Raw genomic sequence first — 114,542 nt, 5'->3', positions numbered from 1 at the left:
GCGGTCGGCGACGACCTCCGCGTCACCGGTCCGCAGCGCGGCGTTCCAGCCGTCGAAGAGGGCGGCGATCTGCTTCTCGGTGGGCTTGTGGGACTTCTCGCTGCCGGCCGCACTGACGCCGGCCGTCACCGTGACGGCGGTGGCGAGGGCGGTGGCGGTGACGAGAGCGGCGCGTATGCGGGTCTTGCGGGTCATCGCAACTCCTGTGCGGATGGTGCCGGTTGGGATGACTCGAGACTCGCGCTCCGCCGGTTACGGCCCGTGCAGCCGTCGTACAGCGCACGTACAAGACCCTGCCAACTCTCAGCCGGCCACCCGCTTCCCCCGGTCGCGCACCAGGCCGACGCCGGCGCCGAGCGAGACGACCCCCATGCCCACGGCGGTCATCACGCCCCGCGTCCCGTCGACCACGAAGGGCGCGGCGGCGGCGACGGCCAGGTTGAAGAGGAAGAGGAACCACAGGACGGGGCGGGAGGAGAGCAGGGTCTTCATGGCTGGGTGTCCTTGGGTGCGGCGGGGCTTGCTGACGAGATCAACGATCCCGTCCCCGGCCTGCGCGAACGAGGGAGTCCGCTCCCGAACCGATGGTGTAGGCAGGTACACCCCCCAGGCCCGCTCGCCACGGCCCGTTCTCGGCTGCCCCGGCCATGCGAAAGGGCTGTGACCGGTCGTCCGGTCACAGCCCCTGCGGTACGAACTAGGACCTGTCCGGCCGATCAAGTCGCAGGAAAGCGACGGTGCCTCGGTAGTGCCGGTGAGCGGGGTGTGGTGCGTGCTGCTGCAAGGCGGAGGAGGGCGTCGACGCGGTGGGGGCACCCCCGGCCGGAGGCTGGGGGACGTCGGCAACCGACGACAACGCCGCTGGGGGTACCCCCTCTGGGGGAGGGCGTGCCACACCCCGCGTCTGCGGCATGATCGGCTGGACAGGTCCTAGCCGCGGCCCAGGCCCAGTTGTTCGCCGATCTCCTCCGCCATGACCTTGCCCGCCTCGAACTCCAGCGTGTCGTCGCCCACCATGTCCTGGTCGGTGTCCAGGCCGTCCAGTTCTTCCAGCGGCTGGTCGAGGCGGATGTGGGCGAGGACGGAGTGCAGCGCCCGGAGGGTCGCCGAGGCGGTGGAGCCCCAGTTGGAGAAGTAGGAGAACTGCCACCACCACAGGGCCTCGGTGGTGCGGCCGGCGCGGTAGTGGACCATGCCGTGGCGCAGGTCGGCGATGACGTCGGCGAGGTCGTCGGAGATCCGGGCCGGCACGGGCGCCTTGCGCGGCTCGTAGGGGTCGAAGACCTCCGAGTAGACGTCCACCGGGTCCAGGAGGCGGGCGAGGTTCTCGCGGAGTTCGTCCACGTCCGGCTCGAAGCCCGGGTCGGGCTCGTAGCGCTCGTCGGGAACGATGTCCTCGTGGGCGCCGAGGCGGCCACCGGCCAGCAGCAGCTGGGAGACCTCCAGGAGGAGGAAGGGCACGGCGGAGCCCGGTTCGTCGCCCTTCGCTACCTCGGTCACCGCGACCAGGAAGCTCTCCACCTGGTCCGCGATCTGGACCGCGAAGTCGTCCGGGTTCTGGCCGGTCGCGTGCAGCGTGGCGTCAGACATCTAGGAGTCGTCTCCCCTCGAAGGCGCGCCCGAGGGTCACCTCGTCCGCGTATTCCAGGTCGCCACCCACCGGGAGGCCGCTGGCCAGGCGGGTGACCTTCAGGCCCATGGGCTTGATCATGCGGGCGAGGTACGTCGCCGTGGCCTCGCCCTCCAGGTTCGGGTCGGTGGCCAGGATCAGCTCCGTGACCGTACCGTCGGCCAACCGCGCGAGAAGTTCTCGTATACGCAGGTCGTCGGGACCGACACCCTCGATCGGGCTGATCGCGCCGCCCAGGACGTGGTATCTGCCGCGGAACTCACGGGTCCGCTCGACCGCGACGACGTCCTTCGGCTCCTCGACCACACAGATGACCGTCGGGTCGCGGCGCGGGTCGCGGCAGATGCCGCACAGTTCCTCCTGCGCGACGTTGCCGCAGGTCGTGCAGAAGCGGACCTTCGCCTTGACCTCCATCAGGGCCTGCGCGAGGCGCCGTACGTCGGTCGGTTCCGCCTGGAGGATGTGGAAGGCGATCCGCTGCGCGCTCTTGGGACCGACGCCGGGCAGCCGCCCCAGCTCGTCGATGAGGTCCTGGACCACGCCTTCGTACAACGGACTGCCGTCCTTCCTGGGGTTCCTTGCAGAACGTACGGTAGTTGGGAGGGGCCGGTCTTAGAAAGGCAGGCCGGGGATGCCGCTGCCGCCGCCCAGGCCCTGGGCGAGCGGGCCGAGCTTCTGCTGCTGGAGGGTCTGCGCGTTCTCGTTGGCCGCGTGGACGGCGGCGACGATCAGGTCGGCGAGGGTCTCTGTGTCCTCCGGGTCCACCGCCTTGGGGTCGATCCGCAGGGCGCGCAGTTCGCCGGAGCCGGTCACCGTGGCCTTCACCAGCCCGCCGCCCGCCTGCCCGTCGACCTCCGTGTTCGCCAGTTCCTCCTGGGCACGGGCCAGGTCCTGCTGCATCTTCTGGGCCTGCTGGAGCAGCTGCTGCATATTGGGCTGGCCACCACCGGGAATCACGATCAGCTCCTGTTCCGTACCGCTGTCGGGGGGCGGGATTTCCCGCCTGGCACGAGCCTACGTGGTCTGTGCGGGTGTCGCCCCAGCACTCTTTCGAGTGAGTTTGCTGTGGGGCGTATACCTGATCAAGGCCCACTTCCGGGCGGAAAGCAGGCGAAACCTTCTTCTTCGCCACCCATTGGGCGGTAGGAAGGATCCGGTGCATCAGCGGTATCGGTGTCATCGGGCGTCACGCGACCTCACGCGGCGTCACCGTTCGTGTTCGGCCGGGATCAGTAGGGAGTGCCGGGTGGGTCAGCAGCCGGAGATGCAGCCCGAGGGTCCGCCTCAGGACGGGCGGGGCGAGGGCGCGGCCGGGCTGCGGCCGGGCGATCTGACCGGGCGGGCGTTTCCGCTCGGGGACTGGGGCGAGCCGGCGGAGCGGCTGGACGAGCTGTACCGGTGGGTGGAGCGCGGGGCGCTGGAGACGGCGGCCTGGTATCTCGCCGACCGGGTGTGGAAGCGGCGGGGTGCGCGGGGCTTGCGCGGTGGGGCCGCGGCGGGGGCGGTGTGCGGGGCGGCGCTGCCGTTGCTGGATCTGACCGGGGTGATGGGCGGGGTGGCGCCGTGGGGGTATCTGGCGCTGATGCTGGCGGTGGCGTGTGTGGCGGTGGACCGGTTCTTCGGGGTGACGTCGGGGTGGATAAGGGACGTGGCCACGGCGCAGGCCGTGCAGCGGAGGTTGCAGGTGCTCCAGTTCGACTGGGCGTCGGAGAGTGTGCGGGAGGTGCTGGGTCCGGCGGAGGGGACGGCGAGCGAGGCGGCGGAGCGGTGTCTGGCGGTGCTGCGGAGGTTCTCCGAGGACGTGACGGAGCTGGTGCGGACGGAGACGGCGGACTGGATGGTGGAGTTCCGGACCGGGTCGGCGCCGCTCGGGATCCAGGCGGCGATGGGGTCCGGGGGGCGGGGCGACGCATCCGGTGGCACGGGGAGGTTCTCGATGCCGCCCGGGGCGAACGCCCGCCCGAACATGCCGCGACAGCGGCCGCCGGAGCCGCGGTGACCCCCAGGTGAGGGCGGGCCTCGTCCTCAGGTGCCGGACGGGCTGGAGTCGCACAGCCGCAGCCCCGCCGGTGACCAGCACGGCAGATGGCCGTGGGTGCGGATGACGTCCTGGCCGCTGCCTCGGGTGAGGTAGGTGAGGAAGGAGGAGGCCAGGGAGTCGGCCGGGGGGCGGCCGTAGGTGTAGGCGTACTCGATCTCGCGGTACGGGTAGTCGCCGGTGCCGTGTTCGATGGTGTCGACGGAGGGCGGGTCGCCGTCGAGGTCGACGGGGTGGACGCCCTTCGCGCGGCCGGCGAGGTTCAGCTCGCTGTAGCCGATGGCGCCCGGTGTCGCGGCCACCGTGCTCAGCACCTGGTCGGTGGAGTCGAGTTCGCAGCGCACGACGGGGGCCGTCGGGTAGTCCTTGCGCACGCAGTCGACGGAGGTGTTCTCGATCTCGCCCCCGCCCAGGACGCGCCGCTGGAACACCTGCCGGGTCCCGGAGTTGGCGTCCCTGCTGACCAGGACCACCGCCAGGTCCGGCCCGTCGAGCTGCTTCCAGTTGGTGATCTCGCCGCGGTACAGGCGCCGGACGTCCGCCGTGGAGAGGTTCTTCAGCGGGACGTCGTCGTGCAGGACGAGCGCGAAGACGGACACGGCGACGCGGTTCTCCCTGAGGCTGTCCTGGCCTGCGGGCTTCGGCCCGTCGGAGAGGGCGACGACCGGCGGGGAGCCCTTCTTCGCGCTCGCGCCGGCCGCCGTCAGATCACGGATCCCGGACGTCGAGCCGCGCGGGTCGACGGTGATGCCGGAGCCCTCGCAGGCGCGTTCGTACTTCGCGGCCACCTCGCGGACCACGGGGGCGAAGGCGGTGGAGCCGACGACGGTGAGCGTGCCGCGCGCGCAGCCGATCGGCGGCGGGGTGTCCTCGCGGGTGACGACGATCGTCGCGAGGGTGATCACGCAGACCGTCAGCAGGATGGAGATCAGCCGGGAGGCCCGGCTGAACAGCGGCGGGGTGTCGTCGGGGGCCGAGCTGTGGTTGGGGTGCACCTCGCCGTCGCGCAGACCGCCGTAGAGCCGTATCCCGCGGCCCACGTCCCCGCCGGCGAGCAGCACGAGGAGCTTGAAGTGCTCGCCGCGGTTGAGCGGGACGCGCGGGATGCGCAGGGTGTTGCCGTCGTAGCCGAAGCCGCGGTCCGCGGAGAAGTGGTCCATGAGGTGGTCGGTGTCGGTCGGCTGGGTGACCGACACCCCGTGGATGGTGCGGTCGGTGAAGACGGCGGTCAGGCCGTGGCGTTCGGGGCCGGTGTAGTCGTCGCGGTCGATGCCCTGCGAGCCGTCGTTCTCGATGCGCAGCAGGACGAGGGTGGCGTCGGCCATGCCCGGGGCCTCGTCGAAGAGGCCGAGGCGGCGGTTGGCGCGGCCGGATCTGACGTCGTCGCCGATCGGGTTGTCCATCTGCACGCGGTAGCCGATCCTCTTGCGGCGCGGCACCCGGCGCTCGTACCAGACCATCACGCCGGACGCGACGATGCCGACCACGGCCGTCGCGATGGCCACGGCGTTCTCCGCGTTCAGCCAGTCCACGGTCAGTAACCGTACGTGTGTCCGACGTCACATTTCGGACGGGCGGCGGAAGTTCGCCGGACGTTCACCGGCGGGTGTACGTCAGCTTCTCCCCCGTGCTCGCGTTCACGCGTTCCAGTGTGCCGTCGGACAGGAGGGTGACCTCGGTGGCGGCGCCGGGGGAACAGGAGGAGAGGGGTTCGCCGGTGGTGACCGTGGACGGGCCGATCTCCAACGGGCCGTCGCCGGTGGGCCGTTCGGCGAGCTTCGCGGTGAACTCGCAGTGGTACGAGTCCCCGTCGGCGATCAGCTTGAGGACCGCGTCGCCCACCTCGCCCTGGGTGAGGGTGAGGCGGCGGGTGTTGGCGCCGGTCTCGTTGTCGATGCTGGCGGTCCAGGTGCCGAGGTAGTCCGCCGGGACCGCGCCGTCCTCGCCGGGTGTCGCCGACGGTGACCCCGAGTCCGTGGCGGAGGGTTCCGCCGCGCTCGGGGACGGGGCCGCCGAGGTGCGCGGGGCGGTCGGCGCGGCCGTGGAGCCGTCGCCGCCGTCCCCCTTCATGAGGGCGTACACCGAGCCGCCGGCCGCGATCGCCACGATCACCGCGATCGCGACGAGCAGCGCGCTGGTACGGCCGCTGCGGCGCGACGGCTCCGGCTCCTCGGGCTCGGGGGCGTACGGCGCCGGGGGTCCGTACGGCCCGCTCGGGGCCTGTGTGTAGGGGTTGTGCGCGACGGGCGTCGTCGGCCAGGGGCTGGCCGGCTGCTGCGGATGCCCGTGGGCGTAGGGGGAGGCGGCGGGCCGCGGATGCTGGTGCGGGCCGCCGTACACCGGGTGCGGGGCGGCGGCCGGTATCGGCGACGGCTGGGCGATCAGTGTGTGCGTCCGGCCGTCGGACGGGTCGTCGCCGTGCCGTCCGCTGTGCTCGGGGGCGGCGTCCGGGTCCTCCGCGTCCAGCAGCCGTACCGCGTGCCGGCCGAGCTGGGCGACCAGCGCGCCGGGCAGCCAGGGGTCCCGGGAGTGGCCGTCGGAGACGGTGTCCTGGACGCCCGTCCGCTCCAGGATCCACGCCAGCGACGGCCGGCCGGCCGGGTCCTTGCGCAGACAGGCGCGGACCAGGTCGGCGATGCCCTCGGGGACACCCCCGAGGTCGGGTTCGTCCTCGGCGATCCGGAACAGCAGGGCGTGCACTCCGCTCTCGGTGCCGCCGAAGGGCAGGGCGCCGGTGGCGGCGTAGGCGAGGACGGAGCCCAGGCAGAAGACGTCGGCGGCCGGGGTGACGGCCTCGCCGCGCACCTGCTCGGGCGCCATGAAGCCGGGCGAGCCGATCACCGCGCCGGTCATGGTGAGGCCGCTCTCGGACACCGACTCCAGCGCCCGCGCCACCCCGAAGTCGATGACCCGGGGCCCCTCGATGGTGAGCATCACGTTGGACGGCTTGAGGTCGCGGTGGACGATCCCGGCGGCGTGGATGTTGGTGAGCGCGTGCGCGAGGCCGGCGGCGAGGATGCGCACCGAGCGCTCGGGCAGCGGGCCGTAGTCCGCGCCGACCACCTGCTGGAGGCTCGGCCCGGCGACATAGCCGGTGGCGACCCAGGGCACGGCGGCCTCGGTGTCCGCGTCCAGCACGGGCGCGGTCCAGTACCCGCCGACCCGCTGGGCGCTGCGCACCTCGTGCCGGAACCGCGCCCGGAACTCCTCCCTGGCCGCCAGTTCCGGCCGTACCAGCTTGACCGCGACGGTCCGTCCCCGGTCCGAACGGGCGAGGTAGACCTGCCCCATCCCACCGGCGCCGAGCCGGGCCAGCAGCCGGTAGGCGCCGATCCGCTGCGGATCCCCCGGGCCCAGCTTCTCCATCGCCGCCCCACCTTCTCGCCACACATGTGATCGGGGCGAGGATAATCCGCCTTTTCCGGGAGGCGGGCGACACGGTGTCTACGGTTGCGTAACGGGCGCCTCCGGCGCGACGGCGGCCGGCGGCCCCAGTTCGTCCAGCACCTGGGACAGCCGGGTCAGCGCGGCCACCGCCGCCGCCAGCTCCGTCTCGCCGTACGCCGCCGCCAGCCGGTCGGCGAAGGCCGCGTGCCCAGGGTCGATGCGGGCGATCGCGGCCCGCCCCTCCTCGGTCGGCGCGAGGAGCTTGGCGCGGCGGTGGGCCGGGTTGGCCCGGTACTCGGCGAGCCCCCGTTCGACCAGCAGGTCGGCGATGCGCTGCACGCTCTGCCGGGTGATGCCCATCACGCGGGCGATCCCGGACACCGGCAACGGCTCGCCCAGCACCGCGCCCAGCACCTGCCACCAGGCGGCGGTGAGCCCGGCGGGCCGGGCCAGCTCCTCGGCGACGGCGAGGAACTGGCCGTTGAGCCGGAAGACCCCGAGGGCGCTGCCGCTCAGCAGATCCTGCCGGCTCACCTCTCCCCGGCCTTCTCCAGCACGGCGTACGCCTCCGGGTCGGAGTCGTGGAACAGCCGGTACCAGGCGTCCAGCACCTCACCCTGGTACACGCCGAGCAGCCCGAAGATCTCCCGGGCGAAGGCGACGGGCTCGGTGGGGCCGGCGGTGACCAGGCCGCGGTCGGTGACGGCGTCCGCGTCCAGGTACCGCGGGCCGCCGCCGTAGCCGGTCGCGGCCAGATAGAAGGAGACCGCGCTCGTGTGGTCCCGGTCGTCGAGCAGGCCCTCGCGGGCGAGGCCGGCGGTGGCGCCGCAGATCGCCGCGACGGGTGTGCCGGCGGCCAGGAACGCGCGGGCCGTGCGGGCGAAGGCCGCGAGGTCGTCCGTCGTGTCCCAGAGGTCGGCGCCCGGGAGGATCAGCAGCGCGCTGTCCTCGGGGCGCAGGTCCGCCAGCGCCAGGTCGGACCGGACGCGCAGCCCGCCGATGCTGGTCACCGGCTCGGTGGACGGACCGACCGTCCGGATCTCGTACCCGTTCCGAGCGAGGTACGCCGTCGCGAATCCCGTCTCCCAGTCGGCGAGCGTGTCGTACACGGCGAGATGCACGGGCTTGGGGCTCATGGCTCCTCCTCGAACTCGGAACTACGTACGCGGAACTCCGCACTCGGAATTCCTTATGACAGGATGCTGTCACTAACGCAGCATGCTGTCAATACTCCTCCGTGCTGCCCCTCCGCGCTCCCCACGCCCGACAACCTGTCGCGGAAACCCCCGCTCCACAGACAGGACGCCGATACCGCTTCCGCATCGCGGACATTTACGCTCACTCGCATGACCCCTCAGATCGACCCCCGGGCCGGCGCCGCCGTGAAGGCCGCCGACCGCGCGCATGTCTTCCACTCCTGGTCAGCGCAGGACCTCATCGACCCGCTCGCCGTGGCCGGCGCGGAGGGGTCGTACTTCTGGGACTACGACGGCAAGCGGTACCTCGACCTCACCAGCGGCCTCGTCTACACCAACATCGGCTACCAGCACCCGAAGGTCGTCGCCGCGATACAGGAGCAGGCCGCACGCCTGACCACCTTCGCGCCCGCCTTCGCGATCGAGGCCCGGTCCGAGGCGGCCCGGCTGATCGCCGAGCGGACGCCCGGCGACCTGGACAAGATCTTCTTCACCAACGGCGGCGCGGACGCCGTCGAGCACGCCGTGCGCATGGCCCGGCTGCACACCGGGCGCCCCAAGGTGCTGTCGGCCTACCGCTCCTACCACGGCGGGACGCAGCAGGCGGTCAACATCACCGGCGACCCGCGCCGCTGGCCCTCCGACACCGCCTCCGCCGGCGTCGTGCGCTTCTGGGCGCCGTTCCTGTACCGCTCGCGCTTCTACGCCGAGACGGAGGAGCAGGAGTGCGCCCGCGCCCTGGAGCACCTGGAGGCGACGATCGCCTTCGAGGGGCCCGCCACGATCGCCGCGATCATCCTGGAGACCGTGCCGGGCACCGCCGGGATCATGGTGCCGCCGCCCGGCTATCTCGCGGGCGTGCGGGAGATCTGCGACAAGTACGGGATCGTCTTCGTCCTGGACGAGGTGATGGCCGGGTTCGGGCGGACCGGCGAGTGGTTCGCCGCCGACCTCTTCGGGGTCGTACCGGACCTGATGACCTTCGCCAAGGGCGTGAACTCCGGATACGTGCCGCTCGGCGGCGTCGCCATCTCCGGCGCCATCGCGGAGACCTTCGGCAAGCGGCCCTACCCCGGTGGTCTGACGTACTCCGGGCACCCGCTGGCCTGTGCGGCGGCCGTCGCGACGATCAACGTCATGGCGGAGGAGGGGATCGTCGAGAACGCGAAGAACCTGGGCGCGTCGATCGTCGGACCGGGCCTGCGGGAGCTCGCCGAGCGGCACCCGAGCGTCGGCGAGGTGCGGGGCGTCGGCATGTTCTGGGCCGTCGAGCTGGTGAAGAACCGCGAGACGCGCGAACCGCTGGTGCCGTACAACGCCGCCGGTGAGGCCAACGCGCCGATGGCCGCGTTCGCCGCAGCCGCCAAGAAGGCCGGCGTGTGGCCCTTCGTGAACATGAACCGCACCCACTTCGTGCCGCCGCTGAACGCCGGCGAGGCCGAGCTGAAGGAGGGCCTCGCGGCCCTGGACGCGGCGCTCACGGCGGCCGACGCCCACACAGAGTAGGGACAGGAGCGGGACAGAGCGTGCACGCAGTTCGTGCAAGCTCTTGAAATCCTCGAACGCGTAAGGTGGCGTGCTCGTACATAACGACGAGCACGCCCCCGCTCACCTCTACGCCCCGAGGAGACGCCCCGACCATGCCCGGCAGCACCGGCAACGGCGCCGTGACGCGCAGCACCCTGCGGCAGCAGATCGCCGACGCGCTCCGCGACGAGGTGCTGGCGGGACGGCTCCAGGCCGGGCGGGAATTCACGGTGAAGGAGATCGCCGACCAGTACGGCGTCTCCGCGACCCCGGTCCGCGAGGCGCTGGTGGACCTGTCGGCGCAGGGGCTGCTGGAGGCCGACCAGCACCGGGGCTTCCGGGTGCACGCGTACTCCGTCGAGGACTACCGGGGCATGATCGAGGCCCGCGCCCTGATCATCGAGGGCATGTTCCTGCGCCTGGAGAAGGACAGCGAACGCTTCCACCGCCCGGACGACCCGCGGATAGCCGCCGCCGTCGCCGGGGTGCGCCGACGCGGCGACGAGGCTCAGCGGGCCGCGGCCGCCGGTGACCTCACCGTCCTGATCGGCTACGACCTGCGCTTCTGGCGCGAGCTGTCCGCCCTGTTCGGCAACCCCTACCTCGCCGACTTCCTGCACCGGCTGCGGGTGCAGACCTGGGTGTGCACGGTGCAGCACCTGCGCCGGCTGAGCGACCTGCGCGGCCACCTGTGGTCCGGCCACACCGATCTCGTCGACGCCCTGTACCAGCGGGACACCGGCACCGCCCGCGCGATGCTCGCCGCGTACAACGCCGACTCCGTCGAACTGGTCGAGCGGCTGGCGGCCGGATGAGCGCGGAGGGCGCGCTCGAACAGCGGACGGGCAGGACGTCCCACCGGGTTCCGGGCCTCTCCGTCGTCATCCCGGCCTACAACGAGGAACGCCGGCTCGGGCCCACCCTCGACGCGGTCACCCGCCATCTGGAGACCGCCGGGGGCACCTGGGAGATCGTGGTCGCCGACGACGGCTCCACGGACGCCACGCGCGAGCTGGTCACCGTCCGCCGCGACCCCCGGATCCAGCTCGTCACCGGCCCGGGCAACCGGGGCAAGGGCCACGCCCTGCGCCTCGGGGTCGCCGCCAGCCGGGGCCGCCGGATCCTGGTCATGGACGCCGATCTCGCCGCCCCCGTCGAGGAGTTGAAGCACCTCGAGCGGGCGCTGACCGAAGGGCACGCGGCGGCCATCGGCTCGCGGGCCGTGCCGGGTGCGACGCTCGGCGAGCGTCAGCACCGGCTGCGCGAACTCCTCGGCGCGGCGGGCGGCTTCCTCATCCGCCGGACCACCCTGCGCGGGTTCCGCGACACCCAGTGCGGCTTCAAGCTGTTCGACGGCGACAAGGCCCGCGCCGCCTTCGCCGCCTCCCGGCTCAACGGCTGGGCCGTCGACGTGGAGGTGCTGCGCCACTTCCAGCGGGCCGGCTGGCCGGTCGCCGAGGTCCCCGTGCGCTGGTCGCACCGGCCCGGCTCGAAGGTCCGCCCGCTGGACTACCCGCGGTTCCTGCGCGACCTGGTCCGGCTGCGGATCCCCGCCGTGCGGCCCGTGGACGCCCTGGCCGTCGTCCTCTTCCTGGTCATGGCGGTCGCGCTGTACTCCGGACGGGTGTTCGACCCGGCCCACCGCTATCTCACCGACTCCCTCCAGGACCAGAACCAGTGGGAGTGGTTCTTCGCGGTGACCGCCGAGCAGGTGGCCCATCTGCGCAACCCGCTCCTCACCGACCTCCAGGGCTTCCCCGACGGCGTGAACCTGATGGCCAACACGACCATGCTCGGTCTGTCGGTCCCCCTCACACCCGTCACCCTGCTCCTCGGGCCGGCCGTCACCCTCAGTCTGGTGATGACGCTGGGCCTGGCCGCCACGGCCGCCGCCTGGTACCGGCTGATCGTGAAACGGCTCGTCCGCCAGCGCGCGGCCGCCTTCGCCGGCGCCACCCTGGCCGCCTTCGCGCCCCCGATGGTCAGCCACGCCAACGCGCACCCCAACTTCGTCGTCCTGTTCATGATCCCGCCGATCGTCGACCGCGCCCTGCGCCTCACCCATGCCGGGAACGCACCGGGCTCCCGGCACACCCGGAACGCGGTCGTCCTCGGCCTGATGACGGCCTACCAGCTCTTCCTCGGCGAGGAGCCCCTGCTGCTCGCCGCCCTCGGCATGCTGCTGTTCGCCGTCTCCTACGCGGCCGTCCGCCCGGACGTGGCGCGCCAGGCCGTACGGCCCCTGCTGCGCGGCCTGGCGATCGCCGCCGCCGTCTGTCTGCCGATCGTCGTCTACCCGCTCGCCTGGCAGTTCTCCGGACCGCAGAGCTACACCGGGATCGACCACGGCACCGGCACCGCCAACACCGTGCGCGCGCTGCTCTCCTTCGCCGAGCGCTCCCTGATCGCGGGCGACGCGTCCCGCGCCGACGCCCTCTCCCTCAACCCGACCGAGCAGAACGCCTTCTACGGCTGGCCCCTGATCCTGCTCGCCCTGGCGATCACGGTACGGCTGTGGCGGCGGCCCGTCGTCGTCCCGCTGGCCCTGACCGCGCTCGCCGCCGCCGTCCTCTCCCTGGGCCCGGACATCCACATCCCGCTCACCGGGGTCACCGTCCCCGGCCCGTGGGCGCTCCTCGCGGACCTGCCGCTGTTCGAGTCGGTCATCGAGAGCCGGGTCGCCCTGGTCTGCGCCCCGCCGCTCGGGATGCTGCTCGCCCTCGCGGTCGACGGGCTGGCCCACGCCCGCCGGCTGGGCACGCAGTACGCCGGGCTGCTCGCCCTCTGCCTCGCCCTGCTCCCCCTCGTCCCCGCCCCGCTGAAGTCCGAGCCGCGCGCCGAGGTGCCCGCGTTCTTCACGGACGGCGCCTGGAAGACGTACGTCCGCGACGACGAGACCCTGGTGCCGGTGCCGCTCGCCGAACCCGGCGACGCCGCGGCCCTGCACTGGCAGACCGCCACCGGCCTGGGCTTCCGGATGCCCGGCGGCTACTTCAACGGCCCCTACGGCGACGGCGACCGCACCGGCGTCTACGGCGTCCCGCTGCGCTTCACGGCGAGCCTGCTGCACGACGTCCGGGAGACCGGCGTCGTACCGGTGATCGACGCCCGGAGCCGGGCCGCGGCCCGCGAGGACCTCGCGTACTGGCGGGCGGGCGCTCTGGTGCTGGCCCCCCAGCCCCATGCGGACGCCCTGCGTGAGACCGTGGAAAAGCTGATGGGCCGCCGCGGGGGGCGGGTGGGCGGAGTGTGGGTATGGGACCTGCACGAGGGGAGCTGACGTGGGCCGTACGGACTACTCTTCCCTGACCGTCCGATGCACCGTGGGCTACACCGGGTGACGCCGACCCGCTGAGTGAGGAGCTCTCTTTGGCCTGTGACCTGTGGCTGGTACCGCTCGTCGACGTGTTGTGCCACACCCCCGACAACCCGTTCGCCGACGAACTCGCGCAGTACAACAACGTGCTGGCCGCGGCGGGGCTCCCCCCGGTGCCGGTGTACCAGTACATGCCCGGCCTGTCCGGCGAGGTCGCCCCCGTGGCCGGCTTCGACTACGACGCCCTGCACTTCCTGCGCCGCGCCTATCTGCTCCAGGTCTGCGGGCTGCCGGTGACCCCGGTGGACGAACTGGGCGGCGACTACGAGCAGCTCCTGGAGATGTTCGAGTCAACCGCCCAGCAGTCGCACCTGGTCTGGCACTACGACCACGCGGGCGCCTATGTGCCGGTGGACTTCCCGCAGCCGCTGTCCAACGACGAACTCCTCGCCGGCGGCGGCCCGTTGGGCTCCGCGCAGTCGCTGCTGCGGGAACTGGAGTTCGTCGCCCCCTCGATCGGCATCGACCCGGCGAACCCGCCGGCCCCGCCCCGGCCCCCGTCCGCGCCCACGGATCTGGAGGAACCCGCCGTACCGGCGCCCTACGATCCCAGCCCCTTCGCGCGCGAGCGGCACGTCTGGCTCGGGCTGCACGCGGCGGCGACGCGGAGTCTGGCGCAGGGGTCGATGATCGTGTTCAGCTGAGGGTCAGCGCAGCTGGGAGAGGCCCTTCTGGAGGTCCTCGACGTTCATGATCGGGACCACCTCGAGGTCGGCGTCGAACTGGGTGAAGAACGGTTCCAGGGTGGGCGGCAGGTCGGAGCTGTCCTTCATGTCCAGCACGAGGAAACAGGTCCGCCGGCCGCCGACGGGCCCGAAGTAGGCCGCCTCCGGCTTGACGCGGTCGAGGATCTCCTTGATCAGCTCGGGCATTTTCCCGTTGCGGATGGACTCGTTCGACTTCTCGGTGTCCAGAGTCGCTCTGACCATCACGCGCATCACGATCACCTGCTTCCGGTCGACACACGTGGACGACGTCTCCACAGCTTCAGACTATGCCGGTTCGTCGCATATCTCCCTCCGGCCGGTCCCACCCGTAGATCAGTACGGCCCCGGCCGCCACGACCAGCACGGCCACGGCGGGGACCAGCCACCAGGGCAGGCCGGTCCACACGCCGAGGAGTCCCACGAGGAAGGACGCGCTCGCCGTGAGGACGAGCAGCCGCCTGCCGTACGGCCGCCAGGCGAACCGCTCGTGGTCATGCGGCCGCAGCAGCCGGGCGGTGCCGAACGCCAGCCCCAGGGCGGCCAGGAGGGCCCCGCCGGTGCCGAGGGCGGCCGCCATCTGCGGTTCGTCGCGCGGCGCGTCGGCGGTGTTCTGACGGACCTTCGCCTTGCCGATCGTCATGACCTCGCCGTGCCAGACCGTGCCGGTGATCCGGTCCCCGCGCCGCAGCGACTCCAGCACCGGGCCCGGATCGCCGAAGGACACGGTGCCGTCCCAGAAGGGCGTGCCGGACAGGGTCGCCCGGTAACCGTCCTTCTTCGACCGCGACGTGGCGACCAGGGTGTCCTCGACGGTGAACGAGACCGTCCGCACGCAGTCCTCGTACCGCTGGACGGCCGTGCGGTCGGGGCACGGCCCGGCCGAGGTGTAGTCCCGGTAGCGGTCGATGTCGGACACCAGCCAGCCGGTGAAGGCGAACCAGCAGGCCAGCGCCGAGACCAGGGACGCCACGATCAGCAGCGCCCCCTTGAACCGCGTCACGGTCATCGCTCCGCCACCCCCGTCGATCGCTGCCTGTTCTCTCATCAGAAAGCAGACGATCGACGGGGGGCAAGCGGTTTCACCGGCGACCGGTACAGGGCGACGTGCTGCCGGGTGGCCGGGTGGCCGGGTGGCCTACAGGAACGAGTTGATCTCGATCGTCTCGTCCCGGCCCGGACCCACGCCGATCGCGGAGATCGGAGCGCCGGACATCTCCTCCAGCGCCTTCACGTAGTTCTGGGCGTTCTTCGGCAGATCGGAGAACGACTTGGCCTTCGTGATGTCCTCGGACCAGCCCGGCAGGGTCTCGTAGATCGGCTTCGCGTGGTGGAAGTCCGACTGGGAGTACGGGAGTTCCTCGACGCGCCTGCCGTCGATCTCGTACGCCACGCAGACCGGGATCTCCTCCCAGCCGGTGAGGACGTCGAGCTTGGTGAGGAAGAAGTCGGTCAGGCCGTTCACGCGGGTCGCGTAGCGGGCGATGACCGCGTCGAACCAGCCGCAGCGACGGTCCCGGCCGGTCGTCACGCCCCGCTCGCCGCCGATCCGGCGCAGCGCCTCGCCGTCCGCGTCGAACAGCTCGGTCGGGAAGGGGCCGGCGCCGACACGGGTCGTGTACGCCTTGAGGATGCCGATGACCCGGCTGATCTTCGTCGGGCCCACGCCGGCGCCGGTGCAGGCGCCGCCCGCGGTCGGGTTCGACGAGGTGACGAAGGGGTACGTGCCGTGGTCGATGTCGAGGAGCGTGCCCTGGCCACCCTCGAACAGGACGACCTTGTTCTCCTCCAGGGCCTGGTTGAGGACCAGGACCGTGTCGGCGACGTACGGCCGCAGCTTCTCCGCGTACTCCAGCAGCTCGCCGACGACCTGGTCGACGGCGATGGCGCGGCGGTTGTAGAGCTTGGTCAGCAGCTGGTTCTTGACGTCGAGCGCCGCCTCCACCTTCTGGGTGAGGATCGACTCGTCGTAGAGGTCCTGGACGCGGATGCCGACCCGGTTGATCTTGTCCGAGTATGTCGGACCGATACCGCGCCCGGTGGTGCCGATCTTGCGCTTTCCGAGGAAGCGTTCCGTCACCTTGTCGACAGTGACGTTGTAGGGCGTGATGATGTGCGCGTTGCCGCTGATGAGCAGCTTCGACGTGTCGACTCCGCGCTCGTTCAGACCGCTCAGCTCGGAGAGCAGGACCGAGGGGTCGACGACGACGCCGTTTCCGATGACCGGCGTACAGCCGGGCGAGAGGATCCCGGAAGGGAGGAGGTGAAGTGCGTACTTCTGGTCACCGACGACGACCGTGTGGCCGGCGTTGTTGCCGCCCTGATAGCGCACTACGTAGTCCACCGAACCACCAAGGAGATCGGTGGCCTTTCCCTTGCCTTCGTCACCCCACTGAGCACCGAGCAGCACAAGTGCGGGCACGCGCGTACACCCCTTCCGGGTGGGGCATGTCCAAGGTCAGGGGCGTACGCGGAGGCTTTTCACACCACCGCGTGCACCGCGACCGTCGTTGGCCGCAGCTCGGCGACCGTCGTTGGCCGCACCGCGACCGTCGCCGGTCGCACACCGTCGGACCCGGATGCCCCGGAATAGACGAAGCCCCTGGCGCAATAGCGCAAGGGGCTCTTGCACAAAGATGCTACCCGAGGAAGCGAGGCAGGACCGAGGTGGCGACTTTCGCGACGCCGGACCAGCTGCTGGTGATCATCGATCCGGTCGCCCGGAGGGCCGACGGAGAGTCCGTGCGGATCGCGAAAGACGTGCTCGGCGCGGGTGCGGCGAGTACGAAGGTCTGTCTGCCGGAGAGTCCCGAGGAGTTCGCCCGGGTGCTCCAGCGGCGGGGTTCGCGGCGGCCGGTGGTGATCGGTGACGACCGCGCGCTGGTGCGGACGGTGGCCCTGCTGCACCGGCAGCGGGAACTGGCCGGATGTGTGCTGTCGGTGGTGCCGGTGGGCACCATGCTGGGCGTCGCGCACGCCCTGGGGGTGCCCACGGGCGCGGTGGCGGCGGCCCGGGCCGTCCTGGACGGCGCCGAGCGGCGGCTGGACGTGCTGGTGGACGACAGCGACGGGGTGGTGCTGGGCGCGCTGCGGATCCCGCCGCTCCCGGTGGGGGCGGAGGCGTCCGCCGCGGAGCCGCACGGGCGGCCGTGGCTCCAGTCCCTCGTCCGCACCCTCGCGCCCTCCCGGCCCGCGCGGTCCGCCCGGCCGTCCCGGGTGGCCTCGGCCCCGCCGTCGCCCGGCCCGGCCCGGCTGCGGATCGAGGTGGACGGGGTGACGCTGGTCGACCTCGACCAGCCGGTGGAGGCGGTGTCCGTGACCCCGGGCCCCTCCGGCACGGCGGACGTGGTGGTCCGGCCGCTGTCGGTGGGCGCGGAGGCGGCGCCCCTTCAGGCCCGGGGGCGGATCGTGGCCGTCTCCGGGGCGGACTTCCGCTACCGGGCGGACGCGGCGGTCGCGGGACCGGTACGGCGGCGGACGTGGACGGTGCGCGAGGGGGCACTGGGGCTGATGCTGCCCTCTGAAGGATGAGTCACGCCTCGTCGTCCTTCTCGGGCCGCTGGAAGCCGGTCGTGTCGAGGGGGCAGCCGAACGGATCGGGGATGTAGAGCTTCTCGCCGAAGGGCTTGCTGAAGCGGACCTCATAGCCCTTCGTGGAGGGGGAACCGTAGACGATGGCCTCCTCCTCCTGCATGTCGAGGATCAGGTAGACGGGGACACCGACCTTCCCGTACACCTCAACCTTGTCCGTGAGGTCCTCACGCCTGGTGGAGGCCGAGGTCAGTTCAGCCACGAAGGACAGACCCTCTCCGTCCAGGTGATTGCTGTCCGTCTCGTACGTCTGCTCGTGCGCGGCATGGATATCCGGTCCGTAGGCGCGCTCGACCCCGGGGAACACGAACAAGTCCGGAGCCCGCTCGATCATGTGACCTTCGGGGAGGTATCCCTCCAACTGGTTGCACACCAGCTTCATGACGCGGGTGTAGAACCCCTTCGACCACGGCGACACGACGATGCTCCCCCTGACGATCTCGGCCTTGTAGCCGTCGGGCACGCTCAGCTCGTCGAGGAGGTCCAGAAGCTCCTCGAACCCGCTGCGAGGCTTGGTGCCGCTGATCACCGGTCGCTCTGCCATAAGTGTCATGATGCGCCCTCCCCTTGCCGCGAACCAGCCGCAACCCAGAGTAGCGCCTCGCACACACTCTGTTCGCGCCATCACGCCCTAAAGGTCTGGTGACAAATATTTAACCGTCCCAGCCCCTTGAAGGACTCATCGAAACTGCACCATCCTGCTGCATCAAGGCGTGGCTGCGGCCCGCGAACGCTCAGGGAAGGGCCACCCGATGGCAGTGGACGAGGGCGTCGCCCCGGCGGCGGACGCAACGGACCAAGGGGCGGTACACCGGCTGAAGCCCAACGCCGTGGGCCTGCTCGGCGTGGTCTTCATGGCCGTCGCGACGGCCGCGCCGATCACCGCGATGACGGGCAACGTGCCGTTCATGGTGTCGGCCGGCAACGGCATCGGCGCCCCGGCGAGCTATCTCGTCGCAATGGTCGTCCTGGCAATCTTTTCCGTCGGCTTCACCTCGATGGCGAAGCACATCACGTCGACGGGCGCCTTCTACGGCTTCATCTCCTACGGCCTCGGCCGCTCGGTCGGCCTCGCCTCGGGCCTGCTGGCGACCTTCGCGTACGTGGTCTTCGAGCCGGCCCTGATCGGCATCTTCTCCACCTTCGCCACCGACACCCTCAAGGACCAGACCGGTCTGCACATCCCGTGGTGGGCGTTCGCGGTCCTGATGCTCGCGATCAACGCGATGGGCACCTGGTTCGGCGTCTCGGTGGCCGAGAAGCTGCTCGTCGTGCTGCTCGCCACCGAGGTGACGATCCTCGCGGCGATGGCGGTCTCGGTCGCCCTGCACGGCGGCGGCCCGGACGGCTTCGGCCTCGACCCGGTGAACCCGGTCAACGCCTTCCAGGGCACGTCCGCCGGTCTCGGACTGTTCTTCGCCTTCTGGTCCTGGGTCGGCTTCGAGTCGACGGCGATGTACGGCGAGGAGTCCCGCAACCCGAAGAAGATCATCCCCAAGGCGACGATGATCTCGGTGCTCGGCGTCGGCGTCTTCTACGTCTTCGTCTCCTGGATGGCCATCTCGGGCACCGGCGAGGCGGAGGCCGTGAAGGTCGCCACCGCCGACCCGCTGGCCCTCTTCTTCAACCCGACCGAGGAATACGTCGGCCACTGGGCGGTCGTCGTCATGCAGTGGCTGATGATCACCGGCTCGCTCGCCTGCGGCATGGCCTTCCACAACTGCGCCGCCCGCTACATGTACGCCCTGGGCCGGGAGGGCGTCCTGCCCTCGCTCCAGCGCACCGTCGGCCGCACCCACGCCCGGCACGGCTCCCCGCACATCGCGGGCCTGGCGCAGACGGCGGTCACCGCGGTGCTGCTCGGCGCGTTCTGGGCGGCGGGCAAGGACCCGTACACGGGGACGTACGTGCTGCTGGCCATCCTCGGCACCATGGCGATCCTGGTGGTGCAGGCCGTCTGCTCGTTCGCGGTGCTGGTGTACTTCCGCTCGCACCACCCCGAGAGCCGCCACTGGTTCAGGACCTTCACCGCCCCGCTGCTCGGCGGGGTCGCGATGCTCGCCGTGGTGGCGCTGCTGGTGTCCAACATGGGCGTCGCGGCCGGCCCGGAGTCCGGTTCGCTGCTGCTGAGGGCGACGCCGTGGATCATCGCCCTGATCGCGGTGGGCGGCGTCGGCTACGCGCAGTACCTGAAGCGGCGGGACCCGGCCCGGTACCGGCTGCTGGGGCGGACGGTGCTGGAGGAGACCAAGGAGCGCTGATCCGCGGGGGGTCAGCTCCCGAAGAGCTGCTCCCGGTGGACCTTCCAGCGTTCCATCATGGCCGAGACCTCGCCCTCGATGAACTCGAAGAAGGCGAGGGTCTCGGCCATGCGGCGGCCCGCGGGCGTGTCGGCGCCGAGGCTGGCGACGCCCTCGCGCAGGGCGCCCTCCCAGCGCTTGATGACGGCCTCGCGGTTGGTCAGGGCCTCGTACCACTGGTCGCCGTGCACCCGGTAGCGCTCCCGGCGCGAACCGGGCTCCCGCTCGCGCGCCACCATGTGCGTCTGGGCGAGGTAGCGCACCGCGCCGGAGACCGCCGCGGGGCTGATCCGCAGCTGTTCGCCCAGCTCGGCGGAGCTCATCGCGCCCTCGTCGGAGGAGAGCAGCGCGGCGAACACCCGGGCGGGCATGCGCTGCATCCCGGCCTCGACGAGCTGCGCCGCGAAGGACTCGACGAACCTCGACACCGCCTCCGGGTCCCGCCCGTTCTCGCTCATGGCCTCGACCTCATGGCCTCATCCTAACGGCGATTCACGCGCTTCCTTAACTTCACAAATTTCTGAAAGAAGCGTACGTTCGGGGGCATGACCAAGGCCATCACGGTGTCGGGACTGCACAAGTCCTTCGGCCGCACCCACGCGCTCGACGGCCTCGACCTGGAGGTCGCCTCCGGCGAGGTGCACGGCTTCCTCGGCCCCAACGGCTCCGGCAAATCCACCACCATCCGCGTCCTGCTCGGCCTGCTGCGCGCCGACTCCGGCGCCGCGCGGGTCCTGGGCCGCGACCCGTGGGCCGACGCGGTCGAGGTGCACCGCCGGATCGCGTACGTCCCCGGGGACGTCACCCTGTGGCGGAACCTGTCCGGCGGCGAGGTCATCGACCTCTACGGCCGACTGCGCGGGGGCCTGGACCCGGCCCGCCGCGCCGAACTGGTCGACCGCTTCGAACTCGACCCGACGAAAAAGGGCCGCACCTACTCCAAGGGCAACCGGCAGAAGGTCGCCCTGGTCGCCGCGTTCGCCTCGGACGTCGACCTGCTCATCCTGGACGAGCCGACCTCCGGCCTGGACCCGCTGATGGAGGAGGTCTTCCGGCGCTGTGTCGAGGAGGAGCGGGCGAAGGGCCGGACGGTCCTGCTCTCCTCGCACATCCTCAGCGAGGTCGAGGAGCTGTGCGACCGCGTCAGCATCATCCGCAAGGGCCGCACCGTCGAGACGGGCTCCCTCGCCGACCTGCGCCACCTCACCCGCACCAGCGTGACGGCCGAACTCGCGGGCACCCCCAACGGGCTGGCGCACCTGCCCGGCGTGCACGACCTCGACGTCCGGGGGAACCGGGTGAAGTTGCAGGTCGACACCGACGGACTCGACGCCGTGCTGCGGTCGTTGACCGCGTCCGGCGTACGGTCGCTGACGTCGACGCCGCCGACGCTGGAGGAACTGTTCCTGCGCCACTACCAGGACGACGAGGTGGCGGCGCGATGACCGCCCTCGCCGGCACCGGCACGCTGCTGCGCTTCGCGCTCGGCCGCGACCGGCTCATGATCCCCGTCTGGGTGGCCGTCAACGCCCTGATGGTCCTCTCCATGCCGAACACCCTGGAGGGCCTGTACGCCACCCCCGCCGACCGCGCGGACCTGGTCCGCCAGCTGGACACCAACGCCTCCCTGCGCGCGCTGATCGGCCCGGTCTTCGACGACTCCGTCGGCGCGCTCACCGCCTGGCGGGTCGGTGTGTACGCGGGCGCGCTCGCCGCCGTGACCAGCCTGCTGATCGTCGTACGGCACACCCGCGACGAGGAGGAGAGCGGCCGTCAGGAGCTGATCGCCTCCGGCGTGGTCGGCCGCCGTGCCTCGCTGGCGGCGGCGCTGCTGGCGGCGGGCGTCGCGAACGGCGTCCTGGCGCTGCTGGTCACGGCGGGCCTGGCGGGCCGGGGGGCGGCGGGGGCCGTGGCCTTCGGGCTGGGGCTCGCCGGGGTCGGGCTGCTGTTCGCGACCATGGCCGCGATCGTCGCGCAGCTCACGCAGAGCGCGCGGCTGGCCCGGGGGCTGACGGCGGCGGTGCTCGGCGCGGCCTTCGTGCTGCGCGCGGCGGGCGATTCGGCACGGGACGACGGCTCCTCTCCGCTGACCTGGCTGTCACCGCTCGGCTGGCTGGAGAACCTGCGGCCGTACGCCGGCGAACGCTGGTGGGTACTGGCCCTGTTCGCCGGGGCGATCGCCCTCCAGGCGGCGGTCGCGTACGGGCTGGCCGGGCGCCGGGACGTCGGCATGAGCTTTCTGCCGACCCGGCCGGGACCGGCGTCCGGGCGGCTGGGCTCGGCGGGCGCGCTGGCCTGGCGGCTCCAGCGGGGTTCCGTGGCCGGCTGGGGCATCGGCTTCCTGCTCGCCGGCGTGGTCTACGGCGGGCTGACGGACGGCGCCGCCGACCTGGTCCGGGACAACGACCGGGCCCGCGAGATCTTCGAGCGGATGGGCGGGCAGTCGGGGCTCACGGACGCCTTCCTCGCCTCGATGATCGGCATGCTGGGCCTGATCGCCTCCCTGTACGTCGTCGGATCGGTGCTGCGGCTGCACGGCGAGGAGACCTCGGCGCGCGCGGAACCGGTGCTGGCGAACGCGGTCGGGCGACTGCGCTGGGCCGCCGGCCATCTGCTGATCGCCTTCGGCGGCGCGGCCCTGATCATGCTCCTCGCGGGCCTCGGCTTCGTGGCCGGCCACGGCGAGAACGCGGGGCCGATCCTGGGCGCCTGCCTGGTGCAGCTCCCGGCGGTGTGGGTGATCGGCGGCCTCGCGGTCCTGCTCCACGGCACGGCCCCGCGCCTCGCGCCCGCCGCGTGGGGCGTGGCGGGCGCGGCCCTGCTGATCGGCTGGGTCGGACCGGCCCTGGACGCCCCGCAGGCCGTGCTGGACCTGTCCCCCTTCGGCCACCTGCCCAAGCTGCCGGGCGGCGGGATGGAGTGGCGGCCGGTGCTGGTGCTGACGGCGCTCGCGGTGGTGCTGGTGGCCGGGGGCCTGGCGGGTCTGCGCCGACGGGACATGAGCACCTGAGCGGTTCGCTTCCCGCCCGGGCGTCACACCGTTACGTCGAGCCCCTCCAGCCCCCGGATCACGAAGTTCGGCTTGCGGCGGGGCTCGGCGGCGAGGGCGAGGGTGGGGGCGCGCTCCAGGAGGGCCGTCATCGAGGCGGCCAGCTCGATCCGGGCCAGGGGGGCGCCGATGCAGTAGTGGATGCCGGCGCTGAAGGAGATGTGCGGGTTGTCGGCGCGGCTGAGATCGAGCCGCTCGGGGCGGTCGAAGACGGCCGGGTCGTGGTTGGCGGACCCGAAGAGCATGGCGATCTCGGCGCCCCTCGGGATCGTCGTGCCGTCGATCTCGATGTCGTCCAGCACCCACCGCTCGAAGAGCTGGAGCGGGGTGTCGTAGCGCATCAGCTCCTCCACGGCGGAGGGGACCAGTGAGTGATCGGCGCGCAGGGCGGCAAGCTGCTCGGGATGGCGGAACAGCGCCCACCAGCCGTTGACCGTGGCGTTGACGGTCGCCTCGTGCCCGGCGTTCAGCAGCAGCACGGCCGTGGAGATCATCTCCTGCTCGGTGAGCCGGTCGCCCTCGTCGTGCGCCTCGATCAGCCCGGAGATCAGGTCGTCGCCCGGCTCCTTGCGGCGGGCGGCGATCAGCTCGCGCAGGTAGTCGGAGAACTCGACGGAGGCCCGGACGGCCCTAGCCGCCGTCTCCTGCGAGGGGCTCAGCTCGTACATCCCGCAGATGTCCGCCGACCAGGGCCGCAGCGGCGCCCGGTCGGCCTCCGGGATCCCCAGCATCTCGGCGATCACGGCGACGGGCAGCGGCTCGGCGACATCGGCGAGCAGATCCCCGCCGCCCGCCTCCATCAGCCGATCCACCAGCTCCCCGGCGAGGCCGGCCACATAGGGCTTGAGCCGCTCGACCGTCCGGGGCGTGAACGCCTTCGACACCAGACGCCGGATCCGGGTGTGGTCCGGCGGCTCCAGATCGAGCATCCCGTGATCGTTGAGCGTGTGGAACGGCTCGTGCTCGGCGGGCGGCGCGGTGCGGCCGAAGTCCTCGTGCGTGAACCGGTGCTGATACGTCCGCCCCAGCCGCCGCTCCCGCAGCAGCGCCGACACGTCCGCGTGCTGCGGCACGAGCCACTGATCGGTCGGCTCGTAGTAGACCACCCGCCCCCGCCCCCGCAGCTCGGCGTACGCCGGATACGGATCGGCCACGAACGCGGAGTCCCAGGGATCGAAACGAAGGTCGTCGACTGCTGCCATGCACGGACGCTAACCGGTCTCCGGGCCGGTGACCAGGGGGGCAGGGGGCGGGAATCAGGAACGGCCCGGGGGTGGCTGGAGGACCGCCGGGCCGCCTCGGTGGGGGGTGGGGACGTGGTGGGCGGCGGGCTCGGGGAGCGCGTCGACGCAGGACCGCGAGCACGCGTTGACCAGGAGCGGCAGTACGTCCGTGGCGACGACCAGGGAGATCCAGACCTGGTCCGCCGGCCCCGACGGGGGCAGCGGGCCGGCGCAGACGCTGCACGCGCGGACCGGCTCGGCCTCGAACGCCGTCGGCCCGAGCGCGGGGAACGGCGGGCGGTACTTGTAGTTGCCGTAGACCGCCCGCGTGCTGACCGTGCTGCTCCGCAGCTTCCGGCACCGGGTCAGCTCGTACGGGAACCAGTGCAGCCGGTACGAGGTGTACGGGCTGAACTCCTCCAGGCTCTCCATCGCGCCGATCTCGGGCGGCAGCCGGACGAGATTGCTGCCGTAGAGCACCAGGTGCCGTACCGCCTTCAGCTTGGCGATGGTCGGCGGCAGGGTGATCACCTGCCGCCGTTCCTCCGCCGTCAGTTCCACCAGCGGCTTGAACACCTCGCGCCCGTCGGCGGCCGCCTCCTCCACGAGGTCGAGGAGCCGCCGCCAGCCGGGGGCCGACGTGTCCTGCCGCTCGGTGTGGAACCTCGGTTCCCTCGGCGGCGGGACGCTCCTGCTCCGCGGCAGGCAGTCGCACCTGTCCCGGCTGGGCGCCTCCCCCGCCGGACCCCCGGCATCGGCCCAGCGGTTCGTGAACACCTTCGGTTCCCCACCCTCGGTCATGCCGCACAACCTAGTCGGGCGCGTGGAGGCGGACCACGGCGACCGGAGGCCGAGCCGCCCGCGACAGCAAGCGGTCGGCCGGCCTCCCGCGGTTCGGGCAGCCGAGCCGCGTCAGGACGCCGGCATCCTCCAGAACTGCCAGGCGTTGCCGCCGCAGTTACGGACGTTGATGCCCGCGTGCTCCCTCGGATCGCCGTTGTTCTGGATGCTCAGGCACTGGTCGTTGACCTCGGTGCGCAACCAGTCGCCCTCCTTCCGCCAGCGCTGGTTGGCCAGGCCGTGGCAGTCGCCGACCGCCTGGACCGCGCCGTTCAGCTCGCCGTGCCGGACGTCGAGACAGTGCAGCTCGGCGACGTTGACGATCTTCTGGCCCTCCCAGTACCAGAGCTGGTTGCCGGTGCCCCGGTTGCAGGTCTGCACCTCGACGTTGTCGCCGTTGGAGGCCAGGCACTTGCCGTTCAGGAACGTGGTGATCTGGAAGTAGCCACCCGCTCGACGGCGGGGGCCGCCGCGTGGACGGGGGACGCCGTGGCGAGCAGGGGCAGGGCGGTCAGCGCGAGCGCGGGAATGCCGCGCGCAAGTTTTTTGATCATGTACGTGATGCAGCGGGACGACGACGGCGGCCGGCAGCTTCCGGGAGGGCCACTCACCCGTCCGGAGCAGCGGATTCACCGCAGAAACGATCAAGGCGCGTCCTGCTGCTACCTATTACGATCGTCTGCACGGGCACCGGACGCGAGCGCGAAGCTCGTCCGGAGCGTGCTGCGGAGCTTGAAGGGTGACCCATCGTGACCGCGGTCTTCCTCCGACGGTTCGGATAGACGAGGACCAACTTCCGTATGTCGTGGCCGGAGTGGGACGAGGACGAGTACCGCGCGTATTTGCAGTCGGAGCGCCGGGCCTATGCCTGGATCATGCGCAGGTACGGGGGGATGTCCCTGACGGAGTCATGGGCGGCGGCCCTGGACTGGTACGACTACGAGCCCCCCGGCACCCGTTGCCGCGGGCTCGTCTTCCACGACACGTCGTGGCACTGGGCGATGAGCACGCTCTACGGGGACAACTACGTCCGGGATGCTCCCGACCTGGGCCGACCGCCGGACCATCCGGTCTGACCGGTGAACTACCCCGGCGTCACCAGCCGTGCCTCGTAGGCGAAGACCGCCGCCTGGGTGCGGTCCCGCAGGCCCAGCTTCACCAGGATCCTGCTGACGTGCGTCTTGATCGTGGACTCCGCGACCACCAGCCGGCCCGCGATCTCGACGTTCGACAGACCGTGGGCGATCAGGACCAGGACCTCCGTCTCGCGTTCGGTCAGATCGCCGTAGGACCCCTGCGCGGTGGACGGCAGCCGGGGGACGTCCGTGAGCTTGGAGAACTCGGTGATCAGACGTCTGGTGACGGAGGGGGCGAGGAGGGCCTCGCCGGACGCCACCACGCGTACCCCGTCCGCCAGCTGGCGGGCCGACGCGTCCTTGAGGAGGAAGCCGGAGGCTCCCGCCCGCAGCGCCTGGTAGACGTACTCGTCCAGGTCGAAGGTGGTCAGCACCAGGACCTTCGCCGAGCCGTCCGCCGCCACGATCTCCCGGGTCGCCTCTATGCCGTTCAGCTCCGGCATCCGGATGTCCATCAGGACCACGTCGGGGGCGAGTTCCCTGACCCGCTCCACCGCCTCGCGGCCGTTGACCGCCTCGCCGACGACCTCGATGTCCGGCATCGCGTTCAGCAGGACCGAGAAGCCCTCGCGCACCATCATCTGGTCGTCCGCTATCAGTACCCGGATCGTCATGCTCCACCCTCGCTCGCGGATGGCACCGGCAGGAACACCGTCACCTCGTAGCCGCCCGCCGGCGTCGGCTCCGCCGTCATCTCGCCGTTCAGCATCGTGACCCGCTCGCGCATCCCCGTGATGCCGTGTCCCGCGCCGGGCGACGGCTTGACCAGGGACGGGTTGGGCGGCGGATCGTTGATGACGCGCAGGCCGAGCCCGCCCAGCACATAGCCGATCTCGACCCGGGCACTCGCGCCCGGCGCATGACGCAGGGTGTTGCTCAACGCCTCCTGCACGATCCGGTACGCCGACAGCTCCACGCCCTGCGGAAGCTCACGGACCGCGCCGGTCACCGTCTTCTCCACGGCCAGGCCGGTCTCGCGCACATTGGCGAGCAGGCCGTCCAGCTCGGCGAGGGTGGGCTGCGGGGTGTCCGGGGCCTCGTAGTCCTCGGCGCGGACCACGCCCAGGACCCGGCGCAGCTCCGTGAGCGCCGCCACCGCGTTCTCCCGGATGGTGGCGAACGCCTTCTCCAGCTCCTCCGGCGGGTTCTCCACCCGGTAGGGGGCGGCCTCCGCCTGGATGGCGACCACCGACATGTGGTGGGCGACCACGTCGTGCAGCTCACGGGCGATGGTGGTGCGCTCCTCCAGCAGCGTGCGCCGGGAACGCTCGACCGCGGTCACCGACTGCTGGGCCGTCACCTCCTCCTCAGCCTGCCGGCGGATGTGCCAGACGGTGATGGCGAGCAGGATCAGCGCGGACAGGATCAGCATGGGCGGGACGTTCGTCGCGTAGTGGCCCCAGCCGAAGGCCGTCTCGGCGAGGAAGCCGTAGAACGCCGTGACCAGCCACATCCACGCCGCCGTGCGCGGGCGGGTGCGGATCGCCACGACGGTCAGCACCGCCAGGTGGGATATGAAACTGCCGGGCAGCCACGGCCAGTTGCCGTACGTCGTGCCGATGAGGGCGACCACAGCGGTCGAGGCGAGGGACAGCCAGAACGCGCCGACCGGCCGGACCAGCGTCATCAGCACCGGCGCCAGGGCGAGCAGGCCGGACAGCAGGCCCACCACGCTGTCGCCGTCGTCCACGAATCCGGTCAGCATCGCCACCACGCCGGCCGCCCCGACCCACGCGTGCCGGGACCAGGTCGCGTACTCCCGCTTGCGGCCCTTCAGGCCGCGGGTGAGCCGCCCGGTGGGCTCCCTGCGGGGCAGCGGGCGGTAGGCGAAGGCGTCGTGGAACAGGTCCTGCCGCAGCCCGCGCAGGGCGTCCATAGCCGCCCGGAACTCCGGGCTGCGCGGCCGGTAGGCCTCGAAGGACTCGTCCGGGTCGTCCGGGTGCGTGGTGTGCGTCTGCGTCGTATCGGTCACATGCGAAACGGTAGGCGGAACAGCGGGTCGCGGTCGTCACCAGTGAGAGGGGTTCCGCCGCATCCGACTCAAGTACTACGGGTCCGACGGGACGCCCCCACAGCGGCCGCCACTCAGTACCCCGAGGGTCTCACCAGCCCCGACTCGTACGCGAACACCGCCGCCTGGGTGCGGTCCCGCAGGCCCAGCTTCACCAGGATGCGGCCCACATGCGTCTTCACGGTCTGCTCGGCGACGATCAGGTGCCGGGCGATCTCCGCGTTGGACAGGCCCTGCGCGATCAGGGTGAGCACCTCCGTCTCACGTTCGGTGAGATCGCCGACGCGCGCCTTCAGCGGGGGCCGCGGGGTGCCGTTCAGCCGGGAGAACTCGGCGATCAGCTTGCGGGTGATGCCGGGCGCGAGCAGCGCGTCGCCGGCCGCCACCACCCGGACCGCCTCGGCGAGCTGGTCCGCCGAGGCGTCCTTCAGCAGGAACCCGGACGCCCCGGCGCGCAGCGCCTCGTACACGTACTCGTCGAGGTCGAAGGTGGTGAGCACCAGGACCTTGATGTGAGGGTGGGCGACGGTGATGCGGTGGGTGGCCTCGATGCCGCCCATCTCGGGCATCCGGATGTCCATCAGCACGACGTCCGGCGTCAGTTCGGCGACCTGGGTGACCGCGTCCACCCCGTCCACCGCCTGCCCGATCACCTCGATGCCCGGGTGGGTGTTCAGCAGCACGGTGAAGCCCTGCCGGACCATCTGCTGGTCGTCGGCGATCAGTACGCGGATGGTGTCGCCGCTCGTCATCGTCTGTCTTCTCCTGTCGGGGGCGGGTCGTCCGGAAAGATCAGTTCCAGGTCCGCCGGCGTGCCCGGATCCCTGTCGGGCGCCGCGACGCCGTCCTTCGGGAGGAACGCCGAGACCAGGAAGCCGCCGTGCAGTGTCGGATGGGCCACCACGTGTCCGCCGAGCATCGCCGCCCGTTCCCGCATGCCGAGCAGTCCGTGCCCCGCGCCCGGGGAGGGCCGCACCGGCGCGCTCGGGCGGGAGTTGAGGATCTCCAGGTGGAGACCGGCGGCGGTATGGCGGACGGCGACCCGCACCTCCGAACCCGGCGCGTGCCGCAGGGTGTTGCTGAGCCCCTCCTGCACGATCCGGTACGCCGACAGCTGCACGCCCGGCGGATACGCCGACGCCTCGCCCTCGACGACGGCGACGACATCGAGCCCGGCGGCCCGGGTGTTCTCGAGGAGGGCGTCGAGCCGGTCGAGGGTGGGCTGCGGGGTGTCCGGCGCGGTGCCGGTGCCGGCCGCGCCCAGGCCGTAGGGGTCGTCGGGGTTCTCCGAGCGCAGCACGCCGAGCACCCGGCGCAGTTCGGCGAGCGCCTCCAGGGCGTTCTGCCGGATGCCGGCGAGGTTGTCCCTCAGCTCCTCGGACGGGTTCTCCACCAGGTGCGGGGCGACCTGCGCCTGGATGGAGATCACCGACATGTGGTGGGCGACCACGTCGTGCAGTTCGCGCGCGATGCGGTTGCGCTCTTCCAGCAGGGTGCGGCGGGCGCGCTCCTCGGCGGTGATGCCGGCCTGCTCGACGAGCTGGTTGCGGGCCTCGCGGCGACCGCGCAGGGCGGTGCCTATGACCACCACGGTGGCGAACAGGGCCACGGCCAGCACACCGGTCGGCGTGTAGTTCGCGCCGCCGATGCCTCCCTGGACCAGGTACGTGAGCAGCGCGGTCAGGACCAGCGCCTCGACCGACACTCTGGTGCGCACCCGCAGGGCGAGCAGCAGCAGCACCATGCAGTGCGCGATCAGGCCGGGCGGACCCCACGGCCAGCCGGGCAGGTCCGGGTGCGGGGCCGGACGCGGCGAGCCCCACAACCAGCCGCCGACGGAGTGGAGATCGGCGAACATCTCTGCCCGGGCTCCCAGTGCAACCAGCACCGAGACCGCCAGCGACAGCCACCAGGCCGGTACCGGCCGCCACAGCGCCAGCAGCACCGCGCCGCCCTGCGCCAGCGCGCACAGCGTGCCGTACTGGACGCCGAGCTGGTAGCGGTCGACCATCTGGTCGAGGTTGGCGACCGTCGTCCCGAACGCGACCAGGCACACCAGCCCGTGCGGCAGCCAGCGCAGCCAGACGGAGGGCGGAAGGGGGTCGGCCCGGGCCGTCCACAGGTCGTCGCGCAGCATCCGCAGGGCCCGGACCACCCAGCTCTGCACCCCGGTCAACACCTTCTCCACCCCGTTCGTCCGCATCACCCTAGCCACGGCGGGCCTTCGGCATACCTGGCTGTTCCGGTCGGCCGCCGGTTCGCACCACCCGGGACCGGCCGGGCCGGCCCCCGCGCCGCCGGGCGCGCCGTCCGCCGCCGCTCTCGAAGCCGTGGAACGCCGCCCAGCACACCGCCAGCACCAGCGCGAACACCGGCAGCCAGAGCAGCCGGGCCGCGACCCAGTCCAGTCCGTCGGGGACCGTGTGCAGGCCGGGCAGGCGGCCCGCGAGGAGGCCCGTGGCGGTGGTCGCCATGAGGGCCGTCTGGTGCCAGAGGAACACCGTCATCGCGGACAGGTTCACCAGAGCCACCGCCGCCCATGCCAGGGGGCGGCGCATGGTGCGGCGCAGCCGATCGCGCAGCAGCAGGGCCAGTCCGCACTGGGCGAGACCGAAGGTGACGGCGGCCAGCGTCGGCGGGTTGAGGTTGGAGACCGCCGCGCCGGGCACGCCGACCATCGACGCCGGATAGCCGGCCCAGGCGACGAGCACCGCTGTGGTCACCGCGCCACCGAGCAGCAGGGTCCAGGCCGCGCGCGGCCGCTCCAGCTCGCCCCGGGTCCAGGCCGCACCCAGGGTGTACGGCACCAGCCAGCCCGCCACTACGTTCACCCAGCCCGGCCAGGAGGGGCCGCCCAGGCCGAAGCGCACCAGGTCCACATGGAGGACGACGGCCAGCGGCCACAGCGGGTTCAGCCGGGCCAGCAACGGGGTCGCCGCCGTGAGCACCGCGAACACCAGCAGGAACCACAGCGGGGACAGCGCCAGCTTGACCACGGTGTGCACGGTGACGAAGGACGCGCCGCCGAGCAGCAGCCCGACCGCCGCGACCGTCCACACCGCCAGCACGGCGAGCACCGGCGTGAACAGGCGCTTCAGCCGGGCCCGCAGCCATGCGCCGTAGACACCGGGCGCGCGGGACGTCCGGCGGAGGCCGGCCCGGGCGCGGGCCGAGGCGAGGCTGCGGGTCGCCACATGGCCGCCCACCATGAAGAACACCGCAAGCGTCTGGAACATCCACGACACCGGGGCCAGCCAGGGCAGGTGCCCCAGCGGGCTCGCGGTGCGCAGCGCGCCGCCGTCCGCGACGAGCCCGGTCACCAGCCAGTGGCCCAGCACGACGCCGAGGATCGCCAGGGCACGCAGGGCGTCGACGGCGCGGTCGCGCTGCGGGGGCGTGGCGGCGTCGATCCGGGCGGCCGCCTGCCGTATTCGAGGAACGGCCCGCCGCCGCGTGCCCGGCACCGCCGGCCGTGGTGCGCCCGGTACGGCCCGCCGTTCGCGGGCCGTGGCCCGCCGTGTCTCCCCCGCGTCCGTCGCGTCCGTCGCGTCCGTCGTCTCCGTGTTCGCCGTCGTCTCCGTCGTCTCACGCACCGGTCACCTCCGTGGTCTCGCCGAGGACGATCCGGGTGACGTTGGCCAGGGAGACCGAGCCCGGAGTGAAGTAGTCGCTGTGGCCGCCGGGGCCGGCGGCGAAGACGCGGGCACCGAAGGACGGGGACATCGGGTCGGTGCCGAAGCCGACGGTCGTGCCGAACAGGTCGGCGCTGACGTGCGGAACGCTCCCCACCCAGTCGCCGGCGCCCATGGCCGCCCAGATCCGCGCGCGGGTGCGCAGGTCCGCCGCCGAGTCCTCGCCCGTACCCGGACTGCCGAGCAGGACGATGTCGGACACGTCCAGCCGGGGCGCGGCGCGGCCGCAGACGACCGAGCCGTACGAGTGGCACAGGAGGGTGACATGGGCCTTCGGCCCGGTGACGGCGCGCAGGTCGCGCAGGAACGCGCGCAGCTCAGGGGCCGCCTCCTCGGCACGGGCCGGGGTGATCGCGGTGGTGGTGACCGTGCCCGGTGTGGTGTAGCCGAGCCAGGCCACCACGGCGGTCCGGGTGCCGGGCGGAGCCTCCCGGGTGAGCCGGTGGTGCAGTGCGGCGGCGGCCCGGTGGAAGCGCTCGTAGGTGTCCAGCGAGGTGTCGGAGCCGGGTACGAGGACGGCTGTGCGGTCGGCGTGGGCGAGGTCCCCGAACACCTCCACGGCACGGCCGGTGCCTCTGCCGTCGAAGGCGAGCAGATTGCGGGAGGAGGAGGCCAGCCGCCGGTCGGACGCCGCGCGGTGCCGGTCGCCGTGGGCTTCTGCCATCCGGGAGGCCAGGGCGGCGTTGGCCCGGTTGGCGGTGTACGCCTCCTCCAGCGTGGCCGCCGTCAGGGGGGCGAGGGTGGCGGGTGCCGGGGCGGGGATGCGGGGCCGGACCGCCGCGGTGAGCGGGACGATCACGGCGGCGGTGACGAGCACGGCCAGGAGGACACGCGCCCAGCGGATCCAGGGGAACCCACCGCGCCCGCGGTCCGTTCCCCCCTCGGCACGCCTCTTCTTCTCGCGGTCCCGCCCGCGCGGACGCCCCCCGTCGACCGTCGCCATCCCGCCCCTCCCCCGCCAGTGCGCCCGCCCATCGGGCCTGCCTGACTGGGAAGTTACGGATCCGCGCTCGTCGCCCGCGTCCCACCGGAGAGCTGTTCTCCGACGTAGCTCTCAGGTACTACGGGTACGACAACACCGCGCGCCACGGCCCCACGTGCCACGGCCTCACGCGCCACGGCCCCACGTGCCACGGCCTCACGTGCGACACCACCGCGTACGCCGACCCCGCGTCCGAGCACCGCGACGACACCGCCGTCACCACGCCAGCTGCGCGATCTCCTCCCCCACGTGCGACACCACCGCGTACGCCGACCCCGCGTCCGAGCACCGCGACGACACCGCCGTCACCACGCCAGCTGCGCGATCTCCTCCCCCACCACCGCACACGCGTCCGCCGCCGGGTCGATCAGCGGGAAGTGGCCGACGTCCTCCAGCAGGGTCAGCCCCACCACCTCGCCCGCCTTCGCCGCCGCCTCCGCGTACGCCTCGGCGACCGCCTGGGGCACGATCAGGTCCGTACGCCCCTGGACCAGGGTCGTGGCGATGCCCGTCGGCAGCAGGAGCGCGGGGTCGGCGTACGGCTGTCGTTCCTCGAAGTCCCCTTCGCCGCCCAGGAGTTGCCGTACGGCACCCCCGCACACGTCCAGCTTCTCCGCGACCGCGAAGTCCGCGATCGGGGCGAGGGCGACGACGCCCCGCAGCGGGGCGGGTCCGTCGGTCCGCCAGGGCGCGCCGACGGGCAGCACGTGCCGGGCGGCCGCCCACAGGGCGAGGTGGCCGCCCGCCGAGTGGCCGGTGAGGACCATGCGCCGGGCGTCGGCCTGCGGCAGGGCCTGCCGTACCAGCGAGGGAAGCGCGTCGAGGGCGGCCGCGACGTCGTCGAACGTGTCCGGCCAGCGCCCGGCGACCGAGGGAGCGGCGTCCACCGGCCCGCGCCGGTACTCCACGTTGGCCACGGCGAACCCGCGCCGGGCCAGGTAGTCCGCGAAGGGGGTGACATGCCGCCGGTCGTGCGGCGCCCGCCACGCCCCGCCGTGCAGGACGACGACGAGCGGCACGGAACCGCCCGGACCGACCTCCGTCTTCGGGGCGTAGAAGTCGATCACCTGATCGGGGTGGTCGCCGTACGGGGTGGTGGCGTCGGGGTCGACGGGCGGGTGCGAGAAGAGCGACTCCTCCTCGGCGGTGGCCCGGGCAGCGACGACATCGTCCGGCATGCTCCAACCTCTCAGCGGCTAAACGGATTTGGACGGGCGGGGGTGGCGGACCAGGTGAGAATTCGGCCGTTGGCCGGGACGGTATCAGGCCCGTGACGTGCGCGGACATGCGGATGTCACGCACGGTGAGGGTGAGACGGTTCTGTCGATTTATCGACCTGAACCGCCCCGGCCTCCACCCCGACCGCCCTACAGCACCCCGGGAACCTCGCCCAGGTCCCGGCCCGGAACCTCGCCCACTGCCCGGCCCGGCCCCTCGCCCGATTCCCGGCCCGATTCCCGGCCCAGTTCCTCCGCCAGCGTCCGGGCCGCCCGCTCCACGTCCCCGAACCCGACGTACAGCGGTGTGAACCCGAACCGCAGCACGTCCGGGTACCGGAAGTCCCCGACCACCCCGCGTCCGATCAGCCGGTCCATGACCTCCCCGGCGTCCGCACAGCGCAGCGCCACCTGGCTGCCGCGCTCCTCGTGACGTGCCGGGGTCAGCGACTCGACGCGCCCCTCGGGGACGTACGCGGCCACGCACTCCAGGAAGAAGTCGGTCAGCGCGAGGGACTTGGCGCGCACCGCCTCGACGGACACCCCGTCCCAGACGTCGAGCGCCGCCTCCAGGGCCAGCATCGACAGGATGTCCGGCGTGCCGACCCGGCCGCGCGGCGCGCCCGTGGCGGGCCGGTAGTCGGGCCGCATGCCGAAGGGCTCGGCGTGCGAGTTCCAGCCGGGCAGCGGGGAGTCGAAGCGGTCCTGGTGGTCGCGGCGCACATACAGATACGCCGGCGAACCCGGGCCGCCGTTCAGGTACTTGTAGGTGCAGCCGACCGCCAGATCCACCCCGTGCTCGTCGAGGCCGACCGGCAGCGCGCCCGCGCTGTGGCAGAGGTCCCAGACGGCGAGGGCGCCCGCCGCGTGCGTGGCGGCGGTGAGCGCGGGCAGGTCGTGCAGCCGCCCGGTGCGGTAGTCGACGTGGTTGAGCAGCACGGCCGCCGTACGGCCGGACAGCGCCGCCGGTACCTCCGCCGGGGTCACCGGCCGGATCGTACGCCCGGTCATCCGGGCCGCCGACTCGGCGATGTAGCCGTCGGTGGGGAAGGTCGTCGCGTCGACGAGGATCTCGTCACGGACCGGACCGCCCCGCTCCTCCCCGAGCCGCACCGCGCCCACCAGTGCCTTGAAAACGTTGACACTTGTCGAGTCGCCGACCACGATCTGCCCGGCCCCGGCGCCCACCAGCGGGGCGATCCGGTCGCCGATGCGCTCGGGCGCCGTCCACCAGCCGCTCTCGTTCCAGGAGCGGATGCGCAGCTCGCCCCACTCGCGGCGGACGACGTCCGCCACCCGGCCGGGGACGGCGGCGGGCAGCGCGCCCAGCGAGTTGCCGTCGAGGTACACCGCGTCGTCGAGGACGAACTCGGCGCGCTTGTCGGCCAGTGCGTCGCCCGCGTCCAGCTCCTGTGCCTTGAAGGCGAGGTCAGACATAGGACCTCGCCGTCCACAGCTCGGGAAAGACGTTCTTCTGCGCGCGCTTCTCCAGCCAGGCCACCCCGGCGGAGCCGCCGGTGCCCGCCTTGGCGCCCATCGCGCGCCGGGTGGCGACGAGGTGGTCGTTGCGCCAGCGCCACACCAGCTCGGCGACATCGGTCAGCGCCTCGCCGAGCCGGGCGACCTCGGTCTCCGGGTCACCGGAGTAGACGGCCGTCCACGCCTTCTCGACCTCGGGCGACGGCTCGTACCGCCGGGAGACGTCCCGCTCCAGGACGGACGACGGGATCGCGGACCCTCGCCGGGCCAGCAGCGCCAGCACCTCGTCGTACAGGCTGGGCTCGTGCAGGGCCTTCTCCAGCTCGGCGTGGACGCGGGGGGCGCCCCGGTGCGGGACGAGCATGGACGCGGACTTCTCGCCGAGCAGGAACTCCATCCGCCGGTACATCGCCGACTGGAAGCCGGAGCCCTCGCCGAGGGCGCTCCGGTAGGCGTTGAACTGGGCCGGGGTCAGCTGGGCGAGCGGCCGCCAGGAGGCGTTCAGGGCCTCCAGTTCCCGGACGGAACGCTTCAGCGCGTCGATCGCGACGGGCACGTCGTCCGCGCGCAGGGCGCGCGCCGCCGTCTCCCACTCGTGCACGACGACGGTGAACCACAGCTCCATGACCTGGGTCGTGACCAGGAAGACCATCTCTCCGGGATCGTCGGAGAGGGTGTGCTGGAGATGGGTGAGAACGTCGGCCTTGACGTAGTCCTCGTACGGCGTGGTGCCGGCGAAGTCGAGATGCGGGGTCTCGGGCTCCGAAGCCTCGTGGGGCTGAGCCTGCTGGGACATCGCTGTCTCCTGATTGTGCTCCGGGTAGCGGTCCGCCCCTGCCGTTACCGACACGGGGGCCCCGGTCCCCACCCGCATCTTCCGCATCGGACCCGCTTCCCGCAAGGCCCGCCCGGATCACGGACGGGCCTCGGGCGGGCCTCGGGCGGGCCTCGGGGGGGCCTCAGGGGCGTACGAAGGCTACTAGCCCAGGGTCTGCGCCGCCGTCGGCGAGGAGTCCTTGAGGAACTGCGAGCAGCGCTCGTACTCCTCCTGCTCGCCGATCGACTGCGCGGCCCGCGCGAGGGCGTGCAGGGCACGCAGGAAGCCACGGTTCGGCTCGTGCTCCCACGGCACCGGACCGTGACCCTTCCAGCCGTTGCGGCGCAGGGCGTCCAGGCCGCGGTGGTACCCCGTACGGGCGTACGCGTACGACTCCACCACGCTGCCCCGCTCGAACGCGTCGTCGGCCAGCTGGGCCCAGGCCAGCGAGGACGTCGGGTACTTCGCGGCGACGTCGGCGGGCGCCGTACCGTTCGCGAGCAGCGTGCGCGGCTCCGGGTCGTCGGGGAGGTGGGTCGGGGGCGGACCCCCGAGGAGGTTCTCGTGAATGGACATGGGTCCAGTCTGCTCCATGGGCGACGGCCTCCGCCGGTGAGCCTCCGCCGGTCACCGGCACGCCAGGAGAAACCACCGGGGCCGGGCCGCAGCGACCGCGGCGACCGCGGCGACCAGGCCCCCGCTACGAGGTCCTATGAGATCCGCTTGCGGACGATCTTCCCCTCCAGCGGCGGTGCCATCACGCTGCCGTGGGTCCGGCACTCCGGACGCAGGCAGTCCGGACCCGGCCGCCGTACGGTCGTGAAGGCCACCACCGCGCCCACCACCAGCACCCCGGCGCACCACCCCATGGCCTGGCGGAACGCGTCGTCGAAGGCGTCCGGCGAGCGGTACGCCTCCGGGCCCATCCCGGTCAGCAGGGGCAGCGCGGCGACGGCGACGAGGCCCGCCGCGCGGGCCGCCGCGTTGTTGATCCCGCTGGCGAGACCGGCCCGCGCCACGTCCACCGAGGCCAGCACGGTCGCGGTCAGCGGGGCGACCAGGGTCACCATGCCGACGCCGAGGACCAGCACGGCGGGCAGCACGTCGGCGAGATAGGACGCGTCCGGCCCGACACGCAGCATCAGCAGCATGCCGACGGCGCACAGCAGCGGGCCCACGGTGAGCGGGATGCGCGGCCCGATCCGCTCCCCCAGCTCACCGGAGCGGGCGGAGAGCAGCAGCATCAGCAGGGTGGCCGGCAGCAGCGCCGTCCCCGCCGCCAGCGCCGACCAGCCGGACACGACCTGGAGCTGGAGCGCGGCGAGGAAGAAGAACCCGCCGAAGGCCGCGTAGACGCAGAGCGTGACCAAGTTGACGGCGGTGAACTGGCGGGACGAGAAGATGTCGAGCGGCATCATCGGATCGGACCGGCTGTGCTCGACGTACACGAAGGCCACCCCGGCGGCCACCCCGCCCACCGCCGTGAGGACGACGACGACCGAGCCCTCACCGGCCTCGATCAGCGCGTACGTCACGAGGGCCAGGGACAGCGCCCCGAGCACCGCCCCCAGGACGTCGAACCGGCCGTGCGCCCTCTCGTCCCCCGACTCGGGCACGTGCCGCAGCGCCACGGGTACGCACACCAGCGCCAGCGGCACGTTCAGCAGGAACACCCAGCGCCAGCCGGGACCGTCCACCAGCCAGCCGCCCAGGAAGGGGCCGACGGCCGCCCCGATGCCCCCGAAGCCCGACCACAGGCCGACGGCCCGCCCTCGGTCGTCCGGGTGGAAGGAGGCCTGGATCAGCGCCAGCGAACCGGGGGTGAGGAGCGCGCCCCCGACCCCCTGGAGGGCGCGCGCGGCCACCAGCGCCCCGGCGTTCGGCGCGAAGCCGCACATCAGCGAGGCGACGGCGAACCAGACCACCCCGATGACGAAGACCTTCCGGCGCCCGTAGCGGTCGCCGAGCGAGCCGCCGAGCAGGATCAGCCCGGCCAGGGTGAGCATGTACGCGTTGACGGTCCACTGGAGGTCCGCCAGGTCGGCGTCCAGGTCGGTGCCGATGCGCGGCAGCGCGACGTTGACGACAGTGGAGTCCAGCAGGGCCATGCTGGAGCCGAGCACCGTGGTGAGGAGGATCCACCTGCCCTGGGGCGAGGCCATCCGGACATCGGGCATGCCCCCAGGTATACAGCGAGCCCGGCGCCGTAGCACCGGGCTCACCGCGAAACCGTCCGCGAATCCGTCCGCGAATCCGTACGCAAAGCCGTCTGCGAATCCGTACGCAAATCCGTCTGCGAATCCGTCCGCGAATTTTGTCCGCGAAACCGACCGCGAGGAGACAGCTGCTCGATCTTCGCGGAAAGACGGTTACTTGATCTTCGTACCCGCCGAGCGCAGGTTCTGCGTGGCCTCCAGGACACGCGCGGCCATGCTCGCCTCGGCCAGCTTGCCCCAGGTGCGCGGGTCGTACGTCTTCTTGTCGCCGACCTCGCCGTCGACCTTCAGGACGCCGTCGTAGTTGCGGAACATGTGGTCGGCGACGGGACGCGTGAAGGCGTACTGCGTGTCCGTGTCGATGTTCATCTTGACGACGCCGTTCTCCAGCGCGGTGCGGATCTCGTCCTCCGTGGAGCCGGAGCCGCCGTGGAAGACGAAGTCGAAGGGCTGCGCGCCGGCCGGCTTGCCGTACTTCGCGGCGACGCCCTCGTTCAGCTCCTTGAGCAGCTCGGGGCGGAGCACGACGTTGCCCGGCTTGTAGACGCCGTGGACGTTGCCGAAGGACGCGGCCAGCAGGTAGCGGCCCTTCTCGCCCAGGCCCAGCGCCTCGACCGTACGGACCGCGTCGTCGACGGTGGTGTACAGCGAGTCGTTGATCTCGTGCGAGACGCCGTCCTCCTCGCCGCCGGTCGGGGTGATCTCGACCTCGAGGATGATCTTCGCGGCGGCGGCCTGCGCGAGCAGTTCCTGCGCGATCGCGAGGTTGTCGGCGAGGGTCTCGGCGGAGCCGTCCCACATGTGCGACTGGAAGAGCGGGTTGCGGCCGGCCTTCACGCGCTCCTCGGAGACCGCGAGCAGCGGACGTACGTACCCGTCGAGCTTGTCCTTCGGGCAGTGGTCCGTGTGCAGGGCGACCGTGACCGGGTACTTCTCGGCGACGATGTGCGCGAACTCGGCGAGGGCGACCGCGCCGGTCACCATGTCCTTGCTGTACTGGCCGCCCAGGAACTCGGCGCCACCCGTGGAGATCTGGATGATGCCGTCGCTCTCCGCCTCGGCGAAGCCGCGCAGCGCCGCGTGGAGGGTCTGGGTCGAGGTGACGTTGATGGCCGGGTAGGCGAACTTGCCTGCCTTCGCCCGGTCGAGCATCTCGTTGTAGACCTCGGGGGTTGCGATGGGCATCTGTCCGCTCCTTGGTATGTGCGGGTGGCGATCTGGCGTACTACGGCCCTGACCTAGACCTTGGGGTGCGACGTCATCGTCGGCCCCATCTTTCCAGAGATGCGCGGATGGTCCATGCCTGGTCCGCGCGCGGGTCAAGTCCAGGTCAAAACGGGCCGTCAGTCCAGACCCAGTTCATCCTTCGAGAAGGCGAACAGGTACGGCACGCCCGCGCCCGCGCGGATCTTCTCGTCGGCGCCGGTCGCCCGGTCGACGATCGTCGCGACGGCCACGACCTCGGCGCCCGCCTCGCGCACGGCCTCCACGGCCGTCAGCGGCGAGCCGCCGGTGGTGGAGGTGTCCTCGACGACCAGGACCCGGCGGCCCTTGATCTCCGGACCCTCGACGCGCCGCTGGAGCCCGTGCGCCTTCGCCGCCTTCCGGACGACGAAGGCGTCCAGCTTGCGGCCCCGCGCGGCGGCCGCGTGCAGCATGCTCGCGGCGACCGGGTCGGCGCCCATGGTCAGCCCGCCCACCGCGTCGAACTCCAGGTCGGCGGTCAGGTCGAGCAGCACCTGCCCGACCAGCGGGGCGGCCTCGCCGTCGAGGGTGATGCGGCGGAGGTCGACGTAGTAGTCCGCCTCCAGCCCCGACGAGAGGGTCACCTTGCCGTGCACCACGGCCTTGTCCTTGATCTGCTGCAGCAGCGCGCCACGTACGTCCGTCATGCCGACCAGCTTAGAGCCGGGTCCACCGCCAGCTGGTCGTGGCCTCCAGCGGCTCCAGGGGCGTGACCAGCCGCGGGAGGGTGTTCAGGCCGTCGGGCGGGCCGGTCTGCGGCTCCACGCACACGGCCGCCTCCTGCTCGTCGTAGACGACGACCCACTGCTCGGGGCTGGTGACGTTCAGCTCCAGCTGGCCGGGCCAGGTGAGGGTGACGTCGACCCCGCCGGGCATCCCGAAGCAGTCGTCCCACGGCCCCGGCTTCGGCTCGATCCGGGTGCCGGTGGGCAGGTGGTCGTCGCCGCGCTCCTCCTGCCAGGCGGGCTCGAAGGCGACCCGTACGTCCTGGTCGCCGAGGTTCCGGTTGAACCAGGGGTGCCAGCCGATCTGGGCGGGGAAGGACGAGTCGTGCGCCTCCACGCCCATGGTGAGCGTGAGGGAGTCGGCGGTCAGCGTGACGATCTGGGTGACCCGTCCGGGGTAGGGCCACGGCTCCACCAGGTCGTACGTCAGGACGGCCTCGTCCGCCGACCGGCGCGCGACCTTCCAGGCGCCCTCGCGGGCGGTGCCGTGGATGGCGTGCGGGGCCGCGTTGAGCGGCATCTGGTACACCGTCCCGCCGTCCCGGAAGCGGCCGTCACGGGTCCGGCCGCACCAGGGAACCATCGGGAAGCAGCCGAAACGCTCGCCCTGCCGCAGCAGTTCGAGCCCGCCGACCCGCACCCCACCGACCCGGCCGCCGTTCCCCGGCAGCACGGTCACCTCCGCGTCGCCCGCGGTCAACGTGATCTCTTCAGCACTCACGGGACGACCCTACTCGGACGATCACGACCGGGGAGGGCGCAACCGCGAGGGCCCTGTCTACCGGCGCCTGCGCAGGGCCCGGCCCACCACGATCGCGGACGCCACGACCAGCGCGGCCGCGGGGGCCGCCCAGCGCAGGGTGCTGTTCTGGGCGACGGTCTGCGGGGCCGGCACCGGCGCGTACCGGCCGCGCGGCGGGGCGTGGTCGACCTCCTCCGCACTGCGCCCGATCATCGTCCGGCGGGCGTGCGCGGCTTCGGCGGGCGGTTCGGCGGGTTCGACGGGCAGCACGGGTTCGACGACGGCCTCGGGCGTCTCCGTCACGTCGTCCACGTCGTCCACGTCGTCCACGTCTACGTCGTCCACATCGTCGATGTCGTCCACGTCCACGTTGTCGGCCAGAGCCTCCCGCGCATCCGCATCCGCACCGGCATCGGCATCGGCCTCCGCATGGGCGTCCGCCTCCGCGTCCGCGGCCACCCCCGCCCCCAGGTTCTCCGCGAAACGGGTCAGGATCCGGGCCACCGCCGCCACCACCGCGTCCCGCGGGAGTTCCGCGACGCGGCCGTCCGCCGACGCGGTGCCCTCGAAGCGGAGGGTCGTGCCGCCGTCGGTGTCCCGCGGCCGCACCACGAGGGCGAGCTTGACCGCGCCGCCGCCGCGCACCTCGATCGCGTCGCCCTCCACGGCGTACGCCCCGTCCTCGCGGGCGGTGATCCGAGCCGTGCCGCGGTAGGTGATGGTGTGGCCGGCGACGCGGACCTTCAGCCGGCCGGCGACGGGCTCGGTGCCGGCGTCCTGCTGGAGTCCGGGCACCGCGCGGGCCACCTGGGCGGGGTCCGCGAGGGCCGCCCTGAGCCGCTGGGCAGGAACGGGAACGAACACCTCTTGCTCCATGGTGCCGGAGCCTACCCAGCGGTCGCCCGAAAGCACCCGTCGAAACGGGGATTCGGCTCACCGGCACCCCGGGCCGTGGTACCAGCCCACCAGCCACCAGCCCCAGCCCCCCGGCCCTCCCGATCTTCCTCAGTACCGGGGATGCACCAGCGTCGAGGCCCGCAGCCCCGGCACCCGGGTCCGCTCCACCGCCCGCGCGTCCGCCGTCAGCGCGGCCTGGGTGAGGGTGCGTGGGGGCCGTCCGTGCGGGTCGAGGCGCAGGGCCGGGCGGGGGCCCTCGGCGGCCAGGACGAATCCCCAGTCGTGGGGCGCCTGGGCGCTGCGGCCGGGGCCGCCGCCGGTCACGCGGTAGGGGACGGTGCGCAGGCCCGCCGCGCGTACGGTCGTCTCGACCGTCCAGAAGGCGCGTGCCCGGGCCGCGACCGGCCCGCCGTGCACGACGAGCCGCCCGTCGGGGGCCAGGACGCGCCGGGCGAGGCCGTAGAACTCCTGGGAGTACAGCTTGGTGCTGTCCGTGATGCCGGGGTCGGGCAGATCGGCGATCACCACGTCGTACGTCGTCGCCGGGGCCCCGCGCAGCCAGTGGAAGGCGTCGGCGGTGGTGACCCGGACGCGCGGATCGTCGTAGGCGTGGGTGTTGAGGCGGGACAGGGCGGGGTCGGTGCGGGCGAGGTGGACCAGGCCGGGGTCGCGTTCGACGACGTCGACGCGGTGGACGCCGGGGTGGGCGAGGATCTCGCGGGCGGCGAGGCCGTCACCGCCGCCGAGGACGAGCACGCGCGTGTGGCGGCCGTTCATCGCGGGGTGGACGAGGGCCTCGTGGTAGCGGCGTTCGTCCTGGCCGGCGACGCGGAGCCGGCCGTCGAGGTAGAGGTCGAGGGGGCGGCCGTCGGTGCCGCCGGTGAGGACGACCTCCTGGACGCCGGTGCGCACGGCCACCCGGACGTCGTCGCCGTAGAGCGCCTGGCGGGCGGCCCGCTCGAAGTCGTCGACCAGGACGGCGGCGGAGGCGAGGACGGTGAGGACGGTGAGGCCGACGACCGGCAGCAGCCAGCGGGCGCGGCGGCTGACGTCACGCCGGAAGAGGCCGAGGACCAGGGCGCCCCCGGCGATCACGTTGACCGCGCCGGTGAGCAGGGAGCTGGTGAGCTGGCCCAGGAACGGCAGCAGCAGGAAGGGGAAGGCGAGGCCGCCGACCAGCGCGCCGACGTAGTCCGCGGCGAAGAGGTCGGCGACCGCGCCGCCCGCGTCCTGGCGGCGGATGCGCTGGATCAGCTCCATGAGCAGGGGCACCTCGGCGCCGATGAGCAGACCGATGGCGAGGGAGAAGGCGACCAGCAGGACCCGGGGGCCGTCGGCCCACAGGCCGCCCCAGTCGCCCGTCCAGGCGAACACCGCGTAGAGCGCCATGGCGCTGCACCCGCCGACGAGGGCGAGGGCGGCCTCCAGCGCGCCGAAACCGGCCGCGGCGAAGCGGCGCAGCCGTTTGGCGCCGAGGGAGCCGATGCCCATCGCGAAGACCATGACGGACAGCACGACGGAGGCCTGGGTGACGGAGTCGCCCATCAGGTAGGAGGCCAGGGCGACCAGTTCGAGTTCGTAGACGAGACCGCAGGCCGCGCAGACGAAGACGCACGTGAGGACCAGGAACCGCCCGGTGTCCGGCCGGACGGGGAGCCGCGCGGGGCGGCGCCAGGACGGCGGGGCACCGGGCGGGGCCGGCGCGTGCGGTTCGATCACGACTGCGACGTTACGTCACGGGTCCGGGACGCAACGTCACCCACACGTGTGGAACCTGCGTTCCAAACCTGTCGGATCCGGGCGGCCCCGAGGCCCCTCCGGCCCTGTTCTGCCCGTCAGGCCCTGCCCTGCCCCTCAGGCCCTGCCCTGCCCCTCAGGCCCTGTTCTGCCCCTCAGGCCTTGTTCTGCCCCACCGGTACCCGGACGCCCACCCGGGTCCGGGTCGCCACCAGCTGCCCGTCCTGCGGGTAGGCGTGCCAGGTGCGCCAGTGGACCTGGCCGTCGTGGTGCTGGGCCAGCAGGGCGGTGAAGGCGTGCGGGCTGCCGGGGAAGACGCCGGCCAGGCCGTTCGGATGGTCGGAGACCAGGGCCAGCAGTTCCTGGGCGCGGCCCGCGAACTGGCCCGGCGTCAGGACCTCGACGCGCGCGGCGAACTCGTACTCCCAGTCGCCCACCCGTTTGGCGACGCCCAGGGGCAGCGGGGTGCTGCTGCCGGGGATGCATGCCACCGTCTCCGAACAGCGGCCCTGCTCCTCCTCCAGCAGCACCTGATGGGAGGCGCCGAGCAGTCTCAACTGGAGCTTCGCACCGGACAGTTCGAGGTCGAGCGTGGCGAGGGCGGGCAGCGGCTCACGCCCCAGGGCCCAGGCGAGATCGGCCGCGCGCGTGTCGGTGTAGGACGTGTTCAGGGTCGTGAGCATGGATCGGCTCCGCGGTGACGCAAAGAAGAGGGTAGGTCCGGCGCACCCCGGTCGACACCGGGAGTTCGGCGCCGGTCAGCCCGGTCCGGGAAGGGCGTCCGCGAGGGACGCCGGTAGGGGTCCGAGGGCTGCGTTGGTGATTTAGAGGGAATCATGAACGGTGGCGCCGCCACAGCGTTTTTACCCAACTTCGTGGGGTTTCCATCCCTCAGAGGGCTCCACAGCTCAACTGTTCAACCCCGGCGTACGCCGGGCGGCCCATGCGTACGCCCCGCGCATGTGATGCGGGCACTGTCACACGCTGGTTCCGGTCACTGTCGCACGCAGGTTCCGGTCACTCGCGCGCACAGGTTCCAGGCATCGCGCACAGGTTCCAGTCATACGGTGCGACCGCGGAGCCCGTGGTCAGGGGCGGGCTCCGCGGTCCGGATGCGGCTCCCCCTCGGGGAGCTCAGCTGCCCCGTGTCAGCTGCCTCCACCGCATCCGCCGCCTCCTCCTCCGCAGGACGAGCCGCCGCCGCAGGACGAGGACCCTCCCCCGCAGGAGTGACCCGAGTCGCCGCCTCCGCCGGCCCACCAGCTGCCCGCGCCGGCGCTGCCGCTGCCGCTCGCGTGTCCGCGCGACCGGCCGCCGCGGTGCGACGACCGCGCGGCACCGCCGCTGGCCTTGGCCACCAGGACCACCACGAAGAGAACTGCGATCACCGCCAGGATGATGCCGAGAACCATGACGTCACCCTCCTTCCGAATCCCCCGAAGCGGCCCCCCGTGGGCGCCTCGCTTGGTGCGTGGGTCTTGCGTGAACGGGGGATGCCCGCCGGTCACACCGGCCAAAGCACACTTGAGGAACTCCAGAGCTTCGGCGCAGGATGACCGGCATGACCTCCACCGCGCGTCCCCTCCTCAACCGCCGCCTCGCCGAGTTCGGGACGACGATCTTCGCCGAGATGTCCGCGCTGGCGGCGCGGACCGGGTCCATCAACCTCGGGCAGGGTTTCCCGGACACCGACGGCCCCGAGGAGGTCCGCGAGGCGGCGGTGCGGGCGCTGCGGGACGGCCGCGGCAACCAGTACCCGCCGGGCCCGGGCGTCCCGGAGCTGCGCACCGCGATCACCGCGCACCAGGCCCGCCGCTACGGCCTGGCCTTCGACCCCGACACGGAGGTGCTGGTCACCGCGGGCGCCACGGAGGCCATCGCCGCCACCCTGCTGGCCCTGCTGGAGCCCGGTGACGAGGTGGTGGCCCTGGAGCCGTACTACGACTCCTACGCGGCCTCTATCGCGATGGCGGGCGCCACGCGCGTGCCGGTCACCCTGCGCCCGGACCCCGAGCGGGCCCGCTTCCGCCTGGACCTGGACGAGCTGCGCGACGCGGTCACGGACCGCACCCGGCTCCTCCTGATCAACACCCCGCACAACCCGACCGGCACGGTCCTCACCCGCGCGGAGCTGACGGCGATCGCCGAGCTGGCGGTGGAACGGGACCTGCTGGTCGTCACGGACGAGGTGTACGAGCACCTGGTGTTCGACGAGGCCGAGCACGTGCCGCTGGCGACCCTGCCGGGCATGCGGGAGCGTACGGTGACGATCGGTTCGGCCGGCAAGACGTTCTCGTTCACCGGCTGGAAGGTCGGCTGGGTGACGGCGGCGCCCGGCCTGGTCACGGCGGTGCGCTCGGCGAAGCAGTTCCTGACGTACGTGTCGTCGGGCCCGTTCCAGTACGCGGTCGCCGAGGCCCTCGCCCTGCCGGACACGTACTTCGACGCCTTCCGCGCGGACATGCTGGCCAAGCGGGACCTGCTGGCGGCGGGCCTGACGGAGGCGGGCTTCGAGGTCTACCAGCCCCAGGGCACGTACTTCATCACCACCGACATCCGGCCCCTCGGCGAGAGCGACGGCTTCGCCTTCTGCCGCGCCCTGCCCGAGCGGGCCGGCGTGGTGGCCATCCCCAACGCCGTCTTCTACGACCACCGCGAGGCCGGCGCCCCGTTCGTCCGCTTCGCGTTCTGCAAGCGGGCGGGCGTCCTGGAGGAGGCGGTGACCCGCCTGAAGGCGCTGGCGGAGTAGGCGGCCGGACGGCCGGAGCCCGGCCCTGGCACGCGACCGCGGTGGTCGTGTCCCTGGCCGGGCTCTCGTTCGTGTACGGCGCGTACCTGCTCGTACGCGCCGGGACGCCGGATCAGCCGTACGGCCTACTGGTCGTCGTCGCCCTCCTCGGGCTCGTCCGCGTCGTTGACCTCCTGCTCGAGGCCCAGCTGCTCCACGAGCCACTTGTCGAACTCGATGGCCGCGCGCACCCAGCTCACCGTCGAGGAGACGAACAGCTCGATGTTCACGCCGGCGCCGATCAGCAGCTGCGCCTCGCCGATGAGGCGGACGGTGCCGTCGTCGTGGGTGTGCGTGTAGACCTTGGGCCACAGGGTGCGCCGGTTCCAGTCGTCGATCGACTCCAGGATCTGGGCCTTCTCGTCGATCTTGTGGGGCCGGTCGTAGAACGTCCGCACCGAGTAGACCGCCTGGTCACCCTCGCCGCGGAACATGAAGTACGTACGGAACTCCTCCCACGGCGCCGCGAGGTCACCCTCGTCGTCGACGACGTACTTCAGCTCCATCTGGTCGAGGAGCTGCTTCACGAGGTCCTGATCCGGGACTACGGGGCCCGCCGGTCCCTGGGGCTGCGGCTCGGGCTGCTGGCCCCCGAAGTTCGGAATCGAGGACGGGTCGATGCTCACCGAAATTTCCCTTCGTACGGATCCCGCCATCCTCCCCCATGCGGGGAGGGGGGTGGCAACCCCCGACGGGGCCTGTCAGCCCTGAGCTGACATGATCCGGCCTGTCATACCAAGGGGCGGTTACGGACGCGGGGGGATCGGATGGCGAACGAGCGAAGCGGGCAGGTCGCGCGGGGCGGGACCAGGTGGGGTGTGCTGGCGGCGATCCTGGCGCTGCCCGTGCTGCTGGTGACCGGCCTGATCGTGCTGGTGGCCGTGTGGGCGGTGACCGACGACAGCGCCGCTCGCGGGCCCGCGCAGGTGCCGTGCGCCGAGGCGCTGGCCTTCGGTGGGGCCGAGCTGCCGGCCGGGGCGCAGGACGCCCGCTGCACGGTCCAGTCCGCGCTGGACACCCAGTACCAGGCCCGGTTCGGCCTGGCGCCCGACGAGGTGCGGGAATGGCTGACGGCCACCTATCCGGACGCGCCCGCGCAGGGCGGCCCGGGGACCCAGGCCTGCGTCCACGGCGTGGACTACTGCTTCCAGCTGGACGTCACCGGCCAGCCCGGGGCGGACGCCCACTACGTCGACGTGGCCGTGACGTACGTGAACGCCGAGACCGCGCGGGTGCGGTTCTCGGCGTTCACGACATGACCGGCCGGGCCGGCGTGGACAGCGCTTGTGATCAAGAGCTCTCGTGTTTGCAAGAGCGCTCTTGACCGATACGGATAGGACCTGTCCGGCCGATCAAGTCGCAGGAAAGCGACGGTGCCTCGGTAGTGCCGGTGAGCGGGGTGTGGTGCGTGCAGCTGCAAGGCGGAGGAGGGCGTCGACGCGGAGCGTCGGCAACCGACGACAACGCCGCAGATGGGCGTGCCACACCCCGCGTCTGCGGCATGATCGGCCGGACAGGTCCTAGAGCGTCTTGCCCGTCGCCGGGCCCACGATCAGCCCGTCGCCGAAGGCGTCCACGCGGACCGTGTCGCCGTCCTTGACCTCACCGGACAGGATCTCCCGGGCGAGGCGGTCGCCGATGGCCGTCTGCACCAGGCGGCGCAGCGGGCGGGCGCCGTACGCCGGGTCGTTGCCCTCGTCGGCGAGCCAGGTCAGGGCCGCGTCGCTGATCTCCAGGGTGAGGCGGCGCTCGGCGAGCCGCTTGGCGAGGCGGTCGATCTGGAGGCGGGCGATCCGGCGCAGCTCCTCCTTGTCGAGGGCCGAGAAGACGACCATGTCGTCCAGCCGGTTGAGGAACTCCGGCTTGAAGGACGCCCGGACCACCTCCAGGACCTGCTGCTTCTTCTCCGCCTCCGTCGGGACCGGGTCGACCAGGTACTGGCTGCCCAGGTTGGAGGTCAGGACGAGGATGACGTTGCGGAAGTCGACCGTGCGGCCCTGTCCGTCGGTGAGCCGGCCGTCGTCCAGGACCTGGAGCAGGACGTCGAAGACCTCCGGGTGCGCCTTCTCCACCTCGTCGAGGAGCACGACGCTGTACGGCCGCCTGCGCACCGCCTCGGTGAGCTGGCCGCCCTCCTCGTAGCCGACGTATCCGGGCGGGGCGCCGACCAGCCGGGCGACGCTGTGCTTCTCGCCGTACTCCGACATGTCGATGCGGATCATGGCCCGCTCGTCGTCGAAGAGGAAGTCGGCGAGGGCCTTGGCCAGTTCGGTCTTGCCGACGCCGGTGGGGCCCAGGAAGAGGAAGGAGCCGGTGGGCCGGTCGGGGTCGGCGATGCCCGCGCGGGAGCGCCGTACGGCGTCGGAGACCGCCCGGACGGCCTCGGTCTGGCCGATGAGCCGCGTGCCCAGCTCGTCCTCCATGCGCAGCAGCTTCTGCGTCTCGCCCTCCAGCAGCCGGCCCGCCGGGATGCCGGTCCAGGAGGCGACGACGTCGGCGATGTCGTCCGAACCGACCTCCTCCTTGACCATGGTGTCCCGGGCGGCCTCCTCCTCGGCCTCGGAGGCGGCCTCCAGGTCACGCTCCACGGCCGGGATCTCGCCGTACAGCAGCTTGCTGGCAGAGTCGAAGTCGCCGTCGCGCTGAGCGCGTTCGGCCTGGCCGCGCAGGTCGTCGAGCTTCTCCTTCAGCTCGCCGACCCGGTTGAGGGACTGCTTCTCCTTCTCCCAGCGGGCGGTCAGGCCCCGCAGCTCCTCCTCCTTGTCGGCGAGGTCGCGGCGCAGCTTCTCCAGCCGCTCGCGGGAGGCGGCGTCGGTCTCCTTGCTGAGCGCCAGCTCCTCCATCTTCAGCCGGTCCACGGACCGCTGGAGCTCGTCGATCTCCACGGGGGAGGAGTCGATCTCCATACGGAGGCGGGAGGCGGCCTCGTCGACCAGGTCGATGGCCTTGTCGGGGAGGAAGCGGGAGGTGATGTACCGGTCGGACAGGGTCGCGGCGGCGACCAGGGCCGCGTCCGCGATCTGCACCTTGTGGTGGGCCTCGTAGCGGCCCTTGAGTCCGCGCAGGATGGCGATGGTGTCCTCGACGGTCGGCTCCGCCACCAGCACCTGCTGGAAGCGGCGCTCCAGCGCCGGGTCCTTCTCGATCCGCTCGCGGTACTCGTCGAGCGTGGTGGCGCCGACCATGCGCAGCTCACCGCGGGCGAGCATCGGCTTCAGCATGTTGCCGGCGTCCATCGCGGAGTCGCCGCCGGCGCCCGCGCCGACGACGGTGTGCAGCTCGTCGATGAAGGTGATGATCTGCCCGTCGGAGTCCTTGATCTCGGCGAGGACGGTCTTCAGCCGCTCCTCGAACTCGCCCCGGTACTTGGCGCCGGCGACCATGGCGCCCAGGTCGAGGGCGACGAGCCGCTTGTTCTTGAGGGACTCGGGCACGTCCCCCTTCACGATCCGCTGGGCGAGGCCCTCGACGACGGCGGTCTTGCCGACGCCGGGCTCGCCGATGAGCACGGGGTTGTTCTTCGTGCGCCGGGAGAGGACCTGCACGACCCGGCGGATCTCCTGGTCCCGCCCGATGACCGGGTCGAGCTTGCCCTCGCGGGCGGCGGCGGTGAAGTCGGTGCCGAACTTCTCCAGCGCCTTGTACTGGCCCTCGGGGTCGGCGGTGGTCACCCGGCGGCCGCCGCGCGCCTTTCGGAAGGCCTCCTGGAGCTGCTTCGCGCTCGCGCCCTGCCGGGTGAGCACATCCCCCGCCTGGCCGCCCTTGGCGGCGATGCCGATCAGCAGGTGTTCGGTGGAGAGGTACTCGTCGCCGAGGTCGCGGGCCCGGGTCTGGGCGTCCGCGATGACCGCGAGCAGCTCCCGGTTGGGCTGCGGGGGTGCGACGGTGGACCCGGCCACGCTGGGCAGACCGGCCAGCACCCGCTCGGCGCCGGCGCGCACGGCGGCCTGGTCGGCCTCGACGGCGGCCAGCAGATCGACGATGTTCTCGTTGTCCTGCCCCTGGAGCAGCGCGAGCAGCAGGTGGGCAGGGGTGAGGTCGGGGTGTCCTGCGGACACGGCCCGCTGGCCGGCCGCGTTGATCGCGTCCCGGCTCCGGTTGGTCAGCTCGGCATCCACGTTCGCTGTCTCCTCCTTGCGTCCTGGCGTCAGCCGCTCCCGTTGCTGACTCAGTCAGCGTACACAAAGTTGAGCCTATTCCGCTCAAGGTTCGACGAGGCCATCGACACCCCGTACGAGCCCCGTACGGGCGCCGCGGCGGTTCGGCTAGATTCCGGGCACATGACCTCTTTCCCGCAGGATCCCGACTCCCTCCCCGACCCCGCGTACCTCGCCTTCTGGCGTGAACGGCACCTGTGCACCCTGACAACACCACGCCCGGACGGCAGCCCGCACGTCGTTCCGGTCGGAGTGACGTACGAACCGGAGAGCCGACTGGCTCGGGTGATCGCCGACAAGGCGAGCCGGAAGGTGCGCAACATCCTGGCGGCGGGCCCGGACGGCGCCCGGGTCGCGGCCTGCCAGGTCGACGGCCGGCGCTGGGCCACGCTGGAGGGCCGGGCCGTCGTCCGCACGGAGCCGGACCGGGTGGCCGAGGCCGAGCGGCGCTACGCGGAGCGGTACGGACGGCAGCCCCGGGTGAACCCGTCGCGGGTGGTGATCGAGATCGAGGTCGGGCGGGTGATGGGGCGGGGATGATGACCGCGTCCGCCGACGAAGGCGTCCGGTCCCCCCACGGGGCGGTCCACTCACCGGCGGTCCGCCCACCGGCGGTCCGCCCACCGGGACAGCCGAATCCGCCCACCGGGACAGCCGAATCCGCCCACGGCGATTTCCGGCCACTTCGGCGAAGATCCGAAATCCCGAAATGTCGCCACAAACTACAGCGGCGTCACCGTGTTCAGGTCACGGTGACGCCGCTGCGGGGGGAAGCACCTGAAGCGATCTGTTACGACGGGGGAATCGCGTCAGGCACTGCGGGGGGTGGCTGAGATGGTGCGTGGGGCGGCCGAGGTCGTCGGTTCCGCCAGTTGGTGGTCCCGCTGGTCGAGGTTCACAAAGATCATTCCGTACCGGATGGCGCACCGTACGGGCTGCGGCGCCCCCCGGGGCCGCCGCAGACACCGGTAGGCCCGGACGTCGTCGTCCTCGTCCCGCGTCACGACGACCGGCTCTCCGAACACGGTCACCATCAGCGAGTCACCGCTGTGGGGGATGGCGGTGACCAGGTCGATGAAGTGCCAGCCGGAGCGGTAGGCGGTGGCCATCTCGCGCCGGAACGAACGATCGTCCGGAGGAGTCGTCATGAGTCCGCGCCCGCCGCGATCACGTCCCAGTGCAGGTCAGGAGCCGGAGCCGCCTGAATGTTGGCCGTACCCGCGTCGGCGGGCACGGTGTCCCACCAGAGGTCCTGAGTGCCGACCGCGCCGAAGACCAACCCTGCCGAGAAGGCCACGGCAAGCACCGAGCGAAGCATTCTCTTGCGCATGTTGGCTTCGTCCTCACTTCCCAAGTCTTCTCCCCCGCCCTCAAGACAATGGCTCATCCAGGCACGTCAAAGCCACAGAAGCGGTGCATCATGTTCCTGCATGTTCAGGACCCTGGGGGGTGGAGATTTGACGATTAACGAGGCAAAAGGGGCACATCTCCATGGGTTGGAAGACCTGTGCGCCGACGGAAAACGCCTGTATGCCGACGCTTTGCGCCTGGGGCGCATCACCCGCACCGAAGTCGACCCCGCACCGTGCCTGGTGGAGTTCGCCCTCCTGCACCCCGACCCCGATGACCCGAACTGGCTGCTCCCGGTTCCACCCGTGGCCGCCCTCGCCCAGCGGCTGCACCCCCTGGAGCGCGAGATACAGGAGCGCCGGCACCTCGCCAACGAACTGTCGGACGCCTTCGAGCCGTTCATGGCCATCAGCGCGCAGGGCAAACCCAACACCCATGCCATCACGGTGCTGGAGGGTTTCAGCCGGATCAACGCGGCCATCGAACTCGCCACCGCGGAGTGCCGGTCCGAGATCCTGACCGTCCAGCCGGGGGGCGGACGCAGCGAGAACGCCCTCAACGAGGCGGTGAAACTCGGCCAGGACGTCATCGAACGCGGCATCACCATGCGCACCCTCTACCAGCACACCGCCCGCCACAGCCAGGGAACCCTCGCCTACGCCGAGCGCATGAGCCACGGCAACGTGGAGATCCGCACCCTGGAGGAGCTGATCGAGCGTCTCATGGTCTTCGACCGCTCGGTGGCGTTCATACCCGCCCGGGACGACCGCAAGATAGCGCTGGAGCTGCGGCACCCAGGACTCGTCGACTACCTGGTCAAGGTGTTCGAGCAGCAGTGGGCCCGCGCCGTCCCCCTGCTGGAGGAGACACCGTACGCTCCCCCCATCGACGGCATCAGCGGCGTCCAACTCTCCATAGCCAAGCTGCTGGTCGAGGGCCACGTGGACGAGGCCATCGCCCGACGTCTCGGCATGAACGTCCGCACCTGCCGTGCCCACATCGCCAAGCTCGCCGCGGCCCTCGGCAGCGGAAGCCGGGCCCAACTCGGCTTTCTCATCGCCCAGTCCGGGATCCTGGACCGGGACCACCAGGTGACGGGCGAACCGACAGGACATCGAGGGGGAGCGTGACGGTGACCGTGCCGCACCGGGAGCACGGCGTGGACGACCTGTGTGCCACAGGTACGGAGCTGTACGAGCGGGCCCTGCGCGACGGACACGTCACCGCCGGGGAGGCCGACCCGGCACCCTGCCTGCTCGACCTCGGCCTGCTGCACCCGGCCGTCGACGACCTCGACCGGCTGGAGCCCGTCGCACCGGCGGTGGCCCTGCACCGTCTGCTGCGCGCCTCCGAGGCCCGGATCGCCGACGAACGCCGGCGCGAGGAACGGCTGGCGGAACTCTTCGCCCCACTGCTGCGGATCGGCCACGGCCCCGCGGTTCCCGCGCAGGCCGCCTCCCTCCGCATCCTCAGCGGCACGGAACCGATCAACCAGGCCATCTCGGAGGCGATGACCGAGGCGACCCTCGAGGTCCTCTGCGTCCAGCCCAACACCCACTACCGGGGCCCGCGCGGCGAGACGGCCCAGGTCGTCGCCATGGACCGGGACCAGGCCCTGCTGGACCGGGGCTGCCGTATCCGCACCCTCTACCAGCACACCCAGCGCCACCAGCCGATGGTCGCGGCGCGCTACGAGCAGTTGCGGGGCGATGTACAGGCCCGCACCCTCGACGAGGTCACCGACCGGCTGATCCTGATCGACCGCACGGTCGCCTTCATCCCGGCCGGCGAGGACGGCCGGCTCGCCCTGGAGGTCCGCCACCCGGCGCTGCTCGCCTACTTCGCCACCACCTTCGACCGGCTCTGGCGGCTCGCCACCCCCATGTACCCCGAGGCGGTCCGCCGGCCCACCCTCAACGGCGTCACGCCCCGTCAGCAGTCCATCGCCGCCCTGCTCGTCGAGGGCCACACCGACGCCGTCATCGCCGATCGGCTGGGCATGAACGTGCGCACCGCGCGCGTCCACATCGCCAAACTCGCCGCCACCCTCGGCAGCGTGAGCCGCGCCCAGTTGGGCTGGCTCATCGCCCGGTCGGGGATCCTTGACCGGGAACAGGGCCCGGAACCGGACCGGGCAGCGGAACGCTGAGCGGCGAGCCGTCCACCGGGCAGTCCAGCCCCACCTGCGCGATCCGCACCCCCAGCTGGGTACGGCTCGCCGCGCCCAGGGTCTCCGAGAGCCGGGCGATATGGGCCCGGCAGGTACGGACGCTGATGCCGAGGCGCTCGGCGATGACCGCGTCCTGGTGGCCCTCGGCGAGCAGCGCAGCGATGGACTGCTCGCGGTGCGAGATGCCCTCGATCCGGGTGTCGGGCAGCGCGGCGGTCAGCGGGATCGCCAGCCGCCACAGCCGCTCGAAGACCGTCACCAGGTAGGCGACCAGCGCCGGGTGACGCAGCTCCAGGGCCATCGTGCGATCGCTGTTGGCGGGGATGAAGGCGACCGTGCGGTCGAAGAGGATCAGCCGGTCGATCACCTCGTCCAGGGTGCGCGCCTCGACCGCCGGGCCCATCAGCTCCAGGTAGTTCAGCAGGCCCTGGCCGTGGCGTGCCACATGGTTGTAGAGGTCGCGCATGCGCACGCCCCGGCCGCGCAGCTCCAGCGCGCGGTGCAGGCCCTCCGACAGCTCGTGCTCGCGCCGGATGCCGCCCGGCTGCACGGTCAGCACCTCCGTGGTGCACGCCTCCGTCGCCTGGTCCAGGGCCGCCTGGATGCGGGAGGCGCCGTCCAGCACGCGGATCGCCGCGCCCTCCCCGGTCACCGGGGCCGACGCCGGGCCGCCGAGTCCGGCGTACCACTCGAAGGCGGCGACCGCCGATCCCATGCGCCGCTGACTGGCGCTCACCTCGTCGTACAGTCCGCGCAGCAGCCGGGTCATGACCTCCTGCGGGGAGGTCGGCACCAGCCAGTCCATGTCGTCGGGGTCCGGATGCAGCAGGGCGAGATCGAGCAGGCACGGGACCGGTTCGGCGTCGCCGCGGGGCACGCGCCCTCGCCGTACGGCCCGGGAATACACGCGATCCCCGGCCCCGCACAGTCGGTCAGCACCGTGAGGATGCTCCTCCGCCCCGTGCCCGGCCATCGCCCATCCCACCCCCGCCTGACACCCTTCTCACGCCTGTTCGCAGCGCAACTATGCGCGGCCCGGACCGGCTCCGCAACACGGCTCCCCCGGCCAGGGCGGTGGAAAACCTTCCATATACGTGAGTTTCTCCCGGCCTCCGCCCCTCTCCCTGCAACAAGCTGACGGTGGTGCCCTTCGCGCGCGCGATGCATCGTGGAACCCACTCCCCCGCGGGTGCTTCCCACCCGTGGTGTCCCGGCCGGGCGACGGGGGAGTCCGGCCGGGCGGGAAACCCCTTTCTCCGTGACGCGCGTCGGCTGCCCGCCGACTGCACGCGGGAGTCCCGCCCGGAGTCATGCCCCAAAGTCCCGCCGGAGTCTTCCCCGGTGACGCGTGTACGCTCCCGGAAACCACCGAGTGATCACGGTGTTACCTCCCGCCTCTAACGTCCCCTCATGGCGGACATATTCGACGCGTACGCGTTGGCCGATGCGTGGGACGAGATGTTCGAACGGCCGGGTGAGGTCAGAACCGCCTATGAGCCGGTGCTGGCGGCACTCCAGCCGATCGAACCAGGTGAACTGCGCTTCAGGGCAGACCAGATGGCCCGTTCGTTCACCGACCGGGGCGTGACCTACGCCTTCGCGGGCGAGGAGCGGCCCTGGCCGCTGGACCTCGTCCCCAGGATCCTCGACGCGGTCGAGTGGGATTTCATACAACGGGGCGTCGGACAGCGGGTACGGGCCCTGGAGGCCTATCTCGCCGACGCCTACGGGCCCTGCCGGGCCTTCGAGGACGGGGTGGTGCCCTGGCGGCTGCTGCTCGGCTCCGCGCACTTCCACCGGGCGGCCCACGGGGTCGAGCCACCGGGCGGGGTGCGCATCCATGTGGCCGGCATCGACCTGGTCCGGGACGAGGCCGGGGACTTCCGGGTCCTGGAGGACAACGTACGGGTGCCCAGCGGGGTGTCGTACGTGATCGAGAACCGGCGGGCCATGACCCGGGTGTTCCCGTCCCTCTTCGACGGGCAGCACGTGGTGCCCGTCGACGGGTACGCCCAGCGGCTGCTCGCCGCGCTGCGGGCCGCCGCGCCCGAGCGGACCGCCGACCCGCGGGTCGTGGTCCTCACCCCCGGTCCCAGCAACGCCGCCTACTTCGAACACGCGCTGCTGGCACGGCTGATGGGCGTCCAGCTGGTCGAGGGCCACGACCTGGTGTGCCGCAACAACCGGGTGTGGATGCGCACCACCCGGGGCGAGGTGCCCGTGCACGTCGTCTACCGGCGGCTGGACGACGACTTCCTCGACCCGCTCCACTTCCGGCCCGACTCGGTGATCGGCTGCCCCGGCATCCTGAGCGCGGCGATGGCCGGAAACGTCACCCTCGCCAACGCGGTGGGCAACGGCATCGCCGACGACAAGCTGCTCTACACCTACGTCCCGGACCTGATCCGGTACTACCTCGGTGAGGAACCGATCCTCCCCAACGTCGAGTCCTACCGCCCCGACGAACCCGGCCAGCTCGACGCCGTCCTCGACCAGATCGACCAGCTGGTCATCAAGCCGGTGGACGGCGCCGGCGGCCAGGGCATCGTCATCGGGCCGAAGGCCGACGCCCGGACCCTGGAGCGGACCCGCAAGGCCGTGGCCGCCGACCCGCGCGGCTTCATCGCCCAGCGGCCCGTCGCCCTGTCCACCTCCCCCACCCTGGCCGGCGAGCGCATGGCGCCGCGCCACATCGACCTGCGCCCGTTCGCCGTCAACGACGGCGACGAGATCTGGGTGCTGCCCGGCGGCCTCACCCGGGTCGCCCTCCAGGAGGGCAACCTGATCGTCAACTCCAGCCAGGGCGGCGGCTCCAAGGACACCTGGGTGCTCGCCGAGGGCCCGGTCGAGGGCCCCGCCCCGACCTCCGCCGACGGCGGCCCCCCGCCGTCCGTCGTCCCCCGCCAGCTCGGCCCCGACGGGACCCCCACCCTCGTACCGGAAGGGGCGCAGCAGCAGTGAACGACGTGATCCTCTCCCGCATCGCGGAGGCGCTGACCTGGACCGGCCGGTACGTCGAACGGGCCGACGCCACCGCGCGCATCCTCGACGCCTACCTCCACCGCATGCTGGAGGACCCCTGGCGCGACGAGGACGTGGCCTGCCGGTCGCTGTACGCGATCCTCGGCATGGACGCGGGCGGCCGGCCGGTCGACATGCAGCAGGTCCTCGACCAGCTCGCCTTCGACGCGCGCTCCACGGGCGCCATCGAGGGCGCCCTGGGCGCCGCCCGGCTCAACGCCCGCAGCGCCCGCGAGGCGGTCTCCTCGGCGATGTGGGAGTGCCTGAACGCCACCTGGCACGCCCTCGCCGACCAGCGCCGCGCGGCCCGCCGCACCGGCCCGTACGCCTATCTGGAGCTGGTCCGCAGCCGTGCCGCGCTCTTCTTCGGTCTCGCCGACTCCACCATGAGCCGGGACGACAGCTGGCGGTTCGTGGTGCTCGGGCGGAGCCTGGAGCGGGTGGACATGACCGTACGGCTGCTGTCCGTGCGCGTCCTGGACGCCGCCCACGCGCCCGACTGGCCGACCCTGCTGAGCGCGTCCGGCGCCGACGAGGCGTACGCGCGCGTGTACGGCGGCTTCGGCGACACCCCGCGCGTGGCCGAATTCCTGCTCCTGGACCGGGACTTCCCGCGCTCGGCGCTGCACGCGCTGACCACCGCCGAGGAGTGCCTGGCCGCCCTCGGCCGCCCCCGCCAGGATCCGGCGCGCCGCCCCATCGGCCGGCTGCGCACCCGCCTCGAGTACCTGGACACCCACGCCCTGGAGGAACAGCTTCCGCTGCTCCTGCGGGACCTTCAGACGGCGTGCATGGCCTCGGCGGAGGCGGTCGCCGAACGGTTCTTCCCGTACCAGGGGCCCGTCGTGTGGGCCCAGGAAGGAGCGTGAGCACGATGACCGCTGCCACGACCCGCAGGCTCCGCATCCGTCACACGACCCGTGTCTCCTACGCGCAGGCGGCCGTCTCCTCGCACAACGAGGTCCGGATGACCCCCCTCACGCTGCCCGGGCAGACCACGCTGGACGCCCGGGTGACCATCCGCCCGGCGGCCACGACCTGGTCGTACTGGGACTACTGGGGCACCCAGGTCACCGCGTTCGAGCTGATGGACCCGCACGCCGACCTCACCATCACGGCCTCCAGCCTGGTGGAGACGGCCCCGCCGGGCCCCCTGCCGGACGCTCTGGACTGGGCGGCGGTGGCCGACCGCACGGCCGGCTCCCGCCTGCTGGAGTTCGCCGCCCCCACGGTCCGTACGACGGTCCCGCCGAAGCTGGTGAAGAAGGCGCGCAAGGCCGCCGCGGGGCTCGACCCGCACGGTACGGCGGTCGCGGTGTCCGGCCTGGTCGCCGACCGGGTGGCCTACCTCCCCGGCGCCACCGGGGTGAACACCTCGGCGACGGAGGCCTGGGAGCAGGGCGCCGGCGTCTGCCAGGACATCGCGCACGTCACCATCGCCCTGCTGCGGGGCCTCGGCCTGCCCACCCGCTATGTCTCCGGCTACCTCCACCCCGAGCGGGACGCGGAGCTGCACCGCCCGGTGGCCGGGCAGAGCCATGCCTGGATCGAGTACTGGGCAGGCGACTGGCACGGCTACGACCCCACCAACCGCACCCGCGCCGACGCGTCGCACGTCGTGGTCGGCCGGGGCCGGGACTACGACGACGTCACCCCGCACAAGGGTGTCTACCGGGGTGTCGCCGGGGGCCCGCCGGAGGTGACGGTGGAGTTCACGCGGGTGGCGTGAAGCCACGCACGACGGCTCCGGACACATGAGGAGGGGGCACGCCCCGGGCGTGCCCCCTCCTCACCGTCGTCCTGCGACGTACTTCAGTGCGGCCTACTTCAGTGCGGCCTACTTCAGTGCGACCTACTTCAGGCCGATGGCGTTGCAGGCCGCCTTGTAGTCGGCGGTGCAGATGTCCGAGACCTTGTAGATGCCGTCGGCGACGATGGTGGCCTTGATGTTGCTCTTGGTCAGGGCGACCACCTGCACCAGCTTCGCCGGGATGCCCTTGTCGGTCGGGCTGTCGACCTCGTCGCGGGTGAGGGCCTCGAACTGGAGGTCACGGCCCTGGACCTTGGCGACGGCGGCCTCGGCGGCGGCCTCGGCCTCAGCGGTGTACGGCTTGTAGACGGTCATGTACTGCTCGCCGCTGACGATCCGCTGCACGGCCGTCAGCTCGGCGTCCTGGCCGGTGATGGGCGGCAGGTCGGAGCCGCTCACGCCCGCCGCCTCCAGCGCCTTGATGATGCCGCCGGCCATGGCGTCGTTGGCCGAGTAGACGGCCGAGATGTTGTCCTTGCCGATCTTCCCGATCGCCTCGGCCATGTGCTCCTGGGCGATCTCGGGGCTCCACTCCTCGGTGTCGTACTCCGCGGAGATCGTCACCCGGCCGTTCAGCTCGCTGAGCGCGCCCTCCTTGAACTGCGCGGCGTTCGGGTCGGTCGGCGAGCCGTTGATCATGACGATCTTGTCGGAGGTGTCGGCGGCGCCGAGCGCCTCGGTGATGGCACGGCCCTGCACCTCGCCGACCAGCTCGTTGTCGAAGGAGACGTACGCGTCGATCGGGCCCTGGGCGAGACGGTCGTAGGCGATGACCGGAATGCCCGCCTCCTTGGCCTTCGTCACCATCGGCGCGATCTTCTTCGCGTCGACCGCGTCGAGCAGGATGCAGTCGACCTTCTGGTCGATCATGTTCTGCATCTGCTCGCCCTGGACCTTGGCGCTGGCGCCCGCGTTGGCGTACTGGGTCTTGCCCTTGTTCTGCGTCAGGGACTTGACCTTCGCCTGGATGATCGGGTAGTCGAACTCCGAGTACCGGGTGTTCGTCTTCTCCGGCATGAGCACACCGATGGTGATCTCGTTGCTCCGCGTCGGGGTCGCGTCCGCGGTGTCCGAACTCGCGCCGAGCATGCCGCACCCGGCGAGCGAGAGAGTCATCGTGGAGGCGACCACGGCTATGGCGATACGACGCATTCGGGGGCTCACTTCAGGTGCGTTCCGGACATGGGTGCGACATGTTGACCCAGGTGTCCCAAAAGACAACGCGTCTGCGCCCATCGCAGTCAAGCGATACTACTTAACGAAGTAACAACATCACACTCCGCTTAGCGGGTGAAGACGCATGGAGACGGAGCGGGGAGGGTACGGAACACCCTTTACGGACTCTCCCCAAAACAGGGTTGAGGGCACGGCGAAAAGCCGTACAACCAACGCCAGTTCTCGCGAGTCGTGATCACGACAGGCCTGCCCGGCCGTCCATCCCGACCAGAGGACCGCATGAACCCAGCCAGACTCGCGACGGTCGTCGTTCTCGCCACGACCGGCGGCCTGCTCACGGCCGCAGCCGCTCCCGCCTCGGCCGCGACCACCTGCACCTCCCCCGTCTACAAGCGGCAGTTCTACGCGAACACGTCGTTCTCGGGCACTCCGAAGAAGACGGACTGCGACGCGACGATCAGCGAGAACTGGGGCGCGAAGGCCCCGGCGTCGGGCCTGCCGACGAACAGCTTCGGCGTCCGCTGGACGGTGACGCGGGACTTCGGCTCAGGCGGCCCCTTCTCGCTCGCGGTCTCGGCCCAGGACGGCATCCGGGTCTACCTCGACGGCGTCCGCAAGGTCGACGTCTGGAAGAACGTCTCGTCGACCGTGTCCAGGACGGTCAACCTCACCATCCCCAAGGGCAAGCACACCCTCCGCGTGGACTACGTCAACTGGACCGGCAACGCCAACGCGAAGTTCACGTACACGCCGCGCACCACGGCGAGCGTCGACCAGGTGAAGCCGCTGGCGCCCACCGGTGCCGCGTGGGACTCCTACCCCGACGCGGAGAACCACTGGACGACCTTCGTCACCTGGGCCCGGAACAAGGAGATGGACCTCGCCGGCTACCGCGTCTACCGGCGGGTGGCGGGCACCGGCACCTGGACCAAGGTGGGCACGACCACCGGCCTCAGCTTCGGTGACACCCCGCCGCCCACGGGCCAGTCGTACTACTACGAGGTCCGCGCCCACGACAAGGCGGGCAACGAGTCGGCGGGCAGCGCCGACCAGGGTCCGTCCTGGACGGACGACACGACCGGCCCCGCCGCCCCGGCCCTGACCGTCCAGAGTCTGGAGGCCTCCAACGACCTCTCCTGGACGGCGTCCACGGACGCGGTCGCCTACCGGGTCTTCCGCAAGTCCGCCGACTCGACCTCCTACACCGAACGGGCCGAGACGACCGCCACCAGCTGGGCGGACACCGACGCCACCGGGTCGGTGTACGGCCGCGCGTACGACTACAAGGTCACCGCGCTCGACGCGACCGGGAACGCGACCGCCTCCAACGTCGTGCGCGCCACCCGGAGCATCACCCCGCCGCAGAACGTGACGGCCACCGTGCCCCGCTACGGCGTCGTGTTCACGCTCACCGAGCCCGCGGGCAACGACACCGCCGACTACCGCGTGTACCGCTCACCGGCCTCCGGCTCCCGGACCTGGGAAGTGGCCGACTGCCGCAGCCGGACCACCCGCACCGAGGCGGACGGCGGCACGGTCCGCTCCTGCACCGACTACGACGGCCGCCAGGGCGTGACCTACGTCTACACGATGACCCGCAAGAACACCGCGGGCCGCTGGTCCACCGGCTCGGCGGAGATGACCGTCACCCGCCCCGGCGACGAGATCGCGCCCCCGCCGGTGACCGGCCTGACCGCCGAGCCGCTGGAGTACGGCGTCAAGCTGGACTGGAACGACAGCACCGCGGCGGACGTGGAGAAGTACTGGGTCTACGAGCAGGCCGAGTGGTGGACAGATCCTGAGTACATCGACACCGTGCCGGCCGGTACCTCCGAGTACTTCGTGGCCCCGGAGGCGGCGGACGGCGAGAGCACGCACTACATCGTGGTCGCCGTCGACATCTACGGCAACTCCCGCACTTACCAGGATGACCCGGACATCGACGACTGGAGCCAGGAGGTCTCCAAGGTCGCCGTGACCGAACTCGACCTCACTCCGACGGTGATCCCCGAGGACACGGCGCCCTGCTCCGTGCTCACCTGGACGGTCACCGGCAGCAGCGGCGGCATGTACATCGAGTGCGCCGACTCGGTGGCCACGGAGGCCGCCGGCATCAACGTGTACCGCTGGGACCGGGCGACGAGCACCTATGTCCGGGTCACGGACGTCCCGCTGGCGCCGACCGCGACCACATACCGGGACACCACCGCGCCCGCCGGCACGACCCACTTCTACGTGCTCTCGGTCGTCGCGGCCGACGGCTCGGAAACCTTCAGCAACGTGGACCACAGCGTGTTTCTACCGAGTGAAGTCTGACCACGATGAGAACCGCACCGCGCCGCACCACCGTCCCCGCGACCGCCGTCGTGCTGGCCACGACCGGCGGCCTGCTCACCGCGGTCGCCACCCCCGCTTCGGCGGCGACGACGTGCACCTCGCCGGTCCACAAGCGCCAGTTCTACGCGAACACCAGCTTCTCGGGCACCCCGAGGAAGACGGACTGCGACGCGACGATCAGCGAGAACTGGGGCGCGAAGGCCCCCGCCTCCGGCCTGCCGACGAACAACTTCGGCGTCCGCTGGACCATGACCCGTGACTTCGGCTCCGGCGGCCCCTTCGCGCTCGCGGCCTCGGCCCAGGACGGCATCCGCGTCTACCTCGACGGCGTCCGCAAGATCGACATCTGGAGAAACGTCTCGTCGACCGTCTCCAAGACGGTCAACCTCACCATCCCCAAGGGCAAGCACACCCTCCGCGTCGACTACGTCAACTGGACCGGCAACGCCAACACCAAGTTCACGTACACGCCGAGGACTTCGGCGACGGTGGACAAGGTGAAGCCGCTGACGCCGCTGGACACGCTGGTGTCGTACGACACCGCCACCAACCGGACGAATCTCAACTGGGCGAAGAACCAGGAGATGGACCTCGCCGGGTACCGCGTCTACCGGCGGCCGCGGGGCAGCACCAGCTGGACCAAGGTGGCGACGACCACGGCGACGACCCGCACCGACACCCCGCCCGCGACCGGCGCCCTCTACTCCTACGAGGTCCGCGCCTACGACAAGGCGGGCAACGAGTCCCCCGGGACAGCCGACGCGCCGGTCACCAGCATCACGCTGGCGGCGCCCACCGGCTACACGGCGTTCGTCTTCGACACCGGCGCGGCCGCCGAGCTGGACTGGCGGCCGGTCGCCGGCGCGGTGAAGTACCGGGTGGAGCGGACCGACCCGTCGGGCGTCAAGAAGGTCCGGGACGTCCCGGGGGCGCACTACGTCGACGAATCGATCCCCCGGACCACCCCGTACGCCTACCGGGTGGCAGCCGTGGACGGCTCCGGGCACGTCTCCCCGTACACCGGGAGCCTGACCGTGTCGCTCGCGCCGGGCGCGCCGCGCACGCTCACGGCGACGGCGGGCGAGGGCAGCGCGACCCTTCAGTGGACGATGCGGCCGGAGGACGGGCGGTACCGGGAGTTCCGCGTCTACCGCTCGACGACGCTGCCCGTGCGGCAGACGGCGGCCCAGCGGGTGAGCTGCACCACCACCCACACGGAACTCCCCGACGGATCGCGCCGGTTCAGCTGCGGCGACTTCTCGGCCGAGGAGGGCACGACCTACCACTACGCGGTGGCGGCCGTGAGCGAGGCCGCCGCCGAGTCCGCCCTCTCCGACTCGGTGACCGTCACCACGCTCTCCTCCGACAAGGCGCCGGCCGCCGTCACGGGCCTCACGGCCAGGGCGACGGAGTACGGCATCGAGCTGGAGTGGGCCGCGAACACCGAGGACGATCTGTACCGGTACGTCGTCTACCGCGGTCAGCTCCTCGGCGAGGAGGGCGACGAACAGATCTGCTCCGGCTCGGAGTGGGAGTACCTGAGCGCCACCCAGACCTCCTACACCGACGTCACCCTCCCCGACGGCGCCCGCCGCTGCTACTTCGTGGACGCCCGGGACAAGGCCGGCAACTCCAGCTTCAGGTCGACGGGCACCGCCCACGCGATCGTCGTGGACGAGCTGGACCTGACCCCGTCCGTCGCCACCCCGGAGGGCTCGCCGCTCACCGTCGCGGCACGCGACGAGGGCGGCGGCCACGTGCACGTCTCCTGGAACGACGAGTCCGCGGCCTCCTACGAGGTCCTCCGCTGGAACCCGCTCACCCAGGAGTACGAGCAGCTGGCGACCACCCCGGACCGCTCGTACGACGACCCGACCGCCTCGCAGGGCACCACCCACTTCTACTGGGTGATCGCCCACTACGCCGACGGCACGCAGTCGCTGCCCGGCGCCGACCACGTGATCCTCGAGCCCTGAAAGAGAACATGATCCGCGCATCCCGCACCACCACGGCCGCGGCGGTGGTACTCGCCACGGCGGGCGGCCTCCTCACGACGGTGACCGCCCCCACCGCCTCGGCCGCGACGACCTGCACGTCCCCTGTCTACAAGCGCCAGTTCTTCGCCAACACCTCCTTCTCCGGCACACCGAAGAAGACCGACTGCGACTCCACGGTCAACGAGAACTGGGGCGCCGGGGCCCCCGCCTCCGGCCTGCCCAGGAACAACTTCGGCGTCCGCTGGACCGTGACGCGGGACTTCGGCTCCGGCGGCCCGTTCGCACTGTCCGTGACGGTTCAGGACTACGTACGGGTCTACGTCGACGGCGTCCGCAAGATCACGCTGTGGTCGGACACGGGCAAGACGGCGTCCAAGACCCTCAACCTCACCCTCCCCAAGGGCAAGCACACGCTCCGCGTCGACTACGTCAACTGGGAGAACGGCAACGCGAAGGTCAAGTTCGGGTACGCCCCCCGGACTTCGGCGACCGTGGACAAGGTGCGGCCGCTGGCGCCGACGGGGCCGACCGTGACGTACGCCCCGGCGACCGGCACGGCGAAGCTCACCTGGGCGAAGAACAAGGAGATGGACCTCGCCGGGTACCGGATCTACCGGCGGCCGCAGGGTGTCGCCACCTGGACCCGGCTGGCGTCCACCACCGCCACCACGTACACCGACGCGACCCTGCCGGTGACCGGTGACACGTACCTGTACGAGGTGCGGGCCTACGACAAGGCGGGCAACGAGTCGGCCGGTTCGGCGGACAAGTCCGTCGTCACCGTGGACCGGACCGCGCCGGCCCAGGTCACCGGCCTCGCCGGGACGGGCACCACCGCGGGCAGCTCCCTCACCTGGCAGGCGTCCTCGTCGAAGGACGTCCACCACTACGAGGTGTGGGGCGCGCCGGTGGGGCAGCAGGACCAGGACGGGCCGGCGACCGTGTTCGGCACGTCGTACGCCGATGCCCTGGCGGAGCCGGGGACGGCGTACTCCTACACCGTGCAGGCCGTCGACGGCGCGGGCAACATCGCGTCGGCCTCCGCGCCGGTGACGGTCACCCGCCCGACCGCCTCCGCCGTCCCCGCCCCGACCGGCGTCCAGGGCGCTCCCTCGGACGCCTCGACTCTCGTCACCTGGTCCTCGGACGCGGCGGACGCGACGGGCTTCCGTGTCTACCGGCGCACGTCGGCGACGGCCGCCTGGTCGCTGCTGGGCAGCACCTCCACGACGTCGTACGAGGACACCTCCGCCCCGCAGGGCAAGGCGTACTACTACGTCGCCGCCGTCGACGCCACGGGCCTGGAGTCGGTGCCCTCCGCCGAGGCGGTCGTCGACCGGCTCTCGCCGGCCACCGCGACCGGCCCGGCCGCACCACTGCTGACGCTGGTCTCGACGGGGATCCCCGCGCGGTCCGCCATCCAGGTCACGGCCGCGCCCGGCACGGGCCAGGAGGGGCGGGTGTTGCAGGGGTACTCCTGGGAGATCGACGGCGCCTGCGGAATCAGCGGCACCAGGCTGTCGACCACGGGCGCCATCTCCTGGACGCCGCCCTACAACGGGCCGTGCACGGTCACCGTGTACGCCGTTGACGCCTACGGGCGTCAGGGCGAGCAGAGCTCCTCGCTGGACTTCTGGGTCGGCCGCTGACGGCCCGGAGGACAGCGAAGAGGCCCGCATGCCGACAGTTCGTCGGCATGCGGGCCTCTTGAGCGGGATGGGTGTGTCTACTGCTCGGGCTGCCGCTTCGGCCGCCACACCACCAGCGCACTGGTCTGCTGGACCTCCTGGTACGGGACCAGGTCGCGGCGGTAGGAGGCGTGGACCGCGGCCTCGCGCTGTTGCATCGCCGCCGCCGCGCCGTCCAGGGCCGACTCCAGTTCGGCGACCCGGGACTGGAGCGCGACGACCTGGTTCTCCAGCTCGATGATGCGCTTGATGCCGGCCAGGTTGATGCCCTCGTCCTGCGACAACTGCTGGACGGTGCGCAGCAGCTCGATGTCGCGGGCCGAGTAGCGGCGGCCCCGGCCGGCGGTGCGGTCCGGGGACACCAGCCCCAGACGGTCGTACTGGCGCAGCGTCTGCGGGTGCAGGCCGGACAGCTGGGCCGCCACCGAGATGACGTAGACCGGGGTCTCCTCGGTCAGTTCGTACGGGTTACGTCGACGGCCGTCCATCCCTATGCTCCCTTCGCGGCCTCGAACAGCTCCGCCCTCGGATCCTCGTCCGCGGTCGCCTCGCGATACGCCTCGAGCGCGTCACGAGCCTTCCCCGTCACGTCCTTCGGGACACTCACCTCGACCGTGACCAGAAGGTCGCCGCGGCTGCCGTCCTTGCGGACCGCGCCCTTGCCCCGCGCCCGCATGGTGCGGCCGTTGGGGGTGCCGGGCGGCAGCTTCAGGGTGAGCGACGGGCCGCCCAGGGTGGGCACCCGGATCTCGCCGCCGAGGGCCGCCTCGGCGAACGTCACCGGCACCGTCACCGTCAGGTTGTCGTCCTTGCGGCCGAACACCGGGTGCTCGCCGACGTGGACGACGACGTACAGATCACCGGAGGGGCCGCCGCGCTCGCCCGGTGCGCCCTTGCCGCGCAGCCGGATGCGCTGCCCGTCCGTCACCCCGGCCGGGATGCGGACCTGCATGGTGCGGGACGACTTGGCGCGACCGCTGCCCTTGCAGTCCAGGCAGGGGTGCTCCGCGATCAGGCCGCGGCCCTTGCAGTCCGGGCAGGGGTCGGTGAGGGAGAAGCCTCCGCCCGAGCCCCGTGCCACCTGGCCGGTGCCGACGCAGGTCGGGCACACGCGCGGTGTGCCGTTCTTGTCGCCGGTGCCGGAGCAGGCCTTGCACGGGGCCTGCGAGGACATGCGCAGCGGAACCGTCGCGCCCTCGATGGCCTCCGTGAAGGTCAGGGTGACCTCGGTGTCGATGTCCTGCCCGCGCCGGGGCTGGGTACGGGTCGTCCCCGCTCCGCCGCGGTTGAACAGGCCGCCGAAGACATCGCCGATACCGCCGCCGAAGCCGCCGCCGCTGCCGCCGCCCTGGGGGTTGCCTCCGAAGAGGTCGCCCAGGTCGAAGTTGAAGGAGCCGCCCGCGCCCGGGCCCGGGCGGAAACCGCCGTTGCCGAAGAGGGCGCGTGCCTCGTCGTACTCCTTGCGCTTCTTGGGGTCACCGAGGACGTCGTTCGCCTCGGAGATCTCCTTGAAGCGCTCCTCCGCCTTGACGTTGCCCTTGTTGGCGTCCGGGTGGAACTCGCGGGCGAGCTTTCGGTACGCCTTCTTGATCTCGGCCTCGGTGGCGTCCTTGGGGACGCCGAGGACCTTGTAGAAGTCCTTCTCGATGAAGTCCTTGGTGCTCATCCTCGACGTCCCTCCTTCCGCGTCGGTTCAAGCTCAGCCCTCGTCCGGGCCACCGCTCTCCTTGTCGTCGGCCGCCGTCTCGGCCTCGTCCGAGCCCTTCACGGTCTGCGCACCCGGCTGGGGCTCGGCGACCGCCACCCGCGCGGGGCGGATGGTCCGCTCGCCGATCCGATACCCGGGCTGGAGAATCGCCACGCACGTCGTCTCGGTGACGTCGGGCGCGTACGAGTGCATCAGGGCCTCGTGGATCGTCGGGTCGAAGGGCTCGCCCTCCTTGCCGAACTGCTGGAGGCCCATCTTCGCCGCGACGGTCTCGAGGGACTCCGCCACCGACTTGAAGCCGCCGACGAGTTCTCCGTGCTCCCGCGCGCGGCCGATGTCGTCGAGCACGGGCAGGAGCTCGGTCAGGAGGTTCGCGATGGCGATCTCCTTGACCGCGATCCGGTCACGCTCGACCCGGCGGCGGTAGTTCTGGTACTCGGCCTGGAGGCGCTGGAGGTCCGCGGTGCGCTCGCCGAGCGCGGTGCGCACCTGGTCCAGCTGGGCCACCAGACCGGCTGTCTGGTTCGCGTCCCCGGCCGGGGCCGCCCCCTCCCCGGAGGGGGAGGCGGCGGCCTTCGGCTCGGCGTCTTCAGGGGTGGCGCCGGAGGGGACGTCGGGCTTCTCCTCGAAGCCCGGGGTCTCCTCCGTCACGCGGCACCGTCCTTGCGCTCGTCGTCGACGATCTCGGCGTCCACCACGTCGTCGTCGGCCTTCGGGGCCTCGGCGCCGCCGGCGGCCTGCGCGGCCTGGGCGTCGGCGTACATGGCCTGGCCGAGCTTCTGGGAGACGGCCGCGACCTTCTCGGTGGCCGTGCGGATCTCGGCGGTGTCCTCGCCCTTGAGCTTCTCCTTCAGCTCGGCAAGGGCCTCCTCGACCTCGGCCTTGATCTCGCCCGGGACCTTGTCCTCGTTGTCCTTGAGGAACTTCTCGGTCTGGTAGACGAGCTGCTCGCCCTGGTTGCGGGCCTCGGCGGCCTCGCGGCGGCGGTGGTCCTCGTCCGCGTACTGCTCGGCCTCCTGGCGCATGCGGTCGACCTCGTCCTTCGGCAGCGAGGAGCCGCCGGTGACGGTCATCTTCTGCTCCTTGCCCGTGCCGAGGTCCTTCGCGGTCACGTGCATGATGCCGTTGGCGTCGATGTCGAAGGAGACCTCGATCTGCGGGACACCGCGCGGGGCGGGCGGCAGACCGGTCAGCTCGAACATCCCGAGCTTCTTGTTGTACGCCGCGATCTCGCGCTCGCCCTGGTAGACCTGGATCTGCACGGACGGCTGGTTGTCCTCGGCGGTGGTGAAGATCTCGGACCGCTTGGTCGGGATCGTCGTGTTCCGCTCGATGAGCTTCGTCATGATGCCGCCCTTGGTCTCGATGCCGAGGGACAGCGGGGTGACGTCGAGGAGCAGGACGTCCTTGACCTCGCCCTTGAGGACACCGGCCTGGAGCGAGGCGCCGATGGCGACGACCTCGTCCGGGTTCACGCCCTTGTTGGCGTCCTTGCCGCCGGTCAGCTCCTTGACCAGCTCGGCGACGGCCGGCATACGGGTCGAGCCGCCGACGAGGACGACGTGGTCGATCTCCGCGAGGGAGATGCCGGCGTCCTTGATGACGTTGTGGAACGGCGTCTTGCAGCGCTCCAGGAGGTCCGCGGTCAGCTGCTGGAACTGGGCGCGGGTGAGCTTCTCGTCCAGGTGCAGCGGGCCCTCGGCGGACGCCGTGATGTACGGCAGGTTGATCGTGGTCTCGGTGGACGAGGACAGCTCGATCTTCGCCTTCTCGGCGGCCTCGCGCAGGCGCTGGAGCGCCATCTTGTCCTTGGAGAGGTCCACGCCGTGCCCGGCCTGGAACTGCTTGACCAGGTAGTCCATGACGCGCTGGTCCCAGTCGTCACCACCGAGGTGGTTGTCACCGTTGGTGGCCTTCACCTCGACGACGCCGTCGCCGATCTCCAGCAGCGAGACGTCGAACGTGCCGCCACCGAGGTCGAAGACCAGGATGATCTGCTCGTCCTTGTCGAGGCCGTACGCCAGCGCGGCGGCCGTCGGCTCGTTGACGATGCGCAGGACGTTCAGGCCCGCGATCTCGCCGGCCTCCTTCGTCGCCTGGCGCTCGGAGTCGTTGAAGTACGCCGGGACGGTGATGACCGCGTCGGCCACCTTCTCGCCCAGGTACGCCTCGGCGTCGCGCTTCAGCTTCTGCAGGATGAAGGCGCTCATCTGCTGCGGGTTGAAGTGCTTCCCGTCGAGCTCGATCGTCCAGTCGGTGCCCATGTGACGCTTCACCGAACGGATGGTCCGGTCCACGTTGGTGACCGCCTGGCGCTTGGCGACCTCGCCGACGAGCACCTCGCCGTTCTTCGCGAAGGCGACGACGGACGGCGTGGTCCTGGCGCCCTCTGCGTTGGTGATGACGGTGGGCTCGCCGCCTTCAAGAACGCTGACGACGGAGTTAGTCGTGCCCAGGTCGATGCCGACCGCACGTGCCATGGTGATCTTCCTCCAGCTGACTTGAGTGGAACGGACTCAAGTGTGCACGACACCCGGCGCCCGGTCAACAGACCTGAGTCGCACCCACTCAACTCTTATCCGTTCCTTACACGCAAGGAGGCGTTGACCTGCGGAGATGCGGCCCGACCGCTCCGACGTTCACCCGATTCAGGGGGTCCGGCAGCGGACTCGGATTGACGGCGAGGGGCGAACACGGGCGCCCGGCGGGGCCCGGGACGCGCGCCGCCCGGGGAACCCCGGCGACCACCACGCGCGCGTGCCGCCCGATCCGCGCGCCTGTCCGCACGCGCGCGGGGAGCCGCGCGGGCAGCCCCGTACACCGGAACGCGCAGCAGTCCGAGGACGACGGCCAGCGCGCCGCCCGCCACCCACCACAAGGCCTGCGCCCCCGCCCATCCACTGTGCACGAGGGTCCCGACGAGTACCGCCGAGAAGGCCGCGGCGCCGAGCAGCACGGTCGCCCCCTGGGGCGTGAGGCCGAGCCGGCGCAGTCGGTGGGCGAGGTGGTCGGGACCGCCGCGCAGCAGGGGCCGTCCGGCCAGCCGCCGCGACACCACGACCAGGACCGCGTCGGCGCCGGCCACCGCGGTGAGCGCGAACAGGACGCCCGCCCCGACGGCCGCCTCGTATCCCGCGCGCGCGGTCACGGCCGCCGAGGCGAGCAGGAAGCCCGCGAACAGCGATCCGCACCCACCGAGCGCCACGCGCGCGGGAGGCCAGTTGTGCATGAGGAAGCCGGTCAGCGCGGCGGCGAGCACACTGAGCAGCACCGCCAGCCCGTCCAGGACCTCGAACGCCGCGCACGCGGCCACCCCGAACGCCGTGACCACGCCGACCGTGCCGGCCACCCCGTCCGCGTGGTCGAGGGCCCGGAAGGCGAGCGCGACGAAGGTGATCCAGCCGACAGCCACCGCTCCCGCCCACACGCCGGTGTCGCCGTACGGCACGACGAAGGCCGCCGCGACCGCCGTACCGAAGACCAGGAGGCGCGCCTTGAGCCGCCAGACGTCCGCGACCAGCCCGAGTGCGGCGACGGCGGCGGCCGCCACGACCAGGCCGCCGATGTCCGCGCCGAGCGGGGCGACGCCCGACCAGTCCCCGGCACCCGCGACGAGACAGGTGGTGAGCACGACCGCGACGCCCCCGGACAGCGGCACGCGTCGCTGCCGCTGCCGCCGGTCGACGAACCCGAGGCGCAGGGCGGGCACGCGCAGCAGCGCGGCGAGGACGGCGGCGAGGAGCAGGGCGGTGGTGGCGGCGGCGATCCCGTAGAGCACAGATATAAATTAGTCATGAATGTACCAATTTGGTACGAATAACACGACCGGATCGCGTCCGAGTGGCGCCCTTTGGGCGACGGCGGGTGACGGCGGGTGACGGCACCTGAGGTGACCCTCAGCGATTCAGATCACCCCGTGGCCAGCTACAGTGCGACGCTGGATGGGGGTAGTCTCAGACGGACTGCATAAGTTACCGCTTAGTAATGTCCCTCGCAGGCCCGAGGAGCCCCCTCATGCAACTCGCCGCGATCATCGTGTCGCTGGTCCTGACCGTGGTCGGCGTCGCGCTGCTCGCACGCGCCATCGGTCAGTTCGTCCGGTACTTCAAACTCGGCCAGCCGGTCCCGGCCGGCGCCCGGACGGACAACCCCTACGCGCGCAGTGTGACCCTGGTACGGGAGTTCCTCGGCCACACCCGGATGAACCGCTGGGGCATCGTGGGCTTCGCCCACTGGTTCGTCGCGGTCGGCTTCCTGACCCTGCCGCCGACCCTCGCACAGGCCTTCGGCCAGCTGTTCGAGGCCGACTGGACGCTGCCGATCATCGGCGGCTTCCTGCCGTTCGAGCTGTACATCGAGTTCATCGGCGTGATGACGATCCTCGGCATCGCCGTGCTCATCGCGATCCGCCTGCTGAACCTGCCGTCCCGCCCGGGCCGCAAGTCCCGCTTCGCGGGCTCCAAGGCCGGCCAGGCGTACTTCGTCGAGTACGTCATCCTCACCATCGGCCTCGCCATCTACGTGCTGCGCGGCCTCGAGGGCGCGATCCACCACGTGGAGCACTACGAGGCCGCGTACTTCGCCTCGTACCCGCTGGTCCTGGCCTTCAAGGGACTGAGCGTCGGCACGCTCCAGAACCTGGTCTACTTCACCGCGATGGTGAAGATCAGCACCTCGTTCATCTGGATGATCGTGGTCTCCCTCAACACCAACATGGGCGTGGCCTGGCACCGCTTCCTGGCGTTCCCGAACATCTGGTTCAAGCGCGAGGCGACCGGCGGGACGGCCCTCGGCGGCCTCCAGCCGATGACCTCCGGCGGCAAGCCGATCGACTTCACCGACCCCGGTGACGACGACGTCTTCGGCGTCTCCCAGGTCGAGCAGTTCTCCTGGAAGGGCCTGCTCGACTTCTCCACCTGCACCGAGTGCGGCCGCTGCCAGTCGCAGTGCCCCGCCTGGAACACCGGCAAGCCGCTCTCCCCCAAACTGCTGATCATGTCCCTGCGGGACCACGCCCACGCCAAGGCGCCCTACCTGCTCGCGGGTGGCGGCAAGACCATGGAGGGCGAGGAGAAGGCCTCCGAGGAGCAGCTGAAGGACGTCCCCGCGGCCGCCCTCGCGGAGGCCGAGCGCCCCCTCATCGGCACCGCCGAGGAGAACGGCGTCATCGACCCGGACGTCCTGTGGTCCTGCACCACCTGCGGCGCCTGCGTCGAGCAGTGCCCGGTGGACATCGAGCACGTCGACCACATCGTCGACATGCGCCGCTACCAGGTGATGATCGAGTCGTCGTTCCCGTCCGAGGCGGGCACGATGCTCAAGAACCTGGAGAAGAAGGGCAACCCCTGGGGCCTGGCCAAGAAGCAGCGCCTCGAGTGGACGAAGGAAGTCGACTTCGAGATCCCGGTCGTCGGCCGGGACATCGAGGACCTCTCCGAGGTCGAGTACCTGTACTGGGTCGGCTGCGCGGGCGCGCTGGAGGACCGGGCCAAGAAGACCACGAAGGCCTTCGCCGAGCTGCTCCACATCGCGGGCGTCAAGTTCGCGATCATGGGCGGCGACGAGAAGTGCACCGGTGACTCGGCCCGCCGCCTCGGCAACGAGCCGCTGTTCCAGGAACTCGGCATGGAGAACGTCGCCGCTCTGAACATGGCGTTCGGCGAGGACGACGAGGACGAGTCGACGAAGAAGCCGAAGTCGGCGAAGAAGATCGTCGCCACCTGCCCGCACTGCCTCAACACCATCGGCAACGAGTACCCGCAGCTCGGCGGCGACTACGAGGTCATCCACCACACCCAGCTGCTCCAGCACCTGGTGGACGAGGGCAAGCTGATCCCGGTCACCCCGGTCGAGGGCATCATCACGTACCACGACCCCTGCTACCTGGGCCGCCACAACAAGATCTACACGCCGCCGCGCGAGATCATGAGCGCCGTCCCGGGCCTGCGCCAGCAGGAGATGCACCGCCACAAGGAGCGCGGCTTCTGCTGCGGCGCCGGCGGTGCGCGGATGTGGATGGAGGAGCGGATCGGCAAGCGCATCAACAACGAGCGCGTCGACGAGGCCCTGTCCCTGAACCCGGACATCGTCTCCACCGCCTGCCCGTTCTGCCTCGTCATGCTCACGGACTCCGTGAACGGCAAGAAGAACGACGGCAAGGCCAAGGAGTCCATCCAGGTCGTGGACGTCGCCCAGCTCCTCCTGGAGTCCGTGAAGACCCCGGTCGACGACGAGCCCCCGGCGGGCGCGGCGGAGACGGAGAGCGAGCCGGAGCCGCAGCCGGTGAAGTAGCTCCGGCGGCGTAACTCCGAAGGCGTAACTCCGACGGCCTGACTCCGACGGTCGTACGGCGAAGCCCCCGGGTCCGGACGGACCCGGGGGCTTCGCCGTTCCCACCGCACCCCCAACTCCCTTACACAGCACCGTGACATCCCTTAGGGGATGTCACAGCTCGGCCGCAAAGCCGGGTCCACAAGCCCGGGCCCGGCACGTCACTGTGCGGGACCAGGTACGTTCGATGACGTGGCTGGATTCAGGATCGGACGCGGCGGACGGAACGACCGCGCCCCGCAAGCGCGACCGCAACACCCTCCGTACGGGCAGCAGGCGCCCCAGGGACCGTCGGCCGGGCCCGCGGGGCCGTCGTACGGCTACCCGCCGGCGCAGCAGCCGTACCCGCAGCAGCGTCCGCAGTACCGCGGCGGACAGCAGCAGCCGCCGTACGGCGGACCGGGCGGCGGCACTGGTGGCGGTGGTGGCTGGCCGTCGGCGAACGGCGGCGGGCGCGGGGGACACGGCGGGCACGGTGGTCAGGGCGGTGAGCCGGAGTACTTCGGCGACGGCGGCTACCCGCCCGGTCCCGGCGGACACGGCGGACACGGCAATCCGGACCCGTACGCGGCGAACAACCCTGGTCACACCCAGGCGTTCTCGATCGACGACCACGCCCCCTACGGGCCGGGCGGGGCAGGCGGTCCGGGCGGGCAGGACTACGGCCGCGGCGAGACGTACCACGCGGGCGCCACGCCCCCGGCGGGCCCGATCGGCCCGCGCCTGCACTGGAAGGACCTGCTGCGGGGAATCGTCACGTCCCCCAACCGGACGTTCCTCCAGATGCGGGACTACGCGATGTGGGGCCCAGCCCTCATCGTCACGTTCCTCTACGGCCTGCTCGCGGTCTTCGGCTTCGACACGGCCCGTTCGGACGCGATAAACGCCACGCTCTCCAACGCGATCCCGATCGTCCTGACGACGGCCGTGGCGATGGTGGTGTCGTCGTTCGTCCTGGGCGTGGTCACCCACACCCTGGCCCGCCAGCTCGGCGGCAACGGCGCCTGGCAGCCGACGGTCGGCCTCTCCATGCTGATCACGTCCCTCACGGACGCTCCGCGCCTGATCGTCGCGATGTTCTTCGGCGGCGACGCGGCGTTCGTGCAACTGCTCGGCTGGGCCACCTGGGTGGCCGCCGGCGCCCTGCTGACCCTGATGGTCAGCCGCTCCCACGACCTGCCCTGGCCGAAGGCCCTCGGCGCGTCCGCGATCCAGCTGATCGCACTGCTGTCGATCGTGAAGCTGGGCACGTTCTAGCCGACACGCGACGACAACGACAAAAGGGCCCCGGTTCCACAGAACCGGGGCCCTTCCGCTGCCACCACCGTGGCGCACGAACACCTTCAGGCGCTCAGGCGTCCAACACCTGCCCGGCTCGCTTGATCACGGGTGGTTCGACGCTCCACGGAAAGTTGATCCACTCGTCCGTGCGCTTCCACACGTACTCGCACTTCACGAGGGAGTGGGACTTCTCGTAGATGACCGCGCTGCGGACCTCGGCGACGGTGTCGAGGCAGAAGTCGCGGACCAGCTTCAGGGTCTTGCCGGTGTCGGCGACGTCGTCCGTGATCAGGACCTTCTTGTCGGAGAAGTCGATCACGTTGGGGACGGGGGAGAGCATGACGGGCATCTCGAGGGTGGTGCCGACGCCCGTGTAGAACTCCACGTTCACCAGGTGGATGTTCTTGCAGTCGAGGGCGTAGGCCAGTCCGCCGGCGACGAAGACGCCGCCGCGGGCGATGGAGAGCACTATGTCGGGCTCGTAGCCGTCGTCCGCGACGGTCTGCGCCAGCTCGCGGACGGCGGTCCCGAAACGCTCGTAGGTCAGGTTCTCGCGCACGTCACTCATCCGGCACTCACACCTGCGTCCGATGGAAGTTGAGGAAGGACCGGGAGGCGGTCGGACCACGCTGCCCCTGGTAGCGGGATCCGTACCGCTCACTGCCGTACGGGTGCTCGGTCGGCGAGGTGAGCCGGAACATGCACAGCTGGCCGATCTTCATACCGGGCCAGAGCTTGATGGGGAGGGTGGCGAGGTTCGACAGTTCGAGGGTCACGTGACCGGAGAAGCCGGGGTCGATGAACCCGGCCGTGGAGTGCGTGACCAGCCCGAGCCGTCCGAGGGAACTCTTGCCCTCGAGCCGCGAGGCGAGGTCGTCCGGGAGCGTGATCACCTCGTACGTCGATGCGAGGACGAACTCACCGGGGTGCAGGATGAACGGCTCGTCCCCCTCCGGCTCCACGAGCCGCGTGAGATCCGCCTGCTCGATGGAGGGGTCGATGTGGGGGTACCGGTGGTTCTCGAACACCCGGAAGAAGCGGTCGAGGCGTACGTCGATGCTCGAGGGTTGCACCATGGATTCGTCGTAGGGATCGATCCGCACCCGCCCGGCGTCGATCTCGGCCCGGATGTCCTTGTCTGAGAGAAGCACGCCCCGAGGATACGCAAGGCGCGCGGACCGACCACAATCGGACGGACCACGCGCCTCGCCTACCACCTACGACGACTGCCGCTGCACACGGCTGTCGCTCCTGCTGCTACTCCTGCTGCCGCTACCGCTTCCCCACTGCCACGGCCACCGGCACGGGCACCGCGCTGCGGAGCCGGGCGCACCGGGGACACCGGACGAGTCGTCCGGGGCCGAGTCGCTCGGCCTGCTGCATCGGGAACGAAGTGGTGCTGAACACGTGCCCATCGGCACAACGGACGACGGTGCGCTCCATCAAGTCCTAGAGTCCCTTCCCCAAAGAGCCGCGTCCGGCTGCTGCTCACCGGACAACGAAAGCCACATTACGGGACGAACGGGACGACCCTCCAGGCGGCACTCCGACCCCGCCGGACCCCTCTTCCACACCCCCACGGTACGCCCCAACTCCGGCCCCCCGCAGCCGGATCCCACCCCCTGAAACACCCTCAGCCCCCTGGGCTTCAGCACCGGGGGCCGGACATGGGGTAGAGTGACGGGGCGATCAGACACCGGGCAGTTCCGGCGTCTTACGCGGGTGTAGTTTAATGGTAGAACATCAGCTTCCCAAGCTGAGAGCGCGAGTTCGATTCTCGTCACCCGCTCCAGAGAGAAACCCCAGGTCAGCGGCCTGGGGTTGTTTGTTGTCTAGACCATTTCGGGACTCCGTGCCCTCTGCGCGCCCTAAGTCGAGGCGAAGTGGCCACTTCCGGGGTATTCACGTGCCTCTTTAGGCAACTCACCCCTCAAGCGTCTCAAATAACGAAACGCATTTCGTGTGTCCTGCGCCACTACTGCGTGCCATGTCTGCGAAGTCGCTTACGCAAAGCTGCCGTTCACGGAGGCTCGTGCAGACCACGGCGCGCAACGCCCAGCCCGGAGTCGAGGCAGCCGATCTCGGCTCACCTCGCAAGCCCCGCCGCCTATTAGGGAGCCGCGTTGTCAGTGATGCTCAGCAGGCTTCCTGATGTCACCGTCGGCAAGAGGCCGCGCTCGGCTTCGACGGCTCCGCGTCCGCTGAGTTCGTGACTCTGGTACGGCAGTTGACCCCGGCGTACCTGTGCGGGATGGGTGAACCCTTGTCCCCGCGTTGGGCGGCCTTCCCCGAGAGAGTCCGTCACATCGGGAGCGAGAACAGCCGTACTGGCCCCGAGGGCCAGCGGGCGTCGACGCGAAGGGGCGTCACCATGGTCCGCAGCGGCATGGTCACCAGGCGGCCTTCGGGTTGTTCGACGAGTACGTCCTTGTCGAGCGGGTGCCATCCGAGGCGCCGTTAGAGCGACACGAGGGCAGGCCGGCAGAACAGGAGCGCGTGCTCAGGGCCCATCGTGCCGGCGTGCTCCAGGGCAGCTGTGACAACGAGCCGAGCCAGGCCCCGGCCTTGCATCTCAGGTGCGACGGCCACCCCGCCGACGCCCACCACCTCCGTCCCGGCGTCGCCGATCGCGACGGGCAGTCGCAGCAGGCCGGCGTGTGCCACGAGCCGGTCTTCGTGTCTGATGCCGAAGTGTTCTTCCTTCGGCAGCCAGACCAGACCGGCCGAGGCGACACCGAAGGGATCACCGCCGTAGCCGAGGATCCCCTCCTGGTCCGCCTTCGTGTACCGGGGGAGCCGCACCACAGTCGGTGCCACAGAGGATCGGTTCTCAGGCATTCCCACATGATGATCTCTTCCCCGAGCAGTGGCCAAGCGATCTCCAAGCCGATTTGCACCGTCCAGAGCAGGGCGTTAGGGCCGGGTGCTGCGTACCTGCGCGTGCAGGAGGCTCCGGCCGCGATCACGACCACGACAGCCGGCCTCACGGTGTTGGTGCAGCAGGGGCAGGTGGCGTACCAAGCAGTGTTCGGCGGCTGACGGGCGGCGGAGGGGGCTCGCGCGATCAATCAGCTCGACGCCCCGACCTGCTACGCGTGCACCACATCCGGCAGTGCTTGCCGCAGCGCACTGCCCACGGCGGGGCCAGCCTCTGATACCTGACGCAGTTCAGCACTCTTCAGATAGCGATAGCTCTGCGGAGGGTGGAAGGTCCCCGCAGAGCGCAGCGCGCTGAGCGTCACCGGCTCGTCGAAGGACACGGGGTCCTCCAAGGTGAGACCGCTCGCTTGGGTCGCACCGCTCATGTACGCGTCGTACTCGCGCCGGGTGATCCCTGTCTGGGCACGATGCGCCGACCAGACTTCCTTGGGGGAGGCGACGTGGACCGAGGCGATGCGCGCCATGCCTACCAGAGCCATGGTGGGCGCGGTCGCGTAGATCAGGACGGGCGTTCCGGGAGGCGCGGCGACGCGTTGGCGGCGGACCTCCACCGTCTTGCTGCCGGCCAGGATCGCGGTGGCGAAGCGCGGGTGGACGGACAGCAGCATCGCGCGTTCCGGATCGTTCACGTCTTTCGGTGCCCCTCTTTGTAGACCGCCTGGAACAGCTCGTTGCTGATCTTCGACAGCGAGATCAGCGAGTTCGATGACCAAGGTAGTCCCAGCTCCCTGGCCAGCGGGGTCAATCGCCTCAGCGTCACCGGCCTGGGGAAGATCTCCGTGTCCGAGAACCTCAGGGCCATGGCGTGACCCGAGGCATCAGCCGCTTCCTGAACCTCAGCTCGACCATATACGCCCAGGTGTTCGAATTTCGAGAAGAGAGCATCGGGTGTGTCGATGAGCACTTCGTCGAGTCGCGAACTGCCCACGATCATCTGGCTTTCCACACCGGCAGGCCCCTCACTGACGTACCAGAGGAGGCGGGCGGGAACGCTCTCGCCTCGATGCCCCGACGAGCGGTAGTAGACGTGCTCCCTGCTGATGCCCAGGACGTCGCTGCGCGGCAGGAGCATGGCCGGGACGTTGAACAGTTCGGTGGACCAACGCGGTTTGATCGGCACCACGAAGGACGGCAACCCGGAGTCGATGACCTTCGCCGGCCACCAGGCGCGTTCCACCACCGCGGCTACTTCGGCGGGCATGCCCTCATGTAGGGCGGCTGCCTCCACGGTCAGCTCGCGAGCGAGCCCCCAGCCACTGCCTCCACCTCAGCTGCCGTACCGCATACGTTCACCAGGAGAGCCACGAGCCTGCCGTCGTGCTCGAAGAAGCCGTCATCCCCACCGGCTGCCTTGGCTACGGCCGAGGGATGCGGGTCGGTGATTCGAATGATCTCCGCGCCACAGTCACGCCCAAGGCGCTTGAGTAGGAACAGGAGTTGCCTGGCCAGGGTCTCTACAAGCGGACGGTCTGCGGCGCGGAGCACAGGGACCATCAGGGTCCGCCCGTCCAGCGCCCACGCATAGAGGGCTACGGGGTGGCCCTCCCCGTCCCGCAGCAGTTCGCGGCGCCAAACGACCGAGTCGGCGGCCAGGGAGCGCAAGCGTTCAGCGAAGGCCGATCCGTCGTCCCCGCCGGACTGATTGAAGAAGGCGACCAGTCCGTCCTCGGCGCCTGGGGACACCTCCATGGACCGAAAGTCCGTGCCCATCAGGTCGGCCGGGCGGTAGACCTGGGCCTGCCGAAGCTCGTCCACGTGTAGCGTCACCGTGGCGGGCGATACGACACGGACCCTGGCAACTTCCCAAGCCACGTCCGCCAGGCGAGACAGGAGGGGGTTCCGAGTGGCCAGCACGCGGAGGCCGGCGCACGAGGTCTCGGCCACGTACTGCGCGCAGCCACGGAGTGCCCCGTCGTCGGAAAGGTCCGGGAGGGACTTCTTGGCCGCGCTGAGCAGTTCAGCTGTTCGTTCAGCCACGGCCGCAGGGGGGGGAGTGAGCTGACGCAGTCCGGACAGCGCCGCCCGCTGGTGCTGGCGCTCGGCGGTGTCGGCGATATCGCGGATCTGACGGACCAGTTGGGGCGTGTAGGCAAGCTCGACGAGATCCGTCATCCAGCCCGCTTCCAGCGCACGGGATTCCTCTACGTCGGTTGTGTAGGTGAGTCCGCGGAGATCAGCGAACACCCCGTGGTCGACTGCGACCACCAGCAGGGCATCGCTCTCCACCTCAGTGAAGAGGTGGGGGTGTCCGAGATCCAGCCACCATCCGTCGAGGATCTCCCCGTCCCGGCCGCGTCCCCGTACCTCGCCGTGGGGGACGAACCCCAGGCTCGTCCACATGCCGCTGAGGTTGTAGTCCCGACGGCACTTGGCCTTTATGCCGAGCCGTTGTGGATACCTCTTCCTGATCTCCTCCACCAGTTGCCGTGCGATGCTCCTGCCGCGCTGCTCCTCCGCCACGCACAGGTGGGCCAGGCGTATGTGCGCGCTCCTTTTTGGGAGCCCGAACAATGCGTAGCCGATCACCTCGTCCGCTTCAACGGCTACGAGTAGTCCACCGTCTTCCGCTGCCTTGGTGTACGCGGGAGGCTTCAAGAGCCCCAACGTCTTGGTGTAGCGATTGCCCAGCGTGATGGCCTTGTCGATCAGCTCATTCTGCGCAGGCGCAACCGATAGCAACTTGATCGCCACTACTCCCCCTCCAGAAGGGCCGACCGAGACCAGCCTCAACTCCCCTGTCAGTACATACAGGGAAAGCTGATCTCAACAGAAGCCGTCCCTCAAGGGGGCACAAGGGGCGCACGGTGCTGCAACGGCAATCCCAACGCGGCTACGGGCGTAGCGAACCCGACCGAAATCGCTACGCCCATCGCATCCTCACGCTTCTGCGGCCGGCCTTCCTTCCACATCTGCCTGGCGCAGTTGCTGCCGCACCTCGGCGTCGATGCCCCGGGCGAGCTTCCTCTGGTGCTTCGCCGTCGAGTGCTGGTAGATCAGCTGGGCGGTGCCTACGACCTGTGAGAAGGAACAAACGGCAGTCACGAGCCGCCTACGGCCCCCAGGTCAGCGGCCCTACCTCTACGCAAGCGCCGTCGCTTCCCAAGCTGAGAGCGCGAGTTGGATTCCCGTCACCCGCTCCGCGGGCCTGCGGGCGGACTGCGCGGCCCAGAAGCCGGCCGTTCCGCTGCTGACCACGAGGACGTCCCGGTGTTCCGCGCGTCCTGTCGTGGGCTCTGCTGATTCATGCGAGGAGCCGGTCCGGAGTCGGAGCTCCGGACCGGCCGTCCCAGGGTTGCGTTGTGCGCGTCAGCCGATGGCGGGCACCGGGGCGGGTGCCGGTTCCGGTGCCGTCTTCGGGGCGTCGGCCTCGGCGTCGGGGGTGTAGGGGATCTCCCCGCGCAGGACGGCCTTGGCGCGTTCCTCGTCGAGCTGGCCCTCCCAGCGCGCCACGGCGATGGTGGCGACGCCGTACCCGACGGTGCTGGTCAGGGCGCGGGCCTCGGACATGAAGCGGTCGATGCCGAAGATCAGCGCCAGCGCGGCGACCGGCACGTGCGGGATCGCGCTGAGGCTCGCAGCCAGGGCGACGAATCCGGAGCCGGTGACGCCGGCGGCGCCCTTGGAGGTGAGAAGCATGACGGCGAGCATGGTCAGCTGCTGGCCGAGGCTGAGGTCGATGTCCAGCGCCTGGGCCAGGAAGACCGCACCCGTGGTGAGGTAGATCTACGACTGGTGCCGCATCGAGCGGGAGGACTCGGTCGTCACCCCGCTCGCCGACGACCCTCCGGCGCTCCTCGTCGGCGGCGGTCACCCCCTCGCGGGCCGCGCCTCGGCCACCCTCGCCGACCTCTCGGACGACCCGTGGATCACCCGCGCCGACAACCACCCGGTGGCCGAGGCACTCGAACGCGGTTGCCGTGCCGTCGGCTTCGAGCCGCAGATCGCCTACGAGGCCCACGACTACCAGGAGGCCCAGGCCATGGTCGCGGCCGGCATCGGGGTCGCGCTGGCCCCGGCCCTGGCTCTGGAGGGCATCCGCTCCGGCGTCAGCGTCCTGCCCCTGCAGCCGCCCGCCCCGGTCCGCCGCATCCTGCTGGTCCGCATGGCCGACCACGCTCTCACGCCCGCCGCCCAGACCTTCGCGGGCCTGCTGCGCGAGAGTGCCGCGGCGCGGACCTGAGCGTCCCGTACCCGCGCCCGGGCCGCCCGGGCAACGACCGCGAAAACCTCCCCGCCCCGCGAGGGCGCAGCGCTGCCGCAGGGGATGGGCTCCTACGGCAAGTGCGGCCGCCGGACGACCGTGCGCCACCGGCACCAAAGACCCGTCCACCTCTGCCAGTTCGAGGGCATCCGCAACGCCGTCCCCGTCTGCCGGACCATGGCCGGTGACCGGATCGACGCGGCTGCCGGCGAACTGCCGCCGGCCACCCTGACCCCGCTCACCCTTGCGGTCGCACCGCGGGTCAGCGACGAGCCGGCCGCCCGCGCCGAGGAAGCCGACCGGCTCCGCGCCGCCGGCGTCGAACGCGCACGTCACCGAGCCGACCTCGCCAGGCGCCGCCGTCCGGCCGTCGACCCCGCCAACCGGCTGGTCGCCGACACCCTGGAGGCCGACCGGAACGAGGCCCTGCGCGAACTCGCCGACGCCACCGAGGAGTACGAGCGCGCGAAGAACCACCGCGATCGGCACTCTCGCCCGAGACCCGGGCCAGGATCACCGCGCCGGCCGCCGACTTCCCCCGGCTGCGGAGCGACCCGGCCACCCCGATGCGGGAACGCATACGCATGATCCGGCTCCTGGTCACCGACATCACCCGTACGCCGATCAACGCCCACCGCACCACGAGGTGACCGAAAAAAAGTTCCCGGCTCGAGGCAACCTTTGCGGAGCCTGTGACCACAAGGGATCGGATCCAGCCAGTTCCGACGCCTGGATCCGCTACCTCTGGTGAACGGCACACAAGGAGAACACCTCCCCATGAACAACCCCACGAACGGCGGGCGCCGCGGGCGTCATCGCCGTCGCTGGACCGCCACCGCCGCGCTGCTCGGCGTGCCCGCCGCCGTCGTGCCGTATCTCCTGTTCGCGCAGGACGACTCGCAGGCCGCGACGGTCGACGCCGGCGCCTACTACCAGCTGGTCTCCGTGCGCAGCGGCAAGGTGCTGGACGTCAACGGCTGGTCCACCGCCGACGGCACCCGCATCCAGCAGTGGACCGACCAGAACACCGCCAACCAGCAGTGGAAGCTGAAGTCCGCCGGGGACGGCTACTACGAGCTGGTGAACCGCAACAGCGGCAAAGTGCTGGGCATAGCAGGCGATTCGACCGCGCAGAGGGCCGCCGCCGAGCAGCAGACCGACAGCTCCGTCACCTCCCAGGAGTGGAAGATCAGCGAGGTGAGCGGCTCCGACGCCGTCACCTTCACCTCCCGCAGGAGCGGCCTGGTCCTGGACGTCACCGGCGGCTCCACGGCCCAGGGCGCGGCAGTCCAGCAGTATCCCGGCCACGGCAGCACCAACCAGCAGTGGAAGCTGGTGAAGGTGGCCGAGACCCCGGCGGCCGGGACCGGCGAGGCGCAGACCACGCCCGCGGCCGGACCGTATGCGTGGAAGAACGCCCAGGTGGTGGGCGGCGGTTACGTCACCGGTCTGGTGTTCAACCAGAAGGAGAAGGGCCTGCTGTACGCGCGCACCGACATGGGCGGCGCCTACCGCTGGGACACCGGGGCCGAGCAGTGGATCCCGCTGACCGACTGGCTCGGTGAGAAGGACTGGAACCTGCTGGGCATCGACTCGCTGGCCACCGACCCCGTCGACCCCAAGCGGCTCTACCTCGGGACGGGCACCTACACCAACGAGTGGGCGGGCAACGGCGCGATCCTGCGCTCCACCGACCAGGGCCGCACCTTCCAGCGCACCGACCTGCCGTTCAAGCTGGGCGCCAACGAACCCGGCCGCGGCACGGGCGAACGGCTCGTGGTCAACCCGGCGGACAACAGCACCCTGCTGCTGGGCACCCGCAAGAACGGCCTGTGGCGCAGCACCGACTACGGCGCGACCTGGAAGCAGGTCTCCTCGTTCCCCGTCAAGGACGGAGCGAGCACCGGCGCGGGCATCTCCTTCGTGACGTACGGCAAGGCCGGCAGCAACACGGTCTACGTCGGCGTCCACGACAAGTCCACCTCCCTGTACCGCTCCACCGACGGCGGCAGCAGCTGGCAGGCCGTCTCCGGGCAGCCCACCGGCCAGTTGCCGCACCACGGTGTGATCTCCGGTGACGGCTCGCTGTACCTGTCCTACAGCAACAGCATCGGCCCCATGGACGCGACGGCGGGCTCGGTGTGGAAGTACACGCCGTCCGGCGGCGCGTGGAAGAACATCTCGCCGTCGCAGGGCGGTTACGGGTTCTCCGGTCTGTCCGTCGACCCGCAGAAGCCCTCCACGGTGATGGTCACCACCCTCGACCGCTGGTGGCCCGAGGACGAGATCTACCGCACCACCGACGGCGGCACGACCTGGAAGGCCCTGGCCGACAAGTCGCAGCGGAACGCCTCCGGCGCTCCCTACGTCGGCACCCACACCGGGCACTGGATGACCGCGCTGGCCATCGACCCCTTCGACTCCGGGCACGTGCTGTACGGCACCGGCAACGCCATCTGGCGCAGCAAGGACGCGAACGCCTCCGACAGCGGAGGCACCAGCCACTGGGTCGCCGGGGCCCGCGGCCTTGAGGAGACCTCGCTGCTGGACGCGATCGCCCCGCCCGGCGGCGCCACCGTCATCACCTCCATGGGCGACCAGGGCGGCTTCCGCCACGACTCCCTGACCGAGGTGCCCTCCGGGCGGCTGAAGAGCCCGCTGATGAACAACAGCACCGACATCGACTTCGCCCAGTCCAAGCCCTCGATGATGGTCCGCGTCGGCACGGGCGACACGGGCGACGGTGGCTACTCCACCGACGGCGGCACCACCTGGACCGGCTTCACGGCAGAACCGGTCGCCGGCGCGAGCAGCGGCCGCATCGCGCTCGCCGCGGACGGCTCCACCATCGTGTGGACCGAGGTCGGCCAGGCTCCCTACCGCTCCACCGACATGGGAGCGAGCTGGTCGAAGGTCAGCGGGCTGGGCACCGACGCCGTGGTCGTCGCCGACCGTTCCTCGGCAGGCACCTTCTACTCCCTGACCGGCGGCACGCTCTACGCCAGCACCGACGGCGGCGCGAGCTTCACCGCCCGCGCCACGGGCCTGCCCTCCGGCAAGCTCGCCGCCGTCCCCGGCGTCGCCGGGGATCTGTGGATCTCCGGGGGCGACAGGGGGCTGCTGCACTCCACCGACGGCGGCCGTACCTTCACCACGCTCAGCTCGGTGAAGTCCGCCTCCGCCCTCGGCTTCGGCAAGGCCAAGCCGGGCACGAGCTACCAGGCCCTCTACCTGCTCGGCACCGTCGACAACGTCACCGGGGTCTTCCGCTCCACCGACAAGGGCGCCACCTGGCTCCGCGTCAACGACGACGCCCACCAGTGGGGCGGCATCGGCAGCCTCGGCGTCATCACCGGCGACCCCGACACCTTCGGGCGCGTCTACATCGGCACCAACGGACGCGGTCTCCAGTACGGCGACCCGTCCTGACCCCAACCCCCCAGCGGGGCCGCAGGCACAACGGCCTGCGGCCCCGCCGTGCGGCTGTGCACTCGCGACGGCGCCCTTCAGCCGTTGATCCGACTAGGCTGCCGACGTGAACAGGATGCCGGATCTTCAATGGGTTGAGGGTCGACTCCCTACAAAGGGCGTGGCAGGAGGTCGTCAAAGCGAACGACCCGGCCTTCCAGGAAGCCCGCAGGCGCTCATTGCGGCGCCACGCGATCGAGACCGGCATCAGGACACCAGCAGCACGGGCAGGATCTCGTTGCCGGTCAGGGCGCTGACCAGGGTGGCCGGGATGACGGCGAGGAGGAACTCGGCGAAGCCCTCGGGCCGTGGTCGCCTCCGGTGGCAGGCCCTTGGTGGACAGGGTCGAGAGGTCGATGTGCAGACCGCTGCCCGGCTTGACGATGTTGACGACGACCAGGCCGATCACCATGGCCACGGTGGTCAGCACCTCGAAGTAAACCTTAATCCGCCCTGGTGGGAGCCGGTGTGCAGTTCGGCGACCGCGGCCGCTTGCACCTATCGCCGACGGTGAGACGGCTCGTCAGGTCCAGGCCGTGACTGAGACGCCAGCGGGTCGCCTCGATGTCCGGCAGTGGCGCCTTTCTCGTCGGCCGCCTTCTCCAGTCGGCGATCTGGGCCAACCCCTCCGTGTCGTCGTCGCGCGCCGCGTACAGCACGGTCATATGGCGGCAGTTCCCTCCAGGGAGAGGAGCGGGCCGCCGGCCGCGGCCAGGGTTTGCTCACACCAGATCGTCTTGCCGGCCCCCGTCTGCCGGGCGCCCCAGCGCTCCGTGAGCTGCGCGACCAGCAACAGCCCCCGACCGCCCTCGTCGAACACCCGAGCCCGGCGCAGATGCGGTGCGGTGCTGCTGGAGTCGGAGACCTCGCAGATCAGCACGCGGTCGTGGATGAGCCGCAACTGGATCGGCGTGCCGCCATACCTGATGGCGTTGGTGACCAGTTCACTGACCACCAGTTCGGTGACGAACGCGGCTTCTTCCAGCCCCCACTCGGCCAGGGCACGGACGGCGTTCGACCGTATCCGCGCCACCTCGGCGGGGTCAGCCTCCACGTCCCACACGGCGACCCTGCGCGCGTCCAGGGCCCGGGGCCGCACCAGGAGCAGGGCCGCATCGTCGGCGGGGCCCTCGGGCAGCAGCCTGCGTACGACGTGGTCGCACAGGGAGTCCAGCGTGCCCGTCGGAACGGCCAGCGCCTCCCGCAGGGCCTCAAGCCCCTCCCCGAGGTCACGGTGGCCGGAATGGATCAAGCCGTCGGTGTAAAGGGCGAGCAGGCTGCCTTCCTGGAGGGTGACGTCCATCGATTCGAACGGCAGCCCGCCCAGTCCGAGTGGCGGTCCCACGGGGATGTCCAGGAACTCAGCGGTGCCGTCCGGACCGACGACGGCGGGCGGCGGGTGGCCGGCAAGCGCCATGGAGCAGCGTCTGGAGACCGGGTCGTACACCGCGTACAGGCAGGTGGCCCCGATGTCCCCGGCGGCCTCCGCCCCCGGCGGCTCCGTGTCGGCCCCGGACTCCGCCGACAGCCGGAGGACCAGGTCGTCGAGGCGGGTGAGCAGTTCGTCGGGAGCGAGGTCGACATCGGCGAGGGTTTGTACGGCGGCGCGCAGCCGGCCCATCGTGGCGGCCGCGTGGATGCCGTGCCCGACCACGTCGCCGACCACCAGCGCGACCCTGGCTCCGGAGAGCGGGATCACGTCGAACCAGTCGCCGCCCACCCCGGAACGCTGTTCGGCGGGGAGGTAGCGGAAGGCGGCTTCCACCGCCGACTGCTCCGGCATCCGCTGCGGCAGCAGGCTGCGCTGCAGAGTGAGAGCCGCGGCGCGTTCGCGGGTGAAGCGCCGGGCGTTGTCCAGGCAGACCGCCGCCCTTGCCACCAGGTCCTCGGCGAGGGGAAGGTCGTCCTCGTCGAAGCTCTCCGGAGTCTCCCGCATGCGGGTGAACCACACCACGCCGAGGGTCGTGCCCCTGGCCTTCACCGGCACGATGATCCATGAGTGCGGGCCCATCCGCCGGACCCTCGCCCGCCGCTCAGGGGTCGCGTCGATCTCGTAGTAGGAGCGGATCGGCGGGGCGGTGCTGTCCCGGTACAGCGTCGGCCGGCCGGTGGCCAGGCACAGGGCGGCCGGCGAGTTCGCGAGGTAGACGTCCGCCTCGCCGACGGTGCGCTGTGCCGTGGTGACTCCCTCGCACAGGAACAGTTCCGCGATGCGCCGCAGCCGCACGGGGCCGGCCAGCGGCCCAGGAGGGGGTTCGTCGCCCTGGAGGATGACTTCCAGCAGGTCCACGCGGGCGAAGTCGGTGAACCTGGGTACGGACACCTCGGTGAGCTCCCGTGCCGTCTGCACCATGTCGAGGGTGCTGCCGATGTGCAGGCTCGCGTCGTTCAGCAGAGAGAGCCGCTCGCGGGCACGGCGCCTCTCGGTCACATCACCCACGAGAGCACAGACTCCGAGCGTACGGGCCTCCGCGTCCCGCAGCGGCGTCGCCGAGACACTGAAGACACGGGATCCGAGGCCGGTCAGGCCGGTGCCCTTGAGCTCGCTGACCTGCTCTTCGCCCGTGGCCATGGCCAGCCGCATCCGCTCCTCCCACTCCACCGCGTCGGGGCCGGCGAAGACCTCCGTCAGCAGGCGTCCGCATCGCTCCTCGTCCGGCAGGCCGCTGAGGCGGTGCATCGCGGCGCTCTGCCACACTCTGCGCAGCTCGGTGTCGTACACCGTCAGGGCCAGGGGCGAGTCCTGCAGAACCCAGCCGGACAGCGACTGCCGAAGTCGTTCCGCCGCCGGCCCGGACGGCGGAGTGATGAGCAGGACGGTGCCGGGTCCTCCTCCGGTGCTGTCCGCCCCCGGGGCGAGCCGGTAGCGGGAGACGGCCACGGCCAGCCGGTGCCCGTCCTTGTGGCGTACGCTCAGGTCCGGCTGCCACTCACCGTGCTCGGCAGCCCCTTCACCTCGAGCAGGCTCCCCGCCCGGGAGTACGGGGGCGTCCAGCAGCTCCGCCACGGACCGGCCGCCGGCCTCGGCGCTGGTGTGACCGAGCAGGCGTTCCGCTCCGGGCGTCCACCCGATGACCAGACCCTGCCGGTCGGTCACGACCACTCCGAGTGGCGGATAGGCGTCCATGCAGTCAAGGCTTGCGCCGGAAATATCCATAATCAACCGGAATAAGTCATTCTCTAGGTGATGGTGCGTTCAGGCCGCTTCGCCGCACGCTGAGATCGGTGCGGGCCAGCACGGTGAGTGCGGCACCGACGGCACGGGCGGGTTCGGTGAGCAGCCGGTCGTAGGTACGTGCCGCCAGGAACCGCAGTGTCCGGTCCGGGTCCAGGGCGAACCACGCACCGACGGTCCGCAGGCCGTGCGGGGTCAGCCGCCACAGCTTGTCGGCGTCCTTCACCACGGCGTCGTCCAGGTCGAGGGCGTCCCTGCGGGTGTCGTGCCCGTCGATGATGGTGACGATCCGCTCGGTGTCCCGCGCGGGGTAGCCGACTTCGGCGAGGATGCGGGCGGCGATGGCGGCGCCCTCGGTCTCGTGCCTGCGTACCGTCTCCTGCCCGGCAGGTCCGGCCCGCCCCGCGATGGCGGGCAGGATGTCCGCAGGGTCGACCGTCTTCCAGCCGGTGTCGTGCAGGAGGACGGCGGGCAGCACGACGTCCTCCCGTGCTCCTGGCAGGGCGTGCAGCAGTGCGGTCGCCAGCGCGAAGGCATACAGCGAATGGGCGTCGTTGTCGCGCACGTCCAGGTAAGGGAGGGCGCGTTCCCAGATCTCCCGCCGGGCGCCGGTCAATGGCACGGGCGAAGGAAGGGGGTCGCTCAGGGGAATCTCCGAGGCTGCCAGGGGGAGGGTCGGCAGCGACTCGCGGGCCGCCCGGTCGAACGTCATGACGTCTCCTGTCGTACGGGGCCGGTCAGTCGAGAAGGGTGACCGTGCCGGCCGTGCCGTCCACACGGATCCGACGGCCGGACCTGATGCGGGTGGACGCCGAGCCCGTCCCGGTGACGGCGGGCAGGGAGTACTCGCGGCAGACGATGGCGGCGTGGGACATGACTCCCCCGATGTCGGTAACGGTCGCGCGGACCTTCCCGAAGGCCGGCGTCCAGCTGGGCGCGGTGACCGGGGCGACCAGGATGTCGCCCTCCTGGAGGAGGTCCAGCTCGTCGGGGCTGCGGATCACCCGGGCCGTGCCTTCGGCGACGCCCGGCGAGGCGGCCATGCCGGTCAGGTCGCCCAGGTCGCCGGGGGCTGCCAGCCACGACCGGATCCGCTCGCCGGTGATGCCCCACAGCATGACGCTGAACGGCTCGGTGATGGCGCGCGGCGGCTCGTTCAGCGCCGGTTCCGGACGCTGCCGGGCGAGCGCGGCCACGATTCGGCGCCGCCGTTCCACCTCCGCCGGCCAGTGACCGGGGCCGGCCGGCTCGACGCCGATCGCCCAGCCGGACACCTGGTCGAACAGCGCGGCCCGGACTTCGTCCCGCGTGAGGTAGAACATGTCGTTCGCACCGGGCCAGAACCCCGCCCGGTGCAGCAGGGCGGACAGCTCCCTGGCCTTGCGCCAGAAGACACCCATCGTCCAGTGCTCGATGTAGAAGTTGTGGTTCTCCACATACGGGTAGACCTGGCGGGCGAGGCCCAGCTTCGCCTCGAAGTCGGCACGTGCCGGGGCGTCGAGCAGCGCGGCGTACTCGCAGGTGATCCGCTCGCGCTCGGCGGCGAGTTCGGCGAGGCGCCGGTCGATGGCCTCACCCCGCCGCAGGCGCAGGATGTAGTCGCGGACATACCCCAGGGGAAGCGAGGGAGTGTCCCTCCAGTACCGGTCGTCGCTGTAGAGGCCATTGCCCGAGGTGAAGTTGAACCAGGGATCGCGGGCGGCGTTCCAGGCGTCGAGCCAGTCGCGGCCCCACGGCTCGCGGCTGAGGGCGGTCAGGGTGTGCTCGCCTGGGTCGGGCACGGTCAGTGCCCTGTCGGCGCCCAGTTCGACAGCGAGCCTTGCCAGTTTCCTGAGCTCCTCGTCCGGACGGAACAGCTCCATGTCCACGCCCGTGACCATCGCCGCGATGCCCTGGTCCGGGATGTCCGGGAACCATTGCTTGCAGAAGTGGAAGAAGTCCAGGTAGGCCGCGTAGCCGAGGTTCAGGAACTCGAAGTGGTACTGCCAGGCGCGGTGGCAAAGGGCGAGGAGCCGGTCGTACCCGCCGAGCAGGTCATCGGCGGCGCCCAGGCCGGAACCCGCTTCGACGTCCTCGTACGGCTGGACCTCCGGCAGTTCGCCGAAGCTGATCGACTCCAGTTCACGGATGGTGCCGAGGACCTTGCCCTTCCAGTTCTCCAGCAGCCTGTCCCAGTTCGCGTAGTAGTACCCGGCGCGTTCCAGGAACTGCTGTGCTCGGGCAGGGATCCGGCTGTCCGGCGCGGCCACCGGGCTCAGGTAGACATGGCCCTGGTGGATGCGGAACATGACGCCGTACGCGGGCGGTACGACGAAGTGCCGGGTGTTGAACTGACCCAGGCACTTGAACGCGAGCTCGGGGATGACCGTCTCGAACGGCTTGACCACGGTGGGCCAGTGCTGGCTGTCGCGGAACCAGAAGCGCTCCTCCTCGGCCGAGCGCCGCCAGGGCTGGAAGAGCATGTAGTACGGGTACAGCCGTTCCCACCCCTCCGCGGCCGCGGGGGAGGTCATCTCGTAGGGGCTCGGGAAGGCTGTGCGCGAGACCGTCATCTTGACGTGCTCCTTACAGGGCTCGCAGGCGGGCGATGCCGACTCGGCGTGGGCGAGTCCTTCGACGGCGACCGAGCCGAGGGGGCATATCGGCTACCTCCCAGGGCGAAGGAGGGTGTCGAGGATGCTGGAGACGCCCGCGCCGTGGCTCGCCCGGGCAGGTGTCCTCGGCCGACTGCTCCAGACCGTCTCGGGCCGCGTCTGGAGCAGTCTCACGGAGGCCCCCGTACCCGTGGAGCCGTCCGGGTGCTTGTCGACCGCCCACTCGATGTCCTGCGGGCAGCCGTATTGCCGCTCGGCGGCCCTGGCCAGGCGGGCGATCTCCACGACCTCCCCCTGGTCCAGGCAGGGGACCTGCTGACGGCCCTCCTCGACTGCCCGCCGTGCGAGCCCGTGCCCGCCGGGGGCGGGAAGCAGTTCCTGGTGCTTCGGCGACACCGTCGTCCGCACCGTGCTGAGCAGTACCTTGTCCACCAGGTAGGCATCCGGGGTCACCTCGCCGGACACCATGAGCTGCCCCAGTCCCCAGATCGCCTCCACCCGTATCTTGGAAGGGTCGCCGTCAGCCGGGTTGACGGTCACGGCGGCGCCGGAGGTACGGGCATCGACCATCTGCTGCACTGCGACCGCCATGCGCAGCCCCCGCTGCGGCAGCCCCCGGGCCACGCGGTAGATGATTGCGCGGTCGGTCCACAGGCTCGCCCAGCAACGCCGGACGGCCCCGAGCACGGCATCGGCACCCCGGATCCACAAAAACGTGTCGTACTGCCCGGCGCAACTCGCCTCGGTCAGGTCCTCCACTTCGGCGCTCGACCGGACGGCCACCGCGACATCCGGGCAGCCGACGGCCCGGCAGAGCTCCTCGTACGCCGCCGTCACCGCCGACGCGACCGGTGAGGGCACGGGCTGGTCAATCACCATGCAGCGGATCTCGGCGCCGCGCGCCGCCACAGCACCCGGATCGGCGACGAGCCCGGCAAGGGCGGCGTCGACGGCCCGGCGCAACCCGCCGCGGTCGAGCAGCGCCTCGAAGGCATCCATGGTCACCACGAACCCGGGCGGCACCGGAGCACCGGCCCGGGTCATCACGATGAGCGCGGCGCACTTGCCGCCGAGCCTGCTCGTCCCGGCCTCGGCAGAGTTGTCGAACGCGAGGGTGTACGGAGAGTTCACGGGCCTCTCACTCCCTGCCACGGACTTCACCGCATGGCCGCCAGGCCATTCCCGCCGTGCCCCGTTGCGCGAAGGCACAGCGCCCTGAAGGTCAGCCTATGACGCCCAGTGCCCTCCCGCAGCAGGTCATGGCGCCCGGCGTGTGCGGCGGGTGCCGCGGTGCCGCCGGCGTCGTAACTGCGGGCGGCGCTGCGACGTAAGGTCGCGGAGGGCGCCCACACCCTGTTCTCTCCACTGAGGGACCTGTTCGCTCTCCACTGAGGGACCTGTTCGCCGCGATCTTCTTCGTCCGAGTCGGTAGCGACGTGGTGGCGTCGATCGTCGGCAGTCCGGCCATCGGTGTCGGAGTTGTCCAGGTGCCGTCGGAATTCTGCTCTGCCTCTTCCATCGTGAGGACGGTGCCACCGGGCTCAGATCGATCACACCTGTGAGCCCTCAGCCTCTCCGTCCCTTTTACGAGACGGATGGCGTTTGCGGACGCCGCAGCACTGCTCGTTGCCCAACTCTTGCCCGGCGGAGAGGACTTCAACAGAGTACCGACGGCCCGCCGCCTTCTCCTGACGCTGGCCCGGCGGAAACCCCTCAAGCAATGTCGTGGATGTTGTGCTCGGTCAGGTCGGATGCGTGCCGGGCAATGGCGCGGTAGTCGGCGTCGTCGTGCAGGACGGCCAGTCCGTGATGGGCTGCGGTCGCGGCGATGACAAGGTCCACCGCCGAAGCGCTGCGGTGCTCCCCGGCCCGAGCCATCCGGTGTTGCACTGCGCTGATCCAGCGCCCCGCATTCTTCGGTACCGACACATCGGGGTACAGGTCGGTGAACATCTCTGTGATCTCGTCGTACTCGCGTCCGTTCCGGGCGCTGTGGAGGAATTCGGCGCGCTGCACGTAGCAGGACGCGATGGCCCCGGCGTCGATCGCGTCGTACCAGGCCGATTGCAGTTTCGGGTCGCGGAGCAGCCGGACCAGGCCCGATGTGTCGAGCAGGTAGATCACCGGCTGTTCTTCTCCGCCCAGTGCAGGCGCTCGGCGTCCTCGACAGCACCCCACTCACGCGCACGCTCAAAGTGGCGACTGATGCGCGCGGCACGCTCCTGCTGCTCGGCGTAGAAGTGCAGAGCGAGATTGACGGCCTCCTTCTTCGTCCTGACCTTGGACAGAGCCATCGCACGTTCCAGGGCGTCATCGTCGATGTCGATCTGGGTTACAGACATACATCGCCTCCCTTGCAATGTTGGTGATATACATAGAAGGATACGTCACCAACATTCGCGGGTCCAGGCGGGCATGTCGGATCCCGGCATGCACAGCCGCGAAGGACGATGGAGCCGTGCCCATAGCGTGCCCGTAAGAGCAGAAAATCACGGTCAACGGCGGCGCAACCCGATCCATGCAACCAGCCCAGGAAGAAGCCATCTGTACAGGTCAGAGCAGTAGAGCCTGCCCAAGCGCCGTCGCTTCCCAAGCTGCGCGAGTTCGATTCTCGTCACCCGCTCCAGCGAAACCCCCAGGTCATCGGCCGGGGGGTTGTTTGTTGGCCAGGCCAGTCGGCAGGTGCCGCAGCACAACCGAACCACAGGCGTAGTCGTACCTCCAGCTGGTTGCCGGAAGCATCGGCTTCTGCCCCAGTTGCCGTGGCGGGCGTGCGTTCTCGTCACCGTCCACGACCGCGTCTGTGCTGCCCTCGTTGACCGGGCAGAGCCAGCGGCGCCGCACCGCTCGTCCGGCCGCTCTGGAGGTCGCGGGTGTGCTCTGCCGTCCAGAACCGGCGGGAGAACACCTTCTGCTCGTCCCTAGTCCGCAGCTGCTTCAGCACTGACGTGAAGGCACTTCGGTGATGGGCACTTGCTCGCTGGGCAGGAGCGGCCGCGGACCCGTTGAGGTTCGCCTCCTCGAGGGCGAGGACGTGGCGGGCGAGGGTCCCGGCCGGCAGCAAGGAGACGCAAATATGTGTCAGGCAGTCGAACACATGGCCCTGGAGCGGGGTGATCGGGCTGTCCACGCGGGCGATCTGCTTGAGCAGGATGGCGATCTCGCCTCCGTCCCTCTCGGCCCCGCCACCACGGAGCACTGCGTCGAGCTGGCTGCGAAGGCCGGCCGAGGCCAGCGCCAGGACCAGCGGGGCGACCAACGCCGGGGGCATCAGGCGGGCGCGTTCCAGCAGTGCCTCCGTCGTGAGTTCCGTTGCGTTGCCGTGGTGCAGGATGGTGAGGAACTGCCCGGCGTGTCCGGTGGGCCGGTCTTCGAGTGTGGACGCGAGCACCGTTTCGACGTGAGAAGGCAGTGCCACGTCGTTCAGTGTCCGGAAGAGGAGCGCCGCATCGCTGGGGCTGGTCATCCCGGCCGCATGTTCCGGCACCCAGTGGACCTCCCGGTGTCTCTCGTCGAGAGCGCGCAGGAGGGCGAGGAAGTCGTCCGGAGTGCGCCGGGCCGCCGACACGATCAGCACGTCGCACGCGAGCGTGCCGTTGCCGGTCGCGTGCAGATCGTTGATCAGAGTGGCCACATCACATGGCGCGCGTGTCAGCGCCGCGCGTTCGAGGACGGCTGCGGAGGCCGCGTGGTTACGCACCACGCGTAAGGCGGAGACCAGGGCCACCAGGTGACCGCTGCTGCGCGACTGGGCGTTGTCGAACACGAAGTCGGCGTCTCGGAGCAGTCCGCGGCACGAGAGCGAGTCGATCAACTCCGTGACGTCGGTGGCCGGGCGGGCGGAGACGGCTTCTGCCTGCAGGGCTTGAGCGAGACCGTCCCAGCCGTTCTCTCCCAGCCCGTGACTGATCTCCACGATGTCCGACACCGGCCGTTCGGACACCGCTGCGCGCAGGGCCTGCGGGAGCGCGGCGGCCGTTGGACCGGTCGCCAGTAGATTCACTGCGTCCAGTACCTGGGGCACCTCGCGTGTGGCGAGGAACGCTCCGAGCAGCACGGCGACGTGCTCGGAAAGGTGTTCGCGGTGGAGGGCGATCGCGAATGCGGCGGTGTCACCCGGCGTGTGCAGGCGGACTGATTCCTGCAGCAACCGGGCGCCGAGGTCGATGAGACGGGAGCGTTCCAGTTCCGACGCCAAACGACCGAGGTCGTCGACCGGGCGGGTGAGCACCAGTACGGGCAGCGCTGCCTGGGCGTGCGCCGCTAGTCCCGCTCCGTCCAGTCCTGCCAGGAGGACCGCGACCTCGTGGACCGGCCGGGACCTGCTGACGGACGTGACCAGTTCACTGGCCATGGCACGTTGGGTCCGCGACTCCAGGTCGCTGACCACGCTGACGAGTTCCGGCACGGACGCGGTCCGGTCCGTGGCCTCCAGCGCCGCCATCAGTGAGGGGACAACTGCCGCTTCCTGCCACAGTTCCTGAACTGTCTCCAGTTGCGACTCCAGCATGCAGCACTGGTCCTCCGCGGCGATCAGTTCGGCCTGCGTGACGGCCAGTGCCTCCTTCAGGTAGGTGATCTCCTGCTGGAGGTCGTCGCACTCACGCCCAAGCTGTTCGTACTCGACCTGCCACAGGTCGAGTTCGGCTCGGTGCGCCTGTGCCTGCTGGTCGAGTTCGATGGCCAGGTCACGGCAGCGGGCTTCTGCCTGGGACAACCGCCGCATGCGGTCCAGCAGAGCCTCCTCCAGTGCCTGGGCGTGCGTCTGCTTCCGCCGGGCCTCCTCGTCGGCGAGGGCCAGTTGGTCCTCCAGTTTCTGCTTCTTACTGGCGGGCTTGCTCGACTGCAGAAGTGCATCGGGCCCGATCTTGCTCAGGGCCCACAGGCTGCTGGATCGGCGGGCCCCCTGCCGGAGTGGCCATCCACAGGAGTGTGGAAGGGCAGCACGGGAATGCCGTGGGCGTCGAAGGGGCTGGCGTCGAGGTAACGCTGCCCACCGGTGCCGCACAGACAGTGGGTACTACCCGGTGGCTGCCGCAAGGTCGGCGAGGCGCTCGGAGCGGCCTTGCCGGGGCGGGATCGCGCTGCTGTCACCCACCCTCCCCGACCAGCCGTCAGGCGTTCGCCACCGCCGGCGTCAGGTCTGTCGTGCTCCGCAGCGAACGGGAAGCGGTCAAGGCGAAAAAATCTGCGGATCTTCGCGGCAACCTTTTCGGCCTCTCGGACCACTAAGCGTTGTCCGGCCAAGTGGTCCGGTCAGATGCAACGGCTGAAAGAGAGAGCACAGGCATGTCCCTGGAACCAGAGCACAGACATGTCCCAGGCCCACCCACGTCACCGGTGGCGTCCCGCGTCGGCGGCCACCGTGCCGACGGCGGCGCGCGCGGTGGCCGCCCGAAGCATCGTGGCCGTCGGTTGCTCGCGCGTCGGGGTTTCTGGGCGGGTCTCGCCATGGTGGTCGTGGCCGGCTCGGCTGTCGTGGTCAACCAGGCTTCGGCGCAGCAGAAAACCGTGGATCTGAAGAAGTGGTACGTGCTGGTCAACCGCAACAGCGGCAAGGTGCTGGACGACCGCGGCTCCGCCAAGAACGACGGCGCGGCGGTGGTGCAGTGGAGCCGTCACGGCGGGGCCAACCAGCAGTGGCGGTTCGTCGACTCGGGTGACGGGTACTACCGGCTGCAGAACCGGACCTCCGGCAAGGTGCTGGACGACTTCGGCTGGTCGAAGACCGCCGGCTCCGCCATGGTGCAGTGGAAGGACCTGAACGCCACCAACCAGCAGTTCAAGCTGGCCAAGTCGTCGGACGGCCACGTGCGTTTGGTCAATCGCTTCAGTGGCATGGCTGTCGGTGTCAAGAACGCCACCAAGGCCAACGGGGGCGACGTCGTCCAGAACCGCGACCAGGGCGGTGCCAACCAGCAGTGGAAGCTCGTCGCGGTCGGTGGCGTCGCCGGCGGCACCGGGAACCCGGGGAACTCCGGCAGCACGCCCACGCCCGGCGGCAGCACTTCGGCGAGCCCGGCTCCGAGCGGCAGCGCTCCTGCGTCGCCGCCGGCGTCTCCGACCCCCGCCAACGGCAGCTCGACGCCACGTTTCATGGGCAGCGACAAGGTGTTCATCGGCGGTTCGATGACTGACGCCTCGGCGAACGCCGCGCCGTTCGACGTGCGCTACGCCTACATACACAGCCAGCCCGCCCCTTCGTCGGCCGCCTATACGGCATCGCGTTGCAAGGATGAGTGGTCGGGCTGGTGGGGCTGCTGGGGCGGCAACACCACCGCGCCCGGCAATCAGGTGACCTGGCAGGACGCCCAGGCGGCCAAGGCCACCTACCAGGGCAAGTCGCGACCGCAGAAGTACCTGTGGACCTGGTACTCGTTGCGCGACCTCGGGGACGCGGCAGGCGAGGGCGACGGCCCGGGCGAGGTCAAGGCCATCAACAGGCTCGACCTGCTCACCCGGTACCTGAACGACTACCGGTTCTTCCTCCAGAAGATCGGAAATTCCCACGACATGATCGACCTGGAGCCCGACTTCTGGGGCTTCGCCCGGTCGCTCGGCAATCTGCACCAGGTTCCCTCGCAGGTCTCGGGCGCCAACCCGACGGACTGCGGATCGCAGGAGAACAGCGCCGCCGGACTCGCCCAGTGCCTGATCTCGATGGCACACAAGTACGCGCCGAACGCCGCCGTGGGGCTGCACCTCTCCTGCTTCGACTGGGAGAGCAACCTCCAGAAGTGCGTCAAGGACTACGCGGACCTCGGGGCGAAGAACGCCGACTTCCTGGTCACCGATGTGTCGGACCGCGACGCGGGCTGGTACGCACAGCCGGCCCACGGCAGCCGTGACACCTTCTGGACCGACCAGAAGGCCGCCGCCTCGCTGAAGTTCTGGAAGACGATGGCCGAGTCCGTGGGCAAGCCGGTGGTCCTGTGGCAGATCCCCGTGGGCAACATGGCAGGGAACAACACTCCCGGCCACTTCAAGGACGACAAAGTGGACTGGCTCTTCGGCCACATGGACCAGGTGGCGAACGCCCACATCGCCGGCCTGCTGTTCGGTGCGGGGTGGACGGAGCAGACGACGCCCGAGACCGACGGCGGAAACCTGATCCGCAAGACGATCGCGTATCACAACTCGGGTGGTACACGCCTCAAGTAGGCGAAGCCGACGAATGCGCCCCCACTCTTCGATGGGGGCGCATTTCGTCATCTTCGTCGGGCTGAGGACTTCTCCGGAAGGGGACGATCGTGCTGACCGGTGACGGCGGGGAAGCCGAGTTCGACCGCGAGGCCGGGACAGTGCGTGCCGTCCCGGTCGATGAATGCGCCGTGTGGCGGAAGGTGAATGCGGCCCGGGACGCCGGCGCCCACACCGCGCAGGACCAGGAGCCCACCCATCAGCCCGACAAGCCTCGCCGAGCCTCCGTCTGGTCCCCAAACGACTGGAACCCCAGCCGGCGCACGGCTGGGGTTCCTCGACGCGGAGAGTAGCGGTCAGCGGGTGGAGGTGCCCACGCCGTAGACCGCTCGTCTACGCGCCGGTGCAGCGCACCCGATCGCCATCACCGTGGATCAGGCGGGTCAGCGCTTCAGGGTGAGGATGCCGGGCCGGTACGGCAGGTTGTCGTAGGAGGTGTTCGGCGGTGTATCGGGGGACTTGCCCTGGTAGAGGAACTGCAGGTTGCAGGGGTCGATGGTCATGGTCTGGTCGGGGTTGGCGCGGACCAGGTCGCCGTGGCTGATGTCGTTGGTCCAGGTGGCACCGCTGTTGGCCTTGCCTGCGAAGGGGTTGGACTCGGTGGCGGCCTGCGGAGTCCACGGACCGTTCAGGCTGGAGGCGGTGAACGAGCGGAAGTAGCGCTGCTCGCCCGCACCGCGAGCCTCGACGATCATGAGGTACTGGTTCTGGCCCTGGACCTTGTAGACCTGCGGTGCCTCGAACAGGTTCTTCACCGTGTCGCTCATGACAGTCGTGTACGACGAGCCGAAGCTGCCGGGGAAGTTCCCGATCGGCATGGTCGACTTGTAGATCTTGCCGTTGTCACCGGCGAAGAACAGGTACATGTTCTTGTCGTCGGCGATCAGGGTCTGGTCGATCGGGCCGGTGGGGGATTCGGTGCGGGGGATGCTGCCGGTGAACAGCGGCTGCGGCGCGGACCAGCCGTTGGGGTTGGTGGGGTCGCTGGAGGTGCGGTAGCTGAAGGGCGACGGACCCCACTGGTACGCCAGCACCCAGATCTTCTTGGGCGCGAAGTAGAACAGCGTGGGTGCCACCGCGTTCTGGCTCATGCCGGTCTGGCGGGCCGACGCCATGTCCGACCAGTTCGTGAAGGGGCTGAACGCCATAGAGCCGTAGGCCGATCCCGAGTAGTTCGACCCGTAGACCAGGTGCTTGCCGTTGTAGGTCACGGTGGTGAAGTCCTTCAGCGAGGCCCACCCGTTCGCCGGCTGTGCCAGCGCGCCCGTCGAGGTCCACCGGTACGTCGACGGAAGCGCACACGTGTCGCTCTTCGGCGCCGCGGCCGGCTGGAAGTTCCAGCGCTGGTTGGCGCCGCCGCCGTTGGTGTCCCAGATCTGGACGGGAGTGCCGTTGGCGGTTCGACCGCCGGGGAGCTCCAGCGCGCGGCCGCTGGCGACGTTGGTCAGCGTGTAGGTGCCGTCGCTGTTCCGGTGGGCCTTCCAGTGCTGGTGGGCGCCGCCGTTGGAGTCCCAGACGATCGTTCTCGTCCCGTTGGCCGTCCGGTTGGCCGGCTCGTCCAGTACCCGGCCGCTGGCGATGTTGGTCAGGGTGTAGGTGCCGTCGCTGTTCCGGTTGGCCCGCCACTGCTGGTTGGCGGCGCCGCTGGCGTCCCACACCTGGAGCGGGGTGCCGTTGTCGTTCTGTCCCGCGGGCTCGTCGAGAACGCGTCCGGCGGCCGCGTTGGAGAGCGTGTAGACGGTGCCGGAGGTGATGCCCCCGGCCTGTGTGCCGCCGCTGCCGGTGCCGCCCAGGGCGCTGAGCACCGCGCTGTAGGCGGGCTTCTTGTTGCCGCCCGCGTCGAACAGCAGCGCGTTCTCACCGGTGCGCCAGGAGTCGCTGTCGCGGATGCCCCACACCGTGATGCCCGTGCAGCGAGCAACGTTCATGCACGCCTGGACGGCGTTGGTGTACGCGGTGGCGGACGCCTGGGCGATGTCGAGCTCGGTGATCTGGACGTCCACGCCGAGCGCGGCGAAGTTGGACAGGGTGGTCTGGAAGCTGGCCGGCGGGCCGCCGGCGGCGAAGTGGCTCTGGAGGCCGACGCAGTCGATGGGGACACCACGGGACTTGAAGTCCTTGACCATCTTGTAGACGCCCTGGGTCTTGGCGTCGGACCAGTTCTCGATGTTGTAGTCGTTGTAGCAGAGCTTGGCGGAGGGGTCGGCGTTCCGGGCGGTGCGGAAGGCCTCCTCGATGAAGCCGTCGCCCAGTACGTCCTGGAACACGGAGCTACGGTGCCGGCCGCTGCCGCCGTCGGCGAAGGCCTCGTTGACCACGTCCCAGGCGTAGATCTTGCCCTTGTAGTGGGTCATCGTCTGGGTGATGTGGTTCTTCATCACCGTGCGCAGGGTGCCCGCGTCGGTGATGGACTTGACCCAGCCGGGCAGTTGGGAGTGCCAGACCAGCGTGTGGCCGCGCAGGCGCTGGCCGTGCGCGGAGGCGTGGCTGACGATCGAGTCGGCGGCGGCGAAGGTGAACTTCCCGCGGGAGGGCTCGATGGCGTCCCACTTCATCTCGTTCTCCGGGGTGATCATCTTGAATTCCCGGTCGAGAATGGCGGAGTACGTGGAGTCGCCGAGCCTGCCCGCGGCCACTGCCGTGCCGAAGTAGCGGCCGCTGCCGGCCGCCGCGTCGGCGGCCGTGGCCGGTGCGGCGGCCTCCGGCGTGCGTGCGGCCAGGGCGACCAGCGGTACGGCGGCACCCGCGGCGGCGAGAACTACGGAGGCGGCGATCACGCGGCGGGTTGCCGGACGGCGGCGATGAGAGCGGTTCTGATCTGACAACGGTATGTCCTTCTGGCACAGCGGGCCTTGATCCGGCCCCGGATACCTGTCAGTTGCCGCCCTGCACACAAAGGTTGCCGCGATCGAGGGAAGCATTTTCACGGCCGCCGTCGTCGCCTTGCCGCACAGCGGCGTTCACCGTGCCGGGACGAACCCTCCCCGGACCGACGCGGAGCCGCCCGAACCCTGTGCGTCGACGAGGTAGCCGTCGCCCGCGGCACTGCGCGCGTCGGCGCCGTTGTTGAACTGCGCGGCGAACTCATGGCTCCCGGCCGGCACGGTCAGGCCCGGCTTGAGGACCCAGCGGTAGACCAGCGCGCCGCCGGCCTCCTGGGCGGTGACGGTGAAGTCACCACTCGGCAGGGTCTGCCAGGTGCCGGTGTTCTTCACCCCACCGGTCTGCACGATCCGGATCTCGACCGTGAGCGAGGTGAGCGGCTGGGTCGTCTTGAGGACGAGGTTGCTCTGCGTCCAGTAGACGGTGCTCTGCGGATCCAGCGAGCCGGCCGACCGCAGCGGCCCGTTCCGGCTCTCGTCGGCGGTCGGCGAGGGGCTGGTGCTGGTGGCCGACGGAGTTGGGCGCGAGCTGCCCGGTGTGGTGGCCGGGGGCGGCACGACAGGGGTCGGGCGGGCCGACGTCGGGTGCGGGGAGCCGGCAGTCGGGGGCGGGGTGGCAGGCGTGGTCACGGTGGGCGGCGGCGACGGGGTCGCGACGATGGCGGCGACGGCGAGGCCGCCGGTCGTCAGGATGCCGCCGGCGGCGAGCCCGGCGAGGGCGACCCTGGTCCCGGACCTCGCGAACGGTCGCGCACGGTGACGGACGGCGGGGCCGGCCATGCCGCGTTCCACCCGGGCCAGCATCCGCGCGCGGTCGGGCCGGTGGGCCTCGGCGGCCTCGCGCAGCCGACGGTCGATCTCCTCGTTCACCGGTTCCTCCTTCCTGGCACCAGGTCCCCGGCCGCGTGCGCGCCCAGTAGCTTTTCCAGCTCGGCCATTCCCTTCGAGGTCTGGCTCTTCACCGTTCCGACCGATATGCCGAGCGCTGCCGCGGTGTCCTTCTCGGACAGGTCGAGGGCGTGTCTCAGCACCACGCAGGCGCGCTTGCGGTACGGCAGCCGGGCGAGCGCCGCGCGGACGTCCAGCACGGCCGCCGTGTCCGGCCCCTCCACCTTCTCGGGGCTGCGGGACCAGAACAGCGTGATCCGGCGTCTCTCCCGGACCGTGCTGCGGATCCGCCCCCGCGCCAGGTTGGCCACCACGCCGCGGGCGTAGGCGAGCGGGTGGTCGGCCTGCCGCAACCGGTCCCAGCGCTGCCACAGGGCGACCAGGGCATCCGCCGCGAGGTCGTCCGCCGCGTCGGTCTCGCCGGTCAGGAGGTGTGCCAGACGGGCGAGTTCGGCATAGTGGCGTTCGAAGAATTCGTGGAACTCCGCGGACGCGTCATCGAGGACCATCCCCCGGTCGCCCTCTCCTTGCCATGATGTGCGCATTGGTTGCGTGTTTAACAACAACGGGGGGCGCAGCTTAACAGTGCTCCGTCTGGGATTCGAACGGTGGTCGTGCTCGGTTGCGGGGCGGTGAAGGCTGACCAGCGGGCTGGTCAATGCCGGGCGAACCGGACGCCGGTCGGCTGCGCGATGTCCGGCTGCACGGCGGTGCCGTCGACCATCAGCCGCTCCCCGTAGATGTCGGTGGTCCTTCACCGGTTCCGCTCCCGGGGGGGACGGCACGCCATCACACCGACGACCAGCAGCGCAAGGGAATGCCCGTGACCAGTCCGCGCCTGCGCCACGGTTGCGGCGCGGCGTGCTTCGTTGCCCACATGCCCGTCCATCCGGTAGTTCGACTCGGCCTTCCGGCTCCCAGTTGCCGCAGAGGACGAGAAGGTTGCCGCCCCGACGCTGTTTTCTCGGCGACCGGCCAGGTGGGCAAGTCCTCAATGCCCCTGGCGCCTCGTCCTCCCCGACGGGCGACGTAGGTGGAATGGAGAACCTCTCCGGGTTTTTGAGATCCCGGGTGCCGGCCACCGGTCTTCACGTCCGTAAGGATCCCGGACAGGTGATCGCCGCACCCTCGCTGCGCGAGCGGCTCACCGGTGGCACCCTGGGCCGCACCACCGGCCGCGAGGACTCCACGCTCGTAGGCGAGGAGGCCCACTGACATGGAACCGATCACGAGGCAGGCCGGGGAACAAGAGGGTCACGGGGCCGGGGCGTCCGCCGGGCCGGCTGACGCGTCGGCGGTGATGTCGGCATGCGGGGTGGTCAAGCGCTTCGGCGACGTCCGGGTGCTGAACGGTATCTGTGGTGCTGGTGGAGACGGTCCGCAAGACCGGTCTGGATCAGGCGATATCGGCGGCGTTGGCGCCGTGGCGCAAGCCGCGGGCGGTGCATGATCCGGGCAAGGTCCTGCTGGATATGGCGCTCGCGGTCGCGCTGGGCGGGGACTGCCTGGCGGACGTCGGTCTGCTGCGGGCCGAACCGGCGGTGTTCGGGCCGGTGGCCTCCGATCCGACGGTGTCCCCGCTGATCGACGCGCCGGCAACGGACGGGAAGCGGGCGCTGACTGCACTGCGGCAGGCCCGCGCTCATGTCCGTGCATCTGTATGGAGGTTGGCCGGGGAGGCGGCGCCGGATGCGGCCGGGCAGGTGGTCGTAGACCCCTGGACGGAGTGCTGGTGATCGCGCATTCCGAGAAGCAGGATGCGGCCGCGACCTGGAAGAAGACTTTCGGGCACCATCCGCTGATGGGGTTCGTCGACCACGGCCGGGGCGGGTCCGGGGAGCCGGTGGCCGGGCTGCTGCGGCCCGGGAACGCGGGCAGCAACACCGCTGCAACACCGCCCTGCGGGAAGTGCTGGAGAACCGGCGGCGCGCTCTGGCACTTACCCGCCTGCGTGCAGCTGCGGAGGAGGGCGTCTTCGACCTGGACCTCTTCGAGGACAAAGGCAACTACCGCCGGTGAACGCCGCGCAGTTCCTGATCGACACCAGCGCACTCGCCCGCCTGCTGCGCGGCGACGCCGAACAGTACGGGTGGGACCAGGCGGCAGCGGCCGGGCTCATCGCCACCTGCCCCATCACCGAGCTGGAGTTCTTCTACAGCGCGCGCTCCGCCGCCGACCGTACACAGGGCATCGAGGACATGCGCCTGCTGTTCGGCTGGGTGCCGGTCGACGACCGCGCCTGGCAGGTCCAGGAGATCCTCACCCAACGCGGACAGCACCGCAGCGCCGGGGCCGTCGACCTCGTGGTGGCCGCCACGGCCGAGTTGCAGGGACTGACCCTGCTGCATCGCGACCGGGACTTCGAGTGCATCGCCGCCGTCACCGGCCAGGCACTCCAGTGGTACGGCCCCGAAGCGGGCAAGTGACAAGGGACCGAGCTGCACGTGCTCTGCCCACCAGTCTTCGCAGTCCGTGCCCACAGCGTGCCCGTAAGAGCGGACAGCCACGGCCAACAGCGGCTCCATCGACCTCGGACAGGACTGCTGCTTCAATACGTATGCCCAGGTCACAAGCTATGTGACCTGGAAAGCGCCGTCGCTTCCCAGGCTGAGAGCGCGAGTTCGATTCTCGTCACCCGCTCCAGAGAGAAACCCCAGGTCAGCAACCTGGGGTTTGTTTGTTGTCTAGACCAATTTGGGGGCTCCGTACCCTCCGCGTGTCCTAAGTCGCGGGCGAGTAACGTACAGAGCCTTCGAGTGCCGCTTCAGGCACCACGAGGCCGAATCATCCCATCGCGAGACGCATTCTCGGTGACCTGGGTCACAAGGTGCGCGAAGGTCGACCAAGTCGCGTAAGCAGAGCAGCAGTTGTCAGGTGCGCCAGTGCCGCTGCTCGCGCGGTCGTCGCGCTCAGGAGCACCTCACCGACCAGTAGCTCTCGACTCTGGTGATGAGGAGCGCCCCCACTCCATCTGCCTCCCACACCAGCCTGACCACGGAATCGGGCGTCTCTGCCCGTTGGCAAAGGACGGGGACTACCTCCTGCCCCTGGACAAGGGTGATTCACCCTCGTCCAGGGGCACGGTCCGGCAACGGAGGCTCAGTGCGCGGCGCGGCGGGCCAGCGCCCCACGCGAGCGGGTCACCAGCGCGGCCAGCAGGGCGGCGCCGAGGGGCACGGCCACCAGGAGGGCGGCGAGCGTCTCCCAGGGGACGATGATCGGCACGTACGGCGGGGCGTCACCGGCGCCGCCCCAGCCGTTGTCGAGAGCCTCCTGGTAGGAGCGCATCTGCTCGCGCTCCTCGGTGAGCCGCAGCCCGACCGCGGGCAGGACACCGGCCGCCGAGCCGAGGACCACACCCATCGCGGCGACCACACCGCACTGGAAGCCGCTGAGCATGCGGCGCACCCGAGGCGGGGCTCCGACCGCGGCGAGCGTCTTGAGATCGGCCTCCGCGTCGGCCTGGGCGAGACCGGTGGCGATGCCGGCCGCACCGATGGTGACCAGGCCGGCGAAGACGGTCAGCGCGAGCAGGACGAGCCCGTTCTCGTCGACCCAGCCCTGCTCCACGGTCAGCTCGACGTTGCTGCCGAGCTTGGCGATCTCGGCGTCGAGCTTCTGCCGCTCCTCGGTGCTGGGGATCCGGTCGGTGCTGAAGAAGGCGCCGAGGGGGACGGTGGTCAGTCCGGCGGCCTTGGCGGCGGCGGGGCTGAGCACGCTCTGCACTCCGTAGGAGTCGGGCGAGCCCGGCACCTGGTAGGCGGGGAAGGACTTCAGCTCGCCCGGGACCGGCTTGTTCTGCTCGGCGGCGCGGTCGGCGGCCTTCGGGTCGGTGATCAGCTTGATGCCGACGGCGCCGTTCCTGTCGACCTGGGGCTTGTGGAAGCTGACGAGCTTTCCGTCGGCGAGTGCCTTGGTCGCGCCCGGGTCGTCGATGCCGAGGACTTTCAGGAGCGGAGCGTCGGCGATGAGGAGACCGCCATCGACGTAGATGCCGTTGCCGTCGGGCGAGAGGCAGCGCCAGTCCTTGGCGAGCGCGCGCCGCTGCTCCTTGCTGTACTTCTCCCCGGGGTCGGAGCCGTCGGGGGTGCTGACCCACAGCGGGCACTCGTTGGCCGGCGGGGTGACGACCTCGAAGCGGCCACAGCCCTCGCCCCCGCCATACGAGTCGCAGCCGGGCTTGCCGACGGCGATCCGGAACACGTCGGCGCGGACGTCGACGGGCAGCGTCCGCTGCACGGCGTCGCGGACCTCGGGGGCGTCCCGGCCGCCCTCCTCGGTGACGAGCGCGGCGACGGCCCCGTACGGCAGGCCGGCCTGGTACTCGGCCTGACTCTGGGCGTCGCTGCTCGCGGCGTACGTCGAGACGGCGACGGTGCCCGCGACGGCGGCCAGGACGGCGGCGACAGCGGGTGCCGTACGGCCCCGGTTGCGGACGGCGTCCCGCAGGGCGAGGCGCGGCGAGAGCGGCAGCCAGCGGCTGGCCCGGCCGAACAGGCCGACCAGGGCGGGCGTCATGGCGACCACACCCAGCTCGGCGATGGCCGAGCCACCCGCGACCAGGACGAACTGGTCGGAGACGACCGAGCCGTACAGGGCGATGGCCGCGCCGAGCAGGACGGCGCCGAAGCCGATCAACGGCAGCACGCGGTTGCTGCGGCGCACGCCGCGACGGCCGGTGAGGGAGGCCAGGACGGTCTGCCGGGAGGCGGTGACGGCCGGGACGATCGCGGAGAGCAGGCCGGTGAGGATGGCGAGCGCGGCGATGGCGAGCAGTTCCAGCGGCCTGACGGTGAAGCCGCCGAACCGCTGTCCCATGTAGTCCTCGAGGAGCGGCCGGAGGGCGAAGGTCAGGACCAGGGCGAGGACCATGCCGACCAGGGCCGCCGCGACGCCGATGACGAGGCCGCCGCTCAGCACGATGGCCCGGATGTGGCTGCGGGCACCGCCGTTGGCGCCGACCAGGCCCAGCTGGCGGCGGGAACGACGGGCACCGACGGCGAAGGCGGGACCGGCGAGTAGGCAGATCTCCAGCATCGCCAGGCCGACGATCGTGCCCACGGCGGCGAGCGCGGCGGCGTCGGCGCCCCCGCCGCTCTCGTAGTTGGCCCAGCCTTCCTTCTGGTAGAGCGGCACCTCGGAGTCGGCGGGCGGGTCGAGGGCCACGGCCCGCGAGGTGACCAGGACGCCCTTGGCGTTGATCGCCTGGACCGTGTTCCACGTGAAACCACCGGACTTCTTCACTAGGTAGGTGGTGGAGTCCTCGGGCTTCGGCAGTCCGGCCTTCTCGACCGCCTTGGCGTACGGCGCGAGGAAGGCCCCCGGCAGGGCGTTGACCTGCTGTGCCGTGAGGTCGCTGGGCAGCTCGTACGAGCCGCTGATCACATAGGTGCGGTCGAAGCCGCGGGCGGTGAGGGTGGAACCGACGGACAGCCCGCTGCTCTCCAGGAACCGGGTGGTCGCGGCGATCTCGTCGTTCTTCTCGGGGAAGCGGCCCTCCTGGAGCCGCATGATGCCCCGGGCGACGGGATCGACGGCGGCCAGCTCACGGACCTCGGCCTGGAGCAGACCGTGCCTGGTGGTCAGCTTGGCGCTGCCCCTGCTGTCGGTCAATACCGTCGAACCGGCCGGAATGCTCTTGGTGACATCGGTCGGGCCGTCAGGCCAGGACTTGCCCGGCGAGTCGTAGTCCCCGGCCGGGGTGTGCTGCTCGCCCGCGGGGTCCTGCAGGATGGCCACGCCGGCCGCTCGGGCATCGGAGAAGCGAGCGTCGGCGGCACCCAGGGTGCGCTCCATCCGCTGCGCGGGGGTGAGTTCGGCGCTGCGCAGGGTCAGGTCCAGGGCGCTCACGCCCAGGATCGGCAGCGCGATCATGGCGAGGACGAGGAAGCTGCGGCCCTTGTAGCGCCAGGCGTCACGGCGGGCGATGCGGACCGCGGCCCGCCAGGAGTGGAACCAGGTCGTCACCGCTGGGCCGCCCGGCCGGTCAGGAGCGAGTCGGCGTCGCTGCGTACGGTCTGGTCGACGACGGCGCCGTCCCGCAGGAAGACGACCCGGTCGGCCCAGGCGGCGAACCGCGGCTCGTGGGTGACCATGATGCCGGCGGCCCCGGCGTCGCAGCGGGAGCGCAGCAGGGCCAGCACGGACTCGCCGGTCTCGGAGTCGAGGGCGCCGGTGGGCTCGTCGGCGAGGACGAGCCGGCGGTCGCCGACGAGGGCGCGGGCGATGGCCACGCGCTGCTGCTGGCCGCCGGACATCTCGTCGGGGAACCGGTCGGCGAGATGGCCGAGGTCCATCTCGGCGAGGGCGGCGAGGGCCTCGGTGCGGGCCTTGCGGGCCGATATGCCGTCCAGTTCGCGGGGCAGGGCCACGTTCTCGGCGGCGGTGAGGGCCGGGATGAGGTTGTAGTCCTGGAAGACGTAGCCGATGCTGCGGCGGCGCAGGGCGGCGAGCCCCTTGATGCCGAGGGCGGTGATGTCGGTGCCCTCGACGAAGACCTGCCCGGACGTGGGGGTGTCGAGGCCGCCGGCGATGGTGAGCAGGGTGGACTTGCCGGAGCCCGACGGGCCCATGACGGCGACGAGTTCACCAGGGTGGACGTCGAGGTCGATGCCGCGCAGGGCGTGCACCTCGGTGGCGCCGGAGCCGTGGACGCGGGTCAAGTTCTGCAGACGCAGCACGGGCTGCTGCTGTGTGGACATGGTTCCCCCTCGGGCGTACGCCGGCGAACGGCCGGACGTCGGTGCGACGGACGGTCGTTGGCAGCGCCGTGCGTACGGTATGGGTCTGGTCGGGTGGTTCGGAGTCTTCATGTGGGTCGGGTGGACCCGGTGGGTCGGGTGAACCCGGTGGGTCGGGTGAACCCGGTGGGTCGGGTGAACCCGGTGGACTCGGTCGGCCCTGTGGATCCGGTCGTTCGGGTGCTCAGGGCCGGTCGTGAGGGGCGGACGTCACGGGCGGTGGCGTGCGGCCTCCTCTGCCTCGGCCCCCGCCCGCGCTCCCATCCCCGCCGCTCCCGCTACCGCCCCCGTCGAGGCCGGCTCCAGCCCCGCCGCCGGGGCGGTCGACGAGAGACGGATCAGCCGGGACTCGCAGTGGTCGAGCCAGCGCGCCTCGGCCTCGGTCTGGAAGATCAGCTGCTCCAGGACGAGGAGCCAGGCGATGTCGTCCCGCTCCCGGGCCCCGTTCTTCTCCACTGCGGTGAGGGCCTGCGCCTTCAGCCGGGTGTAGTCCTGCATGGCCTTCACGGTGTGCCGGCGCTGGGACTGGATGACGTCACGGATGTCGACCCCGGGCGCCCCGACGGCCATGGCCAGCTTGATGGCCAGCTCGTCACGGGCCGGGCTGGTGCGGTCGACGGGGTTCTCGAACCAGCTGCGCAGTTCGACGCGACCGCTGTCGGTGATCGCGTAGAGCGCGTGGCCGGCCTTGTCCTCGCCGTCCTGCACGACCATGCCGTCGCGTTCGAGCCGGCTGAGCGTCGTGTAGACCTGACCCACGTTGAGCGGCCAGGTGGAGCCGGTACGGGACTCGAACTCCGTACGGAGCTGTGAGCCGTAGCGCGGTCCGCGTTCGAGGAGGGCGAGAAGCCCGTGACGGATGGACATACCGAGTATGTATACCGAGTAAGTCCGCGTGGACAAGCGTCCTGAGGCGGACGCCGGAGGTCCGACTCAAGGGGGACCCGGGCCGTCGCGAGCCGCTCAGCGGCGGCGCATCCGCACCCCGAGGAAGCCGATGCCGAGGCCCACCAGAGCCAGCCCCACGCCCAGTGTGAGCACGGGAATCCGCTGGTCGGAGAGGTCGAGGGGGGCCTCGGTGCCGGTCCGGTGAGCGGCCGTCGGCAGCTCCGCGGGCGAGCTCTCGGCGGCCGGGGCGTCCGTCTCGGGTACCACCTCGACCCCCTCGTCCGACTCCTCGGCGGCTCCTCCTCTGTTGCCGTTTTAGTACGAGCGGGCTCCACCGGGCTCGTGGAGAACGGCGAGCCGGAGGGGTCGGCCGGTCGGCCAGGCCGTTCCCGGCCCTCCCCCGCCGACCGCCCCGCGAGGGAGGCGGAGTCGCTGGGCGCGGGCGCGTCGGGCGGCCCCGACGGCTCGGGAGCCGCCGGACGGGCGGGTCCGGCGGATCTGGAGGAGGGCGACGCCGACGGGGCGGACGGGCGATCGGGCGGGGTGGGTTCGGCGCTCGTGGCCGCGGAACCGTTCGGAGCGGGGCGTGAGCGGGCGGCGCGGCGGAGGCCGTCGCCGTGGCCGGGCACGAGGGGGCCGGCGGGCGCGGGACGGACGGGATGGTGGGCGGCCCGGAGGGTCTCCGGAAAGGGAGTTCTCCTACACGGCCAGCGACGTCGCCAACGACCTTCTCTCGTTCGTCGGCAAGGCCCAAGGAGTCCTCAACCCGCAGCAGGATGCTTGATGCGGGCGACTGCATCCTTGAAGACGCCGTGTGTGCAGTCGCGACGGCCTCACTCGACTGCCGTTCGAGGCGGAGCCACTCCCGGTCGCTGGGGGCCGGTCGGCGCGAACACGTACTACGCCCGATCGACCATGAGCGCCCGCACGGGAAACAGGTCGTGCGCCGTGAGCCCACGTCCCGCGGCGGGGACGGCGGCGCCTCCGCGGTCGTCCACCTCTGGGCCGTCATGCCCATAGCGTGCCCTTCAGAGCGGACGACCACGGTCGACAGCGGTACGAAAAGACCCTCACCCCTAGGTCATGGACCTGGGGGTCGTTTGTTGCCTAGACGATTTCCAGGGCGGTGAGCCGAAAAGGTTCCCGCTCAAGGCAACCCTGTGAGGATTCTGTGGCGACAAGGGGGTGGATCCGGCCAGTTCCGGCGGCCGTGATCCGGCTTTCCTCCGGTGAACAGCGTGCAAGGAGAACTTCACCCCCATGAACAACCCCACGAACGGCGGGCGCCGCGGGCGTCATCGCCGTCGCTGGACCGCCACCGGCCTGGTGGTCGGCGTGCCCGCCATCGTCGTGCCGTACTTCCTGTTCGCACAGGAGGACTCGCAGGCCACGACGATCGACGCCAACGCCTACTACCGGCTGGTTTCCGTACGCAGCGGCAAGGTGCTGGACGTCAGCTCCTTCTCCACCGCCGACGGCACCCGCATCCAGCAGTGGACCGACCAGAACACCGGCAACCAGCAGTGGAAGCTGCGGGCCACCGGGAACGGCTACTACGAGCTGGTGAACCGCAACAGCGGCAAAGTGCTGGGCATCGCGGGCAATTCGACCGCCTCGAAGGCCCCCGCCGAGCAGCAGACCGACAGCTCCTCCACCTCCCAGGAGTGGCGGATCGACGAGGTGAGCGGTGCCGAGGCCGTCACCTTCACCTCCCGCAGGAGCGGCCTGGTCCTGGACGTCACCGGCGGCTCCACGGCCCAGGGCGCGGCAGTCCAGCAGTATCCCGGCCACGGCAGCACCAACCAGCAGTGGAAGCTGGTGAAGGTGGCCGAGACCCCGGCGGCCGGGACCGGCGAGGCGCAGACCACGGCCGCGACCGGACCGTACAAGTGGAAGAACGCCCAGGTGGTGGGCGGCGGTTACGTCACCGGGCTGGTGTTCAACCAGAAGGAAAAGGGCCTGCTGTACGCCCGTACCGACATGGGCGGCGCCTACCGCTGGGACGCCGCGGCCGAGCAGTGGATCCCGCTGACCGACTGGGTCAGCGAGAAGGACTGGAACCTGCTGGGCATCGACTCGCTGGCCACCGACCCCGTCGACCCCAAGCGGCTCTACCTCGGAGCGGGCACCTACACCAACGACTGGGCGGGCAACGGCGCGATCCTGCGCTCCACCGACAAGGGCCGCACCTTCAAGCGCACCAACCTGCCCTTCAAGCTGGGCGCCAACGAGGACGGCCGCGGGGCGGGCGAGCGGCTGGTGGTCGACCCCGCGAACAACGCCAACCTTCTCCTCGGCACCCGCAAGAACGGCCTGTGGCGCAGCACCGACCACGGCGTCACATGGAGCCAGGTCTCCTCGTTCCCCGTCAAGAACGGGGCGAGCAGCGGCGGCGGCATCTCCTTCGTGACGTACGGCCCGGCCGGCAGCAAGACGGTCTACGTCGGCGTCGGCGACAGGTCCACCTCCCTGTACCGCTCCACCGACGGCGGCAGTAGCTGGCAGGCCGTCTCCGGGCAGCCCACCGGCCAGATGCCGCAGCACGGCGTGCTCTCCGGTGACGGCTCGCTGTACCTGACGTACACCGACAACCTCGGACCCAACGGCGTGACGGCGGGTTCGGTGTGGAAGTACACGCCGGCCGGCGGGACGTGGAAGAACATCTCCCCGTCCCAGGGCAGTTACGGGTTCTCCGGTCTGGCGGTCGACCCGCGCAAGCCGTCCACGGTGATGGTCACCACCCTCGGCCGCTGGTGGCCCGAGGACGAGATCTACCGGACCACCGACGGCGGTACGACCTGGAAGGCACTGGCTGACAAGTCGAAGCGCAACGCCTCCGCCGCCCCTTACGTCGGCACCCACACCGGGCACTGGATGACCGCCCTGGCCATCGACCCCTTCAACTCCGGGCACGTGCTCTACGGCACCGGCAACGGCATCCTGCGCAGCACCGACGCCAACGCCTCCGACACCGGTGGCACCAGCAACTGGAGCATGGGCGCCCGAGGGCTGGAGGAGACCGCGCTGCTGGACGCGATCGCCCCGCCCGGCGGCGCCACCGTCATCACCTCCATGGGCGACCAGGGCGGCTTCCGGCACGACGACCTGACCAAGGTGCCCTCCGGGCGGCTGAAGAACCCGTTGATGGCCAACAGCACCGACATCGACTTCGCCCAGTCCAAGCCCTCGATGATGGTCCGCGTCGGCCGTGGCGGCGAGCAGGACGGCGCCTACTCCACCGACGGCGGCAGCAGCTGGACCGGCTTCAAGGCGGAGCCGGTGGCCGATGCCCGGGACGGCCGTATCGCGCTCTCGGCGGACGGCTCCACCATCGTCTGGACCGAGGCCGGTCAGGCCCCGTACCGCTCGACCGACAAGGGGTCGAGCTGGTCGCGGGTCGGCGGCCTGGGCAACGACGCCGTGGTCGTCGCCGACCGCTCCTCGGCCGGCACCTTCTACTCGCTGTCCGGCGGCACGTTGTACGCCAGCACCGACGGCGGCGCGACCTTCACCGCCCGCGCCGGCAACCTGCCCTCCGGCAAGCTCACGGCCGTCCCCGGCATCGCCGGTGACCTGTGGATCTCCGGCCAGGGCAAGGGGCTGCTGCACTCCACCGACGGCGGCCGCACCTTCACCACGCTCAACTCGGTGCAGTCCGCCTCCGCCCTCGGCTTCGGCAAGGCCAAGCCGGGCACCTCCTACCAGGCCCTGTACCTGATCGGTACGGTCAAGGACGTCACCGGAGTCTTCCGCTCCACCGACAAGGGCGCCACCTGGATCCGCGTCAACGACGACGCACACCAGTGGGGCAACATCAGCGGCAGCGGCGTCGTCACCGGCGACCCCGACACCTACGGCCGCGTCTACATCGGCACCAACGGACGCGGCCTCCAGTACGGCGACCCGTCCTGACCCCAACGCCCGAGCGGGGGGGGAGGGGACAAAGACCCTGGGCCCCCCACAGGTGGGGGGGCTCGCCTTTTTCTGTCTTGGTTT

The 114,542-nt window shown here is 71.0% G+C and carries 93 protein-coding genes, 1 tRNA gene and 7 pseudogenes (1 of these 101 running past the window's edge); 32 read left to right on the top strand and 69 right to left on the bottom strand.

All coding sequences use genetic code 11. The features are described from left to right. The 5 genes from ACZ6D7_RS25670 to ACZ6D7_RS25650 all read right to left on the bottom strand — a co-directional run. Nucleotides 1-195 carry the 5' end (the start) of an SgcJ/EcaC family oxidoreductase gene (locus ACZ6D7_RS25670; protein ID WP_469495087.1) on the bottom strand. The gene continues 303 nt to the left of window position 1, outside the view, so the window shows 195 of its 498 coding nt (coding positions 1-195); the start codon lies at nt 193-195; its stop codon lies off the left edge, out of view. A 108-nt stretch (nt 196-303) separates the two neighbouring features. Continuing rightward, nucleotides 304-492, bottom strand: a complete 189-nt coding sequence (locus tag ACZ6D7_RS25665; RefSeq protein WP_469495084.1) for a hypothetical protein — start codon at nt 490-492, stop codon at nt 304-306. A gap of 438 nt (nt 493-930) precedes the next feature. Continuing rightward, a complete protein-coding gene (locus tag ACZ6D7_RS25660) occupies nt 931-1,590 on the bottom strand; it encodes a DUF5063 domain-containing protein (protein ID WP_469495082.1) in 660 nt (219 codons plus the stop codon). After that, the gene (recR, locus tag ACZ6D7_RS25655; protein WP_469495079.1) at nt 1,583-2,182 is read right to left on the bottom strand and encodes a recombination mediator RecR; all 600 of its coding nucleotides are present in this window, start codon (nt 2,180-2,182) and stop codon (nt 1,583-1,585) included. Before recR ends, ACZ6D7_RS25660 begins: the two co-directional genes overlap by 8 nt. Nucleotides 2,183-2,242: 60 nt before the next feature. Further along, nucleotides 2,243-2,587: a YbaB/EbfC family nucleoid-associated protein gene (locus ACZ6D7_RS25650; RefSeq protein WP_469495076.1), complete on the bottom strand. Its 345-nt coding sequence runs from the start codon at nt 2,585-2,587 to the stop codon at nt 2,243-2,245. 307 nt (nt 2,588-2,894) lie between these two features. On the opposite strand from ACZ6D7_RS25650, the gene ACZ6D7_RS25645 reads away from it, so the two are divergent. Then, nucleotides 2,895-3,629, top strand: a complete 735-nt coding sequence (locus tag ACZ6D7_RS25645) for an SLATT domain-containing protein (protein WP_469495507.1) — start codon at nt 2,895-2,897, stop codon at nt 3,627-3,629. A 26-nt stretch (nt 3,630-3,655) separates the two neighbouring features. Here ACZ6D7_RS25645 and ACZ6D7_RS25640 read toward each other — a convergent pair whose 3' ends face one another. The 4 genes from ACZ6D7_RS25640 to ACZ6D7_RS25625 all read right to left on the bottom strand — a co-directional run bounded on the left by ACZ6D7_RS25640 (nt 3,656) and on the right by ACZ6D7_RS25625 (nt 8,191). Then, nucleotides 3,656-5,200 (bottom strand): substrate-binding domain-containing protein, encoded by a 1,545-nt coding sequence (locus ACZ6D7_RS25640; RefSeq protein ID WP_469495073.1) that lies wholly within the window; start codon nt 5,198-5,200, stop codon nt 3,656-3,658. Between the two features lie 64 nt (nt 5,201-5,264). After that, nucleotides 5,265-7,034 carry a serine/threonine-protein kinase gene (locus ACZ6D7_RS25635; RefSeq protein WP_469495070.1) on the bottom strand — a complete coding sequence of 590 codons (1,770 nt, stop codon included), beginning with the start codon at nt 7,032-7,034 and terminating at the stop codon, nt 5,265-5,267. A 78-nt stretch (nt 7,035-7,112) separates the two neighbouring features. Further along, on the bottom strand, nt 7,113-7,589 hold the full coding sequence (locus ACZ6D7_RS25630; RefSeq protein ID WP_469495067.1) for a MarR family winged helix-turn-helix transcriptional regulator: 477 nt from the start codon (nt 7,587-7,589) through the stop codon (nt 7,113-7,115). After that, complete coding sequence (locus tag ACZ6D7_RS25625) at nt 7,586-8,191, bottom strand: DJ-1/PfpI family protein (RefSeq protein ID WP_469495064.1); 606 nt, start codon at nt 8,189-8,191, stop codon at nt 7,586-7,588. Before ACZ6D7_RS25625 ends, ACZ6D7_RS25630 begins: the two co-directional genes overlap by 4 nt. Nucleotides 8,192-8,401: 210 nt before the next feature. On the opposite strand from ACZ6D7_RS25625, the gene ACZ6D7_RS25620 reads away from it, so the two are divergent. The 4 genes from ACZ6D7_RS25620 (at nt 8,402) to ACZ6D7_RS25605 (ending at nt 13,798) form a co-directional block, all read left to right on the top strand. Further along, nucleotides 8,402-9,757, top strand: a complete 1,356-nt coding sequence (locus tag ACZ6D7_RS25620) for an aminotransferase class III-fold pyridoxal phosphate-dependent enzyme (protein WP_469495061.1) — start codon at nt 8,402-8,404, stop codon at nt 9,755-9,757. A 134-nt stretch (nt 9,758-9,891) separates the two neighbouring features. Then, nucleotides 9,892-10,593: a GntR family transcriptional regulator gene (locus tag ACZ6D7_RS25615; protein WP_469495058.1), complete on the top strand. Its 702-nt coding sequence runs from the start codon at nt 9,892-9,894 to the stop codon at nt 10,591-10,593. After that, complete coding sequence (locus ACZ6D7_RS25610) at nt 10,590-13,058, top strand: glycosyltransferase (RefSeq protein WP_469495055.1); 2,469 nt, start codon at nt 10,590-10,592, stop codon at nt 13,056-13,058. The genes ACZ6D7_RS25615 and ACZ6D7_RS25610 overlap by 4 nt, the downstream gene beginning before the upstream one ends. Before the next feature lie 89 nt (nt 13,059-13,147). Next, entirely contained in the window at nt 13,148-13,798 is a 651-nt protein-coding gene (locus ACZ6D7_RS25605) for a hypothetical protein (RefSeq protein WP_469495052.1), read from the top strand. 3 nt (nt 13,799-13,801) lie between these two features. Here the strand turns inward: ACZ6D7_RS25605 and ACZ6D7_RS25600 are convergent, their stop codons facing one another. The 3 genes from ACZ6D7_RS25600 to ACZ6D7_RS25590 all read right to left on the bottom strand — a co-directional run bounded on the left by ACZ6D7_RS25600 (nt 13,802) and on the right by ACZ6D7_RS25590 (nt 16,280). After that, nucleotides 13,802-14,092 carry a DUF3303 family protein gene (locus ACZ6D7_RS25600; RefSeq protein ID WP_469495505.1) on the bottom strand — a complete coding sequence of 97 codons (291 nt, stop codon included), beginning with the start codon at nt 14,090-14,092 and terminating at the stop codon, nt 13,802-13,804. Nucleotides 14,093-14,141: 49 nt separating this feature from the next. Then, the gene (locus ACZ6D7_RS25595; protein WP_469495050.1) at nt 14,142-14,867 is read right to left on the bottom strand and encodes a hypothetical protein; all 726 of its coding nucleotides are present in this window, start codon (nt 14,865-14,867) and stop codon (nt 14,142-14,144) included. A 129-nt stretch (nt 14,868-14,996) separates the two neighbouring features. Further along, nucleotides 14,997-16,280, bottom strand: a complete 1,284-nt coding sequence (locus ACZ6D7_RS25590; protein ID WP_469495047.1) for an adenylosuccinate synthase — start codon at nt 16,278-16,280, stop codon at nt 14,997-14,999. Nucleotides 16,281-16,525: 245 nt separating this feature from the next. Here ACZ6D7_RS25590 and ACZ6D7_RS25585 point away from each other — a divergent pair, with 245 nt between their 5' ends. Further along, nucleotides 16,526-17,389, top strand: a complete 864-nt coding sequence (locus tag ACZ6D7_RS25585) for a diacylglycerol kinase (RefSeq protein ID WP_469495044.1) — start codon at nt 16,526-16,528, stop codon at nt 17,387-17,389. 1 nt (nt 17,390) lies between these two features. Here the strand turns inward: ACZ6D7_RS25585 and ACZ6D7_RS25580 are convergent, their stop codons facing one another. After that, nucleotides 17,391-18,002, bottom strand: a complete 612-nt coding sequence (locus ACZ6D7_RS25580) for a Uma2 family endonuclease (RefSeq protein ID WP_469495041.1) — start codon at nt 18,000-18,002, stop codon at nt 17,391-17,393. Between the two features lie 199 nt (nt 18,003-18,201). Between ACZ6D7_RS25580 and ACZ6D7_RS25575 the strand changes: the two genes are divergently transcribed. Further along, nucleotides 18,202-19,710, top strand: a complete 1,509-nt coding sequence (locus ACZ6D7_RS25575; protein ID WP_469495038.1) for an APC family permease — start codon at nt 18,202-18,204, stop codon at nt 19,708-19,710. Between the two features lie 11 nt (nt 19,711-19,721). Here ACZ6D7_RS25575 and ACZ6D7_RS25570 read toward each other — a convergent pair whose 3' ends face one another. Continuing rightward, the gene (locus ACZ6D7_RS25570) at nt 19,722-20,207 is read right to left on the bottom strand and encodes a GbsR/MarR family transcriptional regulator (RefSeq protein WP_469495035.1); all 486 of its coding nucleotides are present in this window, start codon (nt 20,205-20,207) and stop codon (nt 19,722-19,724) included. An 87-nt stretch (nt 20,208-20,294) separates the two neighbouring features. Here ACZ6D7_RS25570 and ACZ6D7_RS25565 point away from each other — a divergent pair, with 87 nt between their 5' ends. Both ACZ6D7_RS25565 and ACZ6D7_RS25560 read left to right on the top strand, forming a co-directional pair. Next, nucleotides 20,295-21,194 (top strand): ABC transporter ATP-binding protein, encoded by a 900-nt coding sequence (locus ACZ6D7_RS25565; protein ID WP_469495033.1) that lies wholly within the window; start codon nt 20,295-20,297, stop codon nt 21,192-21,194. After that, on the top strand, nt 21,191-22,759 hold the full coding sequence (locus ACZ6D7_RS25560) for an ABC transporter permease (RefSeq protein ID WP_469495031.1): 1,569 nt from the start codon (nt 21,191-21,193) through the stop codon (nt 22,757-22,759). The genes ACZ6D7_RS25565 and ACZ6D7_RS25560 overlap by 4 nt, the downstream gene beginning before the upstream one ends. A 23-nt stretch (nt 22,760-22,782) precedes the next feature. On the opposite strand, the gene ACZ6D7_RS25555 is transcribed toward ACZ6D7_RS25560, so the two are convergent. From ACZ6D7_RS25555 to ACZ6D7_RS25545, 3 genes are all read right to left on the bottom strand, one after another. Beyond that, nucleotides 22,783-24,000: a cytochrome P450 gene (locus tag ACZ6D7_RS25555; protein ID WP_469495028.1), complete on the bottom strand. Its 1,218-nt coding sequence runs from the start codon at nt 23,998-24,000 to the stop codon at nt 22,783-22,785. Nucleotides 24,001-24,054: 54 nt separating this feature from the next. Next, a complete protein-coding gene (locus ACZ6D7_RS25550; RefSeq protein WP_469495026.1) occupies nt 24,055-24,822 on the bottom strand; it encodes a leucine-rich repeat domain-containing protein in 768 nt (255 codons plus the stop codon). Between the two features lie 111 nt (nt 24,823-24,933). Next, entirely contained in the window at nt 24,934-25,494 is a 561-nt protein-coding gene (locus ACZ6D7_RS25545; RefSeq protein ID WP_469495023.1) for an RICIN domain-containing protein, read from the bottom strand. Nucleotides 25,495-25,661: 167 nt separating this feature from the next. Here ACZ6D7_RS25545 and ACZ6D7_RS25540 point away from each other — a divergent pair, with 167 nt between their 5' ends. Then, nucleotides 25,662-25,937 (top strand): hypothetical protein, encoded by a 276-nt coding sequence (locus tag ACZ6D7_RS25540; RefSeq protein ID WP_469495020.1) that lies wholly within the window; start codon nt 25,662-25,664, stop codon nt 25,935-25,937. 8 nt (nt 25,938-25,945) lie between these two features. On the opposite strand, the gene ACZ6D7_RS25535 is transcribed toward ACZ6D7_RS25540, so the two are convergent. The 18 genes from ACZ6D7_RS25535 to ACZ6D7_RS25450 form a co-directional block, all read right to left on the bottom strand. Further along, complete coding sequence (locus ACZ6D7_RS25535; protein WP_469495017.1) at nt 25,946-26,611, bottom strand: response regulator; 666 nt, start codon at nt 26,609-26,611, stop codon at nt 25,946-25,948. After that, entirely contained in the window at nt 26,608-27,969 is a 1,362-nt protein-coding gene (locus ACZ6D7_RS25530; protein ID WP_469495014.1) for a sensor histidine kinase, read from the bottom strand. The genes ACZ6D7_RS25535 and ACZ6D7_RS25530 overlap by 4 nt, the downstream gene beginning before the upstream one ends. A 113-nt stretch (nt 27,970-28,082) precedes the next feature. After that, on the bottom strand, nt 28,083-28,760 hold the full coding sequence (locus tag ACZ6D7_RS25525; protein ID WP_469495012.1) for a response regulator: 678 nt from the start codon (nt 28,758-28,760) through the stop codon (nt 28,083-28,085). Next, the gene (locus ACZ6D7_RS25520) at nt 28,757-30,211 is read right to left on the bottom strand and encodes a sensor histidine kinase (RefSeq protein ID WP_469495010.1); all 1,455 of its coding nucleotides are present in this window, start codon (nt 30,209-30,211) and stop codon (nt 28,757-28,759) included. The genes ACZ6D7_RS25525 and ACZ6D7_RS25520 overlap by 4 nt, the downstream gene beginning before the upstream one ends. Nucleotides 30,212-30,215: 4 nt before the next feature. Continuing rightward, a complete protein-coding gene (locus ACZ6D7_RS25515) occupies nt 30,216-31,472 on the bottom strand; it encodes an acyltransferase family protein (RefSeq protein WP_469495503.1) in 1,257 nt (418 codons plus the stop codon). Between the two features lie 121 nt (nt 31,473-31,593). Continuing rightward, nucleotides 31,594-32,643 (bottom strand): alpha/beta hydrolase, encoded by a 1,050-nt coding sequence (locus ACZ6D7_RS25510; RefSeq protein WP_469495007.1) that lies wholly within the window; start codon nt 32,641-32,643, stop codon nt 31,594-31,596. Nucleotides 32,644-32,987: 344 nt separating this feature from the next. Continuing rightward, nucleotides 32,988-33,860 (bottom strand): alpha/beta hydrolase, encoded by an 873-nt coding sequence (locus ACZ6D7_RS25505; protein ID WP_469495005.1) that lies wholly within the window; start codon nt 33,858-33,860, stop codon nt 32,988-32,990. 189 nt (nt 33,861-34,049) lie between these two features. Beyond that, nucleotides 34,050-35,336, bottom strand: a complete 1,287-nt coding sequence (gene kynU, locus ACZ6D7_RS25500) for a kynureninase (RefSeq protein ID WP_469495002.1) — start codon at nt 35,334-35,336, stop codon at nt 34,050-34,052. Then, entirely contained in the window at nt 35,329-36,174 is an 846-nt protein-coding gene (locus ACZ6D7_RS25495; RefSeq protein ID WP_469494999.1) for a tryptophan 2,3-dioxygenase family protein, read from the bottom strand. The genes kynU and ACZ6D7_RS25495 overlap by 8 nt, the downstream gene beginning before the upstream one ends. 183 nt (nt 36,175-36,357) lie before the next feature. Continuing rightward, nucleotides 36,358-36,771 (bottom strand): DUF3151 domain-containing protein, encoded by a 414-nt coding sequence (locus tag ACZ6D7_RS25490; protein ID WP_469494996.1) that lies wholly within the window; start codon nt 36,769-36,771, stop codon nt 36,358-36,360. A gap of 134 nt (nt 36,772-36,905) precedes the next feature. Beyond that, nucleotides 36,906-38,372 carry an MFS transporter gene (locus ACZ6D7_RS25485; RefSeq protein ID WP_469494993.1) on the bottom strand — a complete coding sequence of 489 codons (1,467 nt, stop codon included), beginning with the start codon at nt 38,370-38,372 and terminating at the stop codon, nt 36,906-36,908. A 192-nt stretch (nt 38,373-38,564) separates the two neighbouring features. Beyond that, nucleotides 38,565-39,596: a class II fructose-bisphosphate aldolase gene (fbaA, locus tag ACZ6D7_RS25480; RefSeq protein WP_469494991.1), complete on the bottom strand. Its 1,032-nt coding sequence runs from the start codon at nt 39,594-39,596 to the stop codon at nt 38,565-38,567. Between the two features lie 158 nt (nt 39,597-39,754). Continuing rightward, a complete protein-coding gene (gene pyrE, locus ACZ6D7_RS25475; protein ID WP_469494988.1) occupies nt 39,755-40,303 on the bottom strand; it encodes an orotate phosphoribosyltransferase in 549 nt (182 codons plus the stop codon). Nucleotides 40,304-40,313: 10 nt separating this feature from the next. Next, complete coding sequence (locus ACZ6D7_RS25470; protein WP_469494985.1) at nt 40,314-41,102, bottom strand: aldose epimerase family protein; 789 nt, start codon at nt 41,100-41,102, stop codon at nt 40,314-40,316. A 57-nt stretch (nt 41,103-41,159) separates the two neighbouring features. Further along, nucleotides 41,160-41,999, bottom strand: a complete 840-nt coding sequence (locus ACZ6D7_RS25465) for an SRPBCC family protein (RefSeq protein ID WP_469494982.1) — start codon at nt 41,997-41,999, stop codon at nt 41,160-41,162. A gap of 129 nt (nt 42,000-42,128) precedes the next feature. After that, entirely contained in the window at nt 42,129-43,739 is a 1,611-nt protein-coding gene (locus ACZ6D7_RS25460; protein ID WP_469494980.1) for a polyamine aminopropyltransferase, read from the bottom strand. 173 nt (nt 43,740-43,912) lie between these two features. Then, nucleotides 43,913-44,440 (bottom strand): DUF2617 family protein, encoded by a 528-nt coding sequence (locus ACZ6D7_RS25455; protein WP_469494977.1) that lies wholly within the window; start codon nt 44,438-44,440, stop codon nt 43,913-43,915. Nucleotides 44,441-44,905: 465 nt separating this feature from the next. Next, entirely contained in the window at nt 44,906-45,169 is a 264-nt protein-coding gene (locus ACZ6D7_RS25450) for a hypothetical protein (protein ID WP_469494975.1), read from the bottom strand. Between the two features lie 140 nt (nt 45,170-45,309). Between ACZ6D7_RS25450 and ACZ6D7_RS25445 the strand changes: the two genes are divergently transcribed. Beyond that, nucleotides 45,310-46,506, top strand: a complete 1,197-nt coding sequence (locus tag ACZ6D7_RS25445; RefSeq protein WP_469494972.1) for a pyridoxal phosphate-dependent aminotransferase — start codon at nt 45,310-45,312, stop codon at nt 46,504-46,506. 125 nt (nt 46,507-46,631) lie between these two features. On the opposite strand, the gene ACZ6D7_RS25440 is transcribed toward ACZ6D7_RS25445, so the two are convergent. Then, complete coding sequence (locus ACZ6D7_RS25440) at nt 46,632-47,171, bottom strand: YbjN domain-containing protein (RefSeq protein ID WP_469494970.1); 540 nt, start codon at nt 47,169-47,171, stop codon at nt 46,632-46,634. A 141-nt stretch (nt 47,172-47,312) separates the two neighbouring features. On the opposite strand from ACZ6D7_RS25440, the gene ACZ6D7_RS25435 reads away from it, so the two are divergent. Then, the gene (locus ACZ6D7_RS25435) at nt 47,313-47,804 is read left to right on the top strand and encodes a hypothetical protein (protein WP_469494967.1); all 492 of its coding nucleotides are present in this window, start codon (nt 47,313-47,315) and stop codon (nt 47,802-47,804) included. Between the two features lie 261 nt (nt 47,805-48,065). On the opposite strand, the gene clpB is transcribed toward ACZ6D7_RS25435, so the two are convergent. Next, entirely contained in the window at nt 48,066-50,663 is a 2,598-nt protein-coding gene (gene clpB, locus ACZ6D7_RS25430; RefSeq protein WP_469494964.1) for an ATP-dependent chaperone ClpB, read from the bottom strand. 162 nt (nt 50,664-50,825) lie between these two features. Here clpB and ACZ6D7_RS25425 point away from each other — a divergent pair, with 162 nt between their 5' ends. Further along, nucleotides 50,826-51,242 carry a pyridoxamine 5'-phosphate oxidase family protein gene (locus tag ACZ6D7_RS25425; protein ID WP_469494961.1) on the top strand — a complete coding sequence of 139 codons (417 nt, stop codon included), beginning with the start codon at nt 50,826-50,828 and terminating at the stop codon, nt 51,240-51,242. 269 nt (nt 51,243-51,511) lie between these two features. On the opposite strand, the gene ACZ6D7_RS25420 is transcribed toward ACZ6D7_RS25425, so the two are convergent. Together ACZ6D7_RS25420 and ACZ6D7_RS25415 are read right to left on the bottom strand one after the other, a co-directional pair. Continuing rightward, the gene (locus tag ACZ6D7_RS25420; protein ID WP_189711224.1) at nt 51,512-51,850 is read right to left on the bottom strand and encodes a Rieske (2Fe-2S) protein; all 339 of its coding nucleotides are present in this window, start codon (nt 51,848-51,850) and stop codon (nt 51,512-51,514) included. Beyond that, the gene (locus ACZ6D7_RS25415; protein WP_469494958.1) at nt 51,847-52,032 is read right to left on the bottom strand and encodes a hypothetical protein; all 186 of its coding nucleotides are present in this window, start codon (nt 52,030-52,032) and stop codon (nt 51,847-51,849) included. The genes ACZ6D7_RS25420 and ACZ6D7_RS25415 overlap by 4 nt, the downstream gene beginning before the upstream one ends. Nucleotides 52,033-52,132: 100 nt before the next feature. On the opposite strand from ACZ6D7_RS25415, the gene ACZ6D7_RS25410 reads away from it, so the two are divergent. Together ACZ6D7_RS25410 and ACZ6D7_RS25405 are read left to right on the top strand one after the other, a co-directional pair. Continuing rightward, nucleotides 52,133-53,182, top strand: coding sequence for a helix-turn-helix transcriptional regulator (locus tag ACZ6D7_RS25410; RefSeq protein WP_469494956.1), 1,050 nt, complete (start codon nt 52,133-52,135; stop codon nt 53,180-53,182). A gap of 2 nt (nt 53,183-53,184) precedes the next feature. Then, nucleotides 53,185-54,201: a helix-turn-helix transcriptional regulator gene (locus tag ACZ6D7_RS25405; protein ID WP_469494953.1), complete on the top strand. Its 1,017-nt coding sequence runs from the start codon at nt 53,185-53,187 to the stop codon at nt 54,199-54,201. Here ACZ6D7_RS25405 and ACZ6D7_RS25400 read toward each other — a convergent pair. Next, nucleotides 54,134-55,195, bottom strand: a complete 1,062-nt coding sequence (locus ACZ6D7_RS25400; RefSeq protein ID WP_469494950.1) for a helix-turn-helix transcriptional regulator — start codon at nt 55,193-55,195, stop codon at nt 54,134-54,136. The genes ACZ6D7_RS25405 and ACZ6D7_RS25400 overlap by 68 nt on opposite strands. Before the next feature lie 437 nt (nt 55,196-55,632). Here ACZ6D7_RS25400 and ACZ6D7_RS25395 point away from each other — a divergent pair, with 437 nt between their 5' ends. The 3 genes from ACZ6D7_RS25395 to ACZ6D7_RS25385 are packed head-to-tail and all read left to right on the top strand — an operon-like array spanning nt 55,633 to nt 58,972. Beyond that, complete coding sequence (locus ACZ6D7_RS25395; RefSeq protein WP_469494947.1) at nt 55,633-57,183, top strand: circularly permuted type 2 ATP-grasp protein; 1,551 nt, start codon at nt 55,633-55,635, stop codon at nt 57,181-57,183. Continuing rightward, on the top strand, nt 57,180-58,112 hold the full coding sequence (locus tag ACZ6D7_RS25390) for an alpha-E domain-containing protein (protein ID WP_469494944.1): 933 nt from the start codon (nt 57,180-57,182) through the stop codon (nt 58,110-58,112). Before ACZ6D7_RS25395 ends, ACZ6D7_RS25390 begins: the two co-directional genes overlap by 4 nt. Before the next feature lie 5 nt (nt 58,113-58,117). Beyond that, a complete protein-coding gene (locus ACZ6D7_RS25385; RefSeq protein WP_469494941.1) occupies nt 58,118-58,972 on the top strand; it encodes a transglutaminase family protein in 855 nt (284 codons plus the stop codon). 123 nt (nt 58,973-59,095) lie between these two features. Here ACZ6D7_RS25385 and ACZ6D7_RS25380 read toward each other — a convergent pair whose 3' ends face one another. Next, the gene (locus tag ACZ6D7_RS25380; protein WP_469494938.1) at nt 59,096-60,205 is read right to left on the bottom strand and encodes a sugar ABC transporter substrate-binding protein; all 1,110 of its coding nucleotides are present in this window, start codon (nt 60,203-60,205) and stop codon (nt 59,096-59,098) included. Between the two features lie 303 nt (nt 60,206-60,508). Here ACZ6D7_RS25380 and ACZ6D7_RS25375 point away from each other — a divergent pair, with 303 nt between their 5' ends. From ACZ6D7_RS25375 to ACZ6D7_RS25365, 3 genes are read left to right on the top strand one after another with little or no spacing between them, the layout of a single operon-like run. Further along, nucleotides 60,509-62,545: a fibronectin type III domain-containing protein gene (locus ACZ6D7_RS25375; RefSeq protein ID WP_469494935.1), complete on the top strand. Its 2,037-nt coding sequence runs from the start codon at nt 60,509-60,511 to the stop codon at nt 62,543-62,545. A 5-nt stretch (nt 62,546-62,550) separates the two neighbouring features. After that, nucleotides 62,551-64,542: a fibronectin type III domain-containing protein gene (locus tag ACZ6D7_RS25370; protein WP_469494933.1), complete on the top strand. Its 1,992-nt coding sequence runs from the start codon at nt 62,551-62,553 to the stop codon at nt 64,540-64,542. An 8-nt stretch (nt 64,543-64,550) separates the two neighbouring features. Continuing rightward, the gene (locus tag ACZ6D7_RS25365) at nt 64,551-66,212 is read left to right on the top strand and encodes a PA14 domain-containing protein (protein ID WP_469494930.1); all 1,662 of its coding nucleotides are present in this window, start codon (nt 64,551-64,553) and stop codon (nt 66,210-66,212) included. A 77-nt stretch (nt 66,213-66,289) separates the two neighbouring features. Here ACZ6D7_RS25365 and ACZ6D7_RS25360 read toward each other — a convergent pair whose 3' ends face one another. From ACZ6D7_RS25360 to ACZ6D7_RS25340, 5 genes are all read right to left on the bottom strand, one after another. Next, nucleotides 66,290-66,739, bottom strand: a complete 450-nt coding sequence (locus ACZ6D7_RS25360) for a heat shock protein transcriptional repressor HspR (protein ID WP_469494927.1) — start codon at nt 66,737-66,739, stop codon at nt 66,290-66,292. 2 nt (nt 66,740-66,741) lie between these two features. Then, nucleotides 66,742-67,917 (bottom strand): molecular chaperone DnaJ, encoded by a 1,176-nt coding sequence (dnaJ, locus tag ACZ6D7_RS25355; protein ID WP_469494924.1) that lies wholly within the window; start codon nt 67,915-67,917, stop codon nt 66,742-66,744. Between the two features lie 33 nt (nt 67,918-67,950). After that, nucleotides 67,951-68,610 (bottom strand): nucleotide exchange factor GrpE, encoded by a 660-nt coding sequence (grpE, locus tag ACZ6D7_RS25350; RefSeq protein WP_469494921.1) that lies wholly within the window; start codon nt 68,608-68,610, stop codon nt 67,951-67,953. Then, nucleotides 68,607-70,439 (bottom strand): molecular chaperone DnaK, encoded by a 1,833-nt coding sequence (gene dnaK / locus ACZ6D7_RS25345; RefSeq protein WP_469494917.1) that lies wholly within the window; start codon nt 70,437-70,439, stop codon nt 68,607-68,609. Before dnaK ends, grpE begins: the two co-directional genes overlap by 4 nt. A 95-nt stretch (nt 70,440-70,534) precedes the next feature. Then, on the bottom strand, nt 70,535-71,737 hold the full coding sequence (locus tag ACZ6D7_RS25340; protein ID WP_469494914.1) for an MraY family glycosyltransferase: 1,203 nt from the start codon (nt 71,735-71,737) through the stop codon (nt 70,535-70,537). A gap of 236 nt (nt 71,738-71,973) precedes the next feature. Here ACZ6D7_RS25340 and ACZ6D7_RS25335 point away from each other — a divergent pair, with 236 nt between their 5' ends. Both ACZ6D7_RS25335 and ACZ6D7_RS25330 read left to right on the top strand, forming a co-directional pair. Beyond that, nucleotides 71,974-74,250: a (Fe-S)-binding protein gene (locus tag ACZ6D7_RS25335; protein ID WP_469494911.1), complete on the top strand. Its 2,277-nt coding sequence runs from the start codon at nt 71,974-71,976 to the stop codon at nt 74,248-74,250. 150 nt (nt 74,251-74,400) lie between these two features. Beyond that, nucleotides 74,401-75,546: a Yip1 family protein gene (locus tag ACZ6D7_RS25330; RefSeq protein ID WP_469494908.1), complete on the top strand. Its 1,146-nt coding sequence runs from the start codon at nt 74,401-74,403 to the stop codon at nt 75,544-75,546. A gap of 94 nt (nt 75,547-75,640) precedes the next feature. Here ACZ6D7_RS25330 and ACZ6D7_RS25325 read toward each other — a convergent pair whose 3' ends face one another. Then, nucleotides 75,641-76,138 (bottom strand): phosphoribosyltransferase, encoded by a 498-nt coding sequence (locus tag ACZ6D7_RS25325; RefSeq protein WP_469494905.1) that lies wholly within the window; start codon nt 76,136-76,138, stop codon nt 75,641-75,643. 7 nt (nt 76,139-76,145) lie between these two features. Then, nucleotides 76,146-76,721, bottom strand: coding sequence for a dCTP deaminase (dcd, locus tag ACZ6D7_RS25320; protein ID WP_469494902.1), 576 nt, complete (start codon nt 76,719-76,721; stop codon nt 76,146-76,148). Between the two features lie 567 nt (nt 76,722-77,288). On the opposite strand from dcd, the gene ACZ6D7_RS25315 reads away from it, so the two are divergent. Further along, nucleotides 77,289-77,362: transfer RNA gene (locus ACZ6D7_RS25315), tRNA-Gly, on the top strand. A gap of 509 nt (nt 77,363-77,871) precedes the next feature. On the opposite strand, the pseudogene ACZ6D7_RS25310 reads toward ACZ6D7_RS25315, so the two are convergent. The 6 genes and pseudogenes from ACZ6D7_RS25310 to ACZ6D7_RS25285 all read right to left on the bottom strand — a co-directional run. Continuing rightward, nucleotides 77,872-78,408 (bottom strand): annotated as a pseudogene (locus tag ACZ6D7_RS25310) (GNAT family N-acetyltransferase). A 251-nt stretch (nt 78,409-78,659) separates the two neighbouring features. Continuing rightward, nucleotides 78,660-79,139 carry an ASCH domain-containing protein gene (locus ACZ6D7_RS25305; RefSeq protein ID WP_469494899.1) on the bottom strand — a complete coding sequence of 160 codons (480 nt, stop codon included), beginning with the start codon at nt 79,137-79,139 and terminating at the stop codon, nt 78,660-78,662. Then, on the bottom strand, nt 79,136-79,711 hold the full coding sequence (locus tag ACZ6D7_RS25300) for a hypothetical protein (protein WP_469494896.1): 576 nt from the start codon (nt 79,709-79,711) through the stop codon (nt 79,136-79,138). Before ACZ6D7_RS25300 ends, ACZ6D7_RS25305 begins: the two co-directional genes overlap by 4 nt. Before the next feature lie 29 nt (nt 79,712-79,740). Next, complete coding sequence (locus ACZ6D7_RS25295; protein WP_469494893.1) at nt 79,741-81,201, bottom strand: GNAT family N-acetyltransferase; 1,461 nt, start codon at nt 81,199-81,201, stop codon at nt 79,741-79,743. Nucleotides 81,202-81,387: 186 nt separating this feature from the next. Beyond that, nucleotides 81,388-81,513 (bottom strand): annotated as a pseudogene (locus ACZ6D7_RS25290) (integrase); the annotation flags it as partial. Between the two features lie 303 nt (nt 81,514-81,816). After that, nucleotides 81,817-82,233: pseudogene (locus ACZ6D7_RS25285) on the bottom strand (cation:dicarboxylate symporter family transporter); the annotation flags it as partial. 1 nt (nt 82,234) lies between these two features. On the opposite strand from ACZ6D7_RS25285, the pseudogene ACZ6D7_RS25280 reads away from it, so the two are divergent. From ACZ6D7_RS25280 to ACZ6D7_RS25270, 3 genes and pseudogenes are all read left to right on the top strand, one after another. Beyond that, nucleotides 82,235-82,690: pseudogene (locus ACZ6D7_RS25280) on the top strand (LysR substrate-binding domain-containing protein); the annotation flags it as partial. Between the two features lie 84 nt (nt 82,691-82,774). After that, nucleotides 82,775-83,299 (top strand): hypothetical protein, encoded by a 525-nt coding sequence (locus ACZ6D7_RS25275; protein ID WP_469494891.1) that lies wholly within the window; start codon nt 82,775-82,777, stop codon nt 83,297-83,299. Between the two features lie 189 nt (nt 83,300-83,488). Then, on the top strand, nt 83,489-86,140 hold the full coding sequence (locus ACZ6D7_RS25270) for an RICIN domain-containing protein (RefSeq protein ID WP_469494888.1): 2,652 nt from the start codon (nt 83,489-83,491) through the stop codon (nt 86,138-86,140). 249 nt (nt 86,141-86,389) lie between these two features. Here the strand turns inward: ACZ6D7_RS25270 and ACZ6D7_RS25265 are convergent. From ACZ6D7_RS25265 to ACZ6D7_RS25230, 8 genes and pseudogenes are all read right to left on the bottom strand, one after another. After that, nucleotides 86,390-86,621, bottom strand: a pseudogene (locus tag ACZ6D7_RS25265) (cation:dicarboxylate symporter family transporter); the annotation flags it as partial. Nucleotides 86,622-86,840: 219 nt separating this feature from the next. Further along, a complete protein-coding gene (locus tag ACZ6D7_RS25260) occupies nt 86,841-89,306 on the bottom strand; it encodes a SpoIIE family protein phosphatase (RefSeq protein ID WP_469494884.1) in 2,466 nt (821 codons plus the stop codon). A 46-nt stretch (nt 89,307-89,352) separates the two neighbouring features. After that, the gene (locus ACZ6D7_RS25255) at nt 89,353-90,066 is read right to left on the bottom strand and encodes an HD domain-containing protein (protein WP_469494879.1); all 714 of its coding nucleotides are present in this window, start codon (nt 90,064-90,066) and stop codon (nt 89,353-89,355) included. Nucleotides 90,067-90,091: 25 nt separating this feature from the next. Further along, complete coding sequence (locus ACZ6D7_RS25250; protein ID WP_469494876.1) at nt 90,092-91,906, bottom strand: PEP-utilizing enzyme; 1,815 nt, start codon at nt 91,904-91,906, stop codon at nt 90,092-90,094. A 93-nt stretch (nt 91,907-91,999) separates the two neighbouring features. Continuing rightward, entirely contained in the window at nt 92,000-93,079 is a 1,080-nt protein-coding gene (locus ACZ6D7_RS25245) for a PEP/pyruvate-binding domain-containing protein (protein ID WP_469494873.1), read from the bottom strand. A gap of 582 nt (nt 93,080-93,661) precedes the next feature. After that, entirely contained in the window at nt 93,662-94,072 is a 411-nt protein-coding gene (locus ACZ6D7_RS25240) for a PIN domain-containing protein (RefSeq protein ID WP_384559490.1), read from the bottom strand. Beyond that, a complete protein-coding gene (locus ACZ6D7_RS25235) occupies nt 94,069-94,290 on the bottom strand; it encodes a type II toxin-antitoxin system VapB family antitoxin (protein WP_316770747.1) in 222 nt (73 codons plus the stop codon). The genes ACZ6D7_RS25240 and ACZ6D7_RS25235 overlap by 4 nt, the downstream gene beginning before the upstream one ends. Before the next feature lie 440 nt (nt 94,291-94,730). Further along, complete coding sequence (locus ACZ6D7_RS25230; RefSeq protein ID WP_469494868.1) at nt 94,731-96,674, bottom strand: hypothetical protein; 1,944 nt, start codon at nt 96,672-96,674, stop codon at nt 94,731-94,733. 725 nt (nt 96,675-97,399) lie between these two features. On the opposite strand from ACZ6D7_RS25230, the gene ACZ6D7_RS25225 reads away from it, so the two are divergent. Beyond that, nucleotides 97,400-99,109 carry an RICIN domain-containing protein gene (locus ACZ6D7_RS25225; protein ID WP_469494865.1) on the top strand — a complete coding sequence of 570 codons (1,710 nt, stop codon included), beginning with the start codon at nt 97,400-97,402 and terminating at the stop codon, nt 99,107-99,109. Nucleotides 99,110-99,531: 422 nt separating this feature from the next. Here the strand turns inward: ACZ6D7_RS25225 and ACZ6D7_RS25220 are convergent, their stop codons facing one another. From ACZ6D7_RS25220 to ACZ6D7_RS25210, 3 genes are all read right to left on the bottom strand, one after another. After that, the gene (locus tag ACZ6D7_RS25220; protein WP_469495500.1) at nt 99,532-101,925 is read right to left on the bottom strand and encodes a non-reducing end alpha-L-arabinofuranosidase family hydrolase; all 2,394 of its coding nucleotides are present in this window, start codon (nt 101,923-101,925) and stop codon (nt 99,532-99,534) included. Between the two features lie 183 nt (nt 101,926-102,108). Continuing rightward, complete coding sequence (locus ACZ6D7_RS25215) at nt 102,109-102,900, bottom strand: hypothetical protein (RefSeq protein ID WP_469494862.1); 792 nt, start codon at nt 102,898-102,900, stop codon at nt 102,109-102,111. After that, nucleotides 102,897-103,427 carry a SigE family RNA polymerase sigma factor gene (locus tag ACZ6D7_RS25210; RefSeq protein WP_469494860.1) on the bottom strand — a complete coding sequence of 177 codons (531 nt, stop codon included), beginning with the start codon at nt 103,425-103,427 and terminating at the stop codon, nt 102,897-102,899. The genes ACZ6D7_RS25215 and ACZ6D7_RS25210 overlap by 4 nt, the downstream gene beginning before the upstream one ends. A gap of 846 nt (nt 103,428-104,273) precedes the next feature. On the opposite strand from ACZ6D7_RS25210, the pseudogene ACZ6D7_RS25205 reads away from it, so the two are divergent. The 3 genes and pseudogenes from ACZ6D7_RS25205 to ACZ6D7_RS25195 form a co-directional block, all read left to right on the top strand. Continuing rightward, nucleotides 104,274-104,809, top strand: a pseudogene (locus ACZ6D7_RS25205) (transposase); the annotation flags it as partial. After that, nucleotides 104,809-104,937, top strand: a pseudogene (locus tag ACZ6D7_RS25200) (type II toxin-antitoxin system VapB family antitoxin); the annotation flags it as partial. The pseudogenes ACZ6D7_RS25205 and ACZ6D7_RS25200, both read left to right, overlap by 1 nt. Beyond that, nucleotides 104,934-105,344 (top strand): PIN domain-containing protein, encoded by a 411-nt coding sequence (locus tag ACZ6D7_RS25195; protein WP_469494856.1) that lies wholly within the window; start codon nt 104,934-104,936, stop codon nt 105,342-105,344. The pseudogene ACZ6D7_RS25200 and the gene ACZ6D7_RS25195, both read left to right, overlap by 4 nt. 673 nt (nt 105,345-106,017) lie before the next feature. On the opposite strand, the gene ACZ6D7_RS25190 is transcribed toward ACZ6D7_RS25195, so the two are convergent. The 4 genes from ACZ6D7_RS25190 to ACZ6D7_RS25175 form a co-directional block, all read right to left on the bottom strand. Then, nucleotides 106,018-108,885, bottom strand: a complete 2,868-nt coding sequence (locus ACZ6D7_RS25190) for an ABC transporter permease family protein (protein WP_469494851.1) — start codon at nt 108,883-108,885, stop codon at nt 106,018-106,020. Continuing rightward, nucleotides 108,882-109,619 (bottom strand): ABC transporter ATP-binding protein, encoded by a 738-nt coding sequence (locus ACZ6D7_RS25185; RefSeq protein WP_318811635.1) that lies wholly within the window; start codon nt 109,617-109,619, stop codon nt 108,882-108,884. The genes ACZ6D7_RS25190 and ACZ6D7_RS25185 overlap by 4 nt, the downstream gene beginning before the upstream one ends. A 249-nt stretch (nt 109,620-109,868) precedes the next feature. Beyond that, the gene (locus ACZ6D7_RS25180; protein ID WP_469494848.1) at nt 109,869-110,525 is read right to left on the bottom strand and encodes a PadR family transcriptional regulator; all 657 of its coding nucleotides are present in this window, start codon (nt 110,523-110,525) and stop codon (nt 109,869-109,871) included. 96 nt (nt 110,526-110,621) lie between these two features. Further along, nucleotides 110,622-110,813 (bottom strand): hypothetical protein, encoded by a 192-nt coding sequence (locus tag ACZ6D7_RS25175; RefSeq protein WP_469494845.1) that lies wholly within the window; start codon nt 110,811-110,813, stop codon nt 110,622-110,624. A gap of 993 nt (nt 110,814-111,806) precedes the next feature. Between ACZ6D7_RS25175 and ACZ6D7_RS25170 the strand changes: the two genes are divergently transcribed. Further along, entirely contained in the window at nt 111,807-114,458 is a 2,652-nt protein-coding gene (locus ACZ6D7_RS25170; protein WP_469494842.1) for an RICIN domain-containing protein, read from the top strand. Nucleotides 114,459-114,542 lie beyond the last annotated feature (84 nt).

It is taken from the genome of Streptomyces sp. NPDC041784 (genome assembly GCF_055591025.1).
This window is presented reverse-complemented; position numbering and strand designations above follow the sequence as displayed.

Bases quoted from the DNA above. Each gene is read 5' to 3' on its own strand.
- ACZ6D7_RS25665 (WP_469495084.1), bottom strand. From the start codon at position 492: ATGAAGACCCTGCTCTCCTCCCGCCCCGTCCTGTGGTTCCTCTTCCTC.
- ACZ6D7_RS25660 (WP_469495082.1), bottom strand. From the start codon at position 1,590: ATGTCTGACGCCACGCTGCACGCGACCGGCCAGAACCCGGACGACTTC.
- ACZ6D7_RS25645 (WP_469495507.1), top strand. From the start codon at position 2,895: ATGCAGCCCGAGGGTCCGCCTCAGGACGGGCGGGGCGAGGGCGCGGCC.
- ACZ6D7_RS25635 (WP_469495070.1), bottom strand. From the start codon at position 7,034: ATGGAGAAGCTGGGCCCGGGGGATCCGCAGCGGATCGGCGCCTACCGG.
- ACZ6D7_RS25625 (WP_469495064.1), bottom strand. From the start codon at position 8,191: ATGAGCCCCAAGCCCGTGCATCTCGCCGTGTACGACACGCTCGCCGAC.
- ACZ6D7_RS25620 (WP_469495061.1), top strand. From the start codon at position 8,402: ATGACCCCTCAGATCGACCCCCGGGCCGGCGCCGCCGTGAAGGCCGCC.
- ACZ6D7_RS25615 (WP_469495058.1), top strand. From the start codon at position 9,892: ATGCCCGGCAGCACCGGCAACGGCGCCGTGACGCGCAGCACCCTGCGG.
- ACZ6D7_RS25610 (WP_469495055.1), top strand. From the start codon at position 10,590: ATGAGCGCGGAGGGCGCGCTCGAACAGCGGACGGGCAGGACGTCCCAC.
- ACZ6D7_RS25600 (WP_469495505.1), bottom strand. From the start codon at position 14,092: ATGCGCGTGATGGTCAGAGCGACTCTGGACACCGAGAAGTCGAACGAG.
- ACZ6D7_RS25595 (WP_469495050.1), bottom strand. From the start codon at position 14,867: ATGACCGTGACGCGGTTCAAGGGGGCGCTGCTGATCGTGGCGTCCCTG.
- ACZ6D7_RS25580 (WP_469495041.1), bottom strand. From the start codon at position 18,002: ATGACACTTATGGCAGAGCGACCGGTGATCAGCGGCACCAAGCCTCGC.
- ACZ6D7_RS25575 (WP_469495038.1), top strand. From the start codon at position 18,202: ATGGCAGTGGACGAGGGCGTCGCCCCGGCGGCGGACGCAACGGACCAA.
- ACZ6D7_RS25570 (WP_469495035.1), bottom strand. From the start codon at position 20,207: ATGAGCGAGAACGGGCGGGACCCGGAGGCGGTGTCGAGGTTCGTCGAG.
- ACZ6D7_RS25565 (WP_469495033.1), top strand. From the start codon at position 20,295: ATGACCAAGGCCATCACGGTGTCGGGACTGCACAAGTCCTTCGGCCGC.
- ACZ6D7_RS25560 (WP_469495031.1), top strand. From the start codon at position 21,191: ATGACCGCCCTCGCCGGCACCGGCACGCTGCTGCGCTTCGCGCTCGGC.
- ACZ6D7_RS25555 (WP_469495028.1), bottom strand. From the start codon at position 24,000: ATGGCAGCAGTCGACGACCTTCGTTTCGATCCCTGGGACTCCGCGTTC.
- ACZ6D7_RS25550 (WP_469495026.1), bottom strand. From the start codon at position 24,822: ATGACCGAGGGTGGGGAACCGAAGGTGTTCACGAACCGCTGGGCCGAT.
- ACZ6D7_RS25540 (WP_469495020.1), top strand. From the start codon at position 25,662: ATGTCGTGGCCGGAGTGGGACGAGGACGAGTACCGCGCGTATTTGCAG.
- ACZ6D7_RS25535 (WP_469495017.1), bottom strand. From the start codon at position 26,611: ATGACGATCCGGGTACTGATAGCGGACGACCAGATGATGGTGCGCGAG.
- ACZ6D7_RS25525 (WP_469495012.1), bottom strand. From the start codon at position 28,760: ATGACGAGCGGCGACACCATCCGCGTACTGATCGCCGACGACCAGCAG.
- ACZ6D7_RS25520 (WP_469495010.1), bottom strand. From the start codon at position 30,211: ATGCGGACGAACGGGGTGGAGAAGGTGTTGACCGGGGTGCAGAGCTGG.
- ACZ6D7_RS25510 (WP_469495007.1), bottom strand. From the start codon at position 32,643: ATGGCGACGGTCGACGGGGGGCGTCCGCGCGGGCGGGACCGCGAGAAG.
- ACZ6D7_RS25505 (WP_469495005.1), bottom strand. From the start codon at position 33,860: ATGCCGGACGATGTCGTCGCTGCCCGGGCCACCGCCGAGGAGGAGTCG.
- kynU (WP_469495002.1), bottom strand. From the start codon at position 35,336: ATGTCTGACCTCGCCTTCAAGGCACAGGAGCTGGACGCGGGCGACGCA.
- ACZ6D7_RS25495 (WP_469494999.1), bottom strand. From the start codon at position 36,174: ATGTCCCAGCAGGCTCAGCCCCACGAGGCTTCGGAGCCCGAGACCCCG.
- ACZ6D7_RS25490 (WP_469494996.1), bottom strand. From the start codon at position 36,771: ATGTCCATTCACGAGAACCTCCTCGGGGGTCCGCCCCCGACCCACCTC.
- ACZ6D7_RS25485 (WP_469494993.1), bottom strand. From the start codon at position 38,372: ATGCCCGATGTCCGGATGGCCTCGCCCCAGGGCAGGTGGATCCTCCTC.
- fbaA (WP_469494991.1), bottom strand. From the start codon at position 39,596: ATGCCCATCGCAACCCCCGAGGTCTACAACGAGATGCTCGACCGGGCG.
- pyrE (WP_469494988.1), bottom strand. From the start codon at position 40,303: ATGACGGACGTACGTGGCGCGCTGCTGCAGCAGATCAAGGACAAGGCC.
- ACZ6D7_RS25465 (WP_469494982.1), bottom strand. From the start codon at position 41,999: ATGGAGCAAGAGGTGTTCGTTCCCGTTCCTGCCCAGCGGCTCAGGGCG.
- ACZ6D7_RS25455 (WP_469494977.1), bottom strand. From the start codon at position 44,440: ATGCTCACGACCCTGAACACGTCCTACACCGACACGCGCGCGGCCGAT.
- ACZ6D7_RS25450 (WP_469494975.1), bottom strand. From the start codon at position 45,169: ATGGTTCTCGGCATCATCCTGGCGGTGATCGCAGTTCTCTTCGTGGTG.
- ACZ6D7_RS25445 (WP_469494972.1), top strand. From the start codon at position 45,310: ATGACCGGCATGACCTCCACCGCGCGTCCCCTCCTCAACCGCCGCCTC.
- ACZ6D7_RS25435 (WP_469494967.1), top strand. From the start codon at position 47,313: ATGGCGAACGAGCGAAGCGGGCAGGTCGCGCGGGGCGGGACCAGGTGG.
- ACZ6D7_RS25425 (WP_469494961.1), top strand. From the start codon at position 50,826: ATGACCTCTTTCCCGCAGGATCCCGACTCCCTCCCCGACCCCGCGTAC.
- ACZ6D7_RS25420 (WP_189711224.1), bottom strand. From the start codon at position 51,850: ATGACGACTCCTCCGGACGATCGTTCGTTCCGGCGCGAGATGGCCACC.
- ACZ6D7_RS25415 (WP_469494958.1), bottom strand. From the start codon at position 52,032: ATGCGCAAGAGAATGCTTCGCTCGGTGCTTGCCGTGGCCTTCTCGGCA.
- ACZ6D7_RS25410 (WP_469494956.1), top strand. From the start codon at position 52,133: ATGTTCAGGACCCTGGGGGGTGGAGATTTGACGATTAACGAGGCAAAA.
- ACZ6D7_RS25400 (WP_469494950.1), bottom strand. From the start codon at position 55,195: ATGGCCGGGCACGGGGCGGAGGAGCATCCTCACGGTGCTGACCGACTG.
- ACZ6D7_RS25395 (WP_469494947.1), top strand. From the start codon at position 55,633: ATGGCGGACATATTCGACGCGTACGCGTTGGCCGATGCGTGGGACGAG.
- ACZ6D7_RS25385 (WP_469494941.1), top strand. From the start codon at position 58,118: ATGACCGCTGCCACGACCCGCAGGCTCCGCATCCGTCACACGACCCGT.
- ACZ6D7_RS25380 (WP_469494938.1), bottom strand. From the start codon at position 60,205: ATGCGTCGTATCGCCATAGCCGTGGTCGCCTCCACGATGACTCTCTCG.
- ACZ6D7_RS25375 (WP_469494935.1), top strand. From the start codon at position 60,509: ATGAACCCAGCCAGACTCGCGACGGTCGTCGTTCTCGCCACGACCGGC.
- ACZ6D7_RS25370 (WP_469494933.1), top strand. From the start codon at position 62,551: ATGAGAACCGCACCGCGCCGCACCACCGTCCCCGCGACCGCCGTCGTG.
- ACZ6D7_RS25365 (WP_469494930.1), top strand. From the start codon at position 64,551: ATGATCCGCGCATCCCGCACCACCACGGCCGCGGCGGTGGTACTCGCC.
- ACZ6D7_RS25360 (WP_469494927.1), bottom strand. From the start codon at position 66,739: ATGGACGGCCGTCGACGTAACCCGTACGAACTGACCGAGGAGACCCCG.
- dnaJ (WP_469494924.1), bottom strand. From the start codon at position 67,917: ATGAGCACCAAGGACTTCATCGAGAAGGACTTCTACAAGGTCCTCGGC.
- dnaK (WP_469494917.1), bottom strand. From the start codon at position 70,439: ATGGCACGTGCGGTCGGCATCGACCTGGGCACGACTAACTCCGTCGTC.
- ACZ6D7_RS25335 (WP_469494911.1), top strand. From the start codon at position 71,974: ATGCAACTCGCCGCGATCATCGTGTCGCTGGTCCTGACCGTGGTCGGC.
- ACZ6D7_RS25330 (WP_469494908.1), top strand. From the start codon at position 74,401: ATGTCACAGCTCGGCCGCAAAGCCGGGTCCACAAGCCCGGGCCCGGCA.
- ACZ6D7_RS25325 (WP_469494905.1), bottom strand. From the start codon at position 76,138: ATGAGTGACGTGCGCGAGAACCTGACCTACGAGCGTTTCGGGACCGCC.
- ACZ6D7_RS25300 (WP_469494896.1), bottom strand. From the start codon at position 79,711: ATGCCCGCCGAAGTAGCCGCGGTGGTGGAACGCGCCTGGTGGCCGGCG.
- ACZ6D7_RS25275 (WP_469494891.1), top strand. From the start codon at position 82,775: ATGGGCTCCTACGGCAAGTGCGGCCGCCGGACGACCGTGCGCCACCGG.
- ACZ6D7_RS25270 (WP_469494888.1), top strand. From the start codon at position 83,489: ATGAACAACCCCACGAACGGCGGGCGCCGCGGGCGTCATCGCCGTCGC.
- ACZ6D7_RS25260 (WP_469494884.1), bottom strand. From the start codon at position 89,306: ATGGACGCCTATCCGCCACTCGGAGTGGTCGTGACCGACCGGCAGGGT.
- ACZ6D7_RS25255 (WP_469494879.1), bottom strand. From the start codon at position 90,066: ATGACGTTCGACCGGGCGGCCCGCGAGTCGCTGCCGACCCTCCCCCTG.
- ACZ6D7_RS25250 (WP_469494876.1), bottom strand. From the start codon at position 91,906: ATGACGGTCTCGCGCACAGCCTTCCCGAGCCCCTACGAGATGACCTCC.
- ACZ6D7_RS25235 (WP_316770747.1), bottom strand. From the start codon at position 94,290: ATGTCTGTAACCCAGATCGACATCGACGATGACGCCCTGGAACGTGCG.
- ACZ6D7_RS25230 (WP_469494868.1), bottom strand. From the start codon at position 96,674: ATGCGGCGGTTGTCCCAGGCAGAAGCCCGCTGCCGTGACCTGGCCATC.
- ACZ6D7_RS25225 (WP_469494865.1), top strand. From the start codon at position 97,400: ATGGTGGTCGTGGCCGGCTCGGCTGTCGTGGTCAACCAGGCTTCGGCG.
- ACZ6D7_RS25210 (WP_469494860.1), bottom strand. From the start codon at position 103,427: ATGGTCCTCGATGACGCGTCCGCGGAGTTCCACGAATTCTTCGAACGC.
- ACZ6D7_RS25185 (WP_318811635.1), bottom strand. From the start codon at position 109,619: ATGTCCACACAGCAGCAGCCCGTGCTGCGTCTGCAGAACTTGACCCGC.
- ACZ6D7_RS25180 (WP_469494848.1), bottom strand. From the start codon at position 110,525: ATGTCCATCCGTCACGGGCTTCTCGCCCTCCTCGAACGCGGACCGCGC.
- ACZ6D7_RS25170 (WP_469494842.1), top strand. From the start codon at position 111,807: ATGAACAACCCCACGAACGGCGGGCGCCGCGGGCGTCATCGCCGTCGC.